General features: G+C 45.1%; 109 protein-coding genes, 3 pseudogenes and 1 CRISPR repeat array (1 of these 113 running past the window's edge). Of the genes and pseudogenes, 57 read left to right on the forward strand and 55 right to left on the reverse strand.

The annotated features are described in order from the left end of the window. Together PN466_RS19470 and PN466_RS19475 are read right to left on the reverse strand one after the other, a co-directional pair. Positions 1-249: pseudogene (locus PN466_RS19470) on the reverse strand (Uma2 family endonuclease); the annotation flags it as partial. A gap of 29 nt (positions 250-278) precedes the next feature. Further along, entirely contained in the window at positions 279-512 is a 234-nt protein-coding gene (locus PN466_RS19475; RefSeq protein ID WP_271942697.1) for a hypothetical protein, read from the reverse strand. 145 nt (positions 513-657) lie between these two features. On the opposite strand from PN466_RS19475, the gene lpdA reads away from it, so the two are divergent. Continuing rightward, positions 658-2,082: a dihydrolipoyl dehydrogenase gene (gene lpdA, locus PN466_RS19480; RefSeq protein WP_271942699.1), complete on the forward strand. Its 1,425-nt coding sequence runs from the start codon at positions 658-660 to the stop codon at positions 2,080-2,082. Positions 2,083-2,460: 378 nt separating this feature from the next. Then, complete coding sequence (locus PN466_RS19485; RefSeq protein ID WP_271942702.1) at positions 2,461-5,532, forward strand: ATP-binding protein; 3,072 nt, start codon at positions 2,461-2,463, stop codon at positions 5,530-5,532. 25 nt (positions 5,533-5,557) lie between these two features. Here the strand turns inward: PN466_RS19485 and PN466_RS19490 are convergent. Then, a pseudogene (locus PN466_RS19490) lies at positions 5,558-5,866 on the reverse strand (IS701 family transposase); the annotation flags it as partial. Between the two features lie 193 nt (positions 5,867-6,059). On the opposite strand from PN466_RS19490, the gene trpC reads away from it, so the two are divergent. From trpC to PN466_RS19510, 4 genes are all read left to right on the forward strand, one after another. After that, positions 6,060-6,959, forward strand: coding sequence for an indole-3-glycerol phosphate synthase TrpC (trpC, locus tag PN466_RS19495; protein ID WP_271942705.1), 900 nt, complete (start codon positions 6,060-6,062; stop codon positions 6,957-6,959). A gap of 61 nt (positions 6,960-7,020) precedes the next feature. Then, on the forward strand, positions 7,021-7,260 hold the full coding sequence (locus tag PN466_RS19500; protein ID WP_271942707.1) for a DUF5340 domain-containing protein: 240 nt from the start codon (positions 7,021-7,023) through the stop codon (positions 7,258-7,260). Positions 7,261-7,483: 223 nt separating this feature from the next. Beyond that, the gene (locus tag PN466_RS19505; protein WP_271942710.1) at positions 7,484-7,681 is read left to right on the forward strand and encodes a hypothetical protein; all 198 of its coding nucleotides are present in this window, start codon (positions 7,484-7,486) and stop codon (positions 7,679-7,681) included. 34 nt (positions 7,682-7,715) lie between these two features. Beyond that, entirely contained in the window at positions 7,716-7,943 is a 228-nt protein-coding gene (locus tag PN466_RS19510; protein ID WP_271942713.1) for a DUF7219 family protein, read from the forward strand. An 80-nt stretch (positions 7,944-8,023) separates the two neighbouring features. Here PN466_RS19510 and rpsD read toward each other — a convergent pair whose 3' ends face one another. Beyond that, positions 8,024-8,632 carry a 30S ribosomal protein S4 gene (gene rpsD / locus PN466_RS19515; protein WP_271942715.1) on the reverse strand — a complete coding sequence of 203 codons (609 nt, stop codon included), beginning with the start codon at positions 8,630-8,632 and terminating at the stop codon, positions 8,024-8,026. Positions 8,633-8,727: 95 nt separating this feature from the next. Beyond that, positions 8,728-9,579 (reverse strand): bifunctional class I SAM-dependent methyltransferase/HIT family protein, encoded by an 852-nt coding sequence (locus tag PN466_RS19520; RefSeq protein WP_271943183.1) that lies wholly within the window; start codon positions 9,577-9,579, stop codon positions 8,728-8,730. A gap of 181 nt (positions 9,580-9,760) precedes the next feature. On the opposite strand from PN466_RS19520, the gene PN466_RS19525 reads away from it, so the two are divergent. Genes PN466_RS19525 through bioF form a run of 3 tightly spaced genes read left to right on the forward strand, consistent with a single transcriptional unit; the run spans position 9,761 to position 12,394 of the window. Further along, a complete protein-coding gene (locus PN466_RS19525) occupies positions 9,761-10,402 on the forward strand; it encodes a hypothetical protein (protein ID WP_271943186.1) in 642 nt (213 codons plus the stop codon). Positions 10,403-10,413: 11 nt separating this feature from the next. Next, positions 10,414-11,184 carry a pentapeptide repeat-containing protein gene (locus PN466_RS19530; protein WP_271942718.1) on the forward strand — a complete coding sequence of 257 codons (771 nt, stop codon included), beginning with the start codon at positions 10,414-10,416 and terminating at the stop codon, positions 11,182-11,184. Positions 11,185-11,227: 43 nt separating this feature from the next. Then, complete coding sequence (gene bioF / locus PN466_RS19535) at positions 11,228-12,394, forward strand: 8-amino-7-oxononanoate synthase (RefSeq protein WP_271942721.1); 1,167 nt, start codon at positions 11,228-11,230, stop codon at positions 12,392-12,394. Here the strand turns inward: bioF and PN466_RS19540 are convergent, their stop codons facing one another. Both PN466_RS19540 and glyA read right to left on the reverse strand, forming a co-directional pair. Then, positions 12,395-13,447, reverse strand: coding sequence for a glycosyltransferase family 4 protein (locus PN466_RS19540; RefSeq protein ID WP_271942724.1), 1,053 nt, complete (start codon positions 13,445-13,447; stop codon positions 12,395-12,397). Positions 13,448-13,632: 185 nt separating this feature from the next. After that, positions 13,633-14,925 carry a serine hydroxymethyltransferase gene (glyA, locus tag PN466_RS19545; protein WP_271942725.1) on the reverse strand — a complete coding sequence of 431 codons (1,293 nt, stop codon included), beginning with the start codon at positions 14,923-14,925 and terminating at the stop codon, positions 13,633-13,635. Positions 14,926-15,113: 188 nt separating this feature from the next. On the opposite strand from glyA, the gene PN466_RS19550 reads away from it, so the two are divergent. The 7 genes from PN466_RS19550 to PN466_RS19575 all read left to right on the forward strand — a co-directional run bounded on the left by PN466_RS19550 (position 15,114) and on the right by PN466_RS19575 (position 21,133). After that, positions 15,114-15,305, forward strand: coding sequence for a hypothetical protein (locus tag PN466_RS19550; RefSeq protein ID WP_271942727.1), 192 nt, complete (start codon positions 15,114-15,116; stop codon positions 15,303-15,305). Positions 15,306-15,341: 36 nt separating this feature from the next. After that, on the forward strand, positions 15,342-16,076 hold the full coding sequence (locus PN466_RS19555; RefSeq protein ID WP_271942730.1) for a hypothetical protein: 735 nt from the start codon (positions 15,342-15,344) through the stop codon (positions 16,074-16,076). Between the two features lie 223 nt (positions 16,077-16,299). After that, complete coding sequence (locus PN466_RS19560; protein WP_271942733.1) at positions 16,300-19,029, forward strand: formylglycine-generating enzyme family protein; 2,730 nt, start codon at positions 16,300-16,302, stop codon at positions 19,027-19,029. Between the two features lie 90 nt (positions 19,030-19,119). Continuing rightward, complete coding sequence (gene avd, locus PN466_RS19565; RefSeq protein ID WP_271942735.1) at positions 19,120-19,470, forward strand: diversity-generating retroelement protein Avd; 351 nt, start codon at positions 19,120-19,122, stop codon at positions 19,468-19,470. Further along, a complete protein-coding gene (locus PN466_RS19570) occupies positions 19,467-20,525 on the forward strand; it encodes an RNA-directed DNA polymerase (RefSeq protein WP_271942738.1) in 1,059 nt (352 codons plus the stop codon). The genes avd and PN466_RS19570 overlap by 4 nt, the downstream gene beginning before the upstream one ends. Before the next feature lie 21 nt (positions 20,526-20,546). Next, entirely contained in the window at positions 20,547-20,720 is a 174-nt protein-coding gene (locus tag PN466_RS26490) for a hypothetical protein (protein WP_390890043.1), read from the forward strand. Positions 20,721-20,881: 161 nt separating this feature from the next. Continuing rightward, positions 20,882-21,133, forward strand: coding sequence for a hypothetical protein (locus tag PN466_RS19575; RefSeq protein ID WP_271942741.1), 252 nt, complete (start codon positions 20,882-20,884; stop codon positions 21,131-21,133). Here the strand turns inward: PN466_RS19575 and PN466_RS19580 are convergent. The 3 genes from PN466_RS19580 to PN466_RS19590 are packed head-to-tail and all read right to left on the reverse strand — an operon-like array spanning position 21,123 to position 21,805. Continuing rightward, positions 21,123-21,341 (reverse strand): hypothetical protein, encoded by a 219-nt coding sequence (locus PN466_RS19580; RefSeq protein WP_271942744.1) that lies wholly within the window; start codon positions 21,339-21,341, stop codon positions 21,123-21,125. The two genes, PN466_RS19575 and PN466_RS19580, sit on opposite strands and share 11 nt — an antisense overlap. Positions 21,342-21,350: 9 nt before the next feature. Then, positions 21,351-21,584 carry a hypothetical protein gene (locus tag PN466_RS19585; protein ID WP_271942747.1) on the reverse strand — a complete coding sequence of 78 codons (234 nt, stop codon included), beginning with the start codon at positions 21,582-21,584 and terminating at the stop codon, positions 21,351-21,353. Beyond that, complete coding sequence (locus PN466_RS19590) at positions 21,581-21,805, reverse strand: hypothetical protein (protein ID WP_271942749.1); 225 nt, start codon at positions 21,803-21,805, stop codon at positions 21,581-21,583. Before PN466_RS19590 ends, PN466_RS19585 begins: the two co-directional genes overlap by 4 nt. Before the next feature lie 21 nt (positions 21,806-21,826). Between PN466_RS19590 and PN466_RS19595 the strand changes: the two genes are divergently transcribed. After that, entirely contained in the window at positions 21,827-21,979 is a 153-nt protein-coding gene (locus PN466_RS19595; RefSeq protein WP_271942752.1) for a hypothetical protein, read from the forward strand. Positions 21,980-22,184: 205 nt separating this feature from the next. Beyond that, entirely contained in the window at positions 22,185-22,382 is a 198-nt protein-coding gene (locus PN466_RS19600) for a hypothetical protein (RefSeq protein ID WP_271942755.1), read from the forward strand. Between the two features lie 63 nt (positions 22,383-22,445). Here the strand turns inward: PN466_RS19600 and PN466_RS19605 are convergent, their stop codons facing one another. Continuing rightward, positions 22,446-24,089, reverse strand: a complete 1,644-nt coding sequence (locus PN466_RS19605) for a tetratricopeptide repeat protein (RefSeq protein WP_271942758.1) — start codon at positions 24,087-24,089, stop codon at positions 22,446-22,448. A 30-nt stretch (positions 24,090-24,119) separates the two neighbouring features. Here PN466_RS19605 and PN466_RS19610 point away from each other — a divergent pair, with 30 nt between their 5' ends. Together PN466_RS19610 and PN466_RS19615 are read left to right on the forward strand one after the other, a co-directional pair. Continuing rightward, positions 24,120-25,346, forward strand: a complete 1,227-nt coding sequence (locus PN466_RS19610; RefSeq protein ID WP_271942761.1) for a pentapeptide repeat-containing protein — start codon at positions 24,120-24,122, stop codon at positions 25,344-25,346. A 165-nt stretch (positions 25,347-25,511) separates the two neighbouring features. Further along, positions 25,512-26,549: a hypothetical protein gene (locus PN466_RS19615; RefSeq protein ID WP_271942764.1), complete on the forward strand. Its 1,038-nt coding sequence runs from the start codon at positions 25,512-25,514 to the stop codon at positions 26,547-26,549. Positions 26,550-26,658: 109 nt separating this feature from the next. Here the strand turns inward: PN466_RS19615 and PN466_RS19620 are convergent, their stop codons facing one another. The 17 genes from PN466_RS19620 to PN466_RS19700 form a co-directional block, all read right to left on the reverse strand. Then, on the reverse strand, positions 26,659-27,591 hold the full coding sequence (locus tag PN466_RS19620; RefSeq protein WP_271942765.1) for a glycosyltransferase family 2 protein: 933 nt from the start codon (positions 27,589-27,591) through the stop codon (positions 26,659-26,661). Positions 27,592-27,658: 67 nt separating this feature from the next. Then, the gene (gene cobJ / locus PN466_RS19625; RefSeq protein ID WP_271943189.1) at positions 27,659-29,515 is read right to left on the reverse strand and encodes a precorrin-3B C(17)-methyltransferase; all 1,857 of its coding nucleotides are present in this window, start codon (positions 29,513-29,515) and stop codon (positions 27,659-27,661) included. 149 nt (positions 29,516-29,664) lie between these two features. Continuing rightward, the gene (locus PN466_RS19630; RefSeq protein WP_271942767.1) at positions 29,665-30,228 is read right to left on the reverse strand and encodes a DUF697 domain-containing protein; all 564 of its coding nucleotides are present in this window, start codon (positions 30,226-30,228) and stop codon (positions 29,665-29,667) included. Between the two features lie 275 nt (positions 30,229-30,503). Then, entirely contained in the window at positions 30,504-30,620 is a 117-nt protein-coding gene (locus tag PN466_RS19635) for a photosystem II reaction center protein J (protein ID WP_271942770.1), read from the reverse strand. Between the two features lie 88 nt (positions 30,621-30,708). Then, on the reverse strand, positions 30,709-30,831 hold the full coding sequence (locus PN466_RS19640) for a photosystem II reaction center protein L (RefSeq protein ID WP_271942773.1): 123 nt from the start codon (positions 30,829-30,831) through the stop codon (positions 30,709-30,711). Positions 30,832-30,839: 8 nt separating this feature from the next. Then, positions 30,840-30,974 (reverse strand): cytochrome b559 subunit beta, encoded by a 135-nt coding sequence (psbF, locus tag PN466_RS19645; protein ID WP_271942776.1) that lies wholly within the window; start codon positions 30,972-30,974, stop codon positions 30,840-30,842. Between the two features lie 26 nt (positions 30,975-31,000). Then, positions 31,001-31,252, reverse strand: coding sequence for a cytochrome b559 subunit alpha (gene psbE / locus PN466_RS19650; protein ID WP_271942779.1), 252 nt, complete (start codon positions 31,250-31,252; stop codon positions 31,001-31,003). A 60-nt stretch (positions 31,253-31,312) separates the two neighbouring features. After that, the gene (locus PN466_RS19655) at positions 31,313-32,329 is read right to left on the reverse strand and encodes a photosynthesis system II assembly factor Ycf48 (RefSeq protein WP_271943192.1); all 1,017 of its coding nucleotides are present in this window, start codon (positions 32,327-32,329) and stop codon (positions 31,313-31,315) included. A 29-nt stretch (positions 32,330-32,358) separates the two neighbouring features. Then, positions 32,359-32,721, reverse strand: coding sequence for a rubredoxin (locus PN466_RS19660; protein ID WP_271942781.1), 363 nt, complete (start codon positions 32,719-32,721; stop codon positions 32,359-32,361). A gap of 391 nt (positions 32,722-33,112) precedes the next feature. Continuing rightward, positions 33,113-34,270 carry a citrate synthase gene (locus PN466_RS19665; RefSeq protein WP_271942783.1) on the reverse strand — a complete coding sequence of 386 codons (1,158 nt, stop codon included), beginning with the start codon at positions 34,268-34,270 and terminating at the stop codon, positions 33,113-33,115. Positions 34,271-34,427: 157 nt separating this feature from the next. Beyond that, on the reverse strand, positions 34,428-35,048 hold the full coding sequence (locus tag PN466_RS19670) for a pilus assembly FimT family protein (RefSeq protein WP_271942786.1): 621 nt from the start codon (positions 35,046-35,048) through the stop codon (positions 34,428-34,430). Then, entirely contained in the window at positions 35,036-35,779 is a 744-nt protein-coding gene (locus tag PN466_RS19675; RefSeq protein ID WP_271942789.1) for a pilus assembly FimT family protein, read from the reverse strand. The genes PN466_RS19670 and PN466_RS19675 overlap by 13 nt, the downstream gene beginning before the upstream one ends. Before the next feature lie 36 nt (positions 35,780-35,815). Beyond that, positions 35,816-36,976 (reverse strand): hormogonium polysaccharide secretion pseudopilin HpsC, encoded by a 1,161-nt coding sequence (gene hpsC, locus PN466_RS19680; protein WP_271942791.1) that lies wholly within the window; start codon positions 36,974-36,976, stop codon positions 35,816-35,818. A 75-nt stretch (positions 36,977-37,051) separates the two neighbouring features. Next, a complete protein-coding gene (gene hpsB / locus PN466_RS19685) occupies positions 37,052-37,837 on the reverse strand; it encodes a hormogonium polysaccharide secretion pseudopilin HpsB (protein WP_271942792.1) in 786 nt (261 codons plus the stop codon). 32 nt (positions 37,838-37,869) lie between these two features. Then, positions 37,870-43,659 carry a hormogonium polysaccharide biosynthesis protein HpsA gene (hpsA, locus tag PN466_RS19690; RefSeq protein ID WP_271942795.1) on the reverse strand — a complete coding sequence of 1,930 codons (5,790 nt, stop codon included), beginning with the start codon at positions 43,657-43,659 and terminating at the stop codon, positions 37,870-37,872. Between the two features lie 425 nt (positions 43,660-44,084). Next, entirely contained in the window at positions 44,085-44,321 is a 237-nt protein-coding gene (gene rpmB / locus PN466_RS19695) for a 50S ribosomal protein L28 (protein ID WP_271942798.1), read from the reverse strand. 89 nt (positions 44,322-44,410) lie between these two features. Next, a complete protein-coding gene (locus tag PN466_RS19700; RefSeq protein ID WP_271942801.1) occupies positions 44,411-45,211 on the reverse strand; it encodes a tetratricopeptide repeat protein in 801 nt (266 codons plus the stop codon). A gap of 269 nt (positions 45,212-45,480) precedes the next feature. On the opposite strand from PN466_RS19700, the gene PN466_RS19705 reads away from it, so the two are divergent. Further along, on the forward strand, positions 45,481-46,257 hold the full coding sequence (locus PN466_RS19705; RefSeq protein WP_271942805.1) for a hypothetical protein: 777 nt from the start codon (positions 45,481-45,483) through the stop codon (positions 46,255-46,257). Between the two features lie 4 nt (positions 46,258-46,261). Beyond that, entirely contained in the window at positions 46,262-46,780 is a 519-nt protein-coding gene (locus tag PN466_RS19710) for a hypothetical protein (RefSeq protein WP_271942807.1), read from the forward strand. A gap of 86 nt (positions 46,781-46,866) precedes the next feature. Here PN466_RS19710 and PN466_RS19715 read toward each other — a convergent pair whose 3' ends face one another. Further along, positions 46,867-47,241 (reverse strand): hypothetical protein, encoded by a 375-nt coding sequence (locus PN466_RS19715; protein ID WP_271942809.1) that lies wholly within the window; start codon positions 47,239-47,241, stop codon positions 46,867-46,869. Between the two features lie 185 nt (positions 47,242-47,426). Between PN466_RS19715 and PN466_RS19720 the strand changes: the two genes are divergently transcribed. Next, positions 47,427-49,073 (forward strand): ArnT family glycosyltransferase, encoded by a 1,647-nt coding sequence (locus PN466_RS19720; protein ID WP_271942812.1) that lies wholly within the window; start codon positions 47,427-47,429, stop codon positions 49,071-49,073. Here the strand turns inward: PN466_RS19720 and PN466_RS19725 are convergent. Further along, the gene (locus tag PN466_RS19725; RefSeq protein ID WP_271942815.1) at positions 49,070-49,486 is read right to left on the reverse strand and encodes a hypothetical protein; all 417 of its coding nucleotides are present in this window, start codon (positions 49,484-49,486) and stop codon (positions 49,070-49,072) included. The two genes, PN466_RS19720 and PN466_RS19725, sit on opposite strands and share 4 nt — an antisense overlap. A gap of 204 nt (positions 49,487-49,690) precedes the next feature. Then, positions 49,691-50,083, reverse strand: coding sequence for an AbrB family transcriptional regulator (locus PN466_RS19730; protein WP_271942818.1), 393 nt, complete (start codon positions 50,081-50,083; stop codon positions 49,691-49,693). A 229-nt stretch (positions 50,084-50,312) separates the two neighbouring features. On the opposite strand from PN466_RS19730, the gene PN466_RS19735 reads away from it, so the two are divergent. From PN466_RS19735 to pyrR, 3 genes are all read left to right on the forward strand, one after another. Further along, a complete protein-coding gene (locus PN466_RS19735) occupies positions 50,313-50,756 on the forward strand; it encodes an Rrf2 family transcriptional regulator (protein WP_271942821.1) in 444 nt (147 codons plus the stop codon). 11 nt (positions 50,757-50,767) lie between these two features. Beyond that, positions 50,768-51,736 (forward strand): adenosylcobinamide-phosphate synthase CbiB, encoded by a 969-nt coding sequence (gene cbiB / locus PN466_RS19740; RefSeq protein ID WP_271942824.1) that lies wholly within the window; start codon positions 50,768-50,770, stop codon positions 51,734-51,736. A 126-nt stretch (positions 51,737-51,862) separates the two neighbouring features. Beyond that, entirely contained in the window at positions 51,863-52,405 is a 543-nt protein-coding gene (gene pyrR / locus PN466_RS19745; protein WP_271942827.1) for a bifunctional pyr operon transcriptional regulator/uracil phosphoribosyltransferase PyrR, read from the forward strand. 32 nt (positions 52,406-52,437) lie between these two features. Here pyrR and dapB read toward each other — a convergent pair whose 3' ends face one another. Continuing rightward, entirely contained in the window at positions 52,438-53,265 is an 828-nt protein-coding gene (gene dapB / locus PN466_RS19750) for a 4-hydroxy-tetrahydrodipicolinate reductase (RefSeq protein ID WP_271943195.1), read from the reverse strand. Between the two features lie 502 nt (positions 53,266-53,767). On the opposite strand from dapB, the gene PN466_RS19755 reads away from it, so the two are divergent. Together PN466_RS19755 and PN466_RS19760 are read left to right on the forward strand one after the other, a co-directional pair. After that, on the forward strand, positions 53,768-56,314 hold the full coding sequence (locus PN466_RS19755) for an adenylate/guanylate cyclase domain-containing protein (protein ID WP_278003165.1): 2,547 nt from the start codon (positions 53,768-53,770) through the stop codon (positions 56,312-56,314). After that, entirely contained in the window at positions 56,311-57,507 is a 1,197-nt protein-coding gene (locus PN466_RS19760) for an aminotransferase class V-fold PLP-dependent enzyme (protein ID WP_271942834.1), read from the forward strand. The genes PN466_RS19755 and PN466_RS19760 overlap by 4 nt, the downstream gene beginning before the upstream one ends. Before the next feature lie 121 nt (positions 57,508-57,628). Here PN466_RS19760 and PN466_RS19765 read toward each other — a convergent pair whose 3' ends face one another. The 3 genes from PN466_RS19765 to PN466_RS19775 form a co-directional block, all read right to left on the reverse strand. Then, the gene (locus tag PN466_RS19765) at positions 57,629-57,814 is read right to left on the reverse strand and encodes a hypothetical protein (RefSeq protein WP_271942836.1); all 186 of its coding nucleotides are present in this window, start codon (positions 57,812-57,814) and stop codon (positions 57,629-57,631) included. A 213-nt stretch (positions 57,815-58,027) separates the two neighbouring features. Beyond that, positions 58,028-58,396: a YccF domain-containing protein gene (locus PN466_RS19770; RefSeq protein WP_271942839.1), complete on the reverse strand. Its 369-nt coding sequence runs from the start codon at positions 58,394-58,396 to the stop codon at positions 58,028-58,030. Positions 58,397-58,487: 91 nt separating this feature from the next. After that, on the reverse strand, positions 58,488-59,369 hold the full coding sequence (locus PN466_RS19775) for a WYL domain-containing protein (protein WP_271942842.1): 882 nt from the start codon (positions 59,367-59,369) through the stop codon (positions 58,488-58,490). 219 nt (positions 59,370-59,588) lie between these two features. On the opposite strand from PN466_RS19775, the gene cas3 reads away from it, so the two are divergent. From cas3 to cas2, 13 genes are all read left to right on the forward strand, one after another. Next, the gene (gene cas3 / locus PN466_RS19780; protein ID WP_271942845.1) at positions 59,589-61,772 is read left to right on the forward strand and encodes a type I-D CRISPR-associated helicase Cas3'; all 2,184 of its coding nucleotides are present in this window, start codon (positions 59,589-59,591) and stop codon (positions 61,770-61,772) included. 106 nt (positions 61,773-61,878) lie between these two features. Next, positions 61,879-62,493, forward strand: coding sequence for a type VII toxin-antitoxin system MntA family adenylyltransferase antitoxin (gene mntA / locus PN466_RS19785; protein WP_271942848.1), 615 nt, complete (start codon positions 61,879-61,881; stop codon positions 62,491-62,493). Then, positions 62,490-62,933 (forward strand): type VII toxin-antitoxin system HepT family RNase toxin, encoded by a 444-nt coding sequence (gene hepT / locus PN466_RS19790; RefSeq protein ID WP_271942851.1) that lies wholly within the window; start codon positions 62,490-62,492, stop codon positions 62,931-62,933. The genes mntA and hepT overlap by 4 nt, the downstream gene beginning before the upstream one ends. Next, positions 62,926-66,321, forward strand: a complete 3,396-nt coding sequence (gene cas10d / locus PN466_RS19795; RefSeq protein WP_271942854.1) for a type I-D CRISPR-associated protein Cas10d/Csc3 — start codon at positions 62,926-62,928, stop codon at positions 66,319-66,321. The genes hepT and cas10d overlap by 8 nt, the downstream gene beginning before the upstream one ends. A gap of 94 nt (positions 66,322-66,415) precedes the next feature. Beyond that, positions 66,416-67,447, forward strand: a complete 1,032-nt coding sequence (gene cas7d / locus PN466_RS19800; RefSeq protein ID WP_271942857.1) for a type I-D CRISPR-associated protein Cas7/Csc2 — start codon at positions 66,416-66,418, stop codon at positions 67,445-67,447. Positions 67,448-67,452: 5 nt separating this feature from the next. Further along, positions 67,453-68,196 carry a type I-D CRISPR-associated protein Cas5/Csc1 gene (gene cas5d / locus PN466_RS19805; RefSeq protein WP_271942860.1) on the forward strand — a complete coding sequence of 248 codons (744 nt, stop codon included), beginning with the start codon at positions 67,453-67,455 and terminating at the stop codon, positions 68,194-68,196. A 98-nt stretch (positions 68,197-68,294) separates the two neighbouring features. Beyond that, on the forward strand, positions 68,295-68,903 hold the full coding sequence (locus tag PN466_RS19810) for a hypothetical protein (RefSeq protein WP_271942863.1): 609 nt from the start codon (positions 68,295-68,297) through the stop codon (positions 68,901-68,903). Between the two features lie 17 nt (positions 68,904-68,920). Next, on the forward strand, positions 68,921-69,526 hold the full coding sequence (locus tag PN466_RS19815) for a hypothetical protein (protein ID WP_271942866.1): 606 nt from the start codon (positions 68,921-68,923) through the stop codon (positions 69,524-69,526). 7 nt (positions 69,527-69,533) lie between these two features. Next, positions 69,534-70,157, forward strand: coding sequence for a hypothetical protein (locus tag PN466_RS19820; protein WP_271942869.1), 624 nt, complete (start codon positions 69,534-69,536; stop codon positions 70,155-70,157). 12 nt (positions 70,158-70,169) lie between these two features. Then, positions 70,170-70,991 (forward strand): CRISPR-associated endoribonuclease Cas6, encoded by an 822-nt coding sequence (gene cas6 / locus PN466_RS19825; RefSeq protein WP_271942871.1) that lies wholly within the window; start codon positions 70,170-70,172, stop codon positions 70,989-70,991. A gap of 54 nt (positions 70,992-71,045) precedes the next feature. Next, complete coding sequence (gene cas4 / locus PN466_RS19830; RefSeq protein WP_271942873.1) at positions 71,046-71,633, forward strand: CRISPR-associated protein Cas4; 588 nt, start codon at positions 71,046-71,048, stop codon at positions 71,631-71,633. 156 nt (positions 71,634-71,789) lie between these two features. Further along, positions 71,790-72,812: a type I-D CRISPR-associated endonuclease Cas1d gene (gene cas1d, locus PN466_RS19835; protein WP_271942875.1), complete on the forward strand. Its 1,023-nt coding sequence runs from the start codon at positions 71,790-71,792 to the stop codon at positions 72,810-72,812. Positions 72,813-72,820: 8 nt separating this feature from the next. Further along, entirely contained in the window at positions 72,821-73,093 is a 273-nt protein-coding gene (cas2, locus tag PN466_RS19840) for a CRISPR-associated endonuclease Cas2 (protein WP_271942877.1), read from the forward strand. 229 nt (positions 73,094-73,322) lie between these two features. After that, a CRISPR array of direct repeats spans positions 73,323-74,316; the repeat unit is 37 nt; unit sequence GTTGAAACCAACATAAATCCCTATGAGGGATTGAAAC. Between the two features lie 252 nt (positions 74,317-74,568). Here cas2 and PN466_RS19845 read toward each other — a convergent pair. Next, positions 74,569-76,470, reverse strand: a complete 1,902-nt coding sequence (locus PN466_RS19845) for a sensor histidine kinase (RefSeq protein ID WP_271942879.1) — start codon at positions 76,468-76,470, stop codon at positions 74,569-74,571. 78 nt (positions 76,471-76,548) lie between these two features. After that, positions 76,549-78,039: an FAD-linked oxidase C-terminal domain-containing protein gene (locus tag PN466_RS19850; protein ID WP_271942881.1), complete on the reverse strand. Its 1,491-nt coding sequence runs from the start codon at positions 78,037-78,039 to the stop codon at positions 76,549-76,551. A 387-nt stretch (positions 78,040-78,426) separates the two neighbouring features. Between PN466_RS19850 and PN466_RS19855 the strand changes: the two genes are divergently transcribed. The 3 genes from PN466_RS19855 to PN466_RS19865 all read left to right on the forward strand — a co-directional run bounded on the left by PN466_RS19855 (position 78,427) and on the right by PN466_RS19865 (position 81,539). Further along, entirely contained in the window at positions 78,427-79,176 is a 750-nt protein-coding gene (locus PN466_RS19855; RefSeq protein WP_271942883.1) for a DUF4344 domain-containing metallopeptidase, read from the forward strand. Positions 79,177-79,303: 127 nt separating this feature from the next. Beyond that, positions 79,304-80,086, forward strand: coding sequence for an ABC transporter ATP-binding protein (locus PN466_RS19860; protein ID WP_271942885.1), 783 nt, complete (start codon positions 79,304-79,306; stop codon positions 80,084-80,086). 40 nt (positions 80,087-80,126) lie between these two features. Further along, positions 80,127-81,539: an MlaD family protein gene (locus PN466_RS19865; RefSeq protein ID WP_271942887.1), complete on the forward strand. Its 1,413-nt coding sequence runs from the start codon at positions 80,127-80,129 to the stop codon at positions 81,537-81,539. A gap of 77 nt (positions 81,540-81,616) precedes the next feature. On the opposite strand, the gene PN466_RS19870 is transcribed toward PN466_RS19865, so the two are convergent. Then, entirely contained in the window at positions 81,617-81,913 is a 297-nt protein-coding gene (locus PN466_RS19870) for a DUF3288 family protein (protein ID WP_271942888.1), read from the reverse strand. Positions 81,914-82,072: 159 nt separating this feature from the next. Here PN466_RS19870 and PN466_RS19875 point away from each other — a divergent pair, with 159 nt between their 5' ends. Further along, positions 82,073-82,702 carry a hypothetical protein gene (locus PN466_RS19875; RefSeq protein ID WP_271942890.1) on the forward strand — a complete coding sequence of 210 codons (630 nt, stop codon included), beginning with the start codon at positions 82,073-82,075 and terminating at the stop codon, positions 82,700-82,702. 193 nt (positions 82,703-82,895) lie between these two features. After that, positions 82,896-84,695 (forward strand): peptidoglycan D,D-transpeptidase FtsI family protein, encoded by a 1,800-nt coding sequence (locus PN466_RS19880; protein WP_271942892.1) that lies wholly within the window; start codon positions 82,896-82,898, stop codon positions 84,693-84,695. A gap of 14 nt (positions 84,696-84,709) precedes the next feature. Here the strand turns inward: PN466_RS19880 and PN466_RS19885 are convergent, their stop codons facing one another. After that, positions 84,710-85,081: an HAD family hydrolase gene (locus PN466_RS19885; protein ID WP_271942895.1), complete on the reverse strand. Its 372-nt coding sequence runs from the start codon at positions 85,079-85,081 to the stop codon at positions 84,710-84,712. A 109-nt stretch (positions 85,082-85,190) separates the two neighbouring features. Between PN466_RS19885 and PN466_RS19890 the strand changes: the two genes are divergently transcribed. Then, positions 85,191-86,342: an IS4 family transposase gene (locus PN466_RS19890; RefSeq protein ID WP_271942898.1), complete on the forward strand. Its 1,152-nt coding sequence runs from the start codon at positions 85,191-85,193 to the stop codon at positions 86,340-86,342. 20 nt (positions 86,343-86,362) lie between these two features. Here the strand turns inward: PN466_RS19890 and PN466_RS26495 are convergent. Continuing rightward, positions 86,363-86,770 (reverse strand): annotated as a pseudogene (locus PN466_RS26495) (HAD family hydrolase); the annotation flags it as partial. Positions 86,771-86,957: 187 nt separating this feature from the next. Here PN466_RS26495 and PN466_RS19900 point away from each other — a divergent pair. Next, positions 86,958-87,968 (forward strand): potassium channel family protein, encoded by a 1,011-nt coding sequence (locus tag PN466_RS19900; protein WP_271943197.1) that lies wholly within the window; start codon positions 86,958-86,960, stop codon positions 87,966-87,968. 14 nt (positions 87,969-87,982) lie between these two features. Here PN466_RS19900 and PN466_RS19905 read toward each other — a convergent pair whose 3' ends face one another. The 3 genes from PN466_RS19905 to PN466_RS19915 form a co-directional block, all read right to left on the reverse strand. Further along, positions 87,983-88,603 (reverse strand): DnaJ domain-containing protein, encoded by a 621-nt coding sequence (locus PN466_RS19905; RefSeq protein ID WP_271942904.1) that lies wholly within the window; start codon positions 88,601-88,603, stop codon positions 87,983-87,985. A gap of 201 nt (positions 88,604-88,804) precedes the next feature. Continuing rightward, complete coding sequence (locus PN466_RS19910; protein WP_271942907.1) at positions 88,805-89,401, reverse strand: ATP-dependent Clp protease proteolytic subunit; 597 nt, start codon at positions 89,399-89,401, stop codon at positions 88,805-88,807. Positions 89,402-89,470: 69 nt separating this feature from the next. Further along, positions 89,471-90,160, reverse strand: a complete 690-nt coding sequence (locus PN466_RS19915) for an ATP-dependent Clp protease proteolytic subunit (protein ID WP_271942912.1) — start codon at positions 90,158-90,160, stop codon at positions 89,471-89,473. A 309-nt stretch (positions 90,161-90,469) separates the two neighbouring features. Between PN466_RS19915 and PN466_RS19920 the strand changes: the two genes are divergently transcribed. After that, on the forward strand, positions 90,470-91,030 hold the full coding sequence (locus tag PN466_RS19920) for a 3'-5' exonuclease (RefSeq protein WP_271942915.1): 561 nt from the start codon (positions 90,470-90,472) through the stop codon (positions 91,028-91,030). 6 nt (positions 91,031-91,036) lie between these two features. Next, positions 91,037-92,452, forward strand: a complete 1,416-nt coding sequence (locus PN466_RS19925; RefSeq protein WP_271942918.1) for a 2-succinylbenzoate--CoA ligase — start codon at positions 91,037-91,039, stop codon at positions 92,450-92,452. Between the two features lie 17 nt (positions 92,453-92,469). Here the strand turns inward: PN466_RS19925 and PN466_RS19930 are convergent, their stop codons facing one another. The 4 genes from PN466_RS19930 to PN466_RS19945 form a co-directional block, all read right to left on the reverse strand. After that, the gene (locus tag PN466_RS19930) at positions 92,470-92,808 is read right to left on the reverse strand and encodes a hypothetical protein (RefSeq protein WP_271942921.1); all 339 of its coding nucleotides are present in this window, start codon (positions 92,806-92,808) and stop codon (positions 92,470-92,472) included. Positions 92,809-93,088: 280 nt separating this feature from the next. Next, on the reverse strand, positions 93,089-93,766 hold the full coding sequence (locus PN466_RS19935) for a choice-of-anchor K domain-containing protein (protein WP_271942924.1): 678 nt from the start codon (positions 93,764-93,766) through the stop codon (positions 93,089-93,091). 301 nt (positions 93,767-94,067) lie between these two features. Then, positions 94,068-95,447 (reverse strand): tRNA uridine-5-carboxymethylaminomethyl(34) synthesis GTPase MnmE, encoded by a 1,380-nt coding sequence (gene mnmE, locus PN466_RS19940; protein ID WP_271942926.1) that lies wholly within the window; start codon positions 95,445-95,447, stop codon positions 94,068-94,070. Positions 95,448-95,609: 162 nt separating this feature from the next. Continuing rightward, positions 95,610-96,065, reverse strand: coding sequence for a hypothetical protein (locus tag PN466_RS19945; protein WP_271942929.1), 456 nt, complete (start codon positions 96,063-96,065; stop codon positions 95,610-95,612). Positions 96,066-96,385: 320 nt separating this feature from the next. Here PN466_RS19945 and cobS point away from each other — a divergent pair, with 320 nt between their 5' ends. The 3 genes from cobS to PN466_RS19960 all read left to right on the forward strand — a co-directional run bounded on the left by cobS (position 96,386) and on the right by PN466_RS19960 (position 100,605). Continuing rightward, a complete protein-coding gene (cobS, locus tag PN466_RS19950; protein ID WP_271942930.1) occupies positions 96,386-97,144 on the forward strand; it encodes an adenosylcobinamide-GDP ribazoletransferase in 759 nt (252 codons plus the stop codon). Positions 97,145-97,230: 86 nt separating this feature from the next. Then, positions 97,231-99,888, forward strand: coding sequence for a DUF3769 domain-containing protein (locus PN466_RS19955; RefSeq protein WP_271942933.1), 2,658 nt, complete (start codon positions 97,231-97,233; stop codon positions 99,886-99,888). Between the two features lie 27 nt (positions 99,889-99,915). Beyond that, positions 99,916-100,605 carry a hypothetical protein gene (locus PN466_RS19960; protein WP_271942935.1) on the forward strand — a complete coding sequence of 230 codons (690 nt, stop codon included), beginning with the start codon at positions 99,916-99,918 and terminating at the stop codon, positions 100,603-100,605. A 217-nt stretch (positions 100,606-100,822) separates the two neighbouring features. Here PN466_RS19960 and PN466_RS19965 read toward each other — a convergent pair whose 3' ends face one another. The 7 genes from PN466_RS19965 to PN466_RS19995 form a co-directional block, all read right to left on the reverse strand. Beyond that, positions 100,823-103,522 carry an EAL domain-containing protein gene (locus PN466_RS19965; RefSeq protein ID WP_271942938.1) on the reverse strand — a complete coding sequence of 900 codons (2,700 nt, stop codon included), beginning with the start codon at positions 103,520-103,522 and terminating at the stop codon, positions 100,823-100,825. A 446-nt stretch (positions 103,523-103,968) separates the two neighbouring features. Further along, complete coding sequence (locus PN466_RS19970; protein WP_271942941.1) at positions 103,969-105,012, reverse strand: S-layer homology domain-containing protein; 1,044 nt, start codon at positions 105,010-105,012, stop codon at positions 103,969-103,971. A 2-nt stretch (positions 105,013-105,014) separates the two neighbouring features. Further along, positions 105,015-106,667 (reverse strand): EAL domain-containing response regulator, encoded by a 1,653-nt coding sequence (locus PN466_RS19975; RefSeq protein WP_271942944.1) that lies wholly within the window; start codon positions 106,665-106,667, stop codon positions 105,015-105,017. 77 nt (positions 106,668-106,744) lie between these two features. Then, positions 106,745-107,839 carry a hybrid sensor histidine kinase/response regulator gene (locus tag PN466_RS19980; RefSeq protein ID WP_271942947.1) on the reverse strand — a complete coding sequence of 365 codons (1,095 nt, stop codon included), beginning with the start codon at positions 107,837-107,839 and terminating at the stop codon, positions 106,745-106,747. Positions 107,840-107,910: 71 nt separating this feature from the next. Beyond that, positions 107,911-109,659: an EAL domain-containing response regulator gene (locus PN466_RS19985; RefSeq protein ID WP_271942948.1), complete on the reverse strand. Its 1,749-nt coding sequence runs from the start codon at positions 109,657-109,659 to the stop codon at positions 107,911-107,913. Further along, entirely contained in the window at positions 109,637-110,773 is a 1,137-nt protein-coding gene (locus PN466_RS19990) for a hybrid sensor histidine kinase/response regulator (RefSeq protein ID WP_271942950.1), read from the reverse strand. Before PN466_RS19990 ends, PN466_RS19985 begins: the two co-directional genes overlap by 23 nt. Beyond that, on the reverse strand, positions 110,742-112,943 hold the full coding sequence (locus PN466_RS19995) for a PAS domain-containing sensor histidine kinase (protein WP_271942952.1): 2,202 nt from the start codon (positions 112,941-112,943) through the stop codon (positions 110,742-110,744). Before PN466_RS19995 ends, PN466_RS19990 begins: the two co-directional genes overlap by 32 nt. Before the next feature lie 267 nt (positions 112,944-113,210). On the opposite strand from PN466_RS19995, the gene PN466_RS20000 reads away from it, so the two are divergent. The 4 genes from PN466_RS20000 (at position 113,211) to PN466_RS20015 (ending at position 115,308) form a co-directional block, all read left to right on the forward strand. Next, on the forward strand, positions 113,211-114,251 hold the full coding sequence (locus PN466_RS20000) for a CAP domain-containing protein (protein ID WP_271942955.1): 1,041 nt from the start codon (positions 113,211-113,213) through the stop codon (positions 114,249-114,251). A gap of 82 nt (positions 114,252-114,333) precedes the next feature. Then, positions 114,334-114,558 carry a type II toxin-antitoxin system VapB family antitoxin gene (locus PN466_RS20005; protein WP_271942957.1) on the forward strand — a complete coding sequence of 75 codons (225 nt, stop codon included), beginning with the start codon at positions 114,334-114,336 and terminating at the stop codon, positions 114,556-114,558. Continuing rightward, positions 114,558-115,019 carry a type II toxin-antitoxin system VapC family toxin gene (vapC, locus tag PN466_RS20010; RefSeq protein ID WP_271942960.1) on the forward strand — a complete coding sequence of 154 codons (462 nt, stop codon included), beginning with the start codon at positions 114,558-114,560 and terminating at the stop codon, positions 115,017-115,019. Before PN466_RS20005 ends, vapC begins: the two co-directional genes overlap by 1 nt. Positions 115,020-115,041: 22 nt before the next feature. Beyond that, positions 115,042-115,308: a hypothetical protein gene (locus PN466_RS20015; RefSeq protein WP_271942963.1), complete on the forward strand. Its 267-nt coding sequence runs from the start codon at positions 115,042-115,044 to the stop codon at positions 115,306-115,308. Here PN466_RS20015 and PN466_RS20020 read toward each other — a convergent pair. Continuing rightward, on the reverse strand, positions 115,305-115,343 hold the final stretch of the coding sequence (locus PN466_RS20020) for a hypothetical protein (RefSeq protein ID WP_271942966.1). 207 nt of this gene lie beyond the right edge of the window; only the last 39 of its 246 coding nucleotides appear in the window; the start codon falls outside the window, past its right edge; the stop codon is at positions 115,305-115,307. The two genes, PN466_RS20015 and PN466_RS20020, sit on opposite strands and share 4 nt — an antisense overlap.

Below are 115,343 nucleotides of genomic sequence, written 5' to 3' on the forward strand. Positions count from 1 at the left end.
ACTTCTGCGGGGACGGTTTTCAACCCCAAAGACAACGAAGACATCGGGACAAACCACGGCATCGGGAACTCCTTGCTCGTAGGAGAACCAGAGATTACCGGAAACGTAAACATCGGAACGATTTTGGAAGTAGAATCTCAGGGATTCTACGCCATAAACCAGGTAATCGCGAGCGGGATCGCTTTCAGCCATGGGCGCTCCATCGGGTTCGGGGTAAATAATGGGACTTTTTAGGGAAGTTGGGTTCATGGTTGGCTGGAGGTTAAGGGACTATGGGACTATTCATCTTCTGATAGTTGCTTCATAAACTCTTCTATGTCCGCTGCTGCTTCCTCTAGGGTAGCCTCATCAATAGCCTCTGGTTCTTGAAACTGATGCTTACTCAAGGGGTCGGACTTTTGGGCAGAAGATTGGGGAATTTTACCGGTTTTTAGGGTTTCTCCCAATTGATGCAGGGAGTGCTGAAATTGTTGTTCGGCATGGGTGTGGGGGTCTTGTGGATGTTGATTCATAAGGGTAAAAAGAATACGCTAGGTTCGGTTGATGCCACCATACTTAAGTTTTTCTTCTGTTATAACTCACTGAATCGTCTGAACCCCGAAGCGTTGTAAAATCAAGGTCAAACGAGTTAGTGAATTACAGAAGCCGGAGCAAAACATGAGCGAGTTTGATTACGATTTGATCATTATTGGTGCTGGAGTCGGTGGACATGGGGCAGCTCTCCATGCTGTGAGTTGTGGGCTGAAAACGGCAATTGTAGAAGCAGCAGATATGGGGGGAACCTGTGTTAACCGAGGATGCATCCCTTCTAAAGCTCTGTTAGCGGCTTCTGGACGAGTGCGGGAATTACAGGATGCGGATCATTTGAAGGATTTGGGGATTCAAGTGGGTGGCGTGAGTTTTGAGCGTCAAGCGATCGCCGATCATGCCAATACTTTAGTCGATAAAATCCAATCTGACCTGACGAATAGTCTCAAACGGCTGAAGGTTGATATTCTACGCGGTTGGGGTAAGGTAGCAGCTCCCCAGAAGGTGACGGTGGAAAATGAGGGAGACTTGAAGACGTTTACCGCCAAGGATATTATTGTGGCTCCGGGTTCGGTTCCCTTTGTGCCCCCAGGAATTCAAATTGATGGTAAAACGGTGTTTACCAGCGATGATTCGGTGCGTTTGGAGTCTTTGCCCCCCTGGATTGCAGTCATTGGCAGTGGCTATATTGGTTTAGAGTTTACGGATGTGTATACGGCGCTGGGGTGTGAGGTGACGCTCATTGAAGCGTTGGATAAGTTGATGCCAACGTTCGATCCCGATATTGCTAAACAAGCGCAACGGGTTCTCATTTCTCCTCGTGATATTGAAACTCGTGTGGGGATGTTGGCGATGAAAGTTACGCCTGGATCTCCGGTAACAATTGAGTTGGCGGATGCAAAGACGAAGGAAGTTAAAGAAGTTTTAGAAGTGGATGCTTGCTTGGTGGCAACGGGACGTGTTCCTACAGCGAAGAATATGGGATTAGAATCGGTGGGAGTAGAGTTGGATCGACGCGGTTTTATTCCCGTTGACGATACGATGGCGGTATTGTCGGCTGGGGAAAAGGTTCCCCATCTTTGGGCGATCGGGGATGCGACGGGTAAGATGATGTTAGCCCATGCTGCTTCGGCTCAAGGAATTGTGGCAGTGGAAAATATGTGCGATCGTCCGCGTACCATTGATTATCGCTCGATTCCAGCGGCGGCGTTTACTCACCCGGAAATTAGTTACGTGGGATTGAGCGAACCGCAAGCGAAGGAACTTGCTGAAACGGAAGGCTTTGAGATTGCTACTGCTCGCTCTTATTTTAAGGGGAATTCTAAGGCGATCGCCGAAGGCGAGACGGAAGGAATGGCTAAATTGATCTACCGTAAGGATAATGGGGAAGTTCTCGGCGTTCACATTATCGGCCCCCATGCGGCAGATTTGATCCATGAAGCATCCGCAGCGATCGCGAAACGGGAATCTGTCCACACCCTTGCTCATTTAGTCCATACCCATCCGACGCTCTCAGAAGTTCTTGATGAAGCGTACAAGCGCGCAGTCGGTTAAATAGTACCTTATGTTTGGGAGAAATGCTTAGGAGAGTTGATACTCACCTGACCATTTCTCTACTAATTTCCTAGCCTTAAACGTTACCTAGAGAATATAGCATTTTAGAAGTACTCTCTCCCTTTCCTGTCTAGAAAATCCCTCTCCCCAACAATGCTGCACTTAACTATTGGCTCTAAGCCAATTGTCTCTCAGGGAGAGCTTGTAGCAAACATTTAAAAATTTGATATCATATTAACGGGTAAATAGAACCTCCAATTATCTAGACTATTAGTAAAGTAGGTTACGCTCAACTACACTACGCCATAATTCAACCTTAACCTCTACTTACTAAGCTGAAGACAATCGGAAGTCCTCCCGTTACATAGGAGACTGGATATGAAAGTCAATCTGCATTTAGTTTTAATTGTTCCCTTTGTCATCCAGATTTTTACGGTTGTCGGATTGACAGGATGGCTCTCATTACGCAATGGGCAAAAAACCGTAGAAAATTTGGTTACTCAGTTACAGCGAGAAACCGGCGATCGCATTCAACAACACCTGAAGAGTTATTTACGCACCCCTTATCTGGTGAATCAAAATATTTTAGATGCCATAGATTTAGGTTACCTGAATATAGACAATCCTCGCAGTATGGAACGCTATTTCTGGAAACAAATTCATAATTTTCCCAGTGTAAGCTATATCCTAGTAGGTAATGAAGAGGGAGAATTTTATGGATGGGAGCGGCTGCATGAAGGCGGCTTTAATATTGATATTTCCGATACTTTAACCGGTTATGCCATGAACACCTATGCAACCGATAAGCAAGGTAGACGAACCGAAGAATTATTGCATTCCAATCCAGACTACGATCCCCGTCTTCGTCCTTGGTATGTTGCTCCTGCAACTCAAGAACGATCGACTTGGAGTAATATTTATACTTACTTTACATATCCTCGTTTAGCTCTTACCATTGGAACTCCTATTTATGACCAAGAAAATCAGTTGAAAGGAGTGATTGGTACCAATCTGATCTTATTGGATATTAACCAATTCCTTAGTCAGTTGAAAATTGGTCAGTCTGGACAAGCATTTATTTTAGAACGATCTGGATTTTTAGTTGCAACTTCAACTGAAGAAGCCCTTTTTCTACCTTCTACTGGAAAGGAGGAGTTAAAACGCTTGATGGCAACGAATAGTCAAGATTTCATGACCCAAGAAACGACCCATTTCTTAACCGGTAATTTTGGTGATTTATCGAATATTAGTCAAGGCGAACAACTGTTTTTCAAGATTGAGGGAGAACGAAACTTTGTAGATGTAATTCCTTATCAAGATGAGTTTGGGTTAGATTGGTTGATTGTGATTGTGGTTCCAGAATCCGATTTCATGAGGCAAATCAATACCAATACCCGGACAACTATTTGGCTTTGTTTCGCTGCATTAGGGATAGCAACACTCTTAGGAATTTATACGTCTCGTTGGATTTCTCAACCGGTTTTACGTCTAGTCGAATCATCCGAAGCCATGGCTAAAGGAAATTTATCTCAGCAAGTCAAGGGAGGACATATTACTGAATTAAAAATTTTAGCCCAAACCTTTAATCAAATGGCAGTTCAGTTAAAAGAATCCTTTGATACTCTAGAGCAACGAGTAGAAGAGCGGACAACAGCCTTACGCTTGAGTAAAGAACGCTTACAATTGGTACATGAAAGTGTAAATGATGGGATTTGGTACTGGAAGATTGCTTTAAATGAAGTTTATTTGTCTCCCCGTTGGAAAAAGATGTTAGGCTATGATGACTCCGAAATTCCTAATCAATTTTCCTCATGGGAAAATTTGGTTCATCCAGAAGATTTACCGAATGCAAAACAGGTGATTCAAGACCATTTACAAACCACTACAGAAACCTTTCATTTGGAATTTCGTATGCGACAGAAACAGGGAGATTATATTTGGATTTTATCTCGTGCTAAAGTCGTAGAACGAGACAGCAGTGGTCAACCTCTGCGGATGGTGGGGTCCCATACGGATATTAGCGCTCGCAAACATGCTGAACTCGAATTACACGTGGCTAAAGAAATGGCCGATAGTGCCAACCGAGCGAAAAGCGAATTTCTAGCTAATATGAGCCACGAACTACGCACTCCTCTCAATGGTATTCTTGGCTATGTTCAGATTATGCATCGTAGCCAAGATCTTAATCAACATCGTAAGGGAGTGGATGTCATCGAACAAGCCGGTTCCCATTTGTTAACCCTGATTAATGATATCCTCGACCTGGCAAAAATTGAAGCCAGAAAAATGGAGCTGTTTCCTAAAGATTTACATTTTCTTTCCTTTTTGGTAGGAGTGTCAGAAATTGCACGAGTGCGAGCTGAAAATAAAGGGATTACCCTCCAGTTTCTTCCCGATGAAAACTTACCCACAGGAATTAAAGCGGATGAAAAACGTCTGCGGCAATTATTGCTTAATCTCTTGGGTAATTCGATTAAATTTACTGACCAAGGAACGATAACTTTTTCAGTATCTAACCCACAGAGAACAGCAGAAAATAAGGCAAAAATTTGCTTCACCGTCCAAGATACAGGTGTAGGAATGAGTGAAGAACAAATGGCAAAAATATTTTTACCCTTTGAGCAAGTTGGTTCTACATCACGACGTTCAGAAGGAACGGGTTTAGGATTAAGTATTTGTCGTCAAATTGCCGAAATGATGGGCAGTGAAATTCAGGTTAAAAGTACATTAGGCATAGGCACTACATTCTGGTTTGAAGTCGAGTTTCCCATTTCTGACGAATGGGTTAGCTCTGGAGTTCATTTATCCCAAGGAAAAATTATCGGATATACTGGAGATTCAACCACCATCCTTATTGTTGACGATTATCCAGTTAATCGGGTAGTGGTTTCGGAAGTATTAACGCCATTACATTTTAGGATACTTGAAGCCTCAAATGGACGAGAGGGATTAGAACAAGTAGAGCAGGGACATCCTGACTTAGTCATTACAGATATTGTGATGCCAGAGATGGATGGATATGACTTCGCTCGCATAGTTCGGGAGTCCTATTCTCAAGAGTTGCCTATTATTGCCGCTAGTGCCAGTGTATCACTAAACGATCAAAATTTGGCGATCGCCGCTGGCTGTAATGATTTCCTAGAAAAACCTGTGGATATGGAAAAACTGTTGATTGTCTTGCAGAAGTATCTCCATATGCAATGGATTTATGAATCAATAGAATCTGTAAATGTTACGGAAGAAGCAGAAATCATTATTCCCAAAAGTGATGAATTAGTTAAGTTGTATAAAATGGCAAAAATCGGAGATATTGTAGGCATTGAGCAAGAAGCACAACGGTTAAAAGATCTCCATCCAACCTATCATGGATTTTGCGATCGCATCCTCACCTTAGCGGCTGAATTTGAAGACAAAATGATTATCCAGCTTATTAATTCTGCCCCCAGTTAGCTATCTAACGGGACTTAAACAAGTATCAACGCCAAACCCAGCCTAAATCATCTTGGTGAGCGGCGAATACGTCCCAATTTTTCTGAAGCCAATTATAGAAACGAAAAGACCTTGCTGCACGAATGACTGACAAAGCTTCTGCAAATGTGTTTAATGGTCGATTGGCCCATTGCCTTCGTAGACCGCCCGTTAACTTATGGTAAATGATAAAAGTATAAGCACAAAAAACTAGAATAAAATGACGCAGTAAGCTCTTTTTCTCTCGCACTTGTGCTTCTCTCCAACCCAACCCCCCCTTCACTTCTCGATAAAATACCTCCACCCAATTCCTTTTAGCCGCAGAATTTGACGATACAGGGATGATGGAGTTACTACAAAGCAGTTATACAGACCCTGATTAATGGTAATAGGCTTGCTTTACAATAGGCAATATCGCATTTGGATTGTCGGAGTCATTCCTTCCCTTGACAATGTTCCTAGGATCTGTGCAACACTATGGGCTTATGGTCTTTTTTCCTTAATCTTCCATGCATATTCGCCGTCGTCCCCCTAGTCCCACCTTTTCGATCTCTCACCTGCAATATCAAGTGAGTGTACCCGGTAGCGAACCCCGCAATATTCTGGAAAAAATTGTCTGGCACAAGGAAACGGAAGTGCAAGGACAACGGGAAAAAGTCTCATTAAGCGACTTGAAACGGCGCATAGAAACGGTTGCTCCCCCCAAAGATTTTCTCGCGGCACTCCGTGAGGGGAAAACCCAACCGGCGGTCATTGCTGAAGTAAAAAAAGCATCGCCCTCTAAAGGAGTCATCCGGGAAAACTTTGATCCGGTGGCGATCGCCCAATCCTACGAACAAGGCGGAGCCAGTTGTTTATCTGTATTAACCGATCGGAAATTTTTTCAAGGCAGCTTTGAAAACTTAGCTAAAGTTCGCGCTGCCGTTGATTTACCCCTCTTGTGTAAAGAATTTATTATTTATCCGTACCAAATTTATCAAGCGCGAGTTCATGGAGCCGATGCAGTTCTCCTGATTGCTGCCATTCTCTCGGATCAAGACCTGAAATACTTTAGCAAAATCATTCATGTCCTGGGTATGACTGCCTTAATTGAAGTTCACTCCCTAGAGGAACTCGACCGGGTATTATCCTTAGAATCAGTAAAATTAATTGGTATTAATAACCGCAACTTAGAAGATTTTACGGTAGACCTGAAAACGACAGAAAACCTCTACAACGATCGCCGAGAAACCCTGCAAAATCGGAATATTCTGCTGGTGAGTGAATCCGGACTTCATACCCGTGCAGACCTACAATTTGTCGCCTCTGCGGGCGCTCAAGCTGTCCTTATTGGAGAATCATTAGTCAAACAAGATGACCCCCAAGAGGCACTCGCCACCCTCTTTCCTGAAAAACATCAACTACAATAACCAAACAACCTGGGATCTCCATCCCATTTCATACACCTCTTTTTCCTCGATCAACTCAACTATGCAGCCTATTCCGGTTCCCTCTCATGTTCACTATGAACTTCTCCTACAACTTCTAGAGCGTCAAACTTGGGTAGCCGTTGAAGGCCAATCTGTCCAACGAGAGCAAGTCCACCAACTGATTGCCACCCTGCGTAAAGCCCTTGCCCAACAGCGTCAACTCGAACAAAGTTGCGAACGCTCCAACTTACCTGTAGAGTATCGTTGGTCTCTAAACGAAAGTATTCCCGAAGAGCGCTAATGGCTAAACCTGATATATAGCGCTTTGCACTAGCCAATAGGCAATCGGTAATGGGTAATAGTTAATAGGGGGAATCGATAAGTATAAGATACTTCTTATTGCTTATTATCTATTGCTGTTTGCCCTTCTATTCCCATTGTGATCTAGATCGATAGTGTTGTCTCTAGATTGGGTTAAAATAAGGTTAAGGGGTTCAATAATTGTCAATGCAAACCGTCTATCCATGTTAAAACCAGGAACTTTAGTACAGGTTCTCTATCCAGATTATGCAGCCGGTGCATTAGGATATCTCAAAGCCGAAGAAGCAAAAGGACGGTGGATTGTGCAACTGATCCAAAACCCCATTGAAGACCCCAATGAACTCCTTCTCCTATCTTTAGAAGAATCCGAATTTCAAGTGGTTTATCCCCAACCCCCATAACAAACATCTTTTAACATCCGTTAAGGAGCCAGTGATGAAAGAACAATTTTTATATCCCCGCAGCTATTACCACGGTAAATTTACCCCCGACAATCTAGTTTTTAATGCCAATTTACAAGAATTTGCCCAAAAAGTCAGTTTCATCAGCGCTTTAGAGAGCAATGGCAAACTTAGCCCTCTCGAATCCTACAACCGCATCAAAAACTTGTGGGAAGATTTAAACCGCATCAGTCAAGAATTAGATATTCAAGATTTACCTTAAATAAGCAAGTAGGGGCGAAAAACTTTTCGCCCCTACAACAATGACTTTGTCTAGCGTCGGTCTGTTTATACCAGACGTGTTTATACCAGACGAGAGTAGTATTCCACAACCAGTAGCTCATTCACTTGTAGAGCGACCCATTCGCGTTGAATTACGCCATTGACTTTAGCGCTCATTTTGGCTTTGTCAAACTCCAAATGGCTGGGAATGTTGGCTAAACCAGGATATTGCAGGTTAGCTTCTACCAGTTTACGGGAGCGATCGCGGTCTCTGACCCCAATTTCTTCACCCGGTCTACACTGGTAACTGGCAATGCTCACCGGACGACCATTAACCGTTACATGCCCATGGTTGACTAACTGGCGAGCTGCGGGAATGGTAGGAGCCATGCCCAACCGAAATACCGTATTATCCAAACGCATTTCCAGCAGTTGCAGCAGCACTTGTCCGGTGGAACCCGTGATCCGACGAGCTTTTTTCACATAGCGCAGAAGCTGCTTTTCACTTAAACCATAGTTAAAACGCAACTTTTGCTTCTCCTCTAGACGGATAGCATACTCTGACTTCTTCTTCCGAGCCTGACCATGTTGACCAGGGGGGTATGCCCGTCGAGGAGTTTTACGAGTCAAACCAGGTAAGTCCCCCAAGCGCCGGGTTACCCGTAAGCGCGGGCCTCGGTATCGTGACATCGAATTTCCTCTATTCTTCTATTTTTACACAGACTTACTATTATACTCCTCATAAGAATTTACTGTCAACACTTCTGACCACTGCATAGCGCTCCTTATTTTTTTGGCAATACATGCCGAATGCCCCCTCGATTTCCTCCTGCATCCTTTCGGTAGCGAGGGATAATATGAATCGTTGCATGTCCCATTTTTTGACCAGCCGCAGGATTGACATTCATCCCCACATTAAACCCATCGGGCTGAAATTCTTTCCTTAATATCTCTTGCACTTTATTCGCCATAAACCAACACGCTGATTGTTCCTTAAACGGCAACTCAAAATAATTAGTAATATGACGTTTGGGCACAATCAAGACATGTCCCTTACTCACCGGATAACCGTCAAACATAGCATAGGCCGTAGCCGATTCAGTAAGCAACCTTAAACTTTTGCGCGGATTGCAAAAAATACAGCGATTGTCTGAATGTCGTTGATGATTATAGTGAACATACTCATAGATTTCGCAAGACTCATCGATATAAATCGACTGAAATGGCAGCTTTACAATACATTGATAAGTTGGTTTTTGATGTACATAATGTTGCCGAAAGCCCTCTCTTCTAATATCCCGTCTGACAGCATAATAGGCTTTTCCGCCCGGTTTTAAGAGATAAGAGACTTCCATCATTACATTAGACTGCTCTTGAGTAAATAAAACATTGAGAACATAAAAGCAAATAATTGTGTCAAATTTCTGCTGAGGATATGTAGGGAAATAATGAGGATCGTAGCCTTGAATAGGGAAATCTTGTTGAGATAAGAGTTTAACATCATTCCCCAATCCGCAGCCGAAGTCCAAGACCTGCCCTTGAAGTAGGTTTCTTTCTGCTAAAAATCGCGCTGGAAAAGACAAGAATTTACGGTCAATTGCAGTGAGATGGCTGTATTTATTGGTTTGCTTTTTCATGGATAGGGAATGAGTAATAAGTGCTAAGTTATTGGACATCTTACCCATCTCCGTGTCCCCGTGTCCCCGTGTCTCCTCATCCCCCCATCTCCCCACTCCTCCCCACTCCATCCCGCCATTACCAACACGAACCGCTGTATGATTGAATGTCGAGGGAAACCGATCGGGAGTATTCTGGATTTTGGCTACGGAATTACGAAGCTATGTTTTTATTGATAATCTCCAACCCCAGCACGCTGCCTATATTGGTACGGTGGCTTTGGGCTTTCTGCCCCTACCGGGAGATACGTCGCTGTGGATTGAGATTTCCCCAGGGATTGAGATTAATCGGATTACAGATGTGGCACTGAAGGCAACGCGAGTTCGTCCGGCGGTTCAGTTTGTCGAGCGGCTCTATGGATTGTTGGAAATTCATTCGAGTAGTCAAGGGGAAACACGGACAGCAGGACAGGCAATTTTAGATGCATTAGGGGTAAAAGAGCGCGATCGCCTAAAACCGCGTGTGATTTCTAGCCAAATTATCCGCAATATTGACCCCCACCAAACCCAATTGATTAATCGTAACCGTCGGGGACAGATGATTTTATCTGGAGAAACGCTCTATGTTTTGGAGGTGCAACCGGCAGCGTATGCAGCTCTAGCTGCCAATGAGTCGGAAAAAGCAGCCCTGATTAATATCTTACAAATCCAAGCAGTGGGTAGTTTTGGTCGCCTTTATCTGGGAGGGGAAGAACGGGATATTATGGCGGCATCTCAAGCTGCACTGGCTTCGATTGAAAATATCTCTGGACGAGAAAACCCTGCTGCTCACTCTAATGAATAAGATAAGTTCTTATGGCTAATTCTGAACATTTAGCATTATTGTATCGTGGTTTCTCTGCCTGGCATAAGTGGAAAATCGCTTATCCAGAGATTACCCCAGATCTGAGCGAGACAGATTTGGGCGGGTATCACCTCCGAGGAATTAATTTAGCGGGTGTGGATTTACGACGGGCAAATCTATCGCGCACTGAACTGGAAGGGGCGAATTTGCATCAGGCTTCTTTGAGTGGGGCGATCGCCTCGTGTGCTCTGTTAACTTCGGCTTGCTTAACTCAAAGTCAAGCCATAGGCACACAGTTCAAAGACGCTGATTTAAGGACAGCCGATTTAAGCGGTGCCAATCTCACGGGCGCGGATTTAAGCGGTGCCAATTTAGAAGGGGCAAATCTGCGAGGTACTTCGTTGAGTGGTGCGAATCTTATGAGAGCTAATCTTAAAGATGCGGATTTAAGTGATACCAATTTACGGCGTGCTAACTTAAGTTATGCCAATTGTTTAGACGCTAACCTCAGTGAAGCTGTTCTGAGCAATGCGGTTTTATATCACACCGAGTTGATTAATACTTATCTTCATCGAGCCGATTTAAGGGAAGCGAATTTAAGTGAGGCTCATTTAGCAGGCGCTTTTTTATGGGGCGCAAATCTACAGAATGCAGATTTGTATCACACGGATTTAAGATGGACAAATTTAACCCGCGCTCATTTAATTCGTGCTCAGTTGAAGGATGCCTATTTGCAAGGAGCGATTTTGAATTCAACAGAGCTGAAAAGATCCTTTCCCTAAATCCATGATTACATCTCCCTATCCCCCCATCATCCATTGATTTATGTCGAACTCGCCTTACTCTTGGCTCTCTCACTCTTTAGAAACCATTCATCGAGCCAACTGGTATCGCTCTGTGCAACCCTTGGAGGGTTTACCCGGACCGATCGCCCGGCTCAAGGATCAGGAAGTGCTGAATTTTGCCAGTAACAACTATTTGGGGTTAGCGGGCGATCGCCGTTTAATCCAAGCCGCTACTGCTGCTCTCGAACAATATGGTACGGGCAGCACCGGATCTCGGCTCACCAGTGGTCATCGGGGCTTACATCAGCAGTTAGAAGCCTCTATTGCTCGACTCAAACAAACAGAAGATGCTCTCGTCTTCAGTTCGGGATATTTAGCCAACCTGGGAGCGATCGCTGCCCTAGCTGGGCCGCGCGATCTCATACTTTGTGATGAATATAACCATTCCAGCTTAAAAAATGGGGCTATACTCAGTAAAGCTACGGTATTAACCTATAGCCATGGAAATGTTGAAGCGTTAACCGAAAAACTGAAAGAATACCGACAGACCTATCGGCGATCGCTCATTATCAGCGATAGCGTCTTTAGTATGGATGGCGATCTTGCGCCCCTACCTCAATTATTGGACATTGCCCAAACCTATGACAGTATGCTGCTCATCGACGAAGCTCATGCCACTGGAGTCTTTGGCAGTAGTGGAGCCGGTTTAGTCGAACATTTTCAACTGGATAAACCTGAACTGATCCAAGTAGGAACCCTGAGCAAAGCGATCGGTAGTTTAGGGGGTTATGTAGCCGGTCGTTCCGTCGCGATCGACTATCTCCGCAACCGCGCCCCCAGTTGGATTTATACCACCGGTCTCAGTCCAGCCGATACCGCAGCCGCCCAAACAGCGATCGAGATGATTCAAACCGAACCCCAGCACCGAGAACAGCTTTGGCACAATATCAGGTATTTCCAAGATCTCCTCGCTCGTCACTGTCCTCATCTCACCCCTATTGCCTTAGAATCCCCGATTATTTGCTTACCCCTAGAGAATCCTCAACACGCTCTAGACTTATCAGAATATTTAAAAACTCAAGGCATTTTTGTCCCTGCCATTCGCCCCCCCACTGTACCCACGAGTCGTATCCGCATTTCTCTCATGGCAACTCATCAGCCAGAACATCTAGAAGCATTAATTGAGGGGATGATCAAGTGTGGTTAATTATTGCGATTTTGCCGTTTGTTGTTTGGCTTTCCAAATGGTGTAGATCAACAGAGCCGTTGCACCAGCAGCGTAGCCATAGCCACTGGGAATACCCGAAAAAGCAAGAGCAAGAGAGCCGACCCAGAGGGTCAGGGCATAGATAAACAAAACCGTTAACCGATGGGATAAGCCCGCATTCAGGAGGCGGTGATGGAGGTGGCGCTTATCGGCGATAAACGGCGATCGCCCATTGAGCAGGCGATCGACAATGACGGCTGACATATCCAATAGGGGAACAGCCAAGATCAGATAGGGTAACAATACTGCCGTTACTGCTGTGGTTTTCACCAATCCAATCACGCCCACCCCTGCCAAGGTAAAGCCCATAAAATAGGCTCCCCCATCCCCCATAAAAATCTGGGCAGGATTGAAATTATAGCGGAGAAAACCAAGCGCTCCACCCGCTAGAGCAGCCGCAATCAAAGCAGCAGCCGATTGATCCATAAACAAGCTCACAATCAGCATCACCACTGCCGCGATACCACAGACTCCGGCAGCCAAACCATCTAAGCCATCAATCCAGTTAATAGCATTGACCATGCCCACTAACCACAAAATGGTAATCGGAATACTGAGCCAATCCGGCAGAGTCACTAATCCCATCAAGGGAATGCTTAAAAAGTTGATTTGTACGCCCACCTGCCATGCACCGAGGGCAACCACCACTTGCATAAACAAGCGGGAGAAGGGGGACAAACTAAAGAGATCGTCGGCTAAACCGATCGCAAAAAAGGCTAAACCGCCAATGGTTACCCCCCACACTTCGTATTCTTTATCGGGGGGTAAAATTCCAAATCCGCCCGCCCACCAGACAATTAATAGAGCAGTGAGCGTACCCAGAAAAATCGAAACTCCTCCCAAGCGCACCATAGGTCGGGAGTGAACTTTGCGTCCATTGGGATTATCAACTTTCCCACTTTTCAAGCCAAGATGCTTGACGATGGGGGTACTCCCAAGGACAACCAAAGTGGAGACAATGAAGGCAATCAGATGGTACATCTGTAAAGGCATCTGAAATTCTGTGGATAAGACCGAGAGCAGAGTCAAGGGTTTAATTAGGTAGGAGGTCTACTAGGGTTCTACTACATTTCAGACATCATTCATTACAGATGTCAAGGGGATGGGAAATAGGTAATAGGCAATAGGCAATAGGTCATAGGCAATAGGCTATTTTTCCATCCTCCCTATTTCCCTCATCACACCAGGGCAGGAGTCCGAATTTCCAGGTGAGGATAGAGGGGGAAGCGATCGCACAGAGTGGCCACTCTTTGTTTACACTCTTGACGAATTGCTTCATCCTCTGGATTGATGAGCAAGTCACTAATAATATTGCCAATTTCCGTAAACTCTGCTTCTCCCATGCCCCGCGTGGTCATTGCAGGGGAGCCTAAGCGCAGCCCACTGGTGACAAAGGGGGATTCGGGATCGAAGGGAACGGTATTTTTATTGGCAGTAATATTAACCGTACTGACCAATTGATCGGCCTGTTTACCGGTCATGTTAACAGAGCGCAGATCCACCAGCATTAAATGGTTATCTGTACCTCCAGAAACGATTTTCAGCCCTCGGTTTTGTAGTTGTTTGGCTAGAGCTGTTGCGTTTTTGATCACTTGCCCAGAATAGTCCTTAAACGCTGGTTGTAAGGCTTCTCCAAAGGCTACTGCTTTAGCCGCAATCACATGCTCTAGGGGACCCCCTTGGGTTCCAGGGAAGACCGCTTTATTGAAGGCTTTGCCCAATTTATTATCATTGGTCATAATTAACCCACCCCTGGGGCCGCGCAGGGTTTTGTGGGTGGTGGTGGTAACCACATGGCAATGGGGAAGGGGGTTGGGGTGGTGTCCCGTCGCAACTAAACCGGCAATATGGGCAATATCAGCCAGTAAGTAAGCTCCAATTTCATCGGCGATCGCCCGGAATTTTTCAAAGTCTATAATTCTCGGGTAGGCAGAATAGCCACAGATAATCATTTTGGGTTTATGCTCTAGGGCAATTTCCCGAATTTTGTCAAAATCCAGGCGTTCAGTTTCCTGATTTACCCCATATTGGACAACCTTAAACCATTTACCCGAGACATTCACTGGCGATCCATGGGTTAAATGACCACCATGGGAGAGATCCATACCTAAAATGGTATCTCCAGGTTCTAGCAGGGCGAGGAAGACGGCAAAATTCGCTTGGGCACCAGAATGGGGTTGGACATTGACATTCGCCGCACCAAAGAGCTGCTTGGCTCGGTCAATGGCTAGTTGTTCGATTTGGTCCACAAATTCACAGCCCCCGTAATAGCGCTTTTGGGGTAGTCCTTCTGCATATTTATTCGTCAGCACTGAGCCTTGGGCTGCCATAACCGCAGGTGAAGCGAAGTTCTCACTGGCAATAAGTTCCAAGTGTTCCCGCTGCCGTCCCAGTTCTTTCTGTAGCAATTCGGTAACGGTGGGGTCAGTTTGGTTTAACAAGTCTAGGTTGGATAGATTCGTTTGACTCACGGGTTGTGTTTCCTCTTATGGGCACAATGATCTAGTTTAGTCCCAAGAAGAGGGAATAGGGAATAGGGGGTAGGGGCATGGGGAATAGGTCATAAATGAATCACTCTCCCTTTCCCAAGGAATTAAAATAGGTGTACGGACAATAAAAGAATTCATCTAACCTCCCATTACCCATTACCGATTCCATTATGAACACTTACCCAGATGACAGTAGCCAATCTTCACAGCTCGATACCCATTACGACACCACCCTGGATGTCAATTCAGACCCTTATAACACCTATGAGGATCAAACGTATCATTGGAACCACGACCATTATGACTCCAATCAAGACCAATCCTCGGTTGTCGGACATCCAGCCGAGGAAATGAACTACTAGCATCAGCAGCAAGATGATTATAGTTGTGGGATTGCCGTGCAGCAATCGGCGATCGAACATCTCACCCATCACCCTTACTCAGAAGCGCAACTGAGCCACTATGCCGAACAGCGAGGTTGGTACGACTCTGCCCATGGAACCCATAGTGAGGACTTTGGCAAACTTTTGGCAAATCAAGCCCAAGTTCCCGTCGAGAGCCATCTAGGGGCAAATTTAGGGGAAATTAGCACCAAATTAAACCAGGGTGAAGAGGTTTTTGTTGCCGTTAATTCCACCGTTGAATGGTTGCCCGAAATCATCGACCCCCATCTACTTGCAGGACAACCCGCCGACCATATTGTACAAGTGATTGGCGTAGAAATTGACCCCCAAACCCAACAACCCACCCATGTCATTGTCAATGATTCGGGTTCACCAGAAGGGCGCGGTGTAGAGATTCCAGTCGAGCAATTTCAAGTCGCCATGGATGCCAGTCATGATTATATGGCATCGACGGAAAGTCACCATCAATCCTCTTGGTTTACCAGCCATTTAGGGAACGCTGAATCCATGACCTTTGGCTGTAAGATTTGGACTGACAATTACCACAACGTTTGGCTTGATAACGGTATAGTTGGCACGTATAACGGCAACAGTTTCTATTGGAAAAATGGCAATGTTGCTGGGAATTGGAATTGCAATAACCATCATGCCTATAATGCTCATGGACAAGATTTAGGCTATGCCCAAACCTGGTCAGATGCAGCATTATTAATCTACAACCAAAGTTAGTCAAAACAAAAAAAACAATCCACCGTAGGGGCGGGTTATACCCAAATCTAGAAATCTCATCCATAACTTCCCTGAACCCGCCCCCACCCTCTCGCTAAAATTTCGTTTGTAGTGAGGGCTTGAGCAATCTCCAGCTAGACTTTTAAGCACTAAAGTACTTACTACAAACAAAGCCCTATTTTAGGTGAAACAGTCCACTACAAAATTATCGGAGGAAATCATCATGAAATCACTACCTGGAAAACAAGGATTAGTGCAAAAATTTGGAAATTGGGCTAAATCTGTTGTCTTTCCCACTAAAGCCATAATCGATAACCGAACAGAAAATACTGAAATCATGGCTGCCAATCAACGGCAGATTGCTGAACAGCAACAAAAAATCCAATTGGAAGGCTTGAAATTACAATATGTCCTGCAAGAGCAACGGCGGGAACATGAAGCGGAGCAAGCGGCATTATCGCGGGAATTTCAAGCCGCACAAGCCCAACTCTCTAGGGAACATCAAGAAGCGCTGACTCGATATATTCAAGACTCGGAAAACCGCCGGTTAGCCTCGCACATCGAACACGAACGGTGGCTAGAGGCGCAACGGCAACAACTGCAACAGGAACTGCAAAAAAGCCAGCAGGAATTTAGCTTGTTTATGGCGTTCTTGACGGCTAAAATTAATCGAGATAACGATCAAGAGCGGCGCATTCTGGATACCCAACCTTGGCGCACTCCGCCGAAACCGTTGATGCAATATTACGAGCAATATCGAGACCGTTTACCAATTCCTCCTTTGGTGGTGGTTTCGCCTCCGGATGTGGAATTTGACCGCTATCCGAATGCGGGTTCTGGACTGCCGCGAATGGCGAATGATATTGAGGATGAATTGAGCAATTTTCTCGAATGCCATTATTCGGAAGGGGACTCGGAACGCCCGGCAAAACCGATTACAGGACTCTGGGATACAAACCGAATGAAAGGTGACACGGCGGTGCTGTCGTTGCACTATCTGTTTTCGGCTGTGCCGACGATTATTTTAGAGTCGAAAGTTTCAGGAGATTTGCTGAATTTTTCTCTGTTTTTCTGGGATGCGGGACAACCAGATTGGCAGAAAGAATCGATTTTATTCCAGTTTTCCCATAAAGAGTTTATTTATGACGCGCAGCGAGAGTTGGCGCGGGAGTGGCAGCAGAAGAAAGAGAAACTCACAGAAGCGGAGGTTCAAGAAGCCATAAGTGATGCTAAAGAAAATGAAATTGACGACTTTAACTTAAAGAAACTGCTGAGAGAAGAAAAACGTATAGCCTCAAATGCCAAAGTTGCAGTCGAGTATCGCCCTACGACTTCCGGTATTATGCGGCTGAAAAAATATCTGAGCCGATTCCATTGTCTTGCGGCAGGGATGAGGCTGGATGACTATCATTTGCTGCGTCATGGCACTGCGCCGAAAATGCCGGAATTGCTGGCTGAGTTTATTGAGGGGATGTCTGACTATGAGGTGCAACCGCTCCTGGAAGGTGTCCTGACTCACTACCAAGCGTTGATAGAAAAGTCGGGTGAGGTGGGGTTGGATGTGCCCAGTTTGCTGTTGGATGTGGCTTTGGCGTTCTCGAATTTGCCGGATTCTAACCCGACGCAGCAGTTGATGGAAGCGTCTATTGCCCGTTGGCTTTCCCAGCGCCAACTTCCGGTTACGGGTGAAGCGCTGGAGACTCTGGGGAGTGCCTTGAATATTGCCGATGAGGGGTATGTGGCGAAGTTGAATCAGTGTTTGTTGGTGGTGGGAGACTCGCGAAAACTCGATATTGCCCAGTCGTGCCACCATCGCGGGGTGAAACGGTTGGAAGCGCAAGATTATGAGGGGGCGCGGTATGATTTTGAGCAAACGATTACTCTGGCTCCTCGTGCCATGGCTTATTATTACCGTGCCTTAGCTTATCAGGGGTTGGGAGAACTCCAGCAGGCAATGACGGATTTGGATAAGGCGGTGAAACTGCAACCAAGTCGCCCTGAGTTTCATGAGGCGCGGGGGGATGTTTATCGGCAGTTGAAGGATGTGGAGACAGCGCTGGCGAATTATGCGGAAGCGGTAGAGAAGGGTTCTCAGAGTGCGGCGCGGAAGTATGAGGAATTACAACGGTGGCGGGCGGATGAGCGCCGGAGGGCGAAGGAAGCGGAGGAAGCACGGCAACGAGCAGAGGTGAAGCAAAGGAGACGGGAGGAGGAGCGACGGAAGGCGCTGAATATTCCGATTCCGGTTACTTCGACTTCGCTCAGTAACCTAATGCTGGAGCTGGTGTATGTGGAGGGGGGGACTTTCCAGATGGGAAGTACAAAACGCGATGATGAAAAGCCGGTTCACGCGGTAACTGTGCCGGAGTTTCGCATGGGCAAGTATCCCATAACTCAGGCTCAGTATGAGGCGGTGATGGGGACTAATCCTTCTTCTTTCAAGGGGGCTAACCGCCCTGTGGAAAAGGTGAGCTGGCATAAGGCTCAGGAGTTTTGTCAGAAGCTTTCAGAACTGATAGGGCAACCGGTGCGGTTGCCGAGTGAGGCGGAATGGGAGTATGCAGCGCGTGGTGGCAGCCGGAGCCAGGGTTATAAGTATGCAGGCAGCAATAACTTGGATGAGGTGGGTTGGTATAGCGGTAATTCGGGCAGCAAAACCCATGATGTACGGACGAAAAATCCGAATGAACTGGGTATCTATGATATGAGTGGGAATGTTTGGGAATGGTGTGCGGATGAGTGGCATAGTAACTATGAAGGCGCACCTAACGATGGGAGTATATGGTCAAATAGTGATGAAGAAAATCAACAAAAACCCCGGCTGCTTCGTGGGGGTTCTTGGGTCAACCTTTCAGACAATTGTCGCTCTCGGAATCGCGCTAGGATTGTGGCGGACCTTAGGAACCTCAACGCCGGTTTTCGCGTGGTGTGTCCCTGGGCGATGACGACCTAGCCCTTTTCTCTTTATTCCTTTTTTCCTTTACACTTCTTTACTTTTTTTCTCTCTTCCGCCGAAGGCGGAATTTTTTTTCAAAATAACGCCATGAACGAACTATCGATTATCCAGAAAACCTACGATCTGATTAAATGGTATGTACCCATTCTCAATCGCCTGCCCCGCACTCACAAGTTCCTCTTAGGAGACCGCATGATTGGGGGGCTGTACGATTTACTGGAGAACTTGATTATAGCACAATATGAGTCGGAAAAACTGAAACTTCTCATTCCCCTGAACAGTCGGCTACAAATTTTGCGCTATCAAACCCGCCTACTGCGAGATTTTGACTTAATTTCGGTTCAACGCTATGAGTATGTGGGAGGGTTGATGAATGAAATTGGCAAGGAATTGGGCGGTTGGATTAAACAACAGCAACGACGAGAGAAAAATTCATGAAACGCTATGGTTATCTTGGGTCAGATATTGTGGAGTTTAGCAACTTACTGCAAGCGTCCCGACAAGCCCAACGAGGCAAACGATTTAGGGACTCAGTGCTGGCATTCAATTATCACTTGGAACAGAACCTAGGGCAACTGAAACGAGAGTTAGAAGATCGCATCTACGAGCCGGGAGAGTACAACACCTTTTACATCATGGAACCGAAGAAACGGATGATTTCTGCGGCTCCCTATCGAGACCGAGTGGTTCACCATGCCTTGTGTAATGTTATTGTACCGTTATTCGATCGCTCCTTTATTTCTGACTCCTATGCCAATCGTGTGGGCTTTGGCACTCACCGCGCCCTCAAGCGCTTTACCAAGTTTGCCCGGTCTCATGATTATGTTTTACAATGCGATATTCAAAAATACTTTCCTAGTATTGACCACGAAATACTGAAGTCCTTAATCCGCAAAAAAATTAAATGTCCGGATACGCTCTGGCTCATCGATACCATTATTGACCATAGCAATGAACAACCGGTTGCTATTCACCATTTTCCAGGAGATGATTTACTCTCTCCTCTGGCACGGAGGCGAGGATTACCGATTGGGAATTTAACCAGCCAGTTTTTTGCTAACATCTATCTGAATGGCTTTGACCACTTTGTGAAAGAGAAACTCAGGGCTAAGTCCTATGTTCGCTATGTGGATGATTTTGCTCTGTTCTCGAATGACCGCGAATTTCTCAGGGAAGCGAGAGAGGAAATTGAAGAGTATCTAGGGCAATTGCGGCTAAAAATTCACCCGATTAAAAGTCAAACGTTTTCTACTCGTCACGGAGCAAACTTTTTAGGATTTCGTATTTTCCCTGACTGTATTCGAGTTCGCAATGAAAACCTCAGACGATCCAGACGGCGATGGCGAACGTTACAAAATGACTACGCTGAAGGTAAAATAGAGATGGACTCTATTCAACAGTCTTGGCAAAGCTGGTGCGCCCATCTGGAGTATGGCGATACCTGGCAATTGCGTCAACAGGTATTTGCTTCACTGGTCTTTTCTAGGGAGTAAAGAAGGGGTAGGCAACTCCGGCTGCTTCGTGGGGGTTCTTGGAACAACAATTCAGACAATTGTCGCTCTCAGAATCGCAATAGGAATGTGGCGGACAATAGGAACAACAACACCGGTTTTCGCGTGGTGTGTCCCTTGGCGATTACTCTTCGCTCTCAGAACTCATTCATGGGAATGAATGGGGGGTATTTCTGAAGAGTCAAGACCTATTCCTGGGATGTTCGCGAGAGCATCCGAAAATAAACCGGCGTTGGGCAGCTTAGTAGGTGATGTTCGCGAATATGACTCGAAAGGCTGTCCAATTCCACTCTTTTGTAATTTCCTAGTGGGGTGGGGCGGGTTTAGGGGATTGATTGGTGGGTGTTTTAGATTTGGGTATAACTCGCCCCTACGGGGAATTTGTGATAAAATTAAATCTGTTTAGTAACGTTGATCGCCTAACCATGTTACTTCAGCAAATCAAGGAAAAGCTAGACCAACTCAATGATGAACAGTTAAACCAAATTGCTGATTTGATCCATGCAATTGAGGCTCGCGATCGTCATCCTACCGGACAGAATAGCACGTTGATTATTTGTATAAAGAATAATATTATTTTTAATTTTTAATTGAAGTACAGAGTGCTGTGGCTAAGGGTTCCGAAAGCTCAATAGGCATAAAATACCCTTGAGGATACAAATAATCTTCTCCAGATTCATCAATCACACGAATCATATCCTGCAAATTGGCGTGCCGATCTGGAAGAGTTTGATAAATTTTCCGTAATTCCAAAGAAGCCGGATAACCTTGATTATTAATGCACACTACAAATTCCATAAACTAAATTTACTCCAAAATATATTTAATCTTGATTTCTTTTTTACCGATCCCATGAGCTTCATACCAGTGCAATTCAGCTTCACAGATGGTTCCATTCTCTAACTCAATAGTAGCAATTCCCTTTAACTTACGCCAGCGACCCGATCCATAAACTTTTCGCAACCGTTCAATCTCTCGAATAGAGTTTCCAACGGCAATAATTTCAATACTTTTAATTTCCCCAAATATCTCAAAGTTCACTTCAGTAATTTATCTTGCAGATTCGACCAAATATCTCGATTAATTTGCTCGGACAGATTTTCTGCGTCTGTTTCATATAACTGGCTACGGTTCCTGATGATTTCTAGTTCCAGATAATCTAAGAATTTTGTCATTCGATCCTGACTGATTAAATTGCGATCGATCTTGACCACAATATCTTCATTCTCAAGTGTTATTTCATATAAGGATTTGTTACTCATCCAAACCTCTGGCTAGATTTAGTGACCAGCGATCGCATCCTGGGAAAACGAACCCATGATGCTCGTTTAGTTGCGGTGATGATTTCTTATCATATCACCCATATTCTCACGTTTAATCTTAGTGATTTTATCACTAAATCCACCCTTGTGGTGGTAGATCCCCATTACCGGTGATAAAGATTTATTAGTTTTATTAGAATATCAGCAAATTCCAATTATGACTGTCAAGTTAGCAATGACAGAGTGGGACTGAGGATTTCCGATTGTATTACCCATTGGTAATATTAAGCTCTGTATCGTTGGGCACGGTTTACTTTAAGAATCACTTACAATATAAGGTAAAGGTATTTGCCACATCAAATTTTTGGGAGATTGAGTCATGTTAGTCATTATGATGGACGATCGGATTATTTCACCAAAAACGGTTTGCCAAAGCTGTTGCTGGGCGGATCGCAGTGGTGAACCTCGTTGGAGACAGGGAAATTTGACCTGTGGTCATCCTTTGGCAAAAAGCGATCGCCACATACCGAATCAGTATGAATGTCAAATGGGATTCCGCATCGCCCAAATTAGTTAGAAGTTGACTTTCATCCCTCAATGGGTAACCCAACACTATCCTTAAGTAGAACTTCAGTAAATTCTAGGGCGCTGACTTGCGGCTCAGGCTTTGTAAGCCTTGACGGGCGGTTTCTTGTTCTGGCTCTAGTTTTAAGGCTTCTTGAAAGGCTTCAGCCGCATCCGCATCTCGACCGGCTTTTTGTAACATTACGCCTAAAGCTGCCCAGACGCTGGCATTTTGGGGGGCAAGACGTACAGCTTGAGCGTAGGAATAAATAGCTCTTTCGTATTGACCGAGGGAACCATAGGTTACGGCTTGATTGTACCAGCCTAGGAATGAGGTTTCATCTAGGGCGATCGCCTCTTGTGCCGATTTTAAGGCGCGATCGTACTCGGTCAGATACCATAAGGCTACACTGCGATTAGCCCATCCATCGGCATTCTCTGGCTCGTAGCGTAGGGCTTGATCGTAGGCTCCTACTGATTCTACATAACGTTCGGCCGATCGCAACACCCTCCCCCGATTAAGCCACGCTTGCACATAATTCGGTTGCAGTTGCAGAGCGCGACCAATCGAGTCTAAACTTTGGCCATAGTCTTCTAAATACCAGAGCGTTACCCCTCGACTATTCCACGCTTCGGCAAAATCGGGACGAAACCCCACAGCGCGGTTAGCTGCAACTAACCCTTGTTCGAGTTGCCCTTGTTGAGTATAGGCAATTGTGAGTTGATTCCAAGCTCCCGCAACGCCCCTGTCTCCCCATGTTCCATCACCTTTGAGTGCCGCTTCACACGCTTTGATGGCTTCTTCATGGCGTTTGAGTTTATTCAACGTTTCACATTGCAGGACGAGAGCCAACGTAGAATCTGCTTGTAGGGAAAGGGCTTGAGTGTAGGAATTGAGCGCTTCTAAATCTCGCCCCATCTCATTTAGCGCCATTCCCTGTTGAATCCAAGCCTGTAGATTTTGGGGATTATTATTTAAAGCTAGATCGTAAGCGGCGATCGCCCCTTCTGCCAACTCACTTTGATTTAAGGCAATTCCTAAATATTGCCACGCCAGGGTTTCCGACTCATGTTCCCAGTTATCATTGATCTCAATCGCCGTTTGACAAGCGGCAATCGCATCCTGATATTGTTCCAACTCTAGCAGCGCCCCACATTTATAGGTTAAAACCAAGGAAGACTCTGGTTCTAAATTTAAGGCGCGATCGTATGACGTTACTGCATTTTGATATTCTTCTAGAGCCATCAGAATCAAACCGCGCTGATACCAAGCGATGACGGGATTTTCCTGTCCCCAATTCGTATCTAAGCGCAGCGCTTCTTCACACGCTTCTAGAGCTTCTTCATAGCGCCCTAACTTCAATAAAGCCTGGCAGCGATAGGTAAACGCGCGGGAAAACTTGGATTCTAGACGAGTAGCTGTATTTGCCGAGGCAATGGCTTCAGCATAGCGATTCTGTTGTAGTAAAATACGACTGCGATCGGCCCACACTTGAGAATCTTTTGGTCTCATCAACAGTGCCTGCTCGCACGCTTCCAGCATTTTGCCCGCATCTTCATCCACCGACAAATTACATAAATTCGCCCAATAGTCAAAATCCGCCAGTTGACGAAAAGGATCGAGAAATTCCAGTTGTGCATTCACCCGACTGGGAAAACCGCAGAGCATTCCCAGCACTACCCCAGAAAGAGAAATCCAAAATCTTCGTTTACTGCTCACGTTCATCAAACTCCATCTAGCTAAAGCTTTATGAATATCTATCCCCTGAAACTATTTGTCCTCTTCCTCTTTATTTTTGCCCTATCTGCCGATGATGCACAAGCCTTTAGGCGCAGACATATGGAACGACTGCGACACACCCGTGACTGCGATCGCTGTAATCTAGAATCAGCTCCCTTACAAAGGGCTTTCCTTCGCGATAGTAACCTATCCGGAGCCAACTTAAAACAGGCAAAACTGCAACAAGCAGATCTCAGAGGTGCATTTTTACGCCGAGCCAACCTTGAAGGCGCTAATCTCCGAGGCGCAGATCTCAGGGGGGCAGATCTCAGTTATGCTAATCTTGCTGGAGCCAACTTACGCAATGCCCGTTTAGACGAGGATACCCTAATTGACCCCAAATGGCGATTAACTTGGGAATTAATTAATCAAGGAGCAGAAAATCGCGATTTAGCCGGAGTAGATTTATCTGGAGCAAACTTAAGTCGCACTAACCTTGAAAATGTCAATTTAGAAGGGGCAAACTTAAACGGAGCCTCCCTACAAGGAGCGCGGTTAGTGGGAGCAAATTTAGACCAAACCAATCTGCAAAACGCTAATTTATTTATCTCTGACTTAAGAAGTTCCTCGCTCCAACAAACCAACCTCCAAAACACGGATAGCGTCATTGCTGATTTCCGTCGTGCTTTCTTAGATCAGGCTAATTTTAATCGTGCTAATCTGCAAGGTGCGCTCTTAAGTGAGACCGATTTAAGCAGTTCGAGTTTTGAACAAGCCAATTTACGCAATGCGGATCTAGAGTCCGCTATTTTAGAAGGGGCAAACCTTCGAGGCGCTGATTTATTTACGGCTAACCTCAGAAATACAGAGTTAGGAGAAATTATCCTGCGTAAGGTCAATTTAGCTGGAATCGATCTGCGAGATGCAAATTTTCAGAATACCCGGTTAATTCAACTCAACTTTACGGGTGCAAGATTGAGAAATGCTAATTTTGAAAATGCCTTTATCTTAAGTTCCAGTTTCCAAGATGCTGATTTAGTCGGAGCTAACTTCCGTTTTGCTGAATTGCGCCATACCAGTTTCCGCAATGCCGATTTAGAAGGGGCAGATTTCCGTGACATTGTCCTGTTAAATGTGGATTTACGAGGGGCGATTTTATTGAATGTTTCAACTGAAAATATTAGTCTAATTAGAACCCATTTTTGCCAAGCGATTTTACCTGATGGTAAACCCGGCTATTGTTGGCACACGCGCTGAAGATATCTCAATTCAATGAACCTGTAGGGTGGGCAATACCCACCTACAAATACTGGGAAACTACAAATATTAAAACTATCTGTAGATTGAGAAGTTTGATTTTTTTGCTTCTATGATTAGGGTCTAGCCTCCAATCGCGATCTAATCGTTATGTGCAAAATCTTAGTGTCTCATCCGATTCACAGCAGTATCATTGAAGAGCTACATCTAGAACCGATCGATAACCTCTACAAGGAAAAGTTTCAACTGACAGAAATAGATCATCATATGCTTTATCACTCCATGGAGCATCAAGAGATTTTATATATTCCAGGAATTGCAATTGCCCAAGTTCCCGATGAAGCCAACGATCCAACATTAATCGATTTAGCTCAAGCACTTTCAGGGTTTAAACCGGATGTTCTGATTGTGGGCAATAATGCAGTTCCAGAGTTTGCCCTTGGTTCTTGGAGAGAGGCGATCGCGTCTGAGCGTCCCTTGCTGGTGATTCGTCGAGGGGTAGATACCCGGGCAATTGATAAAGATGCGGCGCATAAATATGGGATTTCTGTGAGTAATTTGCCCGGCATTAATTCACCGTTTGTGGCTGAACATATGATCGAGTATTTAGAATTAGAGCAAGCCAAAGCTCAGGAGAAAATGGTGGTTTTAGGGATTGGCAATATTGCTCAACCGATTATCTGTAAAGCAATAGAAAAAAAGTTGAAGATACAAGCAATTAGTCCCTCCCTACAAGAGGTCACAAGAGATCGGCAAGTATCCCGACTGCAAGAACGGGGTATTGATCCGGATCGCCTCACTTGTGCTGAGTCTTTAGAAAAAGGATTTGAAGATGCCTCTTATGTGGTAGTAGCAGTTCCTTGGGAGCATCCGCAAGGAGGATTAAATGCTGGAATGATTGATGTGAATTTGCTGGAAAAATTATCAAACTATGCCAAGATAGTTTCCTGTTCTCCTCCACGTATTTTTTCTGCTGATGCCCTAGCATTTATGAATGCACAAATGAAGAAGGGAAAGATCTATGTCCGCATCGATACGGCTAAACGGCTGGCACAGGGAACGAAAGCAGAATATCCCCATTTAGACATCGCCTACGATCGCGCATTTGCGGCTCCAGAATGCCAGCGATCGCTCGATCGAGCCTGGCTTAAACAAGCCCAACAGTTTTGTCATCAAGCCGCTCTATCGTGTTTGGTAACATAGTAATGGTGGGTGATTGAAGGAAAGGCTAAAACCCGTTTTTTCCTATAGCAGAGAAAGAGTCAGTTAGGACATGGTTTAATACTGAAACCTATTCCCTATTCCCTATTCCCTATTCCCCATTCCCAGCATAGGCGGCATAAACTCCCTGAACATTGTACCAATTGAGAAAAATGCGGGCGACTTCTAAGGCTAATTGGGGTTTTCCACGATCGATGAGCCATTGCAAAAGCGGAGCCATTGTCCGTTCATTCAGCCTTCCACCTAACGACAACACGCCCCATAAAATCCGATGTATCCAGGTCATTTGAATCATCATTCTCACGTCCCAAGTGGGATGTTTTTGATAGAATAAAACGCCCATTCGTCCGCGCTGGATTTCTTGGTCAATCATGCGGGGAATTTGCTCTAGGCTAAAGGCAGGATGCCAATGGTACCCAACTGCTTGGGGACATTTAATTAACTTCAATCCTAGGTTTTTTAGGCGGACTCCTAATTCTAAATCTTCCCAACCATAGAGTTGAAATTGGGTATCAAACAGTCCAGCTTCTTCTAACCAATGACGGCCGATCGCCACATTCCCTGTTGCAAAGTAAGCCGCAGAAAAGTCTGTAAGCTTGTAGGGTTCGGCTGTTGGCTCGTCAAAATTGCAGGTATTAATCACTGCACCATAGGTAAACAGGCGATCGCTCCCTAACTTCTCCTGTCCCTCCCGCAACGCCTGAGCATGGCAGCTTAAGAAGGTTTCTGTCACCACCAGATCGCTGTCGATAAAGATAATGGTATCGCCCTGAGCCTCCTTGACCCCCAAATTCCGGGCAGCAGCCGGTCCTTGATGTTCCTGCTCAAACCACTGCACATGGGGCAGTTGCGCCCGTTCTGCCGCTAACCAGGCTAACGTTCCATCCGTGGAACCATCATCAACCACTACCACCTCATAACCTTCGATGTACGGATCGCTTAACTGCTGCTTCTCCAGCGCTCTCAGGCACTTTTGCAGAATCGGTAAACGGTTGTAGGTGGGAATCACAACACTGAAGAACATAGGCAATTCATCATTACTCATTAACAATTTCCAGGTCGGCAATAGCCGAAACCATTAACACGAACTACTAGGGAAAATAACCTCTGGGGGTGATCATCCATTGGCCTTGGGTTCGGGTAGTGGGATTACCAATTAAGACGGTGGTTAACATATCAATATCGAGTTGGGCGAAGTCTTCTAAGGTGGTTAGGGTAATTTCCTCATTTTCTCGATAAGCACAGCGCACCAGGGCGACGGGGGTTTGGGGATGACGATATTGCAGGAAAATTTCTTGCGATCGCCGAATTCCTTCTGTACGCTTCTGAGATTTTGGGTTATAGATCGCAGTCACGAAATCCCCCTGAGCAGCAGCAACCAGGCGCTTTTCAATCGTTGGCCAAGGGGTTAACAAGTCGCTTAAACTAATGGCGCAAAAGTCATGCATTAAGGGCGCTCCCACCCGTGCAGCCGCCGCTTGTAGGGCAGTAATTCCGGGGAACACTTGTACACCGGGACTCTTACCATCCCAACCTTGGTTTTGCAACTCTTCTAAGACTAATCCAGCCATGCCATAAATGCCACAATCTCCGGAAGAAACCATCGCTACAGTTAACCCCCATTGGGCTAATTTTATAGCCCGTTCGGCCCGTTGGCGCTCCTGGGTGAGGGGAAAACTCTCAATGATTTGACCGGGACGACGCAGGGGCACGATCAGGTCTAAATACAACCCATAGCCCAGCACTGCATCGGCCTGAGTGACCGCTGTTTGTGCCGCTGGGGTCATCTGTTGTAGCTCTCCGGGCCCCATCCCGACCAACCAGAGTTGACCGGTTCTAGCGGTGTATTCTTGGGGGGATTGGGCGATCGCCACGGTAACGGCTCCGGATAAGTCAGGAAAACGATAGATTTGTTTGCTCACCAACAGTTGAGAGACTCCAGCCGCGGTTAGGGCTGCCGCTTCTGCGACGCTGGGTGTGCCCACGGTTTCGGCAACCAGCGCCGAGGGATTGGGGACAGAAACCGCCTGTAAGACCTGGGATGTATAGGAGATCAGGGGCCAGCCCTTGGTCTCGCACAGGGCCAATAACCCCGACTCATCGGCTTTGCGGTCAAGGGTGGCGATACCGGCGATCGCCCCTTCTGCCAGATGTGCAGCCCCTAAAACCTGCTCCAGCGCTTGGGAAATCACCCGCTCATCGGTTCCCCGTTCGCACCCGATCCCCACCCACAGCACTCTGGGATGCCATTGCACCTTGGGGAATGTGCCCTTGGCGGTAAATTGGCGTTGGGTGGCACTGATCCAAACCCGTGCTTGGGCGCTGCTAGAATCTAATTCAAATTCAAAGGGATGATCGTGGGGAAGATGCTGTTGCCACAGGGTTGAGCCAGCATCTTGAATGACTTGTACGGAATGCTGTTTGGCGATCGCCGCACTGACTCCTGTCCAGTCTCCGCTTCCCCGTTGCCATCCGAAGGGCAGTCCCAACGTATCAATAGCGGGTAAGTTGAGGCGATCGCAAGCCCCAGTAACGATCGGCACGGCTGCCAATTGAGTTGCGACTAACCGCGTCAGGCGATCGGCTCCTCCCCGATGTCCTCCACAGACACTGATGATATGATTTCCCGTTTCATCGATCGCGACAACCGCCGGATCGGTGGTTTTGTCGTTCAATAGGGGAGCAATGAGGCGCACCACTGCACCAAGTGCCAACCCAAAGATCAAGCCTTGATGCTTCGACCACAAGGTGGGTAAGAACTCCGATAACGTTCCTGGATAGACTGTATAGACGAGGGAGCTATCCCCGGATAAGGCTTGAGCGCAAGAGGGGGAAATGACTAGCTCCACTCCGAGGGACTGCGTGAGGGGAAACAGACGATAGGCACAGCGGGGTGTCGTGGCGATCGCAACTAAAGACCCTACCTGAAAATTCCCGGATTGAACCATCATTTTATCTCCTATCCCTGCACCCTGTAGGGGCAAGTTCACTCAGATCCTGGTGGGAAAAGGAAAAGATGCGTGAACTTGCCCCTACTTTAGAACGATTCAAATGTACTATATTCTGTCTCCGCAGGGTGCGTTTACATTCTACGAGACTAGAGTCGAGAGAGCAGTTCCTGTTTTTTCGTTTCAAACTCTGCTTCAGTGAGAATACCCTTATCCCTCAAGTTTCCTAATTCCTGTAGGGACTGATAGATATTGGCTGCATCATCTCCCTTGTCCTTTTCTAAGTCAGAAACGTAACTTTTGCCCCGCTCGAAGGCTTCATCATAGGCAGATTTTACCTGGTCTTCGACAAAGTTACTCAGAGAACCACCGCTCGAAAAATGATTAATGGCAACCTGTCCGACAGCATAGGTAGAAGCCCCAGAAGTCAGGGCCATTGAAGCACCACCAAGGGCCGTTCCCACACCCGGAATCGCTTTGAGAAAACTGGCTCCCAAACGGGCGATCGTTGTTCCTGTCAAGGCTGAAACAAAGGTTTTCCCTGTGCTGCGGGAATAGTCAACCTTGTACACTTGGGCCAGTTGTTGCAGCATTTCCAGTTGAATCGCCGTCACAGCAGCGAAATCAACCAGTGGAATAGGAATTAGGCCACCCCCTACAGCCCACAGAACATGGGAACGGACAATAGCATCAGCTTCAGTTCTTTGGCTCATAATTTACACCAAATGCTCTATCCTTTAATTATAGCAAAATACAACTGTGTCGAAGTAAAGTTAGGTACACTACGTTGGCGATAATGCTGGGCATCACTGAGGCGATCGCCACCAAAAAACACTTAACCCACACCTCCTGATGTTCAGTCCAGCGTGGATTAAGTGTAGAGATATAACTCTCGCAATACACTGGCTAGAAATGGGTAGATTCGGATGATAGGGTGTTAACCTCCCATTAACCATTACCCATTACCAGCGCATAGCGCTCAAATGGGTTACATAGAAGACCCAAGACCAGCATAGGCTCCATAAAAGAATAAGCCAACCACAACTAATACACCCGTTCCGGCTACAGTTGCGACAATCCAAAGGGGAATTCTAAAATCTGACATTGATGTTTCTTCCTGATTTAAACAACACAACTATTAAGCAGTTCTCCACCCTAAATGAGCAGGTAGAGAACAGTTCAGAGCAACCCAATTAATTAAAGAAGTAACTGGAAAATAAGATCCCCAATACAAAAATCAGCAACAAGCCCAAATAAAGGGATGTCCGATTGAGTTCAACAGGTTGCTTATTTGGATTTTGATTACGGGTGGGCATTTTTTTTCCTATCTCTGAATGAATTGCATTGCTGTGATCGCGCCTAAAAAGAAGACAGAAGGCACTGCCAAAGTATGGACAGCCAACCATCTAACGGTAAAAATGGGATAAGAAACAGGTTGATTTTGGTTACTGCTTGTCATAATTTTCAGATCGCTCGCTTCAAAAACTACTTACCGATAAATTCCTCGATTTGTTTATTCCCTTCATAACGATCGGTTACGATAGGAATCTCCTGACGCTCCTGAGTAAAATACTCATTCGGACGGGGAGTACCGAAGGCATCATAAGCCAAACCGGTACTGACAAAAAACCAACCCGAAATAAACAACATGGGAATTGTTAGGGCATGGATTAACCAATAGCGAACACTGGTAATAATATCCCCAAAGGGACGTTCTCCGGTGGAACCACCTGCCATGATTTTTTCTCCTCTTTAGAACACGACAATTGGAATCATTAGTTTATATCATACGCAAAATCAGGCCGATTGCGTGGAGTTGTCATATTTTAAGAGTGTGCCTCCATTGCCAATCACAAATCCGATTTCGGGGGATTCAAAATCAATCTGGTAGAAGTTAGAGGGCACATTTTCCACGCTTCGGTCTTTTTGCCAAGTTTCCCCCCCATCAAAGCTGACAATCAGGTTTCCACTGCCACCTGATACCCAGATTTCTTCTGGAGTACGATAGGCTAAATCCAGGAAGCCAATGCTACTCGCAAACTCTGGATTTTGGGTTTCTTGCCAATCTTCAGGGGTTTCTGGAACTTCCACATTACTAAACTGGAGAGCACCTCCCCTAGCCAGTAGCCACAATCTATCGTCGGTGGTGAAGCCCATTTTTTGTAAGCGTTTGGAGTTATTGCGGTTATGCTGAACCCAGGCAGAATCACCCGGTTCCCAGGTAGAATAGAAGTTGCCATTAGCGGAAACTGTGACATACTTTCCATCGGGCGATCGCGAAATATTGCGATACACCCCTACCGCAGACTCAACCAAACCCTTCCAGGTTTTCCCCCCATCTTCAGTGCGATAAATCGCACCTAAATCTGTGGTCATTTCGGCAGAGTTTGGCCCTAAAGCCAAAATCGTTTTTGTGGTTCCTGGCAACTTAGCACTCAGGGGAATCGTAGACCAAGAAGTCCCCCCATCAGTCGAATGAATTAGAATGGAAGGCATTCCGACAATCCATCCTTCATCCCCACTGAAACTGACCGAGGTCAACCGAGTCCTCGTATCAAGATCTAAAGGTTTCGGTTGCCAAGTTTCCCCACCATCGTTGGTTTCTAATAAGGTTGCATTACTGCCGACTAGCCACCCATGGCTGGGATCGCCTGTAAATCCAACATCCTGAATCGTTTCTTCAGTCGGTAACTGAATCACTTGCCAAGGACTAGACTCTACAGAAGGTAAATAAGCATTTTTACAACTAGCGCACAGCAGAACAACCGCGATTAATGTTACAACTCGTTGCAGAATTTTCACAATTGATTGCATCACTCCGGATTTTACCGCCAGTTCGGGTTTTACTGTAGACCGTAAAGACTCAGAAGAAACAATAATCCCAGTCCTAACCCCCCAAAAATCAGGAGATTCTTTTGGCTGGGGGTTAAGCCATTGACCCCAAACCCATAGCCCATATTTTCAGCGAAGCCTGATGTTCCAACGCCTGCACCAATGTTTTCAAACTTACGGCGTTGTGCCCCACAAACGGGACAGCGCCAACCTTCAGGTAATTCCTCAAAAGGGGTTCCTGGGGGTACTTGGCGTTTTCCATCCCCTTTGCTTGGCTCATAGACATAGCCACACGCTCGACACTCATAGCGATCGCTTGCCGTCTCTGGAGTTGACTTAGATGTTTCTGGGGTCTCAGACGATCCGGTACTCATTGCCCTACAAGAACTTTGGGAGTTTTTATAGAAATCTTAAAATTTCTGTTAAATATTATGACATATAGCGCTACGCCCTGGTAATCAGTCATTGATAATTGGTAATGGATACACTCAGTTTTTCCTATTCCCTATTCTCTAAACCCCTATTCCCCAGCCTGTAGCGCTATAGCAGTGAAAGAGTTGATTAGGACAGTGAGGTTATGGTTTCAGGCAAGAGGCAATAGGCATGAATCGCAATAGAAAATGGAAAATGTCCTAACTCTCCCTTTCTCAGCTATATGACACAAAAATCGGGTTAACCCGCCGAATCTGGAAAGGCCAGATCCAGGTCAACCCGCGCCGATAGAGAGGATAGAGAGAACATCCAATGACTGGATTACCCTGTAAATTACCGTTGATCTATGGGCATAAACTGAGTCTCATGGTCGCCCACATAGACTTGTGTGGGTCGGAAAATCCGGTTTTCACCCAATTGTTCTTTCCAATGAGCCAACCAACCTGCCACCCGCGCCATAGCAAAAATGGGGGTGAATAGATCAGTCGGGATACCCAGTTTGCGATACACTAGTCCGGAATAGAAGTCTACATTGGCATAAATGCCTTTATGAGCTAATTTATCTTCTACGACTTTTTCAACTTCAACAGCGATATCGTAATAGCGATCGCGACCTCTTTGCTTAAATAGCTGCTGGGCTGCATCTTGCAAAATCTTGGCTCTGGGGTCTTTGACTTTATAAACGCGGTGCCCAAAGCCCATGATTTTTTTCTTGTTGGTAATACAGTCTTCAATGTAAGGTACTACATTTTCCACTGTCCCGATCTCCTCCAACATGACCAAGACTTCTTCGTTTGCTCCCCCATGGAGCGGTCCAGCTAAGGTGCCAACTGCCGAAGCAACCACTGCATAGGGATCGGTGAGCGTCGAAGCCGTGACTCGCGCTGAGAACGTTGACGCATTCATCGTATGTTCCGCATGAAGGATCATACTGGCATCAAATACCCTCGCGGCGATCGGATCGGGAACCTCTTCCGTCAACATATATAAGAAGTTGGTCGCATAATCCAAATCATCACGCGGTTGAATCGGATCGTGACCCTTACGCATTAACTTAAATGCCGCTACCATAGTCGGTACCTTTGCAATTAAGCGAATCACCGCATCCCGGATATATTGAGGGTCATCCAAAGCACGACGGGAATAAAATAAGCCTAATGCTGCTGCTGAGGCTTGCAGAGCATCCATCGGATGTCCCGTTTCGGGAAAGCACTTCATCATATCCCGAATCCGATATTTAATGCGTCGATGATGACGAATTTCCGCTTCAAACTCTGCCAATTCATCTTGCGTGGGTAATTTTCCCCAGATTAGGAGATAGGCCGTTTCGATAAAGTTGCTTTTCTCGGCTAGTTCGGTAATGGAAATACCTCGATATTCCAAAAGCCCTTTTCCCCCATCAACATAGCTAATGCCCGATTGACTAGCGGGAATGCCTTCTAAGCCTGGCTTATACTCACAAGCGACTGTCGCCATAGTTTTACTTACCATGCCTGTGAAATGTACCGTCCCAGATTACCAGAACCATTTAGAAAATGTATGCCCATTTACACAAAATTCCAATTCTGGAAAAAATTATGATCGCACAAGCCAACACAGCAGTAGAGGCTTACGAGCTGGAACCCTTGTAGTTCAGGGCTATCTTGGTCTAATAACAATATTTTCCGTTCTGCTGGGTTGATTGTTCATTGGAATTTCGCATCGCTCCCAACAACGTAGACACAATCACACACCGTAAAGGCCGGTTATTATCCTGTGGATTGCTATCTTTCAACCCAACTGTAATTCTACCTAACTGCCCATTGGGATGACCATGATGATTAAACTGTTTCCGCCAAATCCCCCGATTGACCCCACGAGTATACTGATAGAATGTGGTTTCATTTTGATTTGCCCCATCAATAATCAGGATATTGCTGTTCAAATCTTGCCAATTTAAGCCCGTCAAATCGGAGCCACTGGGTAACCCTTTATGCACTACATATTGCGGATGGGGGTTATTCCGAAAACTGACTTGCCAAACCAATTTATCCCGTTTAGCATTACTCTGAGCCTCTTGGAGGGCGAGGCGAAGCTCTTCTCTCCCTAACTTCAACTCTTGCCGCCGCAAAAACCCAAGATAACCAGGCACAGAAATAGCCATTAAAATACCCATCAGGGCAATAACCCCTAACAACTCAGTTAGGGTAAAACCTCCTTCTCTTCCCCGATAGTTCAGCATTTGCACCCGTAATAAACAAACTAATTTTACCTCAATCAACTTTGCCAAGGCTGACAATTGTTGCCAGACTCCAGTTTCATCGATCCTAACAACGTTCTCACAACTATACAGCGTCGCGTATTATCCACAGGCAGTGCTGGATTACTCCCACGAGGAGCAGCCACACCAATAATTAACCCTTTATCTTTTTGATTAGGAGGAGTACCAGTAGTTAGCTCAGGCGCAGTTAAAGGATCTAAGTTCCCCTCTCGGTCAAAAATAATTGTAACTGGGCCTTGATTCCCCTTGGGTTGAGGATAAGTATCTTGAGCTATGCTGTCATCGAGCTTATTCTTATTATTTTTGTTATTAGCCGGATCGTTAACCAAAAGATTCGTAAATAAAATCACCTGGTCTCCAGAAACTCCCCGATCTGATCCCAAATTTTCCCAAATATTGCCATTATCCAACGTGTCCACACCAACCGTCTTTGGATGAATGGCAACTTGCGGAATACCCTCATTCGTCACCCGCACCGTCACACTCTGGGCAAGTTTGGTACTTCTGGCCTTCTGTTGGGCTTCCTGGAGCGCTAAAGATACATCATCATTGATCGCAGTAACCCGTTGTTGGCGCACAAAACCCAGCCAACTGGGTACTGCAATGGTACCGAGAATACCAATCAACGCAATCACAACCATTAACTCAATTAACGTGAACCCTTCTTCATCCCTAAAGGCATTGGTCACCCTGCTGAAGTATCTCCAGTTCCGTTGATTTTGTAGAATTTTCCTCTTCATCTCCCTTCCCCCTAAAATTCTTTGATAACCCATAACTTACTGAACTCTTCCCCTAATTTTCGTTTGAATACTTGTTGTGGGGAAAAAGAGTGCTGTCCGATTATTATCCGGATCGTATTTTTCAGGATTCGTTGGATTAATCCTCGCTAAAGCATTGCCTCGGATATAAACCTGAGCTATCCCTGCCTCCGAATCAACACAAGTAAAAAAGCTATCTGTCTTAAACGCATTAAAAGCAGCCGGAAAATCACTTGCTCCATAATTCGGACTTTGCCAAGGTTCATCCGCACCTGTAGGAGCTGGACTAGGGTCATCTTTATTTGGGAAAGCGTCCTGACAATTGACTGCATTCGGAAAAGATTGGACTGAAGTAAGATCGCCTAATGCAGTATGGTCAATTTTATCGACTAACACTTGTATAGGCGAATTATAAGCTGTAGATGTTTTCTGCCATTTATTCATCTTCTCTTGCACGCTATCCCCCGATATCGACAGGTCAAAATTGGCATACCCATCACTAGGATCGAGATCGTATTTAACCCCACTAATCGTATTATCTTGAGGATTGTTACCCGTATCCACAATCCCATCCTGAATTTCAACTCGCCTAATCTGCATTGCATTTGACCAAGTGCCACTATTAGCATTGGTAAGATAATAAACCACTAAAGCATACACTTGATAATCTTGGTCATTACAGGGATTACCACTAACAGGCAACTTTACCAAGCATCCAACTGTTGTATCGCCTGACCTAGGACTAACCCTCAAATCTTTATCTAAGAACTTTCGTTTCCAAAATGCCAATACAGGAATTCCTTCTCCACTTGCACTGTCCATAACTGGAATTTGGCTACAACTTGCTGGAGGTGTATAGGAACCTGGAGACACGGGACTATTACATTCTGTTGTACTATAGTTACCAGAAATCGCCCTTAGTCCCTCTCCATCATAAATATACACCGCCGTCTCCAAATCTCGGCGGATATAATCGGCTGCTGCTTGAATATCCTGCTGAGTTGCCGACTGCGCTTGTTCATTACGATCTTTCCGCAGAATATCAATCATAAAGCCCAGCAAGCTACTAATTATAATCGAGGCAACTACTAAAGCCACCAACAATTCAATCAATGTAAATCCCTGGTTTTTTCGTCTCTTCTGGCAGCTTTTCAACCAAGTATTCAGTAACATAAACATCAGTATTGCCCCTAAACCTACTCAATAATTAACCCAATACTTATAAATAAGTATTAACCCCAATAATTCCACTAATTAACCACCTCCTCCGTATCGAGTAGTAAAATTAACTGTATTATCACTGCTACCTTGAATTTCTGTCGTCATTTCCAATAGAGGAGCTTTCAGATTTAAACTTGCTCCAGAAGAGCGCTGTTGGGCACCATCGGCGTGCAGGGTTAACAGTGTGCCTGTATCCTTGAAGGCATCCGCGCGGTAAACCCGAATCCCCAACAAATAACCTCGATCGAGTTGCCCTTGGGCTGTAGCTTGAGTCTTATCCGTCACGCTACGATAAGCTTGGACAATAAAATCATTGGGACTACTTGCTTGACATCCTGCTTGGTCATCCCCATCAAAGCAATATAAACTGACATTCGTGGCTGAAGCTTCTTTTGCTTCTGTAAGTTTAATTTCCTTGCAATATCCATTCTGTGTTTCTGTATCGGTTGGCTGTAGGTCAAAAGGACAAGTGGCGGGGAAAGAAGATTGTGCAGGAGCAACTGTTTTTGCAAAATCTTCCCGTTTAGATATAAATTTCCGAGTTGCTGGATCGACTGCTTCTTTCAGTTCAACCACGGAATTAGGAGCGGGTAAACTGCCTGCTCGGACTCCATCGATATAGAATCGAGCAGCTTGCGTCGCCAGTTCCACGCGCCGAGCTTGAATGCGGGTAGCGGTTGCCAGGACAATTACTGGCGCTATCCCCACCAACATAATTGTCAGGATAACCACCGCTACGAGCGATTCAATCAATGTAAAGCCAGACTCACTTTGAGGTGGAAAGGAATGATTCTTCGGTTTTTGGAATATGGGTTTCATCGGTTTGCCTTATAAGGATTAGGGTGAGTGAACTATTGGCATGTGTTAGGGCGTTGATCTTTAGAGATAGCGTATTGATAGGAAACACTAGCGTTGTTAGCAATCTTCACATCTTTATCATACGGATCTCCAGCATCGTCATAGCCACCTTGTTGTGCAACAGTGTTATTTGAATTTGCGGGATCGAGGCGCTTGTCCGGTTGACCGGCACAGAGCAAGGTTTCCACCCATTGATCATCTCGCCTCACTTCTCGATAGAATTCATTGGGAGGAGTATCATCTTTGATGGCAAATCGTTGGGCAAACAAGTCAGGCGCTTGGGTTAACAGCCCCACATCAAACCCCCAAGGGCGACCGGGTGCATTATAGAAGGGCAGAATCCCATTTGCGTTATCAGTACCATAGAACTGATCTTCACCAAATAGACCAATTTGTTCGCCATATATTCCCTTGGTCACAGTTGACTTAGAATTCAGAACTGAATCTGTCGGGCCTGTGGCATAGACACTCCGTCCTTTTTGAATAAACGAACCGGTAATGTTTGCATTAACACCCGTCCAGTCTTCTAAAAATCGAGGGAAGTTACCTAAGCTTCGGTTTAATTCATCCGGTCGTCCAGCTGTATCTCCTGACACAAAGACCAGATTAAAGGTTGTTCCGCCCGTCTTGGCATGTTGTACCCAATCTGTATCACGACTGTCCTTATTGGAGTTTCTATCAATCGTAAAAGTCCCATTGGGGACGGCAATACTGCCATTAACCTCCATCGGTCTCCCAGCATCACCAGTGGTTGCTCCAGGAGACGAATCTGTTGCATGGATTTGCAGGATAGGGATTAATAGGGGTTGCACTGTCGGGTTAGCAGACAGGTCATCATTCAGATAAGATAAAAACCGCTTGCTATGATATCTCCATCCACTAGTGTCTGTAGGATTAGTTGGAGTTGCTGTTGTCCTAAACCACAGGGTATTATCTTGATTGGTAATATCCTGATCGACTTGACCAGCAGTACTGGTTAAGTCTAAGAGTAAATTGTCAGGAGTGAGCTTTTTGCTCGCTTCCAAAACAGATACGGTTCTATTGAGTTTTGTATCTGGGAATAATCGAACATTGCTACCAAAGTCAATGCTACTTAGAGGCTGATTATCCACATAGGGCAAGTAGGTAACTTTGTCCGTCTTAATTCCTAAAGCAATAGGAGTGTTATTGGTTGCTTCTAAGACTAACTTGTGGTTTTGATCTCGTAAAAATGCAACACGGCGAGGGAAAGCAGCAAATTTATTATCTAGATTGTCTTGAGCTGTGGTGAGCAAAGGACGTGGCATTCCCTGTAAAACCCAGTCAGAGCTACTGAGTCTTACCTCTTTTTCGGGAATACCCGTGTCTGTGGTATCCCCATCGCCATTGAGATCGAGAGTTAGACCTGATTCTCCAAGGCTAATTTCAATCGCTGTTTCTGCAATACTATCGCTAGTATCCCCATCTCCATTTAAGTCAAGAACAATATCAGATTCACTTACAGAGTCAGTGGTATCTCCATCTCCATTGAGGTCAATACCGAAATACTCAAAAGAGTCAGTCGTATCTCCATCTCCATTTAAGTCTATAGCAAGACTCGATTCATCAACAGAGTCAGCAGTATCGCCATCTCCATTGAAATCTATATCAACGCTATTCTCACTAAAAGAGTCAGTCGTATCTCCATCCCCATTTAAGTCAATTGTAATCGTCCGTTTAAACGTATCGGCAGTATCGCCATCTCCATTGAAATCGATGGAAATATTAGACTCGTCAAACGCATCATTGGTATTGCCATTGCCATTCAAATCAATACCAATGATATGCCAATCTTTGGGTTCGCACTCGGAGATGGGGAGTTTTTCGCAGATTTCCATCACGTATTCTGGAAAGTTCACCCGACGCTGAACTGGGGTAACAAAGTTAGTGAAGTAGGAACTGGGTGTATCTCCAGTTCCTTTGGCTTTATAGTCAGCATCGGTAAAGTTACGACTGGCTGCAAAGTCATTGGTGTAGAAGCCATTTTGCCGACGTTTGGCGGTGGAGCGAGCGTCTCCTTGGTTATTGTTAAGGTCATAGTTGCCATCACTGCGATATCCGAATTGAAAGTCATCAGATAATAGGGTTAAAGCATCAGCGAAAACGGTGGCACTGCGCCAAGTATCTCCATCTCCATTACAACCAGGTTGTCCTTTACGACAAGCAAATTTAGAGTCAAGGGTTGAGCGAGTGTAGAAGTTAGCATAAGTCGTTTTATTCAACTTCTGAGTGAATTCTTCAACTTCGTCAGTACCTGAAAGATGTCTGTTAAAGTCTCCTTGTATGTAAACCGGTAGATCGGTTGCTAGGATGAACCCTTTTTCTTCTGGACGGTAATCATTGGTCGTTCCTCGGTTCAGTTTCTCTCCATTGATCAGGAGAATGGCATTTGGGCGACGAGTGGGATCGAGTTTGAAGTCAGTACTACTTTGGGGTAGATCGGGTGCTGCATCACCTGTACGCTTGAAGGTAGTTCTTCCATCCTCAACCCAAACGCTTTGATCGGGGAGTGCATCTTCGCGAGTTGCATAGATAATTCCACTGTTGGGTATGAGATATTCTTGAGGATCTGTTGAAGTGCCAATCGTTTTCTGTTTGAGCTTCTCGAGATCGATTTGGGTGGCGCGAATTTCTAGCGGATACCGTTCTTCGATGGGGAGATCGTAGCGACTACTTAAGCTTTCAGTAATCCACCCAGTTCCATCTGAACTAATTGAAGGATCAGAAGCTGCATAAACTGATCCATTAGTAGTGGTAGATACTGTAATGTTATCACCACTGATGGCAGTAATTTGTCCGCGAACAATCTTGGGAATATTCTTATCTACTGGAGAAGTTGGAGGCGGTGGAGAAGTGCGTTGGTATTCTTCAATGGTCACCAGATCGCCCACTTCAAATGCTGGAGTGGGCATTCCATTAGCTAATGTATAGGTTCCACTTGCTCCACCAGTTACTTGTAAGCTATGGACATCATTGGCTTTAATCTGCCGTGCATCAAGAAAGGTAATTTCTTTAATGGCATTGTCATCAATTGCAGTACTGGCTGTTGCACTACCATTGAGAATATCTAAGGCACAAATTGCGGCTTCAACTGCGCTTTGTTCTGCAATAGTGCGATCAGCAACAGAGCCTCTGTTTAATGCAGAAGCCAGTAGCGGATTAACCCGTCGGTCTCCTACCAGATCTGCTGTAGAGTCATCATAGATGACTTCAGGATAGCGAAGGGCCGCCTGATACTTCAACATATTAGTATAGGTTCCTTCTGAAGTATTTCTCCAAGAGTAAACTTTACCATTGTTAGAGTTACTGGTATCGCTATTGGTATCTGTGGGATCGTAATAGTTAGCGATACACGCAATGGGTCTCTGGTGAGTTTGATCGCCATCTTTATAACCATTCTCGGCAAAGGGTTTTGACGGTTCAGTATGGTGGTAAACAACAGTTGCTCGCATCCTCAGATAAGGACGAGTTCTGTTAGCGGCTGAGTCTACTGACACCGGTTCAGTGGTTGGATTATTATCTTGATCGAACACCACTTCAGGATGCTTCTGAGCCACGGGATAATAATCGGGCCAGATGATAATATTTTTCTCATTTTTATCATCACCGGTTGGGTCTAGAGTGGGTGAAGTTTTTGTGGCATTGGCTCCAGGTAAATAAATCCCTGCACCCGTGACAATTCTCAAGCCTCCGACATTATCAAACTTATCTTGAGGAGCTGTTGCTGCATCAATTTCCCATTGTCCATCTCGCGATAGGTCACCTAAGTCGGGTAAACTGACAACTTGAGACTGTCGGGTGCGATCGACTGTTGAGTCTGTGGCTGAACCGGACTGTCGCCACTTGACTCCGGTAACCTGTTGCTCAGTTTGTATCCCTGAGAGCAATCTTGATTCAGCTTCTATACTGCTATCGTCAATGTAGATAGTTTCTGGTAGGTTATTACCGACTAAAACTCTATCTCCAATCCGCTCTTCTTTACCATCAAGTTCTTCTGGATTTGTCGCTGCAATTCGGGTAAGTTCTAACTCTAGCTTGTCGGTGCTACTGGTTTTCGATTGCATGTAGGTTGTAGCATTATTGTTTGGATCGACGGGAAACATCCATTGATGAGGTGGCCGCAGGGGATCGAGTCCAGTCTTATCGGCTGTCTCGGAACCATGAGAGAGCTTGAAGAAGTCTTTTGCTTTAGCTTCTGAGTCAACTGATGCTAAAAAACCATCGGATGCTATCCCGGTTCCACTTGTTATTGTGGGAATAAATAGGGCATTATTGCCAGGATCAACTTCGATGTAGGGGACTTGGCGAGTGAGTTTTTTGAAGTATTGGGTATAGTAATTTTTAGCTTCTTGATCGGATACATCGGCTGGAGGTCTCCCAGCTAGAAGTTCATTGGGATAAGCACTTGTCCCTAACAAAAATGCAGCATTGACTAAATAGGAAATTCGTTGATTGTAAGCATTGTTATTGTATAGAGATTTTTTTGCATCTGCGGTTGTAGTGGTAACGCTACCTACTTTCCCAAAGTTAGTGTTGACTGTAGGATCGTTTCCTTCTCCCTGAAATAGATGAAGTTCATCTACATGGACGGTGCCATTGGCAAAGGCAAAATTGTCATAACGGTTATTGCCTACATTTCCCCCTACAATGATTTTGCTGCTTTCTGGATCGTAAAAACAGGAGGATTTACTACTAACTAGGAAAAACTTGGTTTTGAAGCTCCTGACGTTTTTCCCTTTGCCGACCATAAGGTTAGCGTTGGTTATAATGCGGCCATTGAAGAACTGATTGCTACCGGCAAAGGTGAGGAGGTCATCTTGGTAAACTACGGCATTATTGGCTAGGGGAATTCGACTCCAGTCTTGTTGATATTCCAGGGCCGAAAATCCTTGGGTTCCTCCTGGATATAACTCATATTGATTGGCATCTAGACCAGTGGGCAGAGCGCCACTAGCATTTGGCCCAATGGGTACGGTGGCTGCATAAACAAAGAAGGCTTTTTTCAGTTTTTGCTCATTCGGCAACTGAAACCAGTCGGAGTCACCAACTAAACTGGCTCCTCCTCCCGTGTTATTGGCACAGGCGGAGCCACTAGCCCCTTCCATGGGCAGGTTTCGGGCTTCTAGGGGGTTTCTTGCACGGGTGAATTCGCCACCTGAAGTGGTGGGGTTGCGGAAGAGAATGGTATAGAGGGTATAACTATCAAATTTCCCGTTATTGTCGGTATCAACTGGGAATTTCCAGGCGGTGTTTACGGTTTCATCATTCTTGGTATTTTTAGCTGCACCACTATCTTCTTCTCCTGTGTTGTTATCCCCATCAATATCAAAGACTAACTTTAGAGGGACTTCATCCCCAAAGGTATAGTTTTCAATTCCACTGCCTAGATCTCCAAATGCACCCATAAATGCGGTGTCGGATGGAGTTCCTCTAGGAATATTCGGGTCTTCAAAAATAGCGGCGATCTTGGCTTTTGCTCTATCCAATGCTGGGGCTGTGGCGTTGAGGGTTGCTTCATTGACCCGGAAGTTGTGAGCGTTTTTGGCGCGGTCTGTGGAGCGAAGCAACATGGCTAGGCTGAGGAGCGAGACGACGAGGATCACCATGGTGACGGTGGGGAGGACAAACCCGGCTTGTCGCTGACGACTGATCTGGAAGAGTGAGCGCAATCCTCGTTGGATAAAATGGGAGAGCGATCGCGTTAAGGTTTTCCCTAGGTTAAGGAAACTGTTCCGGAGGTGTCTGAGTAGGCGTTGGATAGACATAGAAGCTGTCCTAGACGTGGAAGAGGATAGATGCAAGAGGGACAATAAACCTAGATACACCCCATTAAAGGGTCATCCCTAAACGTTATGGAATCTGACTGAAGGATCGCAATGATGACCAGAGGTGAAGCAATGTCCAAACCTGTTGAAATTACTTTGTTTCACTGGCTATGAGCGATCGCAACAAGTGACCTAGATTCCATATGAGTCTGGCCCTGTTTTAGATAGTATTCCCTTCTGTCTTAACAAAATTTCTTCTTTATCATCAACCGTGATTTTACATGACCTTTGCAGGGGCTTTATAAATACGATCCGTGTAAAGACGGTTGAGGTAGGCTGGGGATGCTCTTCGACTTGGCTGAGGAGATATTTGCTTAGGTGTAGGGGAGGGGGTTGGCAGGCCAAACCCCTATGGGTTACGGAGATTAATAGTGGTTGAGGTTGATTCCAGCTTCTTTGGCCATGGCTTGAATGCCTTTGGTTTCTAAGGTTTTGATGGCTTTGGTGGACAGTTTAAGTTTAACCCAACGGTTGCCTTCAGACCACCAGACGCGCTTAGTTTGAAGGTTAACTTCTTGGCGTTTTTTGGTTCGTCTGTGGGAGTGGGAGATGGCAAAGCCGTTGTTGGCTTTTTTGCGGGTGAGTTGACAGGTGCGGGACATGGGTGACCTCTTGTTTTTTTGCTGCAATCTCCTATTGTAGCGCTACGCGCTGGTAATAGGGAATAGGGAATAGGTAATGGGCAATCTCCCTATCCTTCGTTCATGAGGCGATCAATTTCATCTTTGTATTCGGAGGGGGCAAGGGTGGTGGCGCTGGTGAAGAGCGGTTTGGCTTCGTCTGGTTTCCCTTGGCGTTGGAGAACGATCGCCTTTCCCAGCAGAGGACGAAAGTCCGTTTCATTGTCTTCTATGGCTCGATCGTAGACGGCGATCGCCTCTTCATACCGTTCTAAGTCAGCATACACGCGCCCTAATAAGAGTTTCACGGAGGCAGTATCGATGGTTCCAGGCTTAATTTCATTGGTTTGGGGGGCTTTTGTGAGCGTCTCTTCTAATACCCCGATCGCCGCTTGGGGATTGTTTTGTTGGAGTTGAAGGTCAACTAACCCTTGTAAGACCGTCATTTCTCCAGGGTTTTGGGTTAACACTTGGCGATAGATATCAGCAGCGCTATCGGGATCTCCAGTATAACTCGTCGTTTCAGCCAACAGGACTTGATACTGGACATCTTGGGGATTGAGTTCGACTAACCGTTCTAAAGGGGCGATCGCGCCTGCAATATCCCGTAATTCTAACCGCACATCCAACAATCCCCTCAACACACTTTGGTTTTCCGGTTCTCGCTCCAAAACCAACTCATATCCCCGTTCCTGAGCTTCTAATTTCGCTTGTCGAGACTCCACTACTGGAGTGGGAGAAGCATTGGACGTTGCGGCAGTGGAAGCACGAAAGGCTTCGGTGAGGGGAGGGATGGTGGAAACCCCCAACAGGGCAACCACGGCGAAAATCAAAATGGCATTGAGAACCCAACTCTTACGCTTAATCGTCACACCAAATCCCTTGAACTCTTCTATTCATTGTAAGGGAACAGGGAACAGGCAATAGGGAACAGGCAATAGGCAATAGGTGATCTCCATCTCCCCATTTCCCCATTCCCCCTCAAAATAGTACGGATTTAGTGTGTAGCCGCTTGCATAGAAGAATGGGAAATCAAACCCTTGTTATAATGGGCTTTTCCGTAAGAATAACCCTAGGCTTTATGCTGGGGTTCTTCGTTTAAGCGCCTATCTCCCTATCTAGCCCTCGCCATTCATCAAGCATGTTTTCTTCTATCCTTGCATCTTCTTCCTTATCTTCAGAGCAACAATGTCAACCCATTCCTGCTCCCTCTGAACCCTTACAATACCGAGCGATCGGCTTAATTCGAGGCCGGTATTATTCGGGAGATCACTTAACTCAGGGCACTCTAGTCACTTCAGATGGCACAGAAATTGATGCGGTTTTGCTCGGAAGAATGATGAGTTTGATCAAAAAACATCTAGATTTGGATGTCGAGCATCTCTGGGTGGTTTATCCGCGCACCCGAGAAAAAGAGGACGATTTACATACGCAAATATTGGGAGTTTGGGAACCAGAAACTCTCGATTCACCTGAACCTTCTGGACAAAATTTACATCCATTGATGGGTGATAATTATTTCTCAATTCGGGGAGAAGTGGTGTTCCATTCTCTACAAACAGGAGAGGTGAAGATTAAGATCAATCAAGCGCCACGCAAAAAAGGGGAAAAACCGCGATCGTTTAAGCTCACACTCAAAGGGGCTTTGACGGGTAAAATACTTCATCATTTTTGGGAATTCCATGTTACCCGAGAAGGCACGGATTTGGTTATTCAAGAGGCGTTATGTATAGGACCACTGCCTAGATCGACAAAACCGCGATCGGCTCGCGCTACAGGTCGCCCCAGAAGAGGGGGTCAGTTTAAGCACCGAAGCGTCGGTACTCCTAAACCAATTTTGTCGAGTTCTGGCTCACCTCGTCCCCAGATTATGCCTCCGAATCGGATGGAGCGCCGAAAATCTACTTCAGAATCTTGAAGTTGTGGCGATCGCAATTTGTCCAGGATTTCATCCTCCTTCCTTAACCGATGAGTTTCTGGAAGTGATGGATCTGCCGGCTCCAAGAATCCGATCAACTGGGTGTCCACTCGATGGAAAGAGCTTGTTTAAGGAGTGGGTGGACGCTTTCGGAGATCCCAGAAATTGTGAGTATAAAATCACGGTTATTAGCTATAGCGCTGGAGGAGTAGGGGCGATCGCTGCTTGTTGGCTCTGGCATCAAGCAGGGGGCCAGATTCAGTCCTTAATTGCTCTAGATGCCTGGGGTGTTGTGTTAATGGGACCCTTTCCTATTTATCGCCTCAGTCATGATTATTTTACCCATTGTAGTTCTAGTCTTTTGGGTTTAGGAGATGGGGGATTTTATGCCGATCCAGGAGTAGATCACTGGCAGTTATGGCGATCGCCCCATACTGCGATCGGTTATGGTCAAATATACGGCAAAACGTGGGAATTAAAAATGACTGCGGCTGAGTTTATCCAATCAGTTTGTAAGGGATAGGGAGATAGGGAAGAGGAGAGTTAGCATACTTTACTATTGCCTCAAACTATAACCTAACCGTCCTAACGTAACGAGTTCAATATCAACTACCAAAGGGGCAAAATGGGGGTAATGCTTTCCTGATTGGATTCCGATACTTTACTCCAATGGTGGGAGTTGATAGCCTCAGAAGCCACAGTTTTTACTAAGGTTGTCTGTTGAGGATCGATAATTTCAGACGATCCATCCCAGTCATTTTCCTGTTTTCCAGAGGAGATCGCTGGACTAAACCAAACTAACGCAGTACTGCCACTCGCTCCTAAAATAATCGCTAAGGGCACAAACTCACTCTTCACCACTTTTACAATCGGAATACAAAGAGCTAACATGACTACCGCACAGGGCCAAATAATCGCAGTAGCTGCAATTTTTGCCCCTCGACCTCCTGAATGACGCTCTACTCGATGCACTTGTTTAACCATTAACTGAGCCTCCAATTTAGGGAATAGGGAATGAATAAGCTGTTTAGTTGCCCAACAGAAAATCTTTCTACTGAAGACGTATACTATAGCAGTTGATAGCCCATACTTGACTATCAACTGTAATAAGGGGAAAACCCGTTTTTCTTGGATTATCTTTTGCGTAGCGCGAAGCGCTGTAATCTTCCATGTACCGTAATTTTTGGTCTCTTTGCTCACCTAACCGTTTGCTGAGAGTTGATCGCCGCATAGATCGATTCTGGACGTTTGGATTCCTAGTAGCAGCTCTGGTGCTATTTTTGATTAATCTAGGAGGTGTGGCCTTAAGAGATTGGGATGAAGGAACCATTGCCCAAGTTGCCCGCAATATTAGCCTCTCTTCTAGTTGGCAAGGTTGGTTATTTCCCACGTTATCCGGATTACCCTATTTTAATAAACCCCCCCTAGTGCATTGGTTAATTGCTCTGATGTATCAATCGGTGGGGGTGAATGAATGGGCAACCCGTTTACCTTCTGCGTTACTTACTGCTACCTCCGTTCCTATCTTTTATAGCTTAGGTTTGGAAGTGTTTCGACAACGGCTGCCAGTTATTTTTTCTACCTTAATTTATTTAACCTTATTACCCGTGGTTCGCCATGGCCGGTTAGCGATGCTAGATGGGCCAGTTTTATGTTTTTTGCTTTTGATGATGCTATTTGCTGTCAAGGGACGGCGTAATGTTCGCGATAGTCTCGGTTTGGGGTTAGGATTGGGTCTAATTGCTCTGACAAAAAGTATTTTAGCACTGTTATTGGGGGCGATCGCATTCCTGTTTTTAGCTTGGGATACTCCCCGTCTACTCAAGTCCGTTTATCTGTGGAGTGGGATCATCTTAGGTCTCATTCCAGTTGCGCTCTGGTACGGTCTACAACTGTTCCATTATGGAGATCCGTTTTTAGAAACCGGATTAGTGCATCAATCATTTAGTCGCATTTGGCAGTCTGTGGAAAATCGTTCTGGCCCCCCATGGTATTATCTGCTGGAAATTCTGAAATTATCCCTTCCATGGTTGTTGATGGTTATTCCCGGTTTAGGATTAGCTTGGCAACACCGGAGTCTGAGTTGGGGAAAATTGGTTTTAGTCTGGGGAGGGGTTTATTTTACAGCGATTTCTATCATGAGTACCAAATTACCTTGGTATGTTCTGCCTTTGTATCCCGCCTTAGCGTTAGCTGGAGGTGCGCAACTGACAGAATTTTGGCGGGCCTATTCCCAAGGTGTTCCGCGATTGAAATCGAGGTTTATTAAAAGCTTAACTGGAAGTTTTTGGGGATTAGCGATCGCCTCTTGGGGGGCTACCCTATATGTGATGATCGCTCAACCCGTTTCTAGTTGGATAATTCCTGCGCTCTTTGGGTCTATTGCCCTTACTTTGACAGTCGTTAGCCTTTTATTTCAACAGGGTGATTATCAGTTTATTGGGATTTTAGGATGGGGATTGTATGTGTCGTTGTTTCTATTGATGGCTTCTCCAATTTGGGTTTGGGAACTTGAAGAAGGATTTGCGGTTAAACCCGTGGCTGAAGTACTGATTGCCTATACTCCGGTGAAACAACCGATTATGACCAATTATCCCCATGGTCGTCCTTCTCTAGATTTTTACAGCGATCGCCGCCTGATTCCCGCCAATTTTGAGCAAATTCTCCACACTTGGTCTCAATACCCCCAACCCTATCTCCTTTTAGACAAAGCAGGATTAGAGGAACTCGAAGCCCGTTTTCCCCAGGGAGTCCAACGCTTAGGATCGGCAGAAGGTTGGACATTAGTCACCAAATCTTCAGCTTTTTTGGGTTAGGGTTCGAGTTCCAGTTGTGGATGTAGCGATCGCATAATTTGACTGCCTTGTTGCATCCAATGGGGAATAGGATTATCTAACTCTTTTAACCGTTCAGTGGCAGCTAAGGCAAAACTAAACAGTACAATACTAGCCATCACCGTGATCCAACAGGGGGGTTTAGCACTACCAAAATCTCTCATTACCCTCGCTAGGGGATGACTTTGACGGCGCAATAATTGACTGGAAATGAAGGGTTTCAACTTGAATGGATCGCGGACATAATGGCCACTCTTGCTGACCACTAATCGTTGATGACAATAGGGACAGATATACAATCCACTCTGCAACTGTCCTAACGGTAAGACCTGGACTTGATGACAAATGGGACAAGTCGAGGAGTGACTCTCAAAATTAAATGTATCTGCATTCATTGCACTTATGCGTTGAAAACCCTTTTTATTTTACCCCAGACCTAGGGAGAAATCAGGTTAAGAATCCTTACTCTTTTGAGGCGGTCTCCAGATTCACTCTGTTCTGGAGTCTTCTTCCTGCATTTCTCCCCTGAACCCGAATTCACGGGCGTGGATTCAGGAGGTTAGATTGCCCACTGGTTGCTCGAAAGGGAGAGCAAATACTTATTCTTCGGCGTTATCTTCACCTCCGATTTGCTTCAGATGAATATGTTTGCGACCTAAAGAGATTTCAAACTCATCACCCTGTTGCAGATTCATCTGCTTAGTATAGGCTGCTCCAATGAGTAAGTTGCCATTCGATTGAACCGTAATCCGATAGCTGGCACTGCGTCCGCCCCGTCCATTCGATGAGCTTTTCCCATCCAGCTCAATTCCTTCTGCATCGATCAATGCATTGAGGAATTTCATCATATTCACCCGTTCTACTCCACCTTTAGTGAAGGTACAGTAGCCACATGCTTTCGCTTTCTCTTCTTTACTCAGGTGGTCTAGCTCTTTAACCTTGTCAACTAACTCTTGACCGACTAGAGGTTTTGTTTTCTCTGCTTTACTCATTACTTAATGGCTCAATTTAGAACTGTTTTCAGTTTAACTGATATTTGCCGAAAAAAAAAAGGTTTTTCTTTCCAACGGCTAGTAACAATATATTACAACACCTGGCACAAAAGTTGGCCCATGTCAGAATAAAATCGTGACCTCAGACAACCGAATGCTAAGTAAGCGATTGTGAGGGTTTCCATGGAGGTCATAAGTCACCCCATCCGATTAATAGATTGCCCTAAAGATGAAGTTGACAACCCGGGGTCATTATAGTGTTAAGGCCCTGTTAGATTTAACCTTACAACCCGGCTATGGCCCATCATCTGTCCAGGCGATCGCCACTCGTCAAGATATCTCGGCTGCCTATTTAGAAAAACTCTTAATTCAACTGCGAGAAGCAGGCTTAGTTTATTCGGTTCGAGGGGCACAAGGAGGCTACGGTTTAGCCCATCAACCTGCCCATATTTCTCTGGGGCAAATCCTCGAAGCAGTCGGTGAAAGCTTACCTTCTCTAGCCAATCGTCCTCCCGATAGCAATCAAGTAGAAGACTGGGTAACCTATAGTTTATGGAATCGCCTCCATCAAAAACTTAAAGAATCCCTGTATACTATTTCCCTAGAAGATCTCTACTTCGATGCTCGTAGTTGGCAAGCCTCCCAAGGAGAAGCCAGTAATTTTGTGGTTTAGGGCAAAAACTTATGGTATTCTTCTGGCCCCAGATCGCTTTAGCGATCGCCTCAATTCTGGATTTTGCGATCGGCGATCCTTGGCATTGGCCTCACCCCGTTCAACTCATGGGAAAACTGATCGCTCAGGGCACAGAGTTTATCCTTAAATCTTTCCACTCTCCCCAGAGCCAACGGTGGGCAGGAGTTATCCTAGGGCTTACCGTCATAGGCGTGGCGGTTCTAGTTAGTGATAGAATCATCTGGCTGGCTAACAAGGGTCATCCTCTCCTAGGAATTGGTCTCGAAAGCATACTTTTAGCCAGTTGTTTTGCGGGCAGAAGCTTACACCATGCTGCCCTGGATGTCCTCAATCCTCTACAAGCTGGAGATCTCCCCAGCGCTCGCCAAAAGCTCAGTTTGTATGTAGGTCGAGATACCCAAACCCTCGATGAACCAGAAATTCTTCGGGCCGTCCTAGAAACGATCGCTGAAAATGCCATTGATGGTGTGACAGCGCCTCTCTTTTATGCTATTTTGGGCAGTCTAATTCCCGGTTTGGGAGGACTCCCTCTGGCGATGGGGTATAAGGCTGCCAGTACCTTAGATTCGATGATTGGTTATCGAGAATCTCCTTACTTATATATCGGTTGGTTTAGTGCCAAGCTGGAAGACTTACTAACTTGGCTTCCCTGTCGCTTAACAGTGATTACTCTGGGTCTATTATCCGGTCAATTAAAAAAAGTTTGGGTTCTGTGCAAACGGGATGCAGTCCATGACCCTAGCCCTAATTCTGGCTGGAGTGAATGTGTCTATGCAGCCATTTTAGGAGTGCAATTAGGGGGAGTCAATCGCTACGGCTCAACGATCAAAATCAAACCCCTTTTAGGCGATCGTATCCACCCCATTACCCCCACTTCTATCCGCCAAGCCCTAAGCCTAACTCGCCATTGTTTTCTCATTTGGTTAGGGTTAGGGATTAGCCTGGGATTACTCCTCTAGGATTGGGGATTAGACCTCTCCTGAGCGACCGGGTCGATCGCCCTCGCTTTTTTCCGGTGAATCAACGATAATTAGAAGAGAGCTTCCCCGAAACTTGTCCGAAGTACTCCCTATCTCGGTGCAATTATGGCCACTCAAATTGTTGAAATTCTTGATGCTGACGAAATTCGTCGCACCTTAACTCGGTTAGCCTCCCAAATTATTGAAAAATCAGGGGAATTATCCCAAATCGTGCTATTGGGTATCCATACCCGTGGAGTTCCTTTGGCCCATTTAATTGCTGAACAAATCACGTTGCTCGAACAAACTCCGATTGCGGTGGGAGCATTAGATGTGACATTTTATCGGGATGACTTGGAGCAAATTGGCGTGAGAACGCCGGCAAAAACGGAAATTCCCCTAGATTTATCGGGGAAGATCGTCGTTTTAGTTGATGATGTCATCTATAAAGGACGAACGATTCGAGCTGCTCTGAATGCAGTCAGTGATTATGGAAGACCGGCAGAAATTTGGTTGGTGGTGTTGGTGGATAGGGGCCATCGCGAACTGCCTATTCACCCCGATTTTGCGGGGAAACAGTTGCCCACCTCTAGGGAAGAAAAGGTGAAAGTTTACTTAAAAGAGGTGGATGGCCGGGATGCTGTAGAATTACAGCGCTTCGAGCTGTAATGTCATCAGTTACAGAAACTAAACCCTATAAATTACAGAATCTTCTCCAGACCATAGACCAGAGTTTTCAATTCTAAGACTTTACGAATAGCTAACAGAACGCCAGGCATATAGCAAAGGCGATCGCTGGTATCGTGGCGTAAGGTATATAATTCTCCAGGGGAACCGAATAAGACTTCCTGATGGGCAATTAACCCGGGAAGGCGCACGCTATGAATCCGAATATTCTCATCCGCTAAACCACCCCTCGCTCCCGCTATATTTTCCTTCTCCTTGACCTTGGGAGGATTATAGGATTTACCTAACTCACCTAACAATTGGGCCGTTTTTATCGCTGTTCCACTGGGAGCATCCGCTTTCTGGTCATGATGGAGTTCAATAATCTCTACATGGTCAAAATATTTTGACGCTTGGATGGCCGCCTGTTGTAATAGAACCATACCAATAGAAAAATTCGGAATTACTAAACACCCCGTACTGGCTTTATCGGCAAATTCTGCTAATTCCTGGAGTTGTTGGGGACTCAGACCGGTTGTCCCGACCACAGGACGAATACCATAGGCGATCGCACTGCGCACATTTTCATAGACCGAATCCGGGTGCGTAAAATCTACCATCACCCCCAACTGACTCTCTTGAGTCGCATAGGCTAACATCGACTCCAACTGATTCAGAACAGGGACTTCTAGAGGGCCACATCCAGCTACTTCTCCTACATCCTTGCCATTATGATCCGGATTGAGATCCACCCCCCCAATCAACTTCATATCTTCAGCTTGGGAAACAGCCTTAATGACCTCTCGGCCCATTTTCCCGGCTGCACCATTGACAATTACTGGAATCGGCCCATCGCTCATCATCAACTCCTGAATCATAAAACAAACAAGCACAATTGGCAGATCACCCCTTGGCGTTAAGTCCTCTAGAAAGACACAATAGAACAGTTAGGGGATCAGAGGCTTATCCTATCATGACCCTTGACATTCCAACATAGATCAACTGTCTTCTTCAGATGATCCGGTTCCGTTGGCAATCTCCTTGGAGAGAGGATAATAACAATCTTTTATCTTTGACTAAAACTTAAATGGACTTAGAGATCTATGACCCTCAGCCATCATAAAATCTATTATCATAGCTCAATATTAGAACAAATCTCAGTCCTAATCTGAGCGGATGTAACGATACTTCCTCGCCAAGTAAGTTTCTCCATCTAAATCTAATTGCTAAAACTCCAGATGTGACAGGGTGCGACAAGCAGCAAGACGGTTTGCCGCTGATGCCAACCATACCAACCATAAAAACATGATGCACCGTTCCTTACAGGTACCTGTTCATGTCGGACTCAGTCCGAAACACCAGCCGATGAGAGACAAGGATAAAACGAAAGAAGAATTGGTACAGGAATTAGTCAGCCTGCGCCAGCAAGTCATTAACTTGCAACATCAACTGCGGTCAACTCAGGCTGACTGGGAAAGCCGATGGGAAAAAACAGAAGCTGAACTCAAGTCTGAGGTAGAGGCTCGTACGGCAGCGCTCAAGGAGTCTAACGATCAGTTTGTAGCAGAGATTGCTGAACGCTATCAAGCCCTTCATGCCTTGCGCACGGCTAAAGATCAATTAGAAGCCATCTTAGAAGCGGTACCAGGAACGGTCTCTTGGATTAGTCACGATCTGCGCTACCTGGGAGTCAATCGTCATTTAGCAGAGATCTTTAATTTGCCCCCAGAAGAATTTGCTGGCAAACCCTTGGGCTTTTTAGGGAGTAGTGATGGCTTCGATCAATTTGTGCAAGATTTCTTTGCCAGTGATACTCAGGAAGCCTTTCGGGAAGTGGCGATGCGTATTAAAGGAAAGCATCGAATCTTCTTGATTGTGGCCCAAAAATATGATAAGAATAAGGCCGCTTTTACAGTCGGAATTGATATTACCGAACGCAAAGAAGCAGAAGAAGCTCTACGCGAAGCAGAAAATAAGTATCGGAAAATTTTTGAAAATGCAGTAGAGGGCATTTTTCAGACCACTCCCGACGGGCGCTATTTGAGTGCTAATCCAGCTTTAGCTCGAATTTATGGATATGGCTCCCCGGAGGACTTGAAAAGTACCCTTATTGACGTTGAGTCTCAGCTTTATCTCGACCCTCAACGACGACAAGAATTCATTAATTTGCTAGAGCAGTACGATTCTATTGTGGGGTTTGAGTCCCAGATTCGCCGGTTGGATGGCAAATTAACATGGATTTCCGAGAATGGGCGATCGGTGCGGGATAAGGCGGGTAATTTGCTTTATTACGAGGGAACGGTTGAGGATATTACCGAGCGCAAGCAAGCAGAGGAGCAACTCCGACGGCTGAATGAGGAGTTAGAACAGCGAGTTGAGGAGAGAACGGTTGAGTTAAAGCAGGCGATAGATCAGTTAACTGTGGAGGTGGCAGAACGGGAACGGGTAGAAGCGGCGCTTCGAGTTTCTGAGGCAGAACTTCGGGCATTGTTTGCAGCAATGACGGATATTATTACCGTTTTTGATGCCGAAGGTCGATTTATGAAGGTGGTTTCGACAAATTCAGAAACCTTATTTAGTCCAACCACCGATCGCATCGGGAAAACGGTACATGATGTGTTTCCTCCGGAGCAAGCAGAAATTTTTGCCCATCCAATTCAGAGGGTGGTGGAAACTGGGCAAACGATGAATTTAGAGTATTGTTTACCAGTTTCTCTGATGCCAGGATTTGTAGAAGAAAATCAAGAGTTTCTTTCTCAGGAGGTGGGAGAGACTCAGGACAATGAGGTGTGGTTTGCCGCGAGTGTTTCCCCGATGCCAGATAATTGCGTGATTTGGGTGGCTCGGAATATTACGGAACGCAAGCGAGTTGTGGATGCCATGCGGGCGGCAGAAGAAAAATATCGAAGTATTTTTGAGAATGCAGCCGAAGGTATTTTTCAACTGACTCCAGATGGATGCTATTTGAGTGCTAATCCAGCTCTGGCTCGGATGTATGGTTATGCGTCTCCAGAGGAGTTAATGGAGCGCTTGCGAAACGTGGGGACTCATCTTTATGTCGATCCAGGTCGTCGGGAAGAGTTTATGAGGTTGATTGAGCGGGAAAATGGGGTCTCTCATTTTGATTCTCAGGTGTATCGCCAAGATCGCAGTATTATTTGGACTTCTGAGAATGCTAGAGCCGTTCGCGATGAGCAAGGAAATTTATTGTTTTGTGAGGGAACAGTAGAGGATATTACAAAGCGGAAGGAGGCAGAAGCTGCCTTAAGGGCAGAGCAGGAGAAGTCGGAAGATTTGCTCTTAAATATCTTGCCCGGAGCGATCGCCCAACGGCTGAAACAGGAAGAGAAAAATTTGATTGCCGATCGCTTTGATGAGGTGACAATTTTGTTTGCTGATATCGTGGGCTTTACCCGCATGTCTTCAGGAATTTCGGCAACAGAGTTGGTCAATTTGCTCAATGAAATCTTTTCTCAATTTGATAAATTGGCGAAAAAACATCAAGTGGAAAAGATTAAAACGATTGGGGATTCTTATATGGTGGTCAGTGGGATTCCCATGCCCCGTGAGGATCATGCAGAGGCGATCGCCCAAATGGCCTTGGATATGCAACGGGCAATTCCTCGCTTTCGTCAACCGAATGGTCAACCCCTTCAATTGCGAATTGGCATGAGTACAGGTCCTGTGGTGGCTGGGGTAATTGGGATGGCTAAGTTTATTTATGATTTGTGGGGAGATGCGGTGAATGTGGCTTCGCGTATGGAGTCTATGGGCATTCCCGGTAAAATTCAGGTGACTGAAGCGGCCTATGAACGGCTTAAACATCGCTATTCATTTGAAAAGCGAGGTGAAATTGAAGTGAAGGGGAAAGGGATGATGACGACCTATTGGTTGACGGGAACTGAGCTTTGAAAACCTATCCACGCTTGGGATTGGATGTACAATGGCCAGATCTGATGGGTGGATTGGTTAGGGGTTCACAGTCGAGATTAGAATTAGAAGGGGCGATCGCTTCCCATTGGCCCCCTTCCCGTTCTGTTCAAGTCACCCTCTCCGTTAGAACAGCGTTCGATTTGCTCTTGCAAGCACTGGATTTGCCTCCAGGGACCGGGGTGCTCATGAGTGGGGTGAATGTACGCCACATGGTTGAGATCGTTGAATTTCATGGCCTAGTTCCCATTCCTGTCGAGCTAGACTTAGATACCTTAGCTCCTAATTTAGACCATTTCCGCCGCCTCATTTCGCCTCAGACCCGTCTATTTGTGATTGCCCATTTGTTTGGATCAATTATTCCTCTCGCGCCGTATATTGCTCTGTGTCGCCAGCATCAGATTATTTTGGTGGAAGATTGTGCCCAAGCTTTTGCTCAGTCTTATTATTTGGGGGATGAACAAGTAGAAGTGAGTTTATTTAGTTTCGGCCCGATCAAGACTTGTACGGCATTGGGGGGTGGTGTGGCGATGGTTCGTGATTACGATCTAGCCAATAAAATGAGAGAAATTGGCGATCGCTATCCCCTCAAAGGCGATCGCTGGTACAGACAACGCCTGATCAAATATTTGGCGGTTAAAGCGATCTGTGACCCTTATCTGTATAATGCTCTGGTGCGATCGATACGGCTTCTAGGTAAAGATGTAGATCGGGCGATCGGATCGAGCGCCAGAGGGTTTAGAGCTGGAGAACTCATCCCCCAACTCAGGCAAAAACCCCCTCAACTGTTATTGCAATTTTTGGCTCATCGGCTGCAAACTTGTCCGAGTTATGGCGATCGTATCCTTAGAGCAAAAAGGCTTTTAAGTCAACTCGATAGCTCGATTATCTGGCCTGGATATCGTGCTATTCAACACTCTTTTTGGGTCGTTCCGATTCAAACTTCATCGCCTAAGCTTTGGATGAAAACACTGCGCGATTCTGGCTTTGATGCTACTCGAGGAAATACGAGCTTAATTGCCATTCGGACACCGGAAGGAAGCCCATTACCCCATGCTCAAGAACTAATGCAAACCCTACTATATTTACCCATTTCTCCTGCATTACCGGCTAGTGAGGAGCAGCGATTAATTCAACTGATTAACTCCCTTGCAGTGCTTTACTCTAGAAAATAGACAATAGCTTGTATTAGTTAGGCTCCAAGGCTTCAAGCTGTACTCCTCCAGAAGAGAGAAATTCTATAGCAGAGAAAGAGAGTTAGGACATTTTCTATTGCCTATTGCCTCAAACCATAACCTAGCGAAGTTGACACACTCTTTGTAGGCGATCTCCTTCAACCACAAACACATTACACTGCACTTGATCTTGCTCAAGCCGCTCTAGTAGGGACATTGTCGGCTGATCGGATAAAACGCGATCGGATACCAGAGGATTAAACACGGTAGCCATCAGGGTTGAAAAAGTTAAAAGAACAAAACTCACGTTCATCGGGTCAAATCTCCGTTTGCTGCTTTAGCTAACTGTCTGCTCAATTCATCTGGGATTCCCCGGATACTATCGGCTACCTCTTAGCTGTTATAATCCAATTCTGGAAAAAAAACAAGCGGAAACACGAATAGACTATTCCAGAATTGTAACCGTCTACTCTTAGGCGATCGGGGGGTTAGCTTCGGTATTTTCTTAGAAGCCCCCCAGCTAACGAAGTTCCCGTCCGAAGGGAAACAAGGCTAAAGGAATTAACTTAAAGTGCTGTTGGGCAAAAGGAATCCCAATAATGGTAATAAACAAAAGTGCCCCATGGAGGAGGTGAGAAAGGGCAATTTCCCAACCAAAGCAAACCACCCAAATGATATTCAAGATCGTGGGAATTATCCCAGATGCACCGGGACTCACTTCGATCTCTTTACCAAACGGGGTAAAGGTGGCAAAACCAATTTTCATGGTTTGTAAACCGAACGGAATTCCGATAATGGTTATACACATACCCAGACCACCGATAATATAGCCCAATCCAGAGATGAAGCCACCACAAATCAACCAGATCAGGTTACCTAAGAGTGTCATAACTGGTTTATCTCCTGTTGAAAGACTAAATGGGTTGATTGTATCAAACCTAGAGTGCGATATTTAATAATATCAAGAAGGTTTGAGAGGATTAGGGACGATCGCCCTCTTCTGGGATGCTGATGCCATATTGCTGACATTGCTGGAGGAGTTCTTGGATGTAGCGATCGCGCAAGTTCTGCGGTGCAATAATCTCACAGTTTTTCCCGTAGGGGCGAATATCGCGCATAAACCAGAAGCTACTATAGATTTTCCGTATGACTTGTCGAGTGGGTGGATCGCCTTCGAGGTTACCCACAAATTGATCGCCGGGTTTGCTGCGGTATCCAAAGGCTAATCCTCCAGATAGGCACAGTTCTACGGTGATGTATTCTAAGTCGGGTTGCCATTTTTGATTGACAGAAACTACGGCAGCTTCTTGGATGCGCTCTAGCAGCAGGCTCCAATTGTGGCAGAGTTCTTTGATATCGTAATTACCCTCAGTTTCTTGGCAACGACAGAGCAGATATTCTCGTTTTTCAATGGGGATAATGCGAGCATAAAGGACAGTGTAGTGCCAGGGGCGATCGGCGGCATCTCGGTAGGAGAGACGGAAGGGTTGTTGACGGTGGATGAAGGTTTCAATTTGTTCTCTCCATGCGGGAATGGGAGCGTTTAGAAAGGCTTCGATTTCTTGTCTGAGGGGAAGCGAGAGTTCGCCGCGATCGCACAATATTTGGGCAATTTCTTTGGCTTCTAGCAGTTTTCCATAATCAACCAGCAGATTTCTAACCCGGTTGAGCAGTTCTATTCTCTCGCGTAACCAGTCGTTATTGGGGGCTATGCGGAGCTGTTGGCGGGCGATCGCCGTAATGAGTTTAGAGATATTCGGCTTTTCTCCCCAAGTCATGCCGAATTCTCCCGCAAGTTGCTCTAAATGGGCTTTGTCTCGTTCGGATACGGATAGAGTTATGGATTGACCTTTACGACTCATATTTGTACGGACACTTTATGGGTGCAATTATTGATTTTCTCTATTTTCAGCACTATTATGGGAGATATCAAGCAGTTACGGACACAAAAATATGGAAATGAAGGAAACATTAGGCGATCGCGCCTAGGAAAAGTCCTTTTCCAGTGACTTGTAGAATAGTGAGTGTGATGAGTGAAGAAGCAGCGATGAAAAACCATTTTTACTCAAGGCAGTCAACCCATGAATGAGTATGCCATTACCCTAAAATCTGTTTATTCTTGTCCAGCAACGGAATCCATTGACAAGATTAAACTCCCGAAAAAGTGGCGATTATCTTGGCATCAGTTGGAGACGTGGAAAGCGCTACAAAATCCTGATATTGATGTGGTGTTTAATACGGCGATGACCGGAGATGGCAAAAGTTTAGCCGCCTATTTATCGAGTTTGCAAAGTAAAGAATATTGTATCGCGCTTTACCCGACCAATGAATTAGCGAGAGATCAAGAGAAGCAGGTTCAAGACTATATCGCCAAATTCCAACCGCACAACGATCTGCGTGTGGTGCGGTTAAGTGGGGCAGAGTTAGAATTGTATGCCGAACAAGAGGGTTTGAAGAAAGCTGGGGCGATCGCCACTCGCATTACGCAATCTGATATTATTTTAACTAACCCAGATATCTTTCACTATCTCCACCGAGGCGCATATCTCACCTCGAAAGACAGTCCCGATCAATTATGGCAAAGACTCGATAAAAACTTTGACTTATTTATCTTTGATGAATTCCATGTTTTTGCCGCTCCCCAAATTGCCAGCGTCATCAATACTCTACTTTTAATTCGCTGTACTAACCGCCGCAAAAAGTTTTTATTCCTCTCAGCTACACCGAATTCAGAGTTCAAAGAAAAATTAAAAGATGCTGGATTTCGTTGCCATGAAATTAATCCGATCGACGAGCATAAGTATCAATTTCCAGAGACTCCAGAGGAAGCGCAAGCCTTATCAGAACAAGAGTGGCGTAGAGTTACGGGAGAAATATCGCTGAACTTTATCCCGTTGGAATCATCAGGGAATTCTTCAGAACAGTGGCTAAAAGACAACAGCGAGTTGATTGTCCAACAGTTTCAGGATAAACCAGGGAGCAAAGGGGCAATTATTCTGAATTCCATTGCCGCAGTCAAGCGACTCACTCCATTTTTTAGTAACTTGCTCTCTCCTTACGGCTTAGAGGTTGGCGAAAATACCGGCTTATCGGGAAAACAAGTTAAAGCTCAGTCTCTCTCGGCGGATCTGGTAATAGGAACCAGCACCATTGATGTAGGGGTAGATTTTAAGATTAACTTCCTGTTGTTTGAAGCGGCAGATGGGGGTAATTTTATTCAGCGTTTGGGACGATTGGGACGACATCAGGGTTACGATCGCGAGGGAAACTATATCCCGTTTGATGGCTTTACGGCTTATGCTTTGGTTCCCCAGTTTTTCGTTGAACGACTGTTTAGTGGAGAAACTGCACCATTAGAACCAGGACAACGTTGCGATCGCCCCTTTTTCCACCAGCAGATTACTGACAACTATCGCCAAATCAATGACTTTCGCGGTTACTATTCCCGGTGGGGTGCGGTGCAGTCGATGGTTTTGTGCAGCCAGTTGAAGCATCATAAGACGATTAAAGCCGTTTACAAAGAGAGTGCGGAAGCCTTTGAATCGATATCAGAACAGATTTTCAAGACTCGTCTAGTCAAGTTATATGGTTTAAGTAAAAAATGGGGAAGAGAATGGCAAGAGCTATCCGGAAATAAGACAGGAAATCCAATTTTAGAAGATGCGGCAAGTTTCCGGGGTTCGAGTAGCTTGCAATACGGTTTATACGATCTGACGGAAACCCATGAGGCGGATCGGTTCAAAACCTACGAGTTACCAGGTATTTTGGGAAATTTGGATGTGGAAGTGATGACGGAGAAGGCGTTTATGTATTCGCTTCGGGAAACTGGCGATCGCCTCAATACCGTAATTCCCAAGGGACAATTTCAGTATTGCTTGGGATTTATGAAACTGCACGCTTATCGGGAAGAGCGCCTCAACTGGCGGTTTATTTATCCCGCAGAACTGCAACCGGTAGCAGATGCGTGGAAGGTTCAGGTATTGGTGGGGTTGGAAGTTTGGCAACCCGAAAATCCTTGGATCGATGGCATTAATAACCGTCTGAAGCGTCAGGGGTTGGTGAGCTATGTGTTGCGTTTTCCAGTCGGTGAAGTGCGATCGCGCCTACGGTTACCCATGCATTTCCAGATTTATCCCATCAGCGATGCCAACAGTCTGCTCGATCCTACCGCACCCTATTCTATTGCCTTCGGACAATCGGCACTACTGATAGATACTCTCGCGTACACCTTAAAGAGCAAAGGAGATGAAGAATGGATAGTTTAGAGTTCCAATCCCTCAATCGCAATCAGTCAGTTAAAAGAGAAGATTGCTGAAAGCCTTGATTGTAAATCAATCTTAGTCCATTCATAAGGAAAATCATATAAAAAAAATGACTAATCTTAAGAAACTGCTTGAAGTACTGCACGATCATCTGTGGCATTCCAGTGATGAACTTGCTGACAAAGTAACCTGGCGCTTTGGACATACTATTCATGAAGCACGTAAAAAAGGCTACTCTATTGAGGCACGGAAGATTCGCCATAATCAATACGAGTATCGGATGTTAACAAAAATCCAAATATTGGATCAAAAATCAGAGCAGGTATCCGCGAAAATTCCTTATCTGAAAATGCTAGTTTTATTTGGTTCTCGCGCTAGAGGAGACAATCAAGAAAATAGTGATTGGGATTTTGCCGTACTCTACGATGAAGAACTCAGAGAACCCATCCTAAAACAAAATGCCTGGAGATGGTTAGAAGCTTTTCACATTCTCGGAGAAATCTTTGGATTGAACGACGATAATATGGATATTGTCGAACTCAATCGCTGTTCTCCCTTAATTGCTCATTATGTGGCACGAGATGGAAAAGTCATTTATGAGAAACTCCCAGGAGAGTTTGAAAACTTCCAGCGCCATCATCTCATGAGTGATGCAGAATTAAAACAAATGCGTCGCGATCTTCGGCAAAAACTCGAACGCTCTTTGCAGAGGAAAGGTGTATGACTGAAGTCGATCCTAATATTGTTTTAAGGAAGCTTGATTTTCTGGATGATTACCTTAATCGACTAGAGCCTTTGTGTGCTATCTCGCTAACAGACTATCTGGCTGATTCCAATACCCAATTAATGGTTGAGCGATTATTACAGCTTTCCTTTCAAGTCGCGATTGATGTTAATCGGTATTTGTTGAAGACTGTCAACCTACCACAACCGGAGAAGAATTTTGATACCTTCGAGGAAATGAGTCGCTGTGGTATTCTTACTCCAGAGTTAGCGAAAATATTAGCCCCATCCGGTAGCTTAAGAAATCGATTAGTTCATATGTACGATGAAATCGATCCGGTAAAAATCCACGAATGTATTCAACTCGCTCTACAGGAATATCCCAAATATCAAAGACAAATTCTCCAATACTTAGACACTCTAGAGGACGATCGTGGCTAAAAAACGTAAATCTGAACCGGAAACCCAACAACTTTCCTTATTTGATCCTGCCTGCGAACCCGAAATAGACGAAGATCTACAAGAGGGATGGGATTCAGAAGAAATCGATCTCGGCTTAGACAAAACGACTCGCGAAATTGCCTCACAACCGGCTGAACTGTTGACGCTGAAGCTACTCAAACAAGCCATTACAGCCGAAAATCCAGGCGATCGCATCATGGCTGATTTTGCCGAGTATGTGCTTCCCAATTTGCTCAAATATACGATTGGAGTTACAGCTAAAGGTGGGAAATATTTCGATCGCCTAGATGAAGAGCGCGAAGAAGGATACAATCGCCGCAATGCTGCCGATCAATCCTTGAACACCCATCTACTCAATGGCTTATTTCCAGCCAACTTAGTCGAACGAGAGCTGCAAAAACTGAATACCACCGTGCGCCGGGAAATTGATGAGCCAGAGCGCCGGTTACTGATTGCCGGATTTATTCTCCATGACTTTGAGAAATTTGCCGATGTGCCGGAAGATTGCCGGGATCTGCAAAAGGAGGAACATCGGCAAATCATTGCCCAGAAAATCGTCCAACTGGGATTAGATCTATTTTTAGATCCCGAAAATCCCCAGGGTTATCAAGACTATATTGATGATTTACTTTGTGTTGCCTATAATGCTCAGAGAAGATGGGGAACGAACTGGAATTTTTCCGAATTTGGGCTTAATCCGAGTTTACGCGATCGCACTCTCATTTGCCTAGCCGAACTTGCCTGTTTAGCTGACTCCCTTTCCTCCATTATCAAACATCCCCAAGATGCAGAAACTTCGCGCCTGCAACAACTCATTCACAGCCTCAGCGACGGAGAACTAAAGTTTACTTATCACAGCATTGCCGAAAACCGAGGCGTGCTAACCAATGTCGTCAATAACGCCTTAATGGAAGCTCATACTTCTCTAAATGCCTCCTCTCCCACGGAAGAGGGGGTTGGGGGAGAGGGTAACAATTACAAGCCCTTACTCTATCTTCCCACAGGAGTCATTTACCTTGCTCGTCGCAATGCTCCCCCCATTTCCAGAGCAGACTTACCCAACCGGGTGGTGGAGAAAATTAAAGCCTTATGTCGAAATCAATTAGTCCTGCGACAAACCGGATTTAGTCGCGATGGTAAAGGCATGAAATATGCCGATTATTACGAACAGTTTTTCGATATTGTGGGCTTAATGCAAGTGGCATTAAAGGCAACCTTACGAATTTTACATGATAAAAAGCCTTCCGTTGCCAAAAGCCGCAGCGAGAACCTCGTTAAGTTTCAGCAAAAACAGGTACTCTCAGCCGACTATGACTTTAGCTTCAGTGATGATATCAGATGCGATCGCCTCGCGGAATTCGGAGATGCCCTCACCCGCAAGATTTGGGGAGAGCAAGTCCACAAAATTGAAGCCGCTCGCAAAAAAGAGAAGGCATTACCCCCATTACCGAATCTCGATTTAGTGCATGAAGTCGCCAAATTTTGGCAACTCGAACAATACTTACCTCAAATTCGGGAAATTCAGCGCATTAACGAGAGCTTAAAAGCCTTAAAACTCAAAGGCAATACTGGAGGCGTTCCCTATGAATGGTATTTTCTCGCTGCCAAATATCTCCAACATCATCCCGGTATCGAAGACGTGCGCGAAACCTGCGAAACGGTGATTTCCCATATCGCCCAACTCATTAATCCCATTGTAGAGCAATATTCCTTAGCTGATGGTTGGGAAGATGTGCGCTTATGGGTGGAACAAGTGGTGATGTTACCCGATAATCAACCCCAGGAATTGGCACAAGCTGACATCTTTTTCAAAGAATTAGAGCATTACCAACTGGCGAAAAAACCAGGACGGGGAAAACAGCTCATTTGCTCCATTTCCCATTCTCCCTATAGCGTCAGCGAACAAATGGAATCAGCCGTTTTATTCACGCCCCAAGTCTACACCAATAAACAGATGTTAGGCGGCTCCAATGCCAAGCGCAATATCTCCAGTATTTCGGGCACAGAGATGATGCTCAGGCAAATTTTGATGAATCAAACCCAAGCCGTTGGCAAACGCTTTGAGGAGGGCAAATATCGCTATCTCTACTTCTATCCCACCTACTACTTCACCCCAGAAACCAACAAGTTTCTACATCAAGCTTACCGGAATATTGCCCAAACCCGATTTAATACGAGTCTGCGTAACCATTTTATCAATGATGACTTACAAGCCGATTTTAGCCGGGACAACTATCAAAGCGCCGATGTTTTTCTCATGGAGGAAGACTTAGCAACCAAAAAAGCCCTACCCGAAAACGATCCGAACCGCAAATTTGACCGCACCTTCAAGCTCTCCTATCCTGAAAATCAACCCCTCACGTTCTACTTTATGGCACTCCCTCCAGGACGAGATCCAACGGATACCGAATCCTGGGTAATGCCCACCTGGTTAGCCTTCGCGTTTCCCCTAATTTTAGATGTCAAAACCGTTGTTTCTGAATCTCCCATTCCCCCATTCAAGGATGGCGCAGAATTCGAGCAAACAGTTTTTCTCGATAGCGCCCCCCAAGCCTTCCAATCATTAGTGCAAGCCGATTATTTTCGTCTCGACTATATTCTCGAAGGCTGGAAAGAAAAGCACGGCAGAAAACTGTATCCTGCACCGCTTAAAGTCCTCACTGCTGCCTATGCCATTCACCTCGATGTTAACGCCAAACAAGGCAAAGGAAAATATGATGCCCACTGGGGTAAACTCTCGGAACTGGCGCGAGATTTACAAACCAGTCCTCTGACAGTTTTTAGTGCCCTGAACGCCTGGATACGCGGTCAAAGTATAGAGAATATTTCTATGAAAAGAGTCCGTCTCTATGCCTATGCCTTTTATCCCTGTTTCGATCCGTATTGTAGTTATGAAAATCAGGAGTTGATCGTGTCTGAAGAATCCCCCTTAAATCACCCCAAAAAACTCACTGAACTCTATCGCCAATTTTATCGCGCCAATAAGCGATACAATCCCAAAGCCAATGCCGTATTGAAACCCATTGATATTGCCTCGGAAACCATACTCAAAGCTGAATCTGCCGTCTTTCAAGGAGAAACCTTAGTTTTTGTTGTCGCGGCTGAGATTTATAAACTTATGGATCGGGTGCATAATTCTACGGCTGAAGGACGTTGGGTATTCAAAAACAGAGAAGAAGAACGCCAGAAAATATTAGAGTTTGCTGAATATTTTGTCGTCGAAGTTTTCGATAAATACTTTAGCGGCGATCGCGCTCTTTTGTCAGGACAACCAATTAACTTAATTCGAGATACTTGCGAATTTCTCTATCGCCTCGCAGATGACAAAGAAAACCAACAATATGAACAAAACAAAGAATCCTCGTAGGGGCGGGTTCTGAGATCAACTTTGAGATCCAGCAGAAAATTTTCTAAACTCGCCCAAACACACCCATTTTCACATTTATTAGGAGACCAAAACTATGTCATTTTTAACTACTGTCGATGCCAAATTTTTCCATGATGCTATTCCTTATAAACCCATGGGAAAATATGCTCACTTCCTCACCATCCGTGTCACCGAATCCTATCCTCTCTTTCAAACGGATGGCGAGTTAAATAAATCACGAGTTCGTGCCGGAATCCAAGATCAAACCCCCATTAGTCGCCTTGCCATGTTCAAGCGCAAACAATCTACACCAGAGCGTTTGGTGGGACGGGAACTCCTGCGAAACTACGGATTGATGACGGCTGAAGAGTGCGAGTACAATGTTAAATTTGCTATGAATAACCCCGACTGTATTATTTATGGATTTGCGATCGGTGATTCCGGTTCAGAAAAATCAAAAGTCGTCGTTGATACAGCGTTTTCCATTACCGATTTTACTAAATCTCATCAATCCTTTACCCTAAATGCACCCTATGAAAATGGAACTATGGCTTCTAAGGGAGAAGGTGACAGCAAACCTGGAGAAGTCACTAGTCGGATTAACCGACAAGATCATATTAAACCCCAGGTCTTTTTTCCCAGCATTGTCACCCTAAAAGATCCCACAGAAGCAGGGTTTATCTATGTCTTCAACAACATTTTACGCACCCGCCACTATGGAGCGCAAACCACTCGCACTGGACGGGTTAGGAATCACTTTATTGGTGTAATCTTTTCTGATGGAGAAATCACCAGTAACTTGCGGTGGACTCAATCCATTTATGACTTTTTGAAACAAGGAGAAAAATTGAAACAAGGAGATAAGCAAGAAGAATTTAACCCATTAAATGAGGATGATGTGATCGAAGCAGCTCAAGAAACTATGTCTACTTTAATGTCAGATGAATATCTAGTGCATCAAGATTACATTGGTGATCGCTTTGTTCCTTTGTTAACTGAAGTCAAAGAGATTATCGGCAATGAAGACAAGCTAAAAGAGTTGTTGGAAACCGCAAATCGGGAAGCTAAAGACTATGCTTCAAAATACATTAAAGGTAAGAAAGCTGCTGCTACTGCAAAATCCTAACAATCATGGCTTTTATTTATCACCTGCAACTGGAACTTCATGATACTCTCTATTTTGCTACTCGTGAAATCGGTAGACTGTATGAAACTGAACCGATTATTCACAATTATGCCCTCTGTTATGCTCTGGGATTGGTGGATAATCCTCAATATGCAACTACGGTTAATGAAACTGAGTCTTATCGCTACTTTTGCCGCCATCAAGTCCCCCAGTATAAGGAACATCTTACCCCTTTGAATCAACAGGGAATTTATGTGACTCCTGCTAGAGCAGTGCATTATCAAACTGTCCTGACGACTTGGAAATATGCTAATAACAACTACCATGTGGAGATGGAAAAAACAGCGAAAAACTGGCCCAGTTTTGGACGCAATAAGGAGGTTGCACCAGAGAGTTTATTTGAATGCTTTGTGATTACATCCAAGAAGATTAACCTACCGCAATGGAATCCTTCAAAAAAATGGTGGATTCGTTTGGGTAAATGGTTAAGTAAAGCAGAAGTCACTTGTAAAGATTTGCAAGAGGTGAAAGCTTCAGCTTCGGAACAAGAGTTTGTCTATCGCGATGCACTCAATCCTTTGGATGTGATGTTTTCCCACCAAGTCATCAGCTATGATGTGATTAACATGCCTCCAGTGAGTTTGATCCGTAATGTGCATTTGCGCGGTTCTTACTATCAGATTGAAATCCAGGCTCAATCTCGTAAGCTTAAGATCCCTGCTGGTATGGCTTACCAATTTGCACCATAAGCAAGATAAGGTTTAGAGAGCTAGTTTGGAAAATGTGAATCATGCATGATTGACTGGCTCTCTCTAACCATCGTTAACAATTGATGAAAGAGGGAAATATGACAATCTTAAAAGATGATCAAACCTATACCTTTAGTCAAATCTCTTCCTTGAGAATTGAAGCGAAAGATTTGGCTCATCAGTTGGGTTATGGGTTTCAGCGAGAATGGTTGAATTTACCCCAATATGAAGGTGCACTCGATCGCACAGAACAAACGCGATCGCGAATTGAAGAAGCTTTACCCTACGTCAGCTTATCCACGGAAACCGCACGGCGAGAGATTCTCATTGCTCCCATCCTCTTAGATGTAGTGCATTATACTAAATCTGAGTTAAAAATTGAATATGCCATTAAAGTGAGCGAGCAACTACAGGGATCTTTAGATTACTTACTTGAAGGGAAAGATCGCCTACTTATTGTCGAAGCGAAAAAAGAGGACTTAGATTACGGCTTTACCCAACTGGTGACTGAACTGATTGCCTTAGATCAATGGGAAAAAAGCACCGATCAAGACTGCTTTATAGGTGCTATAACGACAGGAAAAATATGGGAATTTGCTACCCTAGACAGAACGACTAAAACCATTCAGCAAGGATTAAATTCCTATCGAGTCCCTGAAGATCTCGAAACCCTATTGCGAATTTTAGTTTGCACTCTCATTTCCTAAATTACAACCTTCAAATCATGTCAACTTTAGAACCTAATCAATCTTACACTTTTAGTCAAATTTTTGGCTTGAGCATTGATCCCCAAGATTTAGCCGAAGAATTTGGTTATTCCTTAGAAAGATCCCGCCTAGATCTCCCCCAATACTCAGGAGAATTGGAGCTGCTCAAACAAACGCGATCGCGGATCGAGCGAGTTCTACCCCATGTCAGCTTAACCACCGAAACCTCCCGTCGGGAAGTCCTGATTTCCCATATAGTTTTAGACTTGGTTGAGTATACCCAAGCGTCGTTACGCATTGAATATCCCTTAAAAGTTGACCCACTGCAAGGGATTCTAGATTATTTGCTCAGAACCGAAAGTCAGTTATTAGTCATCGAAGCGAAAAAAGAAGATTTAACCTATGGTTTCACGCAACTGGTGGCAGAAATGATTGCGCTGGATCGCTGGGAAAAGACACCCAACCAGCCGATCTTGATTGGTGCGGTAACAACGGGCTTCATCTGGAAATTTGGGCGCTTAGATCGGGAACAAAAACACTTCCAGGAAGGGTTAGACAGTTATCGAGTTTTGGAAGATATAGAACCGCTCTTACGCATTCTTATTCGTACTCTTATCCCCTAATTTTACTATGTCTTACAGTAACTTCACTACCCTCGAAAGCGTGCAAACCCATCTCGATCTGCAACTGGAAGAAGATCGCAACCTGTTTACCGAAATTCCAGAAATTACGCCCTCTGACTATCTCCAGCAAACTCTAGATGAATACTTACCCTTAGCGACGGCGATAAACACCGAAAAAGCGCGATCGGAATTCTTAATTGCGCCCATTTTAGCCGAAGTTCGTCGCCAAATTCAGGCTCAAATTAGCCTATTTTCGGGAACGGAATTTGATGTTGATGGAGAACGGGAACTCCCTAGCTACTGCGACTACATCCTCAGTTGCTCCCCCGAACAATATTTTATCCGCACTCCCATTATTACCATTGTCGAAGCCAAAAACGAAAACATCAAAGGTGGACTCGGACAATGTATCGCTACTATGGTTGCTGCTCAACTGTTTAACCAACGGCAAAATCAAGCTTTACCCGCTATTTATGGTGCAGTTTCTACCGGAACCGTTTGGAAATTTATCATGCTCAAAAATAACCTTGCCTTCATCGATCGCCCAGAATACTACATCAACCAGATCGACAAAATCCTCGGCATCCTCCTCCATCCCATCCAAACCTACCTCAGCACCCAACATCCCTAATTTTGAATTGACATGCCCTACAGCCTCGTCCTCAACCTTGTTCCCCTCTCTCCCATTCCCCTCGGATACCTGAGCGGACGACATCTGCACGCTCTTTTCCTCAACCTGGTTAGCTCCGTCGATCGCACCCTTGGCGATCGCCTGCACGACTCCCAAGCAGACAAAGCCTTCACCCTCTCCCCCCTGCAAACTCGTCGCCACTTCAAAACCCTATCCTACGAATATCAGCAAGCTATCCCTGCTCAAACCGCCTGCTGGTGGCGGATCTCCCTGCTGGATGACGCGCTCTTCGGAGAACTCACTCAACTGTGGCTCCATCTCAACCCAAATAAACCTTGGCATTTAGGCCCTGCGGATCTGACAATTACCAGTATCCTCGCCTCTCCCCAGTCTACCCATCCCTGGGCAAACTCCTGTCCTTACGCCCAACTCTATGATGAAGCTTCAGAGAGCGACAATACCTTTCGCTTCTGTATTGCCACCCCCATGGCTTTCCGCCAAGGCAAATATGATACGGCGCTGCCCAGTGGCGATCGCCTCTTCGCCAGTCTGCGCCAACGGTGGAACAAATATAGCGGTATTGAGATGCCCGAACTGGTTCTAGATACCGTATTTCCTAGTTTTTTCCATATCGAAACGGCGATCGTTGCCGATAAACGCAGTAAATTTATCGGCTCTATCGGCGAAATTACCTTCCGACTTCTGGGCGATACCACCCCTACCACTCTCAAACACCTTAACGCTCTCGCGAACTATGCCCTTTACTGTGGAATTGGACGCAAAACTACCATGGGAATGGGCATGGCAAGACGGATCGCTAGGGTGGGGGGATAGGGGGATGGGGAGATGGGGCGATCTCCAATTAACAATTACCAATTACCAATTACCATGAACACTGAAATTCCCATATCTTCGCTCAATCAATATGCCTATTGTCCCCATCGCTGTTGGCGCATGTTTTGTACGGGAGAATTTGAAGACAATGCCTACACCATTGAAGGGACAACCATTCACGATCGCGTCCACACCCTCAGTCAAGAAATGCGCGATGAAACCTGGCAAGTTCGAGCCATTTGGCTCAAATCCGAACAGTATAACCTGATTGGCAAATCTGATTTAATTGAAGCCCAAAATGGCCAACTTTATCCCGTCGAGTATAAGCGAGGAAAAGTGGGAGACCATGAAAACGATGCCCTCCAAGTCTGCGCTCAAGCACTCTGTCTCGAAGAAATGACTGGCACTGCGGTTACCCAAGGCTTTGTCTATTATGCCCAATCTCACCAACGGCATCCTGTGAAGATTGATGATACTTTGCGGCAAGGGGAGATCGCCGCCATCCAAGCCATCCAAAACCTCTTTTCAGGAGACCACATACCCCAACCCAAATACAGCCCCAGATGCCGTGGATGTAGCCTGTATAGTGCCTGTTTGCCCCAAGCCACCAAAAAACTCAAAACCTATCAAGAAGCCAGGTAATAGCGCTTCGTGCTTTTTTCAAGGGAATAGGGAATAAGTAATAGGGAATAGGGAATAGGGAATAGGGAGTGGGAAAAGCATTTTTCTCCCTATCCCCCTATCCCCCCATCCCCCTATCTCATCTCATACCACAAACACTAACAAGGAGAAACCACCATGGGAACCCTTTATGTCACCCAAGAAAACGCCTTCATCGGGAAAGTAGATGAACGCATTCACGTCAAAGTTGAAAAACAAAAAATTGCCGACGTTCCTCTGATTAAAGTTGATGGAGTAGTGGCTTTTGGAGCCGTCAACTTTTCCCCTGCCCTAGCTGAAGAACTGCTCAACCGTCGCATTCCCTTTACCTTGCTCTCCTCCACTGGAAAATATCGCGGCTGTTTAGAACCAGAACTGAGAAAAAACATCTTTCTGCGCCAACATCAATGGGCGGCTGATGGCAACACTCCCCAAGCCATTCACTTGGTGCAAGCCTTTGTACGGGGGAAACTGAAAAACTACCGCACCACCTTACAGCGTAGAGGACGACGGGCGGACATTGATCTGAGCGAAGAGATTGAACAGTTGAAAGGTATTATAGGGGCGATTCCTTCGGAAAGCTTCGCTAACGCCACCACCGAGCAGATCAACTCCCTCCGAGGACTTGAAGGAGCCGGAAGTGCCGCCTACTTCCGGTGCTTCAAACAACTCATCCAAAACCCAGACTTCACCTTCACCACCCGCAACCGTCGCCCTCCCACCGATCCCGTCAACTCCCTACTCAGCCTCGGTTACGCCCTCCTGCGCCACGACATCCAAAGCGCCGTCAACATCGTCGGCTTCGATCCCTATCTCGGCTATCTCCATGTTAAACACTATGGTCGTCCTGCTCTAGCCCTAGACTTGATGGAAGAATTTCGCCCTTTAGTTGTCGATAGTATGGTTCTCGAAGCCATCAACCGTCAAGTTTTCAGCCCCAGCGACTTCACCCAACAACCGATCAGCAACGAAACCGCCCTCACCCGCGAAGCCCTGAAAACCTTCCTCAGCCTGTATAAAGACAAAAAACAATCCTCCTTCAAGCACCCTGTCATGAAAACCAAATGCACCTACCAAGAAGCCTTTGAAATTCAAGCCCGTCTCCTGGGCAAATACCTGATGGGCGAAACCGAACAATACCCTCCCCTAGTCCTGCAATAACCCCACCCATGTTCATCGTCATCAGCTACGATATCCCCGAAGACAAACGGCGCACCCGCATCCACAAAATCCTCAAATCCTACGGACAATGGATGCAATATTCGGTCTTCGAGTGTGAACTCAACCCAACTCAGTACGCCAAACTGCGCCAGCGACTGAGCAAAGTCATTAAACCTGACACCGATAGCATTCGGTTCTACTTCCTCTGCGGTTGTTGCCAAGGTAAAGTAGAACGCATCGGCGGTGAACAACCCCGCGACGACTCCATCTTTTTCGCCTAAAATCCGACGCTAGGGGGGTGTGGAAATCGCCCTTGAGTCCAAAAACGCTGTATCGCTCACCCAGTTCGCCTTACAGCGTTTTTGGGGTTTCAAGGTAGCGTCGGACTAGACAGGGTAAGGGTTTCAGCGCTTTCGACTTGCTTTTTACTCTCCAGTGAGCTACCATTGGACGTGTCTGTCGGAAATGTACCTTGAAAACCAAATATCATAAGGGTCTCAGGAGCCAGCAGTTGAAACCAACATAAATCCCTATGAGGGATTGAAACTCATATCGGGTCATCGTTGGATTCCAAATACGCGGGTTGAAACCAACATAAATCCCTATGAGGGATTGAAACAACAAAAAAGAAATATGTATTTCGCAAGAATACGGAAGTTGAAACCAACATAAATCCCTATGAGGGATTGAAACAACCCATAGCACAAAAGCCAGCCTCACCGCAGCGTTGAAACCAACATAAATCCCTATGAGGGATTGAAACTAAGGCAATTAGAATTATCCAGCTATTCAATCATGTTGAAACCAACATAAATCCCTATGAGGGATTGAAACTTGGCATAAGAGGCAATTACCCCCTTATTGGAAAGTTGAAACCAACATAAATCCCTATGAGGGATTGAAACATTGGCGGTAATGAAGGGCAGGAGGTAGGCTACAAGCCAATAGTTGAAACCAACATAAATCCCTATGAGGGATTGAAACTTTACAGAGGATAAGGGCTGGACGTACCAGGTGAGTTGAAACCAACATAAATCCCTATGAGGGATTGAAACTGGATATTTCAAGACATCCAGTAAGTGGGGACCCTTTGGGTTGAAACCAACATAAATCCCTATGAGGGATTGAAACGCTGATTACAAAGCTTTGATCAGCACACTGCCTTTAGTTGAAACCAACATAAATCCCTATGAGGGATTGAAACAGAGGCAAATCCTCACCCAAAACCCGATCCAAATAAAATTGTTGAAACCAACATAAATCCCTATGAGGGATTGAAACAAACTCGGGGCATTCCCAGATGGGGGCCCGATCGTTGAAACCAACATAAATCCCTATGAGGGATTGAAACGCCAATCAGCACCATCGAGATAAGCGGACGGAAATGTTATGTTGAAACCAACATAAATCCCTATGAGGGATTGAAACAGCAAAAAATTTATCGAAATGAATCGGCTGGCGTTTAAGGTTGAAACCAACATAAATCCCTATGAGGGATTGAAACAAGCATATCGTCAATAACTCGAATTATGGAGCTACAGTAAAGTTGAAACCAACATAAATCCCTATAAGGGAAAATTTTTCTAGCTCCGCTACACTTTTAATACACCTGCCATAAAAACCTTACTTTTTTTTTGCTATTTCACTACCTATGATATCTTCATTTTCTTTATGAAGCCCCGCTTCATAAAGAAATAGTATTAGAGTCTAAGGCTTCAAGCTGTATTCCATAGAAGAGAGAAGTGCTACAACCCACTCATGTACTGCGACAACAGCACAAATCGCCGTAAGTTGATGGTAACTGAAGATAAAACTCACTACCTTCATTTAAGGTGGAATGATAATTCAAAATACCTTGATGTTTATTGACCACAATTTGATAACTGGTTGCCAAGCCTAACCCTGTCCCTTTACCTACTACTTTAGTGGTAAAAAATGGGTCAAAAATTCGTTCTCTAATCTGATCCGGAATCCCCACTCCATTATCTTTGATTGTCACTTTAATTTCCCCGGAGTTGAGGACTTCAGTTCTAATCTCAATTTTCGGTTGTTCTAAATTTTGATCAGACCATTTCCCTTGTTGCACAGCTTCTTCAATAGCATCAATCGAATTGTTCAAAAGATTGAGGAAAACTTGATTGAGAAGCCCAGGATAACACTCAATCAAAGGCCACTCTCTATAGTCTCGAATTACCAAAATTTTTTCATCATTTACTTTTAGATTTAAACGGTTCACTAGAATACTCAATGTAAGATCTAAATGCTCATTCAGATTGACCAATTTACGACCTTCTTCATCTAAACTGGAAAAGGTGCGTAACCCTTTCACTAACTGTCGGACTCGCTCAGTACCTGATTTCATCGAATTCAACAACTTGTGCAAATCTGACTCTAAAAAATCCCAATCTATTTCCTCTAGTTTTTGAGTGATTTCTTCAGGGGGATCGGGCGTATAATCTTGATAAGTTTTAACCAGTTCTGTTAAATCATTAAAATATTGGTGGGCGTAAATTAAATTCCCATGGATGAAGTTCACAGGATTGTTGAATTCATGGGCAACTCCAGCGACCAACTGTCCCAAAGAAGACATTTTCTCCGTTTGAACTAATTGCGCTTGAGTCCATTGTAATTCAGCTAAAGTCACGCTTAATTCATGGGCATTTTTATCGGATTTTTCTTTGGCTTGACGCAGATAATTTTGTTCCCAGTTTTGCGCTCGCCAGACAACGAATAGCATCAACAAGACAACCGCAACGATCATGAATGCTAGAATATGTAAAGGTCGCAAATCTTGGTCAATATTTTGGCGGGGGATAACTAAAGCAATAGAAAAATTGGCTTCTTCTAGGGGCACATAGGCAAGATAGTATTTCCGATCCAACCAATTGACTAAATTAATTCCCTGATTCCCGTTAACCATTTGTTGTGCTAAGAGCCTTAATACTGGATCTTTATTTTTGAGTAATGAGGTGGGTTCATTGCTTTCAAATCCAAAGATTTCCAGATCGCGAGGAACAATGGGAACCCCCTGAGAATCGAGCATAAATGCATAACTGTTTGGGCCATAGGATAACTGCTCAATGACTTGTATTAAACGTTTTAGGGGAACTGGAGCAGCGATCGCCCCTTGTGACTGATAATCTAAAGGCGCATCTGGAGTGATCGGCGCAACAATCATAATCTGTAATAAGCCTGTGGAACGGGAAATCAGAGGATCGGAAACATTTACTTTCCCTTGCATGGCTCGCTGGAAATACAGGCGATCTTGAGCCTGATTCGTCTTCCCTTGACTGGTATGAAAACGTCCTGTTTTCTCAAAAAAGGCTCCAAGATTAAATGGCTCAATTCTTTCGGCTTCTTGGACTAAATAAGGCTTAATCTGATCCCAATCTAATGAGCGAGCCGTGGGACTATTGGCGATCGTTTCGACTTCTGTCTTGCGCTGACTAATCCATTGATCGACCTCTTGTACCCCATCTTTGACCTCTTTCAGGGCATGATTCTGAAGTTTCTTGAGCAGAGCCTGGTAAGCTCTCTGATAAGTGTAGTACCCAATAATCGTGGAACTGGCGATCGTCGCCATGACGATCGCTGAAATGAAAATACGATGCCTACTGATTGCCGATAATTTGATTGGAAAGCGGATCATAGTGAACATAGAGAGAATACTCCGCATCGCTGACGCGATCGCGAGCCATAAACGTTAATATACTTACCTTAGAGATTCATTTTAGACCTAAAATAGATCCACGTTGGGATTCTCCTGCGCCAACTGAGATTTCAACTGAGCCGCTTCACCACAACTTTTGGGAGTTGGAAACAACTTACCAGGATTCGCTAAACCTTGGGGATTAAACACACTTCTCACCCATTGCATCGTTTCCAAATCTACGGGTGTAAACATCTGTTCCATATAACAGAGTTTATCGGCCCCAATGCCATGTTCTCCCGAAATACTGCCCCCTACTTGCACACAGATTTTTAGAATTTCTCCTCCTAATTTCTCTACCGTTTCTAAAGCTCCAGGAATAGAATTATCGTAGAGCAAAAGGGGATGAAGATTTCCATCTCCGGCATGAAATACATTAGCCACCGGATAGCCATAGCTTTTACTCAGTTTCTCAATTTCTCCTAGAACATAGGGCAATTGAGTCCGGGGAATAACCCCATCCTGGACATAATAATCTGGTTTGATTTTACCCACCGCCGCAAACGCTGATTTACGACCTTTCCATAATTTTAGACGTTCCTCTGGATCGGTCGCTGTCTCGATCTGTCTGGCTCCATTTTGGCGGCAAATTTCGGCAATGCGTTTCGCATTTTCTGCCACTTCTACCTCTAACCCATCTACTTCAACTAAGAGAATAGCAACCGCATCTCTGGGATAACAATTGCTGGCCACCACATCTTCAACCGCATTAATGCTAAAGTTATCCATCATTTCCATACCAGCCGGAATAATACCGCTGCTGACAATATCAGAAACCGCAGCCCCTGCTGCTTCAATACTGGTAAAATCAGCGAGCAGGACTTGAATGGCTTCCGCTTGTTTAATAATCCGCAATCGAATTTCCGTGGCAATGCCTAGGGTTCCTTCTGAACCAACAAACAATCCTGTTAGGTCATATCCAGGCATTTCTGGTACTTCTCCACCCACATCAACGATAGAACCATCGGGAAGCACAAGTTTTAAGCCGAGAACGTGGTTGGTGGTGACTCCATACTTGAAACAATGGACTCCTCCTGAGTTTTCCGCTACATTACCGCCAATGGAGCAAATAATTTGACTGGAGGGATCGGGGGCATAATAGAACCCTGAACCACTGACTGCTTCGGTCACCCAGTTATTAATGACAGCCGGTTGCACTACCACTTGTTGATTTTCCAGGTCAATATCTAGGATATTACGCATAAATGCCGTAGAAATTAACACTCCATTTTCCACGGGTAGAGCGCCCCCAGAGAGTCCCGTGCCTGCGCCCCGTGCTACCCAGGGAAGTTGGTAGCGATCGCATAATTTGACGGTTTCTGCCACTTCTTCCGTATCGCGCGGCAGTAATACCAGTTTCGGCCGCACCCGATAACTGGTCAATCCATCACATTCATAGGTTAGAAGTTCTTCCTTGCGCTGGATGACGTTTCTACGGCCAAGGACTTGTTCAAAGTCGCGAATAATACGTTTCCAATCTGAGTTAGTGCGGGAGACTTGGGGGGGCGAACTGAGCATGGAGATCCAGAAAAAAAAGTCACTGTTTCTACTTTAACCAAGATCGAGGAGTTGTTGCTGCCTTAAAATAATTCTTTTGGTCTCTCTAGAGACTGTTGTCATCCGTGAAGCGATCGCCCTTTTGTCACGGTTTGAGATGCTGACGTTTCCGCGATTACCGACAGGGAACGGGGAAGAGGGAACAAAGTTAAGTCCTTTATTGATGCACCAGACACTGCCACTATACTCTATATAGCCTCTATTCCATCGAGGGATACCCCTCACCCCATAACTAAAATCACTAAATTAATAATGAATCATTTTCATAGAGTATGCCAGCAGAGCTATCCGTATTTAGCAAAAAGTGTACTCTCATTAACGTTATTAGGCAGTTTAAGTAATTGCACTATGGGCGAGACGATTACATCTGATGCCTATGACTCCCAATCTCAGATCGAAGATAGGGGTGACATTATTATGAGTTATGAGGAAACCGACGACGAAGTATGGGCAAATATCCGCACCGCATTGATTGAGACTGAGTTTTATGATGATCTGGCAAGTGATTTAAACGAAATGCTTGTATTTCCAACGGATATCACTGTTGTTTTCACCACTTGTGATGAAGCTAATGCTTATTACGATCCAAATGCAGTGACCATTACGATGTGTTATGAGTTGATCGATGAATTTCTCTCAATTTTTACAGAAAATAGTGAAACTGAAGAAGATTTTGCATATGCAGTTATTGATGCGAGTTTATTTACCTTTTTTCACGAACTCGGTCATGCTTTAGTCGATCTGTACGAACTCCCAATTATAGGAAAAGAAGAAGATGCTGTTGATACGTTTGCCACGATTATTCTCCTTGATGTTTATGAAGATGATGCGGGAGCATTGAGTGGGATGTTTCAGTTTGAAGCAGAAGCAGCAGAGGAAGCAGAAAATCTCGAAAGTCTTCCTTTTTGGGGCGAACATGCGTTAAGTTCACAACGTTTTTATGATACGGCATGTTTAATCTATGGTAGCGATCGCCAGGAATTTGCATTCTTGCCCGAAGAGGGATATTTACCAGAAGAACGGGCGGAAATATGCGAGGAAGAATACGAGCAAAAATCAGAGGCATGGGGCACTTTACTAGAACCTTTTTGGAAATGATATAACGCTAGGCAATAGGCAATTACAAGACTATCCTATTCCCTACATTCTTCACCCTGTGCATCACATTGGCAAATAGCCCTTAATCGAGTATACTGCCAAAAGCCAGCCAAATTATGCATATTCCATGGGTGAACCCTTAATTGAACTGCGCGGTATTTGCCAAACCTTTGGTCAAAGCAGGATTTTAGATAACCTTGACCTGACGATCTACAAAGGAGAAGCATTAGGGATTATCGGGCCCTCCGGGACAGGGAAGTCCACAATCCTAAGAATTATTGCTGGTTTACATCAACCGGATGCTGGCGAAATTTATGTCTCTGGACAAAAGCGTGAAGGGTTAGTGGGAGATATCCAAGACCCAATTACGATTGGTATGGTCTTTCAACAGGCTGCCTTATTTGACTCGTTAACTGTGGCGGAAAATGTCGGATTTCGACTCTATCAAGAAGGCAAAATTCCTCAGAAACACATCCGGGAAATGGTAGAAACAAAACTGGAATTAGTGGGATTATCGGGAATTAGCGATCGCTTCCCGGCTCAACTATCTGGAGGAATGCGCAAACGAGTCAGCTTTGCCCGAGCCATTATGGAAAATCCCCAAGATCCCCAAGACCATCCCGAAGTCCTGCTCTACGATGAACCCACTGCTGGACTCGATCCCATTGCCTCTACCGTAGTTGAAGACTTGATTCGCTCCCTCAAAGAGAAACAAGGAGGCTGTAGTACCTATGTAATGGTCACCCACCAAGAAAGTACCATTCGCCGCACCACAGATCGGATCGTCTTCATGCACCAGGGTAAAGTCCAATGGGATGGCAAAATTGAAGAAATTGATGACACAGATAATCCCTATATTCGTCAATTTGCCGCCGGGAGCTTAGAGGGCCCGATTCCCGTCATCAGTTAAGATAAAGCGGGTACGATCTTGTAGGGAAGCGAAAACCATCATGCGTCAACGGACAATTCGAGAAGGTTCAGTTGGGTTACTTATTTTAGTTGGGATGGGACTTTTTGGCGGTCTTATCCTTTGGTTACGCGGAGCAACTTTTGGTAGACAAATTTACTCCGTAATTGTCGAATTTGACAATACTGAAGGAATGCAAATTGGGGCAGAAGTTCGATATCGTGGGGTCGAAGTGGGTTCCGTGGCTGCCATTAATCCGGGATCAAATGGGGTTGATGTCACCCTTAATATTCATCAAGCAGATTTGGTGATGCCAAAAAATGCGCTCATTGAAGCCAATCAATCCGGTTTAGTTGGCTCCACGACAATTGATATTATTCCCTTATCTTCTGTGCCAGCAAATATGACTTCGGCTCAGAGTCAGGACTGCGATCGGACCGTGGTTATTTGCGAAGGAAGCCGACTTTCTGGCCAAATTGGAGTCAGCTATGTTGAACTCCTACGCAGGGGTCTAGATATGGCAGAACTCTTTAGTTCGGAAGAATTTTATGCTCGTCTGATGTCTACCCTGGACGGAGCAACATCTGCGACTGAAAATTTTACAGTTCTGAGCGCTGAACTAGCAGAACTAACGACCCTGGCTAAGGGAGAAATCAGTACGATCTCTAATGCAACTGAATCCGTAGGTGCGGCAGCGGATCAAATTCGTCAATCCACCCTGCAAGCAACCACCCAATTTACTGAAAGTAGTGCCCAACTGACTAGACAAGTGGAAAGCACCAGTGCCGAACTAAGAACCGCACTACAAAATATGAATGGTTTGATTGCCCAAAATCGCACCAATCTTACTAGCACCTTAGCGAATTTAGAGCGCACATCCGAGGAGATGAAAACTGCGGTATCTACGTTGACCCCAATTCTCACTCAAGTGCAACAAGGAGAGTTGATTAATAACCTAGAAACGCTTTCAGCCAATGCTGCCCAAGCTTCTACCAACTTAAAAGATTTATCTGATGGCATTAACAATCCTACGACTTTGTTGATGCTCCAACAAACCTTAGATTCAGCTCGCTCAACATTTCAAAATGCCCAAAAAATAACCTCAGATATGGATGATTTGCTCGGCGATCCCCAATTTCGCCAGAATATTCGTAATTTGGTTAATGGTTTGGGTCAATTGGTTTCTTCTACAGAACGTTTAGAAGAACAAGCGGAAATTGCCCAGGTTTTAGAGCCGATTAAAACCCAAATGCAATCTCCCAAGTTTCAGCAACAGTTGCCACAAGTTGAGGCATTCAATGCTCCAGAGTTAACGGACTGGAACATAGCCCAGGATATGGATTCTAATATCAAAGTGGATTTTAAGATTGAACCGAAAACCCTCTTTGAACTGAATCCAGAGTTTCCCTCTGCGGATTTTTCCCCTTCCACACCCTCGCTTGATTTTAATCCATAGGGAGATGGGGAGATGGACGACACAGAGACACGGAGATACAGAGATTCCCTATTCCCTAGCGCACAGCGCACAGCCCTCTAACTCCAATCCTCCTGTTGATTGTTTCCTCGTTTATACACCAATCCTTGGATATGAATGGCACGGGTTCGCTCAAATAAGGCTTCCTTATTCAAGTTCCACTGTTGCATGGCGCGGTTTAAATCCTGTTGTAGCGCTCTAGCACCTGGAAAATCTTGGTAACGAATTCTCAAACGCGCTAATTCTACTAAATGAAAATCTGTCGGTTCTCCAGAATGTTGGAGCAATTGATCCACAATCAGGCGATCGCGATCCTCACGGGGATGCTTTTGATCCTTTCCAGATTCATGATTCATAACGCTCTATCCTGAACTTCAATCAACCGGCAAAAGGGAGACAGTGCTATACCATCTAAACCATAATATGACTAAACGGAATCCTTGACCTATGAGTTAAGCCATTGATTCCGAGCCTCGAGCATTAATGTTAAACTACTCCCAAATTTATTCAATTCCATGGTTGCTCTCAAATCCTTTCCCGATTCCTCCCCTCGTCGCCAACCTCGTTTACACAACCCGAATCGTTCCAGACTGCGGTTAGTCTCTTCCCAACCTCAAGCTCCTAAAATACCATCCACTTCGCCATCGGCTAGTTCTTCTAGAGTGCCTTCACAGATTGCTCGGAATGACCGCTTTCAGCGACGGGTTGTCGATAAATCTACGTCAGTTCAGGGATTAACTCAATCAGGAACCGTTAAACGCTTAGATCCAAAACATAACCAATTACCAAAGAGTGTAGTCGCTCTACGGGCGATCGAAAAAATCCTCTTTTTTTGTACCCTAGGTTTGGGTGCAGCTACCATGGGAATCTATAGTCTAACGGTGCAAACACAGCAAGAATGGATGAAAAAATACGACCTTCTGCAAAATCTAGAACGCTATGAGCGTCAATTAGTTACGGCTAGTGAAATCTTAAAAAATCGGATGGCATCCCAAGCAGAAACCGAAGATACCGGTTTAGTTCCTCAAAATCCAGAGACTACGATTTTCCTTGAGCCAGTCGAACAACGTTCGGTTCCTGCTATTTCTGAGTCTTTGCCGAATTTAGCACCGGAACCGTTATCCTCTAAACCTTGGGGATATTAAGGTTTCCAATTAGAAGACCTAATGGGAATAGGGAATGGGGAATAGGGAATAGGTTATGGTAGCTAGGTTTCCGTATTGAACCGGAGTCCTAACCCACTCTTTCTCTGCTATACCATTGGTCTATGAAGTTATACTTAACAAGTGGCTCTAAGCCACTTGTTTTTCAGGGATTAATTAGTTTATTTGAGCAATTATGGCCTCAACTTCTCGGCCGAGCAAACATATAAGCCAACGGAAAGCGATCGCCACGGGTTCTTTCCCTAGAAAGCCAGGCAGAAAAATGGCTGCTGTCCCTCAGATGCGATCGGTTGTGGTCTGGGGGGTGCTGATTGCTGGTTTATTGGGATTAAGCCTAAAATTATTAAGCTTACAGGTCATTCAGAGTGCCGAGTTGCGCGAAAAGGCACAACAGCAACAACGCAGTCAAGAACAGAAGGCGACTTCCCGTCGATCTATTGTCGATCGCCAAGGACATTTTTTGGCAGTCGATCAACCCCGGTTTACCTTGTACGCCCATCCCATCCTGTTTAAGCGACCTATGCCAGAGATTGCTAGCGCCCTCTCTAGTATCTTAGGTATACCGGCCAATCAACTCATACAACGCTTTTCTGAAGGGCCGACAGGGATTCAAATTCAGTATAGTGTGCCGGAAGATGCCGCTCGTCGGATTCAAACGCTATCTATTGATGGCTTAGAGTTAAATGCCTATCAAGAGCGGATTTATCCCCAAGAAGATCTGGTATCGGAAGTGGTGGGATATGTGAATATGGAGCGGGTGGGACAATCTGGAATCGAAGCTGCCTATGAAAATATTCTAGAGCGCTCTAGTGAGTGGGTCGAAGTGACGCGCACGGGAGAAGGCGATATTTTACCCAATCAAGGATTGACTCCCTTGTTGAATATGGATGCCCTGCAATTGCAATTAACCCTGGATACTCGGCTGCAACGGGTTTCTCGGTTAGCCCTTTCTGAGCAGATGAAACAATATCAGGCCAAGCGGGGTACGGTGATTGTGATGGATGCATCGGATGGGTCGATCTTGTCGTTGGTGCAATATCCGTCGTTTGATGCCAATACCTATTGGAAAGCCGATTTAGGGTTATTAAAAAACTGGGCAATTACTGATTTATATGAGCCAGGATCGACGTTTAAGCCGATTAATGTGGCGATCGCCTTAGAAGCAGATGCGATTGAACCTGACGATCAGTTTTACGATCCAGGACAGATTTATATCGGTGAATGGCCGATTCAGAATTATGACTTTGATGCGAATGGAGGTAGAGGAGTATCAAGTCTAACCGATATTATCAAATATTCCAGTAATGTCGCGATGGTTAGAGTTGTCCAGCAGATGAAGCCAGAAGTTTTTTATGACTGGCTGGAAAACCTGGGACTTTCAAGTCTTATGGGAATTGATTTACCAGGAGAAACCGCGAGTTACCTCAAACCGAAAGAACATTTTGTCAATATAGCTGTTGAGCCGGCTGTTGTCTCCTTTGGTCAAGGATTATCCTTAACTCCCCTGAAACTTGCCCAACTCCATGCCACTTTAGCCAATGGGGGATTTTTAGTCACTCCTCATGTGGTTAAGGGACTTAGGGATGTACAAGGACAATTGCACTATACTCCAAGTATTGAACCTCCCCGCCGAGTGTTTTCTCAAGAAACAACTGAAGCCGTTTTAGCTATGATGGAAGCCGTGGTGGATGGGGGGAGTGGAAAGGCGGCCCATATCCCCAATTATAGAGTGGCAGGTAAAACTGGAACGGCTCAGAAGGCTTATGCGGGTGGTGGGTATTATGAATCCGCAAAAATAACCAGTTTTGTTGGTATTTTGCCGGATGGCCCCTATGTGGTCGTTGCAGTGGTTGATGAACCGAAAGGTGCAGGAGCTTTTGGGGGTACGGTATCGGCTCCGATTGTAAAATCTGTAATGGAAGCCCTCATTCCAATGGAGAAGATTCCTCCGTCCACTCATCAACCTAATGAATAATGGGTATATTGCTTTTAAGGTTTAATGGATAGGACCTGCTGATGGAGAAAGTTTAAAGTTGCTAGGGTCGTATACGTATAAATTCCCAGATCGCCGCGAATGACGGTAAACGGAGCATCCGGTTCGCCGAAATCGCTTAAAACGGCGATCTCCCCAGGAAAGTCATGATTTTGAGTATATTCATTTTGGGTTACTAACGTAGGTAAACCGACTTCAGCCGCTGCTTGCACCCCCGCTTGGGAATCCTCAATCACCAAACACTCTCTAGGCGATAAATTCATTTGCTCTAGAACATAATGATAAATATCAGGCGCAGGTTTTTTTCGGGGGACAATATCACCGGCTGCAATCAATTCAAACGTAGTCGGGTGAAAAAACTTCTCCAACTGAGGGGGCGACAAGGAGGCTGAAAAGCATAGCCTGTGAGGAGAGTAGACGAAAGAGAGAAAAAAAGATCGGCTAGGCATTGTCAATAAACATAGCCTATTGAAAATAATGAAAAAGTTACCTTCATTATACCAGAACTATCTCCAACAATATTTTTCTCCTCTGGAATATCTGATGCTTTCCATCCTGCTCATGCTTCTGCAAAAACATCGTTGGGTTAGGTTAGAGAAGTTAGCCGAAAATTTTCCCAGTCCAATTCACCAGAGAAGTCGAATCAAAAAATTACAGAGATTTTTATCTCGACCTCAATGGGATGTAGCTAAACTCTGGTTTCCCATTTTTAAAGCATGGCTAGAGCAAACATTTGATCCGGATGAAGTTCTCTATATTGCCGTTGACCGCAGTCAATGGGGTAATGTCAATCTCTTTATGATAAGCTTAATTTATCAGAAGCGAGCCATTCCTATTGATTTCACTCTATTGGGAAAATTAGGAAACACAAGTGCTGATGAGCAAACGGTCTTATTAAGCCGAGTTTTAGAGTTATTGAAAGATTATCAGAAAGGGGTGATAGGAGACCGGGAATTCTGTAGTGTAGATTTAGCCAAATGGTTAGAGAGTCAGCCGAACACCTATTTTAGCTTACGGTTAAAGAAGAATACTTGTGTTCAACAAGAAGAGAAAATATGGCAACCACTTCAAACCCTAGGCATTAGACCGGGAATATCGGCTTATTATCGAGGAGTAAAAGTAACCAAAAGCAAGGGATTTGCTCCCGTCAATATTGCGGCAAAATGGAAAAGAACTTATGGGGGGATCTCCGTAGATGAAGCCTGGTTTGTGCTGACGAATTTACCTGATATTGAGTCGAGTTTATCGGCTTATGCTCGGCGTATGGGTATTGAAGAAATGTTCCGTGATTTCAAATCAGGTGGCTATAATCTAGAAGGGACTCAAGTGAGAGGTCAACGTTTATCAGCTCTGATTTTGTTGATGACTCTAGCTTATTGTTACTCCCTGTTTTCCGGTTCAGCTTTACTCAATAAAGGCATTGCTAAATATGTTGCTCGTCCCACTGAGCGGAAACAAAAGTATCGTCAGCATAGCCATTTTTATCTCGGATTACAGGGAGGAGTTTGGCTCGATTCTCTTGCTGATTTTGCCGATGAGGTTGAATTGATGATGTCCTTTTCACCTCAATCTCGCCACCATTATCAGAAAGGTTTAAGGGCTATTTCCCTTTTGCAGTCTGTCTTCTAGCTTGTTTGTCGCCCCTTCAGCTTCTCCAATAAAGCCATAGCATTCGGTAGGGCGCTAGTTGTGGCGATCGCCAAGCGTATATCTTTGCTTATAGCCTCTTCAATTAACCGTTGAACACCCGGTCGTAAGGGAATCGAACCTTTGGAAAGAAACTGTCGATAATACTTCGTTTTCTGGCGATGTAATTGGGCAGCCCATACTTCCAACTCCACTGGAGGCTCAAACTGGGAATGATACCGGCGAACATAAGAAACCAGGCGCTCTTTTCCTCCCGACACTTCTAAAAGTGGCCCATAAAACTCAGCAGATCATTGCCACGGTAACCCTGCATTAGAAAAAACCTGATTAAATGCCACACGATGACCATCCCGTTCTGTTTCTGCCAGGGTTCCATCCACATCAAAAATAATCGCTTTCAGTTGCCCCATTTTAGCCATAACTTTCCCCACTTTATACAAACCTTAAGTTTCCGATTAATTTTACACCACAAGTGTAAGATATTATTGGACTGTAAAGATCGGCGGCATATAGGAAAGTGGGGGCATAACCCATTACCTATTACCCATTACCCATTACCCATAAAACGTGTCTTCCATCGAACAACAGTATCAACGAATGCAACGAGAACTTATAGTCGGTGTTCTTGCCCTAGGGTTCGTTTGCATGTGGGGAACCATCGGCTATATGGTTCTAGAAAAATGGTCTTTTCCTGATGCCTTTTATATGACCATTATTACCCTAACAACGGTGGGTTATGGCGAAGTAGAGCCAATGGAATCACGAGGGAGAATCTTTACCATCGCCCTGATTTTTTTTGGAGTGATTAGCATTGGGTATATTGTCAATCGATTTACAGAAGCCTTCCTGCAAGGCTATTTTCAAGATGGAATACGTTTGCGACAAAAACAGAAAGTGCTGAAAAACTTAATCAACCATTATATTATTTGCGGTTTTGGTCGTACTGGGCAACAGATTGCCCTAGAATTCCATGAAGAAGGCGTTCCCTTTGTCATTGTTGACTCTTCACCAGAAGCTCTAGAAGCGGCTCAAAGTTTAGGGTATCTTATCCTCCAAGGAGATGCCACCCTAGATGATACGTTGCATAGAGCAGGCATTAATCAAGCCTGTTGTTTGGTTGCTGCTCTACCTTCTGATGCACAGAATCTCTACACAGTTTTATCAGCCAAAAGTCTCAATAGCCAAATCAGGACGATCGCCCGCGTTAGTACCGATGAAGCAGCACTGAAACTCTACCGAGGAGGAGCGGATGCCGTTGTTTCTCCTTATACGACGGCTGGACGCAAAATGGCGACTGCTGCCTTACGACCTCAAGTGATGCATTTCGTTGATGGTATGATCACGGGTAAAAATCGCTCCTTATTGATTGAAGAATTCGGGATTGATAGCGATCGCTGTCCCTATATTGGCCAATCGCTTCAACAAATGCAACTGCGATCGCGCTCTGGCGTTCTTGTCCTCGCCATCCGTCGCCAAGATGGAACCGTCATCGGAGCGCCAACAGGAGAAACTTTGCTACTCCCCCAAGACTTACTCATTTGTATGGGAACCTCCGAACAAATTCGGCGCTTAAAACAACTGCTCTCTCCCCTAAATCCTCACGGTTAATTCATCATTCGTGATTACACTTGTTGATGGGCAGATTGGATTCCCAACTGGTTGAGGTTTTGTTCAACTTCTAGGCACAAACGGCGGTTGTGGGGGTCCGTGCGTCTGGCTCTTTGCAGATAGAGTTGCGCCTTTTCGAGTTGATTTTGTTTCAGTAAATGTTGACCGTAGGATTGATAAGTAATCGCCTGCCATTGACGGACTTCTGGATCGATGGGGAGGCGATCGCGTAGAGCTTCCACTAAGGCGATCGCCCGGGGAAAGCGCTTCGTTTTTAAAAACTCTCGTAATTGCTCATAGGCACTTTGCTTTAGCCGTTTATCCTGGGGGTTTAAGGGAGGAATTTTCACCTTGCGGGGACCAGGCGCAGGGGAGGGAGTAGGCGTTACGGTGGGTTCAGGGGAAGAGTGAGAAAACGCTTCAAATCCTATTTCTGTATTGGCTACCTCAGAAATTTCTTTTAAGAGAATTTCATAGGCTTGCGTGAGTTGAATAAACTTTTCCTTGGCTTGTCTATCTCCCGGATTAACATCAGGATGACATCCTCGCGCCAAACGCCGATAGGAAGCCTTAACCTCCGCAAACGAGGCCCCTGGTTTTAAGCTCAACACTCGGTAATAATAGGCAATATCCATCCACAAACAGTGAAAATAAAAACACTCCTCATCCCCTTAACTTAGAGGATAACAGACTATACAGCATATATAGTATTTTTGAATAGACCTCTTGCATCAGTGGGCAGAAAAGGAATAGTCATGCAGTAATCCTATATTCTGATTGACTATTGCCGATTGCCTAACGTCCGCAAGAAGTCTACTCTGTTATCCACCGCTCAACTAAACCCGGTCTACGATCACCTTATCGATGAGACCATACTCTTTGGCCTCTTCAGAAGACATGAAATAATCGCGATCGGTATCCTTTTCAATTTTCTCTAGGGGTTGTTTGGTGTGTTTCGCCATTAGCTCATTCAACTGCGAGCGAGTGCGGAGAATTTGTTGAGCTTCAATTTGAATATCCGTCGCTTGTCGTCTCCCTACACCGCCGAGGGGTTGGTGAATCATGATCCGAGAATGGGGCAGTGCCAACCGTTTACCTGGACTCCCCGCCGCCAATAAGAAGGCTCCCATGGAAGCGGCTAACCCTACACAGATGGTGATCACTTCTGATTTAATGTGCTGCATGGTATCGTAAATGGCCATGCCTGCGGTCACCGAACCACCAGGAGAATTAATGTACAAGTAAATGGGCTTATTCTGGTCATCGGAGTCTAAATAGAGCATTACCGCTACCAGTTGGTTGGCTAAACTATCCGTAACTTCACGGCCGAGAAAGATGATCCGCTCTTGATAGAGGCGATCGTAAATATTAATCCACCGCTCATAAGGACTTCCAGGGAGACGATAGGGAACACTAGGAACACCGATAGGCATAAGAAAATACCAAAAAATGAACAACAAAACAAAAGGATAAACGTCAATAAACGTTCAATTGCCCAAGGGTTAAGAACTCATGGCAGGCATGGGTTGGGGAAGATCCTTGCTACTGGTTAATACTTTATCAATCAATCCATATTCTTGGGCTTCTTCAGGAGTCAGGTAGAACATGCGATCGGTATCTTTGGCAATTTTCTCTACAGTTTGGCCCGTATTTTGGGACAAGATCGAGAGCATCGTCTGTTTATTGTCGATCACTTCCTTCGCCCGAATTTGAATATCCGTGGCTTGCCCTTGTGTACCTGTGCGCGGTTGATTGAGGACGATGGTAGCATGGCCCAGACTAGCACGACAGCCTTTAGTCCCAGCCGAGAGGATCATGGATGCAGTTCCCATGGCTTGACCAATGCAAATGGTATGCACGGGAGGTTTAATATAACTGAGGGTATCGCAGATGGCGAAGGCTTCAGTTTCAAAACCAACGGCTTCTCCTCCATACCAGGAGGTTCCAGTGGAGTTGATGTAGAAGTAGATCGGTTTTTCGGGACTGTCAAACTGTAGATACAACAGTTGGGCGATAATCAGTTCGGTGACATCGATCCCAACTTGTTGTTTGACTTGATCGTCGGAAAATAGGGGCATCCCCAAATAAACGATGCGCTCCTTGAGGAGTAAGGAGGCTAGATCTGGGGGGGGCGTTCGATAATAGGCATCTCCATAGTAGGGAGATTGTACGGCCTTAATCGGTGTATCCATAGACTAGGATTGCTATTGAATGGCTATTTGTTAATATTTCTTATCCTAGCGCGATCGGGCGTTACGCGCTGGGTTAGGGGATGGGGGGACAGGGGGATGGGGAGATGGGGAGACACTCCGGACACTCCAGATGGGGGGATGGGGAGAGTAAACAAAAGAGGTATAGGATGGGAAACTAGAAACCAGTTTGTACAGTACTTACGCATTCGGGCTATATCTGTAGGGATGATTAATGAATCACCCCTACATTGAGGATTAGATTTCCATGCTCTGCGTAAGTCCTATTGTCAAAAGATTAGATCCTAGATTATGCCTAAACTCGATCGTATTGTTGTTATTGATATTGAAGCCACCTGCTGGCGTAAACGATCGCCACCTGGCGAACACCATGAAATCATTGAAGTGGGTATTGCTACGGTTGATTTAACCTTGGGTAAGCCTTTAGAAAAGGATAGTATTTTAGTTAAACCGACACTTTCTAAGGTGAGTGAGTTTTGTACTCAACTGACTACATTAACTCAAGAGCAAGTGGATACGGGAGTGAGCTTTCGGGAAGCGTGCGATCGCCTGCAAAGTGAGTATCACACCCATAAGCGAGTTTGGGCAAGTTATGGTAACTACGATCGCACTCAGTTTGAGAAGCAATGTGAAATGCTGGAAGTGCCCTATCCCTTTAGCACTCGACATATTAATATTAAAACTCTCTTGACGGTTCTCCACGGTTTACCGAAAGAAGTGGGGATGGCGCAAGCCTTAGACTTGCTGAATCTTCCTCTGATCGGAACCCACCATCGAGGGATTGATGATGCGTGGAATATTGCCCATATTCTGGCCCATTTAATGGCAGCCTATAGGAATGGTAATGGGTAATCAGTCATGGTTAAGACGGCGATCGCTGATTTAGTCCAATCCTTTCACCTGGTTTGTCCCCAGAGCGATCGCCTTTATCCCCTATTCTGGGAAAAATATCAGCATTTGGGCCAATATGCCACTCCTCCCAGACTGCTGCTCAATGAATCTGAACCTGTTCCTTTCCTCGCAGGGTTTTTCGCTGCTATTGCCGCCCAAACCCCAGTGTTTCTCGGTAACCCCCAGTGGCAAGCTTCAGAATGGCAACAAGTGTGGGAACAGGTTCAACCCCAACTGGTTTGGGGAACGGTTCCCTGTTCCCCAATAGAAGCGCCGCCACCTCCGCCCTTTTCTGGTACTGTGATGATTGCGACAGGAGGATCGTCGGGAAAGATTCGCTTTGCAATGCATACCTGGGGAACCCTCAGCGCTTCTGTTGAAGGGTTTACCCGCTATTTTAACGGTTCAGAATATATTCATTCCCCTCAATCACCCTTAAAAAACGAGATGTTGATCCGTTTGAGAACAGAGGAATTTGTGCCCTCTGATGCTATTGACTGCTGTTGCACGCTTCCCCTCTACCATGTCAGTGGACTGATGCAAGTGATGCGAACCTTTCTCACAGGAGGCACTCTAGCCCTTGTGCCGTATCTTTCTCTGACGGATTTCCTTCCTTTTAATCCGCAAAATTACTTTATTTCTCTGGTTCCTACCCAACTTAAGCGCTTGTTATCCAATTCTTGCTCTTGCTTATCTCAATTTCGGGCGGTTCTGTTGGGAGGAGCGCCGGCTTGGCCAGAATTATTGCAACAGGCTAAACAGGCTAAAATACCTGTGGCACTCACCTATGGCATGACGGAAACGGCTTCCCAAGTGGCAACCCTGAAACCTGATCGCTTTTTTGCGGGTAATATTAGTTGCGGTCAACCCCTACCCCATGCTCAAATTACTATCCAAGATGATGAGGGGAACTCTTTACCCACGCTGCAACCGGGACGAGTGGCGATCGCCTCCCCATCCCTGGCTTTAGGCTATTTCCCCCATCTCTTTCCCGGCGATCGCTCCTTCTTAACGGATGATATGGGTTATTTTGATAACGAAAAATACCTGTATATTCTCGGTCGTCACAGCCAGACGATCATGACTGGGGGAGAGAAAGTTTTTCCCCAGGAAGTGGAAGCGGCAATCCGGGCAACACAATTAGTTCAAGATGTAGCAGTCATGGGTCTTCCTGATGCAGACTGGGGGGAACGGGTCACGGCGGTATATGTGCCCCAGAATGAATATGTAACTTCAGACACGGTAAAGGAGGCGATCGCACCCCATCTCAGCCGTTATAAGCAACCCAAGACTTGGGTTGCAGTTGAGAAACTTCCCCGATCTCCCCAAGGCAAGCTTAATCAAGCTACCTTGCGCAAGCTAATCGCACGAATCAACCATTAATCATTGTTAACTATTGATTATTCATGGACAGGCGCTTGAGCATACTCTTGGGTATAGACTTGCTGCCACAAATACTTAACATAAGATTTCGTGGCAGGTAGCAGTTGACCTTGAGTTGCTAAATCAGTAGCTGTGCGGTCTAAAATCCGCAAATCAATGGCACTGAGCCGTTTCCGTCTTCTGGTGGAAGATAAGAGCCAAACCAGTTTGTACATCGTGCCAGGATCTCTGGTCAAATTGGGATTCGACCAAGCTAAAGCCAAGGTACTCTGTGAATCATGAGAGGACAATCTCTCCGTCTGATCCCAGTATCCTCGCTGGCGGAGTTGCTGGTAAAACGATTGTTCAATTGTCATAGCGCAATTCTCTTCTAGCAATCCCCTGTGGCAACTTGACCAGGGGTATTTATCTGAATATCTTAACAATTTATTAATATTTTAGCAATGAATCGAAATGAACGTTACTTCGAGATCGGGAAAAACACACGATTGAATCCTCAAGGCGATGTACCAAAAGCCGATTTCCTATTCCCTATCACCAAGCGCTATAAGTAAAATGAAATACTCCTCTCTACTGCTAGCAGTAGAGAGGAGCTTAGATGTTAAAGATTGTGAAGTGCGTAGGTGTTTTGATTCACTAGCATTCTTGCTTGCGCTTTAAGCTCATCCCGATAAGTCCCACACTCAAAAGCCCAAGCACTGTAGCGGGTTCAGGAACCTTTTGAACTTTCGCCCACACTCCACGTTTTTTGGATTTCCCCTCTTTGGTAATTAGGGTTCCGTTAACGTTTTCTACGTTTCCAAACCAAAGATCTAATTGATATTTCATCCCATCAGCTTCTACCATGGCAGAGATAGAAGCTGGGTCTATTTTTACTTTGTCAGGTCGGTTCCAAAAAAGATTAAAGGTTTCGTCAACAGTTAAATCAAAATTTAGAGTTTCTTCAAAGTCAGGCAAGGCAAAATCTAAAGTAAGGCTTAGATCTACCCCTTTAAACTTTGTCAAGAAAGGAGTCTGTTCATTCTGATGCAGAATATGACCCACTTTAAAGGCTTCTCCAAGCTCGAAGTCAACATCAGTTTTTCCCTTGTAGCCTAGCCCACTTTTTTCGTGGGGTTTATCAAATAGTCCTCCCCACAGAATAGCTTCATAACCGCCATACGTTCCCTGGTCAATATCAGAAAAACGACTGCTCTCAGGATTTGACCAATCGGCTGACGATCCAGCTAGAGTATAAGCCTCAGCCGGAGTTGCTAAAAATCCCAGGGTTGCAGTTAGGGCGATCGCTGATAATTTGGCAGTGGCTTGATGCATGATAAATCCCTCGCTAGTTGTAGAAAAATAAAGATCTAAAGATGAACTCACTATCAGTAAATTTTGGGCTATTTAATGTATTTTTTAGTTAATCGATTCACTTGGACTCCCTACAAAGCCATCATGCTTGTCCAAACTTTAAAATGTCAATCCTTTTTGAGTGTCTTTACTGAATCTTTAAATTTCTAGAAACCGTAAAATTGCGGTAAAATCGTTAATCGCACTGATGAATACAAGGTTTCAAGGGTTTGAAATCTCTGTAAGAATACAGGGATTTATGAAGATTTTGTAAAGTGAGGCGTTATTTACCAATACAAAACCGACTAAAGATTTGATCGAGTACAGATTCAGTCACTTCTTCTCCCGTGACTTCACCCAAGGCTTGAATCGCTCCTCGTAAGTCAATAGTCCAGAAATCGAGGGGGAGCTGTTCGGCAATGGTGGCTTCAACTTGTTCTAGGGAGACTTTAGCGCGGGTAAGGGCGGAGGTTTGGCGCTGGTTAATAGCAATATCGAGATTAGCCGCTTGCAAGTTGCCTCCATTAACAGCAGTAATAATGGCTTCTTCTAGATCTTCAATGCCTTGTTTATGGGCGGCTGCGGTTTTGACGATCGCCACAATATCCACAGGCAAACCAGGGGGTAGATCGCCAACTAAATCGATTTTATTGAGGATGAGGATTGTTTTTTCGGGGGGCAGTTGCTCGTAAATGGCTCGATCTTCTGCCGTCCATCCAGCAGCAGCGTCGAGGGTAAACAGAATCAGATCGGCTTTTTGCGTAGCTTGGCGCGATCGCTCGACACCGATTTTTTCCACGCGATCGCCAGTTTCCCGAATGCCTGCGGTATCTAAAACTTGGATGGGAATTCCCCGCACCACTAACTGGGTTTCCACAATATCACGGGTGGTTCCCGGTAGATCGGTAACGATGGCGCGATCGCTCTGACTCCAAGCATTGAGTAAACTCGATTTTCCCACATTGGGGCGACCGACAATCGTCACCTTTAATCCACTGCGCAGCAGTTCACCCTGATTAGCCGTGGCTAAAATATCCGTTAATTGGTCTAATACTTGGTTGATTGCACGGATGATGTATGATTCATCCAAAGGGGGGAGATCGTCTTCAAAATCAATCCTTGCTTCAATTTCTGCTAACAGATCTACACAAGTTTTGCGTAGCTGACGAATGGGAGAAGCCAACTTTCCTTGAATTCCGGCTAAGGCTAATTCCGCGGCTTGGGGCGATCGCGCCCCCACCAAATCTGAGATACTTTCCGCTTGAGTTAAATCAATACGTCCATTGAGAAATGCTCTCAGGGTGAATTCGCCCGGTTGCGCCAGTCGAGCGCCTTGCTCTAAGCAAAGTGTCAGCACCTGTTGCACCACCATGATGCCCCCATGACAGTGAAATTCCACCACATCTTCGCGGGTGTAGGAACGGGGTGCTTTCATAATCATCAATAAGGCTTCATCCACCGTTGAACCCGTTTGCGGATCGCAGATATAACCATAAAGGATACGATGGCTCTTCCAAGGCTGATTTCCAGGAGCATCAAAGAGCAATTGAGCCATCTCTAATGCTTGGCTTCCCGATAGTCGAACAATTCCCACACTACCTGTTTGTGGCACAATAGCAGTGGCGATCGCGGCGATCGTCTCTCTTTCTGGGGGATGATTCATCTTTAGATTCCCTTGAGAAAACGCTTACTTGAACTCGCCAATTATAAAGTTACCAAAAAACGAATAGAATGTGGCATTGAATTTACGCTGCCAGAACCGAACACGTATGTAGAATCTCCAGTCACCATTTAAATCTTTGTAACTTCAACCCATTTCCACATCTTAGGCTAAGGGTTCGTCATCGTCCATTTGTACATCTAAATTAGCCGCTAAAACTTCTGCCATCATCACTTCTAGAGCAGCCGTGTTTAAAGAACTAACCGGTTGGTTTTGCAGTGGATTAGAGAGAGGAATTAACCGCAGGATACGATTCTCTTGAACTAAATCAAAATAGGTTTCTTGGTCGTCAGATTGTTTCAATTCTAAATAATCAAAGCTTTCAATATTTAGATATAAGGTATGATTCGCCAGGATAGTCGATCGCAGTGGATCGGTAAACACTTCTTGGATATACGCTTCCCCAGTAGCTTGGGTTTGTTGATCGAATAGTTCAACATAACGGACACGATGGAGATCCCCAATCACTTTCTGAATATCCTGTGGATTCACAACGATCCCTCTGTTGAGAATACAAGGAGCAGGTAACCGTGTATTGCCAGGTAATTGATCGTAACTCATGGGAAAAACTCTCTAATTTCAAAAGAGGACGACAAGACTACTGACGATTTGACATCCCAAGACTGCACCCTAAGATAGAATGGCCTATTAAAGTAGCCTATGAGACAATTCTATCCTAACTCTTTGGCCGATACTTGCCAGATTCTACGGATTTTTTGATCGAATTAGAAGTATCGATCGCGTAAGTAAAACGGCAGTCATCTAGTCGCCGTGTTTCTGATGACACTCACCTCTGAACAGAGGGAAAATGCAGATCAACGACCAAGAAAACAGAGTAGATGTCTATTGGCAGATTAACATAGAGCATGGGGGGAGTGGCAATGATATGGATCTGGCGAATCGGTGGAGCAATTGCTTTTTATACGAGTATACCGATTCCTCGCTCTTGGCCCTTAGAGTTTTCCGGAATAGCCAGGTTTGCGACTTTAGTAGGAATGCTGATCGGGACAATATTAGGGGTGATGAATTGGTGTTTATGGTCTGTAGGAATGCCCAATTTTACCCGCAGTTCCGTAATCATTGCCCTCTGGGTTGCCATCACTGGGGGATTACACTTAGATGGAGCGATGGATACGGCTGATGGTTTAAGTGTCATGGATCGCGATCGCCGTTTAGAGGTGATGAGCGATAGTGTGACGGGGGCATTTGGAGCGATATCCGCCATCCTGATTCTATTACTGAAAACGGCGGCTATGAGTTCCTTAGACCCCCAACACCTGTGGATGGCGATCGCCATTCCTGCATGGGGAAGAGCCGGACAACTTTGGGCAATTTGGCGCTATCCCTATCTCAAACCGACGGGAAAAGGAGCCTTTCATAAAGCAGCGATTCAATCCTACAAAGATGTTTTACCGTCCTTGATTCTGCTCATTGCTCTGAGTGGTGTACAAGCAGCGCTCAATCCCCAACAGAGCATCGAGATTCTCAGCTTAACATTAGGATGGGCGGCGATCGCCGGGGGAAGCGCATGGTGGTTCAATCATCAACTCGGAGGACATACCGGAGATACCTATGGTGCAGTCGTGGAATGGACAGAAGCATGGAGTTTAGTTTGGGCGATTTTGATAGGCAATGGGTAATATAGCGCGCAGTGCTATATCTCCGCGTCCCCGCGTCAGCCGGTAGCGCTATACTGGGCAAGGTGTTGGAGTGAATCGTCGAATCTATGCCCTATCCTGTCCCCCCTGAATTGCCGCCAGTTGTTCATACTATTCCTCATCAGAGCATCAGTGCCACCGAGCCAACTGAAGGGATAGATTGGGTTGCTCCTGCACCAATGGCTATTGTAGAAAGTCCTGTATTGCTTCCCCCAACCCCCCTAAAACAAGAGGTGCAGCAGGAGCAAGTCTTCCTTGAAAAGAGGAATGTTCCCCAAGCCGACAGGAAAGAGGGATCGAGTGGACTCGACAAGAGCGAACAATGCTGTACTTTAGAGACTGTATATAGTCCTGAACCCATTTCAGCTCCAGAAGGCGCTGTGGTTCAACCCGAACAGTTGAGTTGGGTCGGTGGAGAGACGCTATCACCCATTTCCCCTCCGGAACTCTCTTCTCCAGAAGATGAACGCTTAGTTGCCAGTACGGAGGCTTCAGCGTTAGGAGGTCGGTTATCGGTAAGTTGGGAGGAGAAGGTTGCACCGGTTGCCGATGCTTATGGAGTTAGCGATCTGAGTCTGGAGCCAACAGTTGAGCCAGAATTACCCCTGATTGAACGTCACTCCCCATGGCAAACTACACCAGTTTCTGAGGCAATTGAAGAAGCCTTATCGGAAAAACGGGAAGCGATCGCCCAAACTCCTGCATTGGATGCTCTTCCTGCTTCCGAGATCTCACCCCTGAATGACGATCGTCCCTCACGATCGACCGATGAACCCGAGTCTAGCTCAGAAACGTCCATCCCGATTGAATCAGCCGAACCGGAAGAGGTTGAGATTCCGATCGCTCCTCCAGGACAAGACGCGGTAATTGAATTAACCGCCGATCGCCAGGAATTTGATGATGAACGGCAAATTTTCACGGCTGAGGGCAATGTGGAAATGCTCTTGGATGATGCGATTTTGCGATCGGATAAGCTACAGGTTAACCTGATTAACCGCTTGGCTCTGGCAGTGGGCAATGTATCTTTAGTCAGTGGCGAACAAATTTTATTAGGCTCTCGCTTTCTCTATAACTTTGTACAAGGGACGGGAACCATTCAAGAGGCCAGGGGTGTAGTCTATATTCCCACCGCTGGAACGGATTTCGATTTTACGGACGATAATCCCGATTCCCAACTTCTTCCTCCAGGAGAAAGAATTCTCCTCGATCAACCCCCTACGGATGTCACAGATGCTGGAGGTGTGATTATTAACGTTGGAGGTGGAGGGAGCGCTGCGACTACCAGCGTACAACAAGGGGGACAGGTCCGACGGGTGCGGTTTGAGGCGGAACAGTTGGATTTTACGCCCGAAGGTTGGCAAGCTACAAATATTCGGTTTACGAACGATCCCTTTTCCCCCCCAGAGTTAGAGGTACGAGCCGATCGCGCTCAATTAACGCGCATTTCTCCCCTAGAGGATGAAGTATTAATGACTCGCCCCCGGTTGGTGTTCGATCAGCGGGTGGGGGTTCCCCTGTTGCGAGATCGCCTGATTCTTAGTCGGGAAGAGCGCGATCCGGCGATCGCCACTTTAGGGTTTGATAACCGCGATCGTGGAGGCTTGTTTATTGAACGCAGTTTTGAAGTCATTGAAACTCGCCGGTTTTCCCTGCGTTTAGCTCCCCAATTCTTGGTTCAACGCGCTTTAGGATTCTCAAGTGATAACCGAGATGCAGACAGTGTATCCGAGGAAGAGCTGCAAACCGATTCTTTCTGGAGTTGGATCGGTTTAAGAGCGTCTTTGGATGCCAGATTAACCCCTCAAACCACATTCCAAGCCAATGTCAATTTAGCAGGATTCAATAATACGGGTGATACAGCCAGAGCGAATGTGCAATTACAACACCGGATTGCCAATCATACCTTGAGTGCTGAATATACCTATCGCAACCGATTTTATAATGGCTCTCTAGGGTTTCAAACGGTCGATCGCAGTGTGGGAGTTGTGTTTGCTTCTCCCATTCTTTATATTGCCGATACGGGAATTGCCGTAAATTATCAAGCCAGTTTCCAAAATATCTATGCACCGACTGATCGCCTAGACTTATTAGATCCGTCAGATTTAAGTGATGATCGAGTGTCCTTAAATCGGACTCAAATGAGTGCCACTGTGCGTCGCCCCTTTTCCCTTTGGAAGGGGGAACCTTTACCTCCTACTCCCACAGAGGGACTCAAATATACTCCTAAACCCGTCGTTCCTTATGTGCAATTTTTAGCTGGATTGACCGGAACAGCCGGATTTTATAGCAATGGCGAGAGTCAATCTTATTTACAGGGGTTAATGGGATTTCAAGGGCAATTTGGCCATTTCTCCCGCTCCTGGTTAGATTACACTGGATTTAGTATACTCTATTCCCAATTTATCCCCACTGGAGAATCCCCCTTTCAGTTTGACCGAGTAGCGGATGTGCGGGTTCTACAACTCGAACTCAATCAACAACTTTATGGTCCGATTCGCATCGCTGCCCGTGCTGGGTTTAATCTAGATACAGGAAACACCATTAGTACCGATTATATGGTTGAATATAGTCGTCGCACCTATGGCTTGACTTTTCGCTATAATCCAGATTTGGGTTTAGCAGCTCTTGGATTTCGCTTAGGTGATTTTAATTGGAGCGGAGTGAGTCAGTCTTTTTCCAGTCCGAATATTCGCCAAGCTACTCCAACCGTGATTCAATCTTTTTAATTTTAATTCCCTATTCCCCATTCTCCCATGATCGCATCAGCAAACCCATGGATTATTTTTCTGGAGAGCGTATCGGTTGGGCGAAGTGTCTCCGAAATGCGATCGCTCTCCTATGTTCCGGCTTTGCTGATTTACTATAGCTTTGATTTAGATCGCTATCGCGTGGAAGACTGTATACAGCATTGGCTCGATCGGTTTAGGGGCGATTGGCTACGGTTGGCGATCGTAGAAGCTTTGTATCAAGGCAGATATAAAATAATTTCGATTGAGCAAATTTTGAATCTTTGGGCTAGACGGGGACAACCCATCTGTCACTTTAATCATGAGTTTGAGAAAATTGTCTGCAGTAAATTACCAGAAGAGTTACTGCCTTTAGACTATCTCAATCTCACTCTGGAAATGCGCCCTTCTGTTCCTGAGTTACTCCCCCAAGTTGAAGAGCAAGAGGAGCGGTTTCTCGATCGAGTTTCTGATGAGAGTGGACTAGAACAGAATTTACCTACATTGACTGATTCAATTATTGAAGAAGTTGATGTTGAAGAAGAAGAAAAAAGCATGAATTCAGAGTCTGAAGATCCAGCGATCGCCCTTGAGTTAGACTCTGATGGGGTGAATGGGCGATCCGATCAACTCCCCATTGATCGATTTGCGCCTCGTTTACCCACTTCTGAGTTTTATTTGAAACTTCAAGCCTTTGCTCAGGACTCTCCCAGTTGATAAGGAAATAGGGAATTATTATGGGAATACCCCTCTTCTGTCAAACTGGGAAAACACTTGTCTGGACTGAATTCTAGAACTCTTGCAGTATCGGGGATTACGACAGTTTTTCCTAAAGAAACTCAAAAATCCAGTCATATCAGTAAATGTCTCTCTCTATAGGGGATACAGCGATCGCTGTATTCTCTATCCCCTAGTCCGAAGCACTAGCACTATACTACCATTGTGGATTTTTCGCCAACAGCGCCGTTGCCCCTGAAGCATCTATCGGGCGCGATAACCAATACCCTTGACCATAATCACAACTAAGCCTTTGAAGCAACTCAAACTGATCTCCCGTTTCAATTCCTTCCGCTACCACTGTCAACCCTAATTTATGGGCTAAAATAATGATCGTTTCAATAATTTCCCAACTCTCATGATCTAGAGCCGTTCTCTCCAAAAACGACTTATCAATTTTCAAGGTATTCACTGGTAAATTATGTAACCGTGCCAATGAAGAATAACCTGTCCCAAAATCATCAATACTCAACTGAATTCCCGCTTCTCTAAGAGTTTTCAGTAAGTCCAGAGCTATATCTTCATTTTCCATCAATCCACTTTCAGTAATTTCCAACTTCAAATAACGATGATCTAAATCCATTTCATCCAGTAAGGTCTGGATCTGACTCACGAGCTGGGGATTATGTAACTGCAAACTCGATAAATTCACCACCATGGTCACATCCAGACCATGGGGAAACTTATTTTGCCACTCTCGCAACTGATAACAGGCTGCTTTTAAAATCCAATCTCCTAAAGCCAGAATCAATCCTGTTTCCTCAGCTAGAGGAATAAAATCGACCGGGGAAACCATGCCACGGGTAGGATGATACCAGCGCACTAAGGCTTCAAATCCACTAATTCGACCGGTACTAAAACAAACAATAGGTTGATAATAGAGACGAAAATCGCTTTGAGCTTCCAATTCCGATCCCCATTGCTCCGAAGCATAAGAAAAATGTGCAGGAGAACAATTAGAATTGTTGATCGAACCCGACCAATTTTCCTGTTGTCGCCTAGCGCGATTAATCGCTCGTCGTAGATCGAGTTCGAGTTCTAATCTTTGAATTTCTGCATGGTGGAGATTTTGGTCAAAAATAGCATAATGATTTCCCTCTTTAACCTTCGCTTGGTACATGGCAATTTCAGCATCCCTGAGCATACTTTCTGCCTGAGAATAGATATTAACTGAAACTTGTTCAAAATCAGAATGAACGGCGGATAAAGCGATTCCGATAAAAGCGGTCATTGCTGATAAATTTTCTTCGAGTAAACCGATCGCTTCATCTGGCTCAATTGGGTTAGTGGGCAACTCCTCAGACACTGAAGCATGGGAGAGGGTTTGGTAAATCGTTTGAGCTACATCGATCGCCTGGGAGGAATAGGAAAGAGCATTAACCAATACTGCAAATGTATCCGTATCTAACCGAGCGATAGTAAATTGAGTCGGTACAGATGAGATCTCAGAACGAGGAGAAAAATGGGAAGAATGGGGAGACAAAAGGGGGCGAGGGGAATGAGCCATCGATCGCTTCAAAGCCTCTTCAATGCGACCGGAGATCGCCACTTGCAACTCATTGCTTAACCGATGCCCCGAATCCGGATTAACGACCTTAGAGCGATCGATATAAATAAAAAATACGGCAAACAAAGGCGGCTGGGATTGTTCGCGAGTACGGGAGAGTACTCCCTCCAAGCGATCCATAAACAGAGCATAATTGGGTAAACCCGTAGCTAGATCGTAAAATGCGGACTCAAATAACTGCTTTTCCTGTTCTACCAACATTGCCTTCATTTTCAAGCGATCTTGAAGTGTTACTAATAACAACGTTAAACCCAACAACACTAAAGGCGAGACAACAGGCAAAAGATAATAAAAATGAAACGCACTATAACAAATACTTAGCCATACTCCCCCCAAACCCAGAACAACAATAACTTGGTTACGGAATGACCAAAATACAACCGTTGCACTCAAACTGATCGCACCCGTGAAATAGAGTAAGTTGATCCAAACTGGATGCAAAAATACTCCTACCTGTTGTAATCCATTATTCGATAAGGCATTACTGACCACCGCCGCATGAACATAAATACCACTGGCTGGAGGGTTAATATCAAACGGCGTTAATACGGGATTAAACCCAGTTACATTCGCGCCGACAATCACAATTTTGTTCCGGAATTCCTCTATCGGCACTCTCCCTTCAATCGCCTCCAACAATTCATATTGGGGCAAATGGTTCACCGATCCGGGCCAATTAATCCATAGGGGTTCAGACCCCTGCTGATTCAGCTCCAGAGGCCGATCCATCACTTCATTAGCTACTGCCACTCCAAGGGCCCGGATGTCGCCCAATTGGGGGAGTACTGTGCGCGTTAAGCCATCAGAATCTTGACGACTCACCACATGGCCCATGACTACAGCCTCGGCTGCCAATTCTGGAACTGGATCTTTTTGATTCCCTTGCTTATCCCAAGACACTGGCAGTGCCACGGGAACTTGACGCATCGCTTGAGCCAACTGTAGATCGTCGGGGGAGCGATCGTGCATTAAAATATCCAACACGACCATCTGGGGTTGACTGGGGGCTAAACGCTCTAAAAGGGTGGCATAAATTTGCCGGGGACTATCAGAGTTTTGCCGATTTTTTAGTGTCGTTTCATCAATACCCACGATGACCACTTGGCTATGCCAAGATTCTTCTCCCCGTAACTGAAACAAACCTCGATAGGCTAATTGTTCGAGTTGCTTGACCAGACCGATACCCTCTAGTCCCATTAAGACCAGTGCCGCAAAAGCACCTCCAATCCAGCGTTGCCATCCTGGAGTTGAAGTCAAGGGGTTGATCGGGTGGTTTTGACGGTTCAGCATTTTTGGCTCAATTGAGAGGGGTTGATAACACCGTTTGACCCTGGAGGTGAGTGGTCATCCTCCCAAAAGTCTGTGGGCAACTTTTAGAGGCAGGCAAGTGTGTCCGGAAAACAATCAAGAGATAGAAAAGGCATCTTTCAAACAACACCTTTGTACCCAAAGTCAGCCATGGAAGAATGACTCTTCTGTTAGATTAACGCGATTCCCTAGGGCTAATCGGGATAAAGAATGGCTTAGGGGGTTGAATGATGCGTTTTTCCTGATGGAAATAGTCAGAAATTTGTTGCAGTCCGAAGATACTTAGTTTCGGTAATCGATGCTCCCTTGGGACTGTATAGCGCTGGGCGCTGGGTGGTAGAGAATAGGGAATGGGGGATGGGGAAACCCTTGTAAGCGACTGCCAACTGCCGACTCCCTATTCCCTACTGTACTCCAAGGCTAGGAATTTAAGGATTAACCTGATAGGGCGATCGCACTTCAGGTGCTTGACCGGTTTTGACTAAGCCTTGATAGATGAGGGCTGTCACTTCTGCACGGGTAGCCGGTCGGTTGGGATGGAGTTGCCCAATTTGGGGATAATTGATCACCATCTGATGTTGAGTGGCGATCGCTACTTTTTCTAAGGCATAATCGGCGATTTCTTCTCGGTCTTCATAGTTCTCTAACATTTGGATGATATCTACCTCTGGTACTTCTCGTAATAAATTAGCCAAGCTCACCAGTACTTCAACTCTCAAAATCGGCTCTTCTGGGTGAAACTTATCCTCTGGATAACCCCCCATAAGCTGGGGAATAGTGGTCACCACATACTGAATGGCACTATAGGCCCAAAAATCTTGGGGCACATCTCGAAAACGGACGCGCTTTCGCACCTGGGGCAGATCAAAGCTTTTCTGGAGCAGACTGGCAAATTCGGCGCGAGTGACTGGGGTATCTGGGCGGAATGTACCATCAGGAAACCCAGATATCAGATTACGCTCAACTAGGGCCACAATAAAGTCTTGGGCCCAATAGTTGAGGGGAATATCGGTAAAAGAAGTCTGTATTGAGGATGACTCAGGAATGGGACTAAAGCGCATTTGTCCCATTTCCCCATTGTGACGATAAAACAGATACAATTCTCCATCGGGGTTAATCTGATATCGATCGACTTGCCCTAATCGCTCTAAAAACTGGTCTTCTTGGTCAGACAGCTTGCCACAGGCTTTAAACGTGCGTCCAAACGGGTCGGGCATCATGAGCTGATCGCCGTCTACTTGGTAGCTAGAAAAATAATTATTACATCCCCCAAATCCACTTACCTTGCCTTCTTTGAACATCAAGGTAATCGGACGTTGAGAAAGGGGGCGTTGAGTCGTATTCCCTTGAGTCCAATCGATCCATTGCCAAGCAGTGGTTTCTAGGGATGGGGAGAATTGGGCAATATGCAGACCGGGGCTTGTGGCCCATACCATTAGGGTCGCGATCGGCATGACAGGAAATAGAGACATAATTAAAACCGTTGCAATAAACGCCTTTTGAGCGCTTTGATATCATAGGACTGTTGATATTGGATTAAATCACAGTTATGGCGCTGTAAAAACCGTTGCTGTTCTTGGGTGGCAATTTCAGGGGCGATCGCCTTCAATTTCCAGTTATGGCACAGTTGAATCATGGCTTTAATCAGAGGTTGATTTTGCTGAAGGTGTTGCATGGAGCTACCATCAAGTTTCAGAGCATCGATGGCAAGAGAGCCTAACTGATTGAGAAACTGGTTGTTGTGACCTAGGTCTTTCAGGGTAATTGAGATTCCTTTCTGCTTTGCTAATCTCAAGGTAGCCGCCATTTGGTTTTGATTTTGAGCAACCAATAGAGTATTCGCCGCAAATTCTAAGTCTAGGCGTGAAGTAGGGAAACCATGGGTTTGACAGGTGCGATCGATAATCGCGAGTAGGTCTTCATTAAAAAGCTGTTCAGACACCTGAATAACAATGCGCAGGGGTTGTTTCCTGTCTTCGATGGTTTTGATTTGTTGACAGGCTTGGTCTAGAATCCATTGGTCTAACACCAAATTTAATCCGCAAACTGTGATTAATTGGGACAATTTGTTTTCAGGAATACCCCCCATCAGGGGATGTTCCCAGTGCAAGAGCGCAACGACGGAAACACAGTGGCGTTTTTTAATCTCGATTCTGGGTTGGTAACGGATTTCAAAGCGGTTGGTACTCCAAGCTTGATAGAATTCTTCTTCGAGTTTTAGGTCTCTGGTTTGGTCAAGACCAAATAAGGGCGCAACGTAAACCCGATAATGATTACCGCCCATACTTTTCACGTTACCGAGGGCAATACTAGCTTGCCGTTGCAGTTCGTCAAAACTGGTGGCTAAGGGATAGAAACCGATCCCCATGCTAGCCGTCACGATCGCGCGATGATAGCCGATGATAGCTGGTTCATTAATCACCTCTAAAATCTCTTGAGCGCGCTCTGTTGCCACACTTTGATCGGCTACTGGGGGTAACATCACTGCAAATTGCCCCCCATTCCCTTTGGCTACCTGACCTCCTAGAGGCTGGATCAACTGGGTGAGGCGTTGGGCGATTACTTTTAAGACCTCCTCGCCTTGACGATGACCGATGGCTTGCTGAATACGCTCTAAGCGATCTAATCCAATTAACATCAGGGGAATCAGGGAACGAGTCAAATCACTTTGGGCTACTGCTTGAGTAAAAAACCCTTCCGGTTGGCTAAACGCACTGATTTGAGGCAGTCCGGTGAGAGAATCATACTGTTCCAGTTGGGCAGAGCGAGATAAACGAGCAGCGATTGCCTCTAGTAGTTCATCAGGGGTAAAAGGTTTGATCAGATAATCATCAGCTCCTAAATTCATTCCGGTTCGCAGGTCTTGTCGTTCACCTTTGGCAGTCAGAAAGACAAAGGGAGTGGTTGCCGTAGCCGGATTTTGGCGCAAGGCATTTAAGACTCCATACCCATCAAGTTCAGGCATCATTACATCGCAGAGAATCAAGTCTACTCGATGGGCAAAAGCCAGTTCTAGACCGATACGACCATTCTCTGCACTCAGGGTTTCAAAGTCCTCAGCTTCGAGAAATTCGACCACATTACTGATAATTTCTGGATTATCTTCAATTACGAGAATGCAAACCATTTCAATTAAAAATAGGGAATAGGGAATAGGGAATAGGGAATAGGGAATCTCTGCGTCTCTCCATCCTCTCCATTCCCCTATGAACTGGTGGGTAAGGTAATGGTAATCCGGGTTTCCTCGTCGGGGATACTGGTAATGGTTAAGTCACCCTGATGAATTTGGGCAATCTGTTTGGCGATCGCCAGTCCTAAGCCTGAGCCTTGTTGCTCATGGAGTTTACGATTAAATTGCATATAGGCTCCAATTTGCTCGATTTGCTCTGGAATCATCCCCCGTCCTGAGTTAATTACGGTTAAGATGAACTGGTTATCTTTTACCTTTGTCATTACCTGAACTGGGGTTCCAGAGGGAGAAAACTTGAAGGCGTTATCAATGACTTCTTGTACCAGTTTATGTAATCGAGACGCTTCCATCTGGACGGAACTATCTTCTAACTCATATTTAAGATCGCTCGTGCGCTCAAATTGGTCTGCTTTTAAGGTAATCGCTTCTTCAACTGTATCTCGAATTGAGCCAGTAGAGTGGGAGCGCCATTGGTTGAGGCGATCGCTATTTTTGCTGGTCAATTCCAACTCAGCGTACAAAAGAAAATTCTGAATCAAGCGGTGTAATCTTTTTCCCGATACTAGGATCTGCTCGGCCATCTCTCGGATCTCTTCGGGTTTTAAGTCTTCTGCGGCATAACTCATCAGTTCCGCAAACCCCATAATTCCATTCAGGGGAGTGCGTAATTCATGGGGCAGCGATCGGGTAATACTCTCGCGCAACTCATCCAATTTTCCTTCAGACGCTTGTTTAATCAGAGCTTGTTTATCTAAACGACTGTTAATCGCTTTGAGTAATTGATCCGGTAAACAAGGTTTCGTTAAATAATCATCCGCCCCTAACTCCATCCCTGAACGGACATCATTTTTTTCTGCTTTCGCCGTTAAAAAAATAAAGGGAATCATCGCCGTTTTCGGATCGGAGCGTAATTGCTCTAATACTCCATAACCATCCAAGTGGGGCATCATCACATCACAGAGAATTAGATCGGGAATTTCGGCTTTGGCTATCTCTACTCCAATACAGCCATTTTCTGCTCCTAGCCCTTCAAACTCCTCCGCATCCAAGAGATCGAGAATATTTTCACGAATCATTTCCTCATCTTCAATCACTAATACTTTAACCATCTGTATTGGCTCCTCTGTGTCAAGATTATCAATATTGGTTTAGTTTACTCGTAAGGGTTAACCCATTTATCTCAATTTTCACCCCGTTTTTGCAGCAGTAACTTCGGCAATCTTTTCTCCGGTTTCAAGATTTGCGCTTCAAACTCCTCCTTCGCTAGGGGCTGACTGAAATAATAGCCTTGAATGATTTCGCAGTTCTGAGCCTGTAAAAAACTCCCTTCTGGTTCTGTTTCCACGCCTTCAGCGACGACTTGCAAATCCAGGGAATGCGCCATTTTGATAATCGCTGCTACCAGGGATTGTTGTTTCATATTCATTTCAATTCTTTTAATAAAACAACGGTCTATTTTTAAGGTGTCAAAAGGAAAATCCTTCAGATATTCTAGAGACGAGTATCCGGTGCCAAAATCATCTAAGGCAAGTTTAACCCCAATAGACTTGAGGGAATTTAAGATTTTCAATGCTTCTAGTTTCTGTTCAACTAAGGCATTTTCTGTTAATTCTAATTCTAGAGTGCCCGGGATATAGCCCATTGAGATCAAAGTATCTAAAAGCCATTGGCGCAAGGGGATTTGGGTAAGTTGGCGGGGAGATAAATTAACGCTCACCTGGAAGTTGGGGTTGAATTGCTGCCAGTGTTTCCCTTGTTTGCAGGCTTGCACCAGTACCCATTTACCGATCGCATCAATTAATCCCGTTTCTTCAGCGATGGGAATAAATTTAGCCGGAGAAATCCATCCCCGCTCTGGATGTTGCCAGCGAATCAGGGCTTCTGCACCAATAACATTACCGGTGTGCAAGCTGACTTGGGGTTGATAATGGACATCAAGTTCTTGGCGCTCTAGGGCGTATCGTAGATCGGCTTCTAGGTTGAGGCGATCGCTCGAACCGACGTAAAAGGTGGGAATATAGAATTGATATTTATTACCTCCCTGTTCCCTGGCCTGATTAAGAGCACGACTGGCATTTTGGATGAGAGGATTGATATCTTGCCCATCCCTGGGATAATAAGTGATACCAATACTGGCGGTCATAACCAGATTTTCCTGCTCGATCGCAAAGGGTTGAGAGAGCTGTTCAAGCAGAGTTTGTATCTGTGCCATCACTTGATGTCGGGAGAGGTGTTCCCCTAAAATGGCTACAAATACATCATCACTCAGGCGAGCGAGAATTGTTGAAGTTGAGGGATCGAAAGTTTCCCAGATGCGTTGAGCCGCAGCTTGCAGGAGGCGATCGCCAATATCATAACCGAGGGTATGATTAATCCGCTCAAACCGATCTAAACCAATACATAACACTGGGATCAGTTGCTCCTGTCCAGCAACGAGGGTGGAGCTATTTTGCACCAGGGTTTGGAAGAGATCCCGTAAACGGGTACGGTTGGGAAGATGGGTTAACAAGTCTTCTGAGGCTTGACGCTGAAGTTCTTGTAAATAGTGGGCATTCAGACTCGCCTTTTTATCCAACCGGGCAGCAACAGCCCTGAGAATTTCATTGGGCAGACAGGGTTTCATCAAATAATCATCCGCCCCTAGCTCCATTCCATAACGAAAATCTAGGCGATCTCCTTTTGCCGTTAAGAAAATAAATGGAATATGGGAAAGAGCTGGATTTTCTTGTAGTGTCGTTAATACTGCATAACCTGTTAACTCCGGCATCATCACATCACATAAAATCAAATCAGGTATCGCGTTTTGGGCGATCTTCAACCCTTCGCGACCATTGTCTGCACCCAGGACTTCATATCCTTCTGATTCCAACAATTCCAGAACATTTTCCCGAATTGCTTCATCATCTTCAATGACCAGAATTTTCGCCATAGTCAGTCTCTGATAAGTTTAAAGGTAAAACCACGGTGAACGTGCTACCGACTCCCACCTCACTTTCTACTGTAATCTCTCCCTGCTGTAAATCAACAGCCCGCTTAACAATTGCTAATCCTAACCCCGTTCCGGGGATATTTTCCACCTCACTACCGCGATAGAAAGATTTGAATAAGTGTTCTTGCTCTGACCGACTAATCCCCATACCCTGATCTTCTACTTTTAAAATTAAGTTTTTATCCTTATTTGCTAACTCGACAATTGCATGAGAACCTTTAGGTGAATAGTTCACCGCATTTGAGAGTAAATTATAAACAATATGTCCCATTAATTCTGGATCTAAATAAACTTGATGAGTATGGAGAGCATCCGTTTTGAATTCAATGTCTATGTGGGTTTTGGAGGACGTTTTAATTTCGTCAATCATTTGGGTACATAGCGTTTGAATATCTAGCCCTTTGGGTTTAGGATTTAATTGTTCAGGATCTGCCTGACCAATAACCAAGATATCTTCGAGAATGCGAGTCATACGCTGGACACCAGACTTGATGCGATCGAAATGAATTTGTTTTTTATCTTCTGTCCATTTATGACTATATTTTTCTAATAATCCTGCCGAAAATAAAATCGTTGCTAAAGGGGTACGAAATTCATGGGAAACCATAGTAATAAACCGAGACTTTAAATCTACTAACTCTCGCTCTTTAGCTAGATTTTTTTCCATCTCGATTTCTACCTGAGCGCGAGCCAGGGCAATATCTAAAGTAGTATTTAAATCTCGCTCTTCAAAGGGTTTGACGACATAGCCAAAGGGGTTAGTTTTCTTCGCTCTGTCTAGGGTTTTTGGATCGGTATGAGAGGTTAAGTAAACCACAGGTATTTTAAAGTTATGGATAATTTTTTCTCCAGCTTCTATGCCATCCATTTCTCCTTTCAGCACAATATCCATTAAGACTAAATCTGGCTTAACTTCTGGCACTTTTTCTAAGGCTTTTTCCCCCGAGCTGACTATTCCCACAACTGCATATCCCATCCGCTGCAAGCTGTTGCGGATATCCATGGCAATGATTCGCTCATCTTCAACGACTAATATTTTTATCAAGTTCATCATTTTGATCTGCCTTCTGTTTATCAATCCACGGAAAAGTTATTTTGACATAAGTTCCTTGCTCACCCATTAACCTTAAATTTCCTTCAAGTTGCTCGACTAAATTCTGGACGAGTTGTAAGCCCAAAGAATCGATTTCTTCGAGGTCGAAGTTTTCTGGTAATCCTCGACCATCATCTTGGACTAAAAGACTCAGGGTTGCATCATCCTGACGGATAAATTCTACTGTAATTGTTCCTGATGATTGTTCTACAAAGGCATACTTAAAACAATTAGAAACTAATTCATTGACAATCAAGCCACAGGGAATTGCTGTGTCCACATCTAAGGCAATAGATTCAAGATTGAAGTCGATCTCAATCTTTTGAGAGGATCGGCTATAGGAACTGAGTAAATTACTGACAACTGTATAAAAGTAATCTTGGGCATTAATTTCTCCCATTTCTTGGGAATGGTAGAGTTTCTCATGAATCAAACTCATGGAGCGGACGCGATTTTCACTATCTTTGAAGAGTTCTCGATCTTGGGGATTTTGCACATAGCTTGATTGTAATCTTAATAAGCTAGCAATCACTTGCAAGTTGTTTTTGACGCGGTGGTGTAGTTCTTTGAGCAAGATTTCTTTTTCTTGTACTGATAATTGGAGTTTTTCATTAAGGTGTCTTAACTGTGCGGTTCTTTTCTTAACTCTAGCCTCCAATTCTTCATTGAGAGATTCTAGAGATTCAGCGGCTTTTCGCTGACTGGTGACATCACTAAAACAGTGAACTCTGCCCCGAATATAACCACTGAGTTCATAGGGTCTAGAGATCAGTTCAATCATCCGATCGTCAATGAGTTCAATCAGATGTTGATGAGTTTCTGTGGGGTCTTGATAGTTCTGATTGATGAAGTTAATAAAGTCTTCTGGATAGCGCATTTGATCGAGTAAGAAGGCGTTCACTAACTGGGAATCCCTAGAAGATAAGATGTGATCGGGAATGCGCCACAATTGCACATATTGTTGATTATAATTGAGGATATCGCCTTCTCGATTTAAGACTAAAATGCCGTCAGCGGTAGAGTCTAATGTGGCTTGTAAAAGGGAGATCGATCGCTCTAGAGCGGCTTCGGTGTGTTTGCGTTGGGTAATGTCTTCGGAAATAGAGGCTAAACGATAGATGCGATCGCCGACTGGATAACGCACGGGGAAACATCGGGTCCGAATCCAGCGGGTGAGACCACTGGGGAGCAGAATACGGTATTCTTGTTCCCAAGGGCCATGACGTTGAGCGGGTAAGGTGGCTTGAATGCGATCGCTCTCTTGAGGATGAATAACACTTAACCAGGATTGGGGATTTTCGTATAAACTTTCGCACGATTGTCCCCAAATTTTTTCGTAGGAAGGACTGACATAAATGATGGCTTGGTTATCAATATCTGTTAACCAAAAGACTTCATTGAGGTTTTCTACCAGATTGCGAAATCGTTCTTCTGAATCTCGTAAGGCTTCAATATTGAGGGTGGTTTCGATTAAACTATTACCCAGAACAACTTGACCGACTACAACCCCATCCTCATTTTTCATCACCATCCCTCTGATGCGGTAGGGAATTGGCCCTGCACGAGTCAACAGTAGGGTATCGATTTCATTTTGTCCGTCCTGAAAGGCTTGTTGAATATGTTGGGTAATCGCCGCTCGCTCTTCGGGAGGAAAGAGAATTAAAACGGATTCATTCATTAACCGAGTTTGACTTAAACCGGTGACTTTTTCTAGACCCGGATTCCAGCGTTGCAGATAATATTCCGTGTTAATAGAATATAAAATATCAGGTAAGCGGTTAAATTGGCCTTGACGAGCGTTTAAACGTTGCGATCGCTCATAGGCTGATAAGACCAGTCGTAAAAACTCTTCTTCTTTCTCCCTATTGTCTGCACCTAACTTGCCACAGGAGATCTGATGGATATGGACAACATCAACGACACTGATATCTGAAGCAAATGCCAGTTGTCCTAAAAAAATATTGGCGGATACGGGAACGGTAGGTGCAAGCAAACCTTCTTGCTCATCCGTTGCCAAGCGGGTTCCCGACTCTGTATCCTCGGGATAACTGACTGTTCCTTGAAGATAGGTTCGCAGTTCTATGGTATAACGCTGATGAAATTCAGCTAATGTCTCATCTTTTGAGACCATTCTTCCTCCCCATACGGAACTCCTGCTATCTTATCCTAGCGCAGTGAGGAAGAGCTTTGCGCTCTAAAGTAGTACTTGAGAAAAAGATGGGGAACAGGGGGAGGATGGGGAAGAAATTTCCCATACCCCCATGCATCGATCAATGCACTATTCTAGTCTCGTCAAGGTACTACTGCTAAGATTTATTACAATTTTCGCGATTTTGCATAAAACAGCCGTCATGTTTCTGAGATCTCTATAGAGCCACTCATTCATGAGGTGAATGTTATGAGTCAAGAATTTATTAACCGGGTTGTGGAATTGACGAACTTTCAGCGTAGTCAATTCGGTTTAGCTCCTTTGGTTGTTAATGCACAGTTGACGCAAGCGGCTCAAAGCCATACTGAAAATATGGCCTTTCAGGACTTTTTTAGTCATACTGGCTTAGATAATAGCTCTATTGGCGATCGCATCAGCGCTACCGGATATCAAGCTTCTACAGGAGCCGAAAATATTGCCGCAGGATATCAAACGCCAGAACAAGTAGTTGAGGGATGGATGAATAGTCCTGGACATCGAGCCAATATCCTTGATGCTAATTTACAGGAAATTGGAGTCGGTTACTTTTTTCTCGCTAATGATACCGGTACTGTTAACTACAATTCCTATTGGACACAAGTGTTTGGTACTCCTCGTAATGGTGTCGTAACCCCTGCACCTGCACCGACTCTAGTCAATCCAACTAGCCCTTTTACCCTGGGTTCCGATCTGAATGACCAAATGACGGGAACGGTTAGTAATGATACAATTTTTGCTCTAGGGGGAGATGATATTGCTCGAGGGAATAGTGGTCATGATTATGTCAATGGAAACTTAGGCAATGACCAAGTTGCCGGAGATTTGGGTAATGATTCTGTGCGTGGAGGTCAAGGGAATGATTTTGTTTTTGGCGATCGCCAAAACGATCAGGTTTTTGGTAATAATGGCGATGATATCCTCTACGGCGGCCAAAATGAAGATTACCTTGATGGCGGAGCAGGTAATGATATCCTCTATGGAGACCTGGGATCGGATGTTGTTATTGGTGGCACAGGAAACGATATCTTTGTCCTCCGTCCCGGTGCGCCAGATTTAATGTTTTACAACGATGCTGAGGATTATATTGGTTTAACTGGAGGGTTATCATTTAATAGTTTAACCTTCAATTCTGGCAGTGGAGAATTAGCCAACGCCACATTAATTTATCAAGCCGGAACGACGAATGTTTTAGCCATTCTCCCCAATGTTGCCCCGAGCCAGATCGATCCAGGAGATTTTATTTTAGTTTAATAGAATTACCCGCCAGAAACCGGGGTTCTCAAAGAGGTCCGGTTTCTCGTATTCTATGCTAGTGTATAGGATGAATAAAATAATGAACAAAGTTATGGAAAACAATCCCGCAGGAACTCTAATTGAAATCGATCCAATGCTCCTGCAAGAAGCTCTTGCGTTGAGTAAATCTCCTACACCTACTGAGTTACTTGAAGCTGCTTTACAAGAGTATATTCAAAGCCGAAGACAACTGAAAGTTGTTGAGCTGTTTGGGACGATTGATTATGATCAAGAGTATAACTATAAGCAACAGCGACAAATCTGATGAAGGCTCTGGTTGATACTTCAGTGTGGTCACTGGTATTGCGATGCAACACAACGAATAAAGTGAATGAAGCCGCTACCATTTTACAGGATTTAATTGCAGATGGACGAGTGGTCTTAGTGGGAGCAATTCGTCAGGAAATCCTTTCCGGGATACGCTACAAGGAACAGTTTAATCAATTGAAAGAGTATCTTCGCACTTTTCCAGATTTAGAGCTAACCCCTGAAGATTATGAGTTGGCCGCAGAGTTCTTTAATAGCTGTCGCAGCAAAGGTATTCAGGGTTCAAATACTGACTTTCTGCTCTGTGCTGCTGCTCATCGCTGTGGGTATAGTATTTTCACAACAGATAAGGATTTTGAGAATTTTCGACAATACATTCCCATTGTATTAGTAGATCGTAACCTCAATGACGTTATACATTTTGGACAGCGATCATTTGAGTCTCTATCAACGAGGTGATAAACCTCTAAGCCAGCGACTAGTGACGATTCAGGCTAATCTAATTGCCATCACTGTAATTAGTGTTGAAGAATTAATCCGAGGTCGTTTGGCACAAATTCGCAAAGCCAATAAACCTCAAGAACGGGTGTCTTCCTATTACTGGTTTACTAAGACAATCGAATTTTTACAAGATTTTACCTCGTATGGTCTCTCAGACGAACACCCTACCGATCGCGTTAAATCGGATTATTTGGAAATAGTTTTAAAATGTAGGGTGGGCAGACACTGCTCGCCCTATCTTTGCTAATGGCGATCGCCCAATCCCCTCAGAAAAGATTGTCG

Source organism: Roseofilum reptotaenium CS-1145, from assembly GCF_028330985.1.
Classification (GTDB): Bacteria; Cyanobacteriota; Cyanobacteriia; order Cyanobacteriales; family Desertifilaceae; genus Roseofilum; species Roseofilum reptotaenium.

Coding starts and splice junctions, on each gene's coding strand:
- PN466_RS19475 (WP_271942697.1), bottom strand. CDS start 512: ATGAATCAACATCCACAAGACCCCCACACCCATGCCGAACAACAATTT.
- lpdA (WP_271942699.1), top strand. CDS start 658: ATGAGCGAGTTTGATTACGATTTGATCATTATTGGTGCTGGAGTCGGT.
- PN466_RS19485 (WP_271942702.1), top strand. CDS start 2,461: ATGAAAGTCAATCTGCATTTAGTTTTAATTGTTCCCTTTGTCATCCAG.
- trpC (WP_271942705.1), top strand. CDS start 6,060: ATGCATATTCGCCGTCGTCCCCCTAGTCCCACCTTTTCGATCTCTCAC.
- PN466_RS19500 (WP_271942707.1), top strand. CDS start 7,021: ATGCAGCCTATTCCGGTTCCCTCTCATGTTCACTATGAACTTCTCCTA.
- PN466_RS19505 (WP_271942710.1), top strand. CDS start 7,484: ATGTTAAAACCAGGAACTTTAGTACAGGTTCTCTATCCAGATTATGCA.
- PN466_RS19510 (WP_271942713.1), top strand. CDS start 7,716: ATGAAAGAACAATTTTTATATCCCCGCAGCTATTACCACGGTAAATTT.
- rpsD (WP_271942715.1), bottom strand. CDS start 8,632: ATGTCACGATACCGAGGCCCGCGCTTACGGGTAACCCGGCGCTTGGGG.
- PN466_RS19520 (WP_271943183.1), bottom strand. CDS start 9,579: ATGAAAAAGCAAACCAATAAATACAGCCATCTCACTGCAATTGACCGT.
- PN466_RS19530 (WP_271942718.1), top strand. CDS start 10,414: ATGGCTAATTCTGAACATTTAGCATTATTGTATCGTGGTTTCTCTGCC.
- bioF (WP_271942721.1), top strand. CDS start 11,228: ATGTCGAACTCGCCTTACTCTTGGCTCTCTCACTCTTTAGAAACCATT.
- PN466_RS19540 (WP_271942724.1), bottom strand. CDS start 13,447: ATGCCTTTACAGATGTACCATCTGATTGCCTTCATTGTCTCCACTTTG.
- PN466_RS19550 (WP_271942727.1), top strand. CDS start 15,114: ATGAACACTTACCCAGATGACAGTAGCCAATCTTCACAGCTCGATACC.
- PN466_RS19560 (WP_271942733.1), top strand. CDS start 16,300: ATGAAATCACTACCTGGAAAACAAGGATTAGTGCAAAAATTTGGAAAT.
- avd (WP_271942735.1), top strand. CDS start 19,120: ATGAACGAACTATCGATTATCCAGAAAACCTACGATCTGATTAAATGG.
- PN466_RS19570 (WP_271942738.1), top strand. CDS start 19,467: ATGAAACGCTATGGTTATCTTGGGTCAGATATTGTGGAGTTTAGCAAC.
- PN466_RS19580 (WP_271942744.1), bottom strand. CDS start 21,341: ATGGAATTTGTAGTGTGCATTAATAATCAAGGTTATCCGGCTTCTTTG.
- PN466_RS19590 (WP_271942749.1), bottom strand. CDS start 21,805: ATGAGTAACAAATCCTTATATGAAATAACACTTGAGAATGAAGATATT.
- PN466_RS19600 (WP_271942755.1), top strand. CDS start 22,185: ATGTTAGTCATTATGATGGACGATCGGATTATTTCACCAAAAACGGTT.
- PN466_RS19610 (WP_271942761.1), top strand. CDS start 24,120: ATGAATATCTATCCCCTGAAACTATTTGTCCTCTTCCTCTTTATTTTT.
- PN466_RS19620 (WP_271942765.1), bottom strand. CDS start 27,591: ATGTTCTTCAGTGTTGTGATTCCCACCTACAACCGTTTACCGATTCTG.
- cobJ (WP_271943189.1), bottom strand. CDS start 29,515: ATGGTTCAATCCGGGAATTTTCAGGTAGGGTCTTTAGTTGCGATCGCC.
- PN466_RS19630 (WP_271942767.1), bottom strand. CDS start 30,228: ATGAGCCAAAGAACTGAAGCTGATGCTATTGTCCGTTCCCATGTTCTG.
- PN466_RS19635 (WP_271942770.1), bottom strand. CDS start 30,620: ATGTCAGATTTTAGAATTCCCCTTTGGATTGTCGCAACTGTAGCCGGA.
- PN466_RS19640 (WP_271942773.1), bottom strand. CDS start 30,831: ATGCCCACCCGTAATCAAAATCCAAATAAGCAACCTGTTGAACTCAAT.
- psbF (WP_271942776.1), bottom strand. CDS start 30,974: ATGACAAGCAGTAACCAAAATCAACCTGTTTCTTATCCCATTTTTACC.
- psbE (WP_271942779.1), bottom strand. CDS start 31,252: ATGGCAGGTGGTTCCACCGGAGAACGTCCCTTTGGGGATATTATTACC.
- PN466_RS19655 (WP_271943192.1), bottom strand. CDS start 32,329: ATGCAATCAATTGTGAAAATTCTGCAACGAGTTGTAACATTAATCGCG.
- PN466_RS19660 (WP_271942781.1), bottom strand. CDS start 32,721: ATGAGTACCGGATCGTCTGAGACCCCAGAAACATCTAAGTCAACTCCA.
- PN466_RS19665 (WP_271942783.1), bottom strand. CDS start 34,270: ATGGTAAGTAAAACTATGGCGACAGTCGCTTGTGAGTATAAGCCAGGC.
- PN466_RS19675 (WP_271942789.1), bottom strand. CDS start 35,779: ATGAAGAGGAAAATTCTACAAAATCAACGGAACTGGAGATACTTCAGC.
- hpsC (WP_271942791.1), bottom strand. CDS start 36,976: ATGTTTATGTTACTGAATACTTGGTTGAAAAGCTGCCAGAAGAGACGA.
- hpsB (WP_271942792.1), bottom strand. CDS start 37,837: ATGAAACCCATATTCCAAAAACCGAAGAATCATTCCTTTCCACCTCAA.
- hpsA (WP_271942795.1), bottom strand. CDS start 43,659: ATGTCTATCCAACGCCTACTCAGACACCTCCGGAACAGTTTCCTTAAC.
- rpmB (WP_271942798.1), bottom strand. CDS start 44,321: ATGTCCCGCACCTGTCAACTCACCCGCAAAAAAGCCAACAACGGCTTT.
- PN466_RS19705 (WP_271942805.1), top strand. CDS start 45,481: ATGTTTTCTTCTATCCTTGCATCTTCTTCCTTATCTTCAGAGCAACAA.
- PN466_RS19715 (WP_271942809.1), bottom strand. CDS start 47,241: ATGGTTAAACAAGTGCATCGAGTAGAGCGTCATTCAGGAGGTCGAGGG.
- PN466_RS19720 (WP_271942812.1), top strand. CDS start 47,427: ATGTACCGTAATTTTTGGTCTCTTTGCTCACCTAACCGTTTGCTGAGA.
- PN466_RS19725 (WP_271942815.1), bottom strand. CDS start 49,486: ATGAATGCAGATACATTTAATTTTGAGAGTCACTCCTCGACTTGTCCC.
- PN466_RS19730 (WP_271942818.1), bottom strand. CDS start 50,083: ATGAGTAAAGCAGAGAAAACAAAACCTCTAGTCGGTCAAGAGTTAGTT.
- PN466_RS19735 (WP_271942821.1), top strand. CDS start 50,313: ATGAAGTTGACAACCCGGGGTCATTATAGTGTTAAGGCCCTGTTAGAT.
- cbiB (WP_271942824.1), top strand. CDS start 50,768: ATGGTATTCTTCTGGCCCCAGATCGCTTTAGCGATCGCCTCAATTCTG.
- pyrR (WP_271942827.1), top strand. CDS start 51,863: ATGGCCACTCAAATTGTTGAAATTCTTGATGCTGACGAAATTCGTCGC.
- dapB (WP_271943195.1), bottom strand. CDS start 53,265: ATGATGAGCGATGGGCCGATTCCAGTAATTGTCAATGGTGCAGCCGGG.
- PN466_RS19755 (WP_278003165.1), top strand. CDS start 53,768: ATGAGAGACAAGGATAAAACGAAAGAAGAATTGGTACAGGAATTAGTC.
- PN466_RS19770 (WP_271942839.1), bottom strand. CDS start 58,396: ATGACACTCTTAGGTAACCTGATCTGGTTGATTTGTGGTGGCTTCATC.
- PN466_RS19775 (WP_271942842.1), bottom strand. CDS start 59,369: ATGAGTCGTAAAGGTCAATCCATAACTCTATCCGTATCCGAACGAGAC.
- cas3 (WP_271942845.1), top strand. CDS start 59,589: ATGAATGAGTATGCCATTACCCTAAAATCTGTTTATTCTTGTCCAGCA.
- mntA (WP_271942848.1), top strand. CDS start 61,879: ATGACTAATCTTAAGAAACTGCTTGAAGTACTGCACGATCATCTGTGG.
- hepT (WP_271942851.1), top strand. CDS start 62,490: ATGACTGAAGTCGATCCTAATATTGTTTTAAGGAAGCTTGATTTTCTG.
- cas7d (WP_271942857.1), top strand. CDS start 66,416: ATGTCATTTTTAACTACTGTCGATGCCAAATTTTTCCATGATGCTATT.
- cas5d (WP_271942860.1), top strand. CDS start 67,453: ATGGCTTTTATTTATCACCTGCAACTGGAACTTCATGATACTCTCTAT.
- PN466_RS19810 (WP_271942863.1), top strand. CDS start 68,295: ATGACAATCTTAAAAGATGATCAAACCTATACCTTTAGTCAAATCTCT.
- PN466_RS19815 (WP_271942866.1), top strand. CDS start 68,921: ATGTCAACTTTAGAACCTAATCAATCTTACACTTTTAGTCAAATTTTT.
- PN466_RS19820 (WP_271942869.1), top strand. CDS start 69,534: ATGTCTTACAGTAACTTCACTACCCTCGAAAGCGTGCAAACCCATCTC.
- cas6 (WP_271942871.1), top strand. CDS start 70,170: ATGCCCTACAGCCTCGTCCTCAACCTTGTTCCCCTCTCTCCCATTCCC.
- cas4 (WP_271942873.1), top strand. CDS start 71,046: ATGAACACTGAAATTCCCATATCTTCGCTCAATCAATATGCCTATTGT.
- cas1d (WP_271942875.1), top strand. CDS start 71,790: ATGGGAACCCTTTATGTCACCCAAGAAAACGCCTTCATCGGGAAAGTA.
- cas2 (WP_271942877.1), top strand. CDS start 72,821: ATGTTCATCGTCATCAGCTACGATATCCCCGAAGACAAACGGCGCACC.
- PN466_RS19845 (WP_271942879.1), bottom strand. CDS start 76,470: ATGTTCACTATGATCCGCTTTCCAATCAAATTATCGGCAATCAGTAGG.
- PN466_RS19850 (WP_271942881.1), bottom strand. CDS start 78,039: ATGCTCAGTTCGCCCCCCCAAGTCTCCCGCACTAACTCAGATTGGAAA.
- PN466_RS19855 (WP_271942883.1), top strand. CDS start 78,427: ATGGGCGAGACGATTACATCTGATGCCTATGACTCCCAATCTCAGATC.
- PN466_RS19860 (WP_271942885.1), top strand. CDS start 79,304: ATGGGTGAACCCTTAATTGAACTGCGCGGTATTTGCCAAACCTTTGGT.
- PN466_RS19865 (WP_271942887.1), top strand. CDS start 80,127: ATGCGTCAACGGACAATTCGAGAAGGTTCAGTTGGGTTACTTATTTTA.
- PN466_RS19870 (WP_271942888.1), bottom strand. CDS start 81,913: ATGAATCATGAATCTGGAAAGGATCAAAAGCATCCCCGTGAGGATCGC.
- PN466_RS19875 (WP_271942890.1), top strand. CDS start 82,073: ATGGTTGCTCTCAAATCCTTTCCCGATTCCTCCCCTCGTCGCCAACCT.
- PN466_RS19880 (WP_271942892.1), top strand. CDS start 82,896: ATGGCCTCAACTTCTCGGCCGAGCAAACATATAAGCCAACGGAAAGCG.
- PN466_RS19890 (WP_271942898.1), top strand. CDS start 85,191: ATGAAAAAGTTACCTTCATTATACCAGAACTATCTCCAACAATATTTT.
- PN466_RS19900 (WP_271943197.1), top strand. CDS start 86,958: ATGCAACGAGAACTTATAGTCGGTGTTCTTGCCCTAGGGTTCGTTTGC.
- PN466_RS19905 (WP_271942904.1), bottom strand. CDS start 88,603: ATGGATATTGCCTATTATTACCGAGTGTTGAGCTTAAAACCAGGGGCC.
- PN466_RS19910 (WP_271942907.1), bottom strand. CDS start 89,401: ATGCCTATCGGTGTTCCTAGTGTTCCCTATCGTCTCCCTGGAAGTCCT.
- PN466_RS19915 (WP_271942912.1), bottom strand. CDS start 90,160: ATGGATACACCGATTAAGGCCGTACAATCTCCCTACTATGGAGATGCC.
- PN466_RS19920 (WP_271942915.1), top strand. CDS start 90,470: ATGCCTAAACTCGATCGTATTGTTGTTATTGATATTGAAGCCACCTGC.
- PN466_RS19925 (WP_271942918.1), top strand. CDS start 91,037: ATGGTTAAGACGGCGATCGCTGATTTAGTCCAATCCTTTCACCTGGTT.
- PN466_RS19930 (WP_271942921.1), bottom strand. CDS start 92,808: ATGACAATTGAACAATCGTTTTACCAGCAACTCCGCCAGCGAGGATAC.
- PN466_RS19935 (WP_271942924.1), bottom strand. CDS start 93,766: ATGCATCAAGCCACTGCCAAATTATCAGCGATCGCCCTAACTGCAACC.
- mnmE (WP_271942926.1), bottom strand. CDS start 95,447: ATGAATCATCCCCCAGAAAGAGAGACGATCGCCGCGATCGCCACTGCT.
- PN466_RS19945 (WP_271942929.1), bottom strand. CDS start 96,065: ATGAGTTACGATCAATTACCTGGCAATACACGGTTACCTGCTCCTTGT.
- cobS (WP_271942930.1), top strand. CDS start 96,386: ATGATATGGATCTGGCGAATCGGTGGAGCAATTGCTTTTTATACGAGT.
- PN466_RS19955 (WP_271942933.1), top strand. CDS start 97,231: ATGCCCTATCCTGTCCCCCCTGAATTGCCGCCAGTTGTTCATACTATT.
- PN466_RS19960 (WP_271942935.1), top strand. CDS start 99,916: ATGATCGCATCAGCAAACCCATGGATTATTTTTCTGGAGAGCGTATCG.
- PN466_RS19965 (WP_271942938.1), bottom strand. CDS start 103,522: ATGCTGAACCGTCAAAACCACCCGATCAACCCCTTGACTTCAACTCCA.
- PN466_RS19970 (WP_271942941.1), bottom strand. CDS start 105,012: ATGTCTCTATTTCCTGTCATGCCGATCGCGACCCTAATGGTATGGGCC.
- PN466_RS19975 (WP_271942944.1), bottom strand. CDS start 106,667: ATGGTTTGCATTCTCGTAATTGAAGATAATCCAGAAATTATCAGTAAT.
- PN466_RS19980 (WP_271942947.1), bottom strand. CDS start 107,839: ATGGTTAAAGTATTAGTGATTGAAGATGAGGAAATGATTCGTGAAAAT.
- PN466_RS19985 (WP_271942948.1), bottom strand. CDS start 109,659: ATGGCGAAAATTCTGGTCATTGAAGATGATGAAGCAATTCGGGAAAAT.
- PN466_RS19990 (WP_271942950.1), bottom strand. CDS start 110,773: ATGATGAACTTGATAAAAATATTAGTCGTTGAAGATGAGCGAATCATT.
- PN466_RS19995 (WP_271942952.1), bottom strand. CDS start 112,943: ATGGTCTCAAAAGATGAGACATTAGCTGAATTTCATCAGCGTTATACC.
- PN466_RS20000 (WP_271942955.1), top strand. CDS start 113,211: ATGAGTCAAGAATTTATTAACCGGGTTGTGGAATTGACGAACTTTCAG.
- PN466_RS20005 (WP_271942957.1), top strand. CDS start 114,334: ATGAACAAAGTTATGGAAAACAATCCCGCAGGAACTCTAATTGAAATC.
- vapC (WP_271942960.1), top strand. CDS start 114,558: ATGAAGGCTCTGGTTGATACTTCAGTGTGGTCACTGGTATTGCGATGC.